The organism is Curvibacter sp. EU05-FHT14A10 (assembly GCF_058791075.1).
In genome coordinates, this window is sequence record NZ_JBYTDE010000001.1 from 228,752 (window position 1) to 344,094 (window position 115,343).

The following is a 115,343-nucleotide window of genomic DNA, read 5'->3' on the forward strand; positions in this document are numbered from 1 at the left end:
CGGGGGGGGGGGGGGGAGAGGAGAGGGGGAGAAGAGACAGGGCCATGGCCACCATGGCCCGCACGCCCCTCATCGCAGACGGTGACACCGGCTATGGTGGATTGCTCAATGTGCGCCACACCGTGCAGGGGTATGAAGCCGCGGGCGCGGCCTGCATCCAACTGGAGGACCAGGAATTTCCCAAGAAATGCGGCCACACCCCAGGGCGCCGCGTGGTGCCCATGGAAGACATGGTGCGCAAGATCCGGGTGGCCGTCGAAGCCCGCCAGTCTGCCGATTTCCTGATCATTGCCCGCACCGATGCCCGCACCAGCCTGGGCTTGTCTGAGGCGCTGCGCAGGGCTGAGGCCTATGCCCGCGCAGGGGCCGACATTCTGTTCGTCGAATCCCCGGAGACCGAGGAGGAAATGCGCACCATCGGCCGCAGCTTTCACCAGCCCTTGCTGGCCAACATGGTTGAAGGGGGGCGCACCCCTGTGCTCAGCCAGGCGGATCTCGAATCGATCGGCTACAAGCTGGCGATCTTTCCGGTCACCGCCTTGCTGGCGGCGACCCAGGCCATGCAGACTGTCTACCAGGGGCTCCGTCAACAGGGCTCGTCCACCGGGGCCGGCGTGCCGTTGATGCCCTTTGGCGAGTTGACCGAGCTGATGGGGTTTCAGGAGGTGTGGGACTTTGACAAGCGCCACGCCGAGTGAACGCCGCAGAAGGTCGACGCTGACCTCAACCCCAGCCCACAAGAACAGCACAGGAGACCCCACATGTTCCACGCTTTGCGCACTCGATATTCATGGCTTCGCGCCGCCCTGTCCGGGGCGGGTCCGTGGAGTCTGGCACTTTCACTGGCCATGGCTCTGGGTCAGGCCCCGGCCGGGGCCCAGGAGACGCCGTGGCCGAACAAGCCCATCCGCCTTGTGGTGCCCTTCACGCCCGGCGGTGTGACCGACACCAGCGGCCGCTTGATTGCCGAGTACCTGGGGCGCCGCCTGGGGCAGCAGGTGGTGGTCGACAACCGCCCCGGCGCCTCAGGCAACATCGGCACCAACCAGGTGGCCCAGGCTGCGCCCGATGGCTACACCCTGGTGCTGGGCTTTGATGGCACGCTGGTGATCAATCCCCATGTGTTTGCCAAAGTGCCCTTCGACACCCTTCGGGACTTCGCGCCGATCGGCAAGATCGGCGACGCGGCGCTGATTCTGGTGGCCCATCCGGGCCTGCCCGCCAAGACCTTGCAGGAGGTGATCACCCTGTCGCAAAGTCAGGCCGGAGGTCTGTCCTACGGGACGTCCGGGACCGGTGGCACCCCCCACATCGGCGGTGAGCAGCTGGCTCAGCGCACCGGTGCCCGACTGACCCACGTGCCCTATAAAGGCGGCGGACAGGCCTTGACCGATGTGCTGGGCGGCAGCATTCCGCTGGTCTATACCGCAGTGGCTGGGGCCCATGGCCATGTCCGCTCGGGCAAATTGAGGGCCATCGCCGTGTCCAGCGCGCAACGCAGCGCCGCCATGCCAGAGGTGCCGACCTTCATCGAGAGTGGTGTTCCAGACTTTGTCGTCACCTCCTGGGTCGGCTTGTTGGCCCCGGCCCGGACGCCCGTGCCCGTCGTGCAACGGCTCAGCGCTGAGCTGCAGGCCGTGCTGAACGACCCCGTTGTCAAGGAAAAGCTCCAGGCCATGGGCATCGACGCCAGTCCCGGCACACCGGATCAGTTTGTTGAACAAATGCGGCGTGACTTGGCGCGTTACGGTCAGGTGGTGAAGGCGGCCAATATTCGGCTTGATTGATGGGGTCGGTGAGGTCGCGACCCCGCTGGGAATGCTGCTTGTGCGAGCTTGGCGTCGCGTTCGAATCGTGCCGTGACGTACTTCTGAGTTCTTCGCCCTCATTCGATGGGCTCGGGCCGGCGTGTCGGTTTTTCGTGCGCGGGGTGCCGCTCGGGGCGCGGCGCTGCGCATCGGTGCGGGATATTGACTTGCAAATGGAAAAGGCCGCCAACTATTTCTAGCTGGCGGCCTTTGTACAAGCCAATGGTCGGAGCGGCGGGATTCGAACTCGCGACCCTCTGCTCCCAAAGCAGATGCGCTACCAGGCTGCGCTACGCTCCGACTGACGTGATTGTAGCCTGACTTTTGAGGCTATTTGATCTCTTTGAGGCAAGAATCCAAACAAAAGTAGCCGCCATTCTGTACTTTGATGAAAAAGCTGCCTTGGTTTGTATGGCGATGAGGGGAGTCAGCTGTGCAGGCGGACCACCAGAGGCACGATCAGCAAGGCCACGATGTTGATGATCTTGATCAAGGGGTTGACGGCCGGGCCCGCGGTGTCCTTGTAGGGGTCGCCGACCGTATCGCCGGTGACGGCGGCCTTGTGGGCGTCAGAGCCCTTGCCGCCGTGGTGGCCGTCTTCGATGTATTTTTTGGCGTTGTCCCAGGCCCCCCCGCCGGTACACATCGAAATGGCCACGAACAGTCCGGTGACGATGGTGCCCATCAGCAGCCCGCCGAGGGCCTTGGGGCCCAGGATCAGGCCGACCAGCACGGGGGTGACCACGGGCAGCAGGGACGGAATCATCATTTCACGGATGGCGGCCGTGGTCAGCATGTCGACGGCGCGCCCATATTCAGGGCGACCCGAGCCGTCCATGATGCCCTTGATGTCCCGGAACTGGCGCCGCACCTCTTCGACGACGGCGCCCGCCGCCCGGCCCACGGCTTCCATGGCCATGGCGCCGAACAGGTAGGGGATCATGCCGCCAATGAACAGGCCCACGATCACCAGCGGGTCGGACAGATCAAAACTGATGTTCTGGCCAAAGCTCTGTAGTTTGTGGGTGTAGTCGGCAAACAGCACCAGCGAGGCCAGGCCGGCAGATCCGATGGCATAGCCCTTGGTCACGGCTTTGGTGGTGTTGCCCACGGCGTCGAGTGGATCGGTGACGTCTCGGACGGAGGAGGGCAGTTCGGCCATTTCGGCAATGCCGCCTGCGTTGTCGGTGATGGGGCCATAGGCGTCAAGTGCCACCACAATGCCCGCCATGCTGAGCATCGAGGTGGCGGCCACGGCGATGCCGAACAGGCCCGCGAGCGCATAGGCGGCCAGGATGGCGGCACAGACAAAAATCACGGGCCAGGCCGTGGAACGCATGGAGACCCCGATGCCCGCGATGATGTTGGTGGCGTGTCCGGTGGTGGAGGCCTGGGCCACATGCTGAACCGGTGGGTACTGGGTGCCGGTGTAATACTCGGTGACCCAGACGAGCGCCGCGGTCAGCACCAGGCCAACCGCACAGGCGCCAAACAAGCGCATCTGGCTGCCCGTGGCCGTGATGGCATCATCGGAAACCAGCCAGGTGGTCACCCCATAAAAGGCCACCAGCGACAGCACCCCTGCGACCGCTAGCCCCTTGTAAAGGGCAGGCATCACGTTTTTCATGCCGGGTGAGGCTTTGACAAAGAAGCATCCGATGATCGACGCGATGATGGACACGGCACCCAGTGCCAATGGATAGAGCACCGCTTGGGTCGTGCCATGCGTCACCATCAAGGCGCCGAGCATCATGGTGGCGATCAGGGTGACCGCGTAGGTCTCGAACAGATCAGCCGCCATGCCGGCGCAGTCGCCCACGTTGTCGCCCACGTTGTCGGCGATCACGGCGGGGTTGCGCGGGTCATCTTCTGGAATGCCGGCCTCCACTTTGCCCACCAGATCCGCCCCCACGTCGGCGCCTTTGGTGAAGATGCCGCCGCCAAGCCGGGCAAAGATCGAGATCAAAGATGAGCCAAAGGCAAAGCCGATCAGTGGGTTGAGTTGCTGGGCCAAAGGGGTGTCTGGTGCGGCGCCGCTCAGCAGGTAGAGGTAAAAGCCGCTGACGCCCAGCAAACCCAGGCCCACCACCAGCATTCCCGTGATGGCCCCGCCGCGAAAGGCCACATCGAGCGCGGGCCCGATGCCGTGCGTGGCGGCCTGGGCCGTGCGCACGTTGGCGCGCACCGAGATGTTCATGCCGATGAAGCCGCAGGCCCCGGACAGAACGGCGCCGATCACGAAGCCGATGGCCGAGGCGGGGTCGAGAAACAGGCCGATGAGCACGGCCAGAACCAGCCCGACCAGGGCAATGGTCTTGTACTGACGGGCCAGATAGGCTGCGGCACCTGATTGGATGGCGGCTGCGATCTCCTGCATGCGCGCGTTGCCGGCGTCTTTGGCCAGAATCCAGCTTCGGGCCCAGAAGCCGTAGGCCACGGCGATGGCACCGCAAGCCAGCGCGAGGATCAGCGCAGGATGGTTTGTCATGCTGTTCTCCTTGGTGAATACGCTTGGAAGAGACACAACGCACCGGGAGTGTCTCCGCTGCGTTGCTTCCTCGCAGCGCCCCTGGGGCAGCGATTGGCCAACGCTTCAATATACGGCGGAAACCGAAAAACGTCTGCTGCGCTGCATCACGCAAGGCTCGCGAAAGTAAAATCAGTCCTAATCCGGCCGGCCAACGGCCCGATCCGTTCGATCAACCCTAACCAAGACCGAAACAACATGGCTCTCGACAAAGTCAAACCAGGCGACAAGGCTCCCGACGCATTCAACGTGATCATCGAAATTCCGATGAACGCGGATCCGATCAAGTACGAAGTGGACAAGGAATCTGGCGCGATCTTCGTGGACCGCTTCATGGGCACCGCCATGCATTACCCGACCAACTACGGCTACGTGCCGCAGACCATCAGCGGTGATGGCGATCCGGTGGATGTGCTGGTGATCACACCCTTTCCGCTGATTCCGGGCGTGGTGGTGACCTGCCGTCCGATCGGGATCCTGAAGATGGAAGACGAAGGCGGCGTGGATGGCAAGGTGCTGGCGGTTCCTACCGACAAGATCCTGCCGATCTACACCCACTGGCAAAAGCCTGAAGACATCAATCCGCTGCGTCTGAAGCAGATCGCGCATTTCTTCGAGCACTACAAGGACCTGGAACCCGGCAAGTGGGTCAAGGTGCTGGGTTGGGAAGGCGTTGATGCCGCCAAGCAGGAGATCCTGGACGGCATGGCCAATTTCGCCAAGCAAGACTGAGTCTTTTGAGCTCACTGCGGCGGCGCCCCCGGGCGTGGCCCAAATATGCCCGTTGCCAGTGGTGACGGGCATTTTTGTTGGTGGCTTGAATTTGCCTGATTCGACACCCGGATGTGCGGGTTTCCAGGTGTAAAAAAATGGTGTTTTTGAATTCAATATCCCCTTGTTTCGAGGAAAATCGGCAGGCCTGAATTGATAAAAATTGACAAACAGGCGGGGGTCGTAGGTGGAAGCGATCTGTGTTTGATCACCTGACCGCGTGAGGAAAGTATGGGCTTCAACAATTGGCGTATCGGTTACAAACTGGGCGCATCGTTTTTCGTGCTGGTGCTCAGCACCTTGCTTTTGGGTGCCGTGGCGCTGACGCAGCTCTCGCACATCAATGCCAACACCCAGGACATCGCGGGCAACTGGCTGCCCAGCATCGAGTCGCTTGGCGACATGCGGATTGCGCTCAACCGCATGCGTCGGGCCGAGGGCCGGATGGCCTCGGCCTCGTCCCCGCATGATCTGGAAGTACAGGCCAAGAATGCCGCTGAGTTGAAGGCCTTGTTTGCCAAGCACGAGTCGCGGTACAGCGCCATGGTCACGCCGGGCCGCGAGACCGAGCTTTTCAATCAATACAAGGTTCAGCGAGACGCCTTTTGGGGCACCCAGACACGGCTGAGCAATTTTGCCAACGCTGGCAACATGGCCGCCACTGTGCAGTATTTCGAGGGCGAGTCCGAAACGGCTTTTGTGTCCATGGTCGATGCCATCGACAAGCTGGCACAGCTCAATGGTGAGGGTGCACGCCGTGCCAGCGCCGAGGCTGAGGCCTCGTTTTCTGCCTCACGTGGCTTGTTGATTGCCGTGCTGGTCTTTGTTGTCGTGGCGGCTTCTGTGCTGGGGTGGGTGATCACCCGCTTGATCACGGCGCCGCTGGCTGAGGCCGTGCAGGCCGCCAAGCAGATTTCAGCCGGCAACCTGGCGTTTGCGATTGCCGCCAAGGGCCGTGACGAGGTGGGCGACCTGTTGCACGCGCTGGAGGACATGCGTGACTCGTTGTCGCAGGTGGTGTCGGGTGTCCGGCGCGGCGCAGACGGCGTTGCCAATGCCAGCATGGAGATCGCTCAGGGCAACAACGACCTGTCGGCTCGAACAGAGCAGCAGGCCTCGGCCCTGGAGGAGACCGCAGCCTCCATGGAGGAGCTGGGTTCCACCGTTCGCCAGAATGCCGACAATGCCCGCGCGGCCAACCAGTTGGCCCTGAACGCATCCACCGTGGCCACCCAAGGGGGTGAAGTGGTAGCCGAGGTGGTGGACACCATGAAGGGCATCAATGAAAGCTCACGCAAGATCGCCGACATCATCGGTGTGATCGACGGGATTGCCTTTCAGACCAACATCCTGGCGCTCAATGCAGCGGTTGAGGCAGCCCGTGCTGGCGAGCAAGGTCGTGGTTTTGCCGTGGTGGCTGGCGAGGTGCGCAGCCTGGCGCAGCGCAGTGCCGAGGCAGCGAAGGAAATCAAGAGCCTGATCAGTGCCAGTGTTGAGCGGGTGGAGCAGGGGACGGCGCTGGTTGATCGTGCGGGCACCACCATGAGCGAGGTGGTGGGGTCGATTCGCCGTGTGACCGACATCATGGGCGAGATCAGTGCCGCGAGTTCCGAGCAGAGTGCGGGCGTGTCGCAAGTGAGCGAGGCCGTGACTCAGATGGATCAGGCCACGCAGCAGAATGCGGCCCTGGTGGAGCAGTCGGCCGCCGCCGCTGGCGCCTTGACTTCGCAGGCCCAGGAACTGGTTCGTGCCGTGGCGGTGTTCAAGTTGGCGGGGGATGGTTACGCGAGTGCAGCCGTGGCGTCCGGCAAGCCGGTGGCAGCGCCTGTTCGCTCATCGGTGGCACCCAAGGCCGTCGCGGCCCCGCGTCCGGCACCAGCCCCTCAGCGGGTGACGCAGGCCAAGAAGCCGGCCCCGTCGACACCGAGCCTGGGGGCACCTGGTTCCCGCGCGCCTGCAGCGCCGCCCAAGGCCGGGGCGGAGGACGACTGGGAAACCTTCTGATCTGACAAGCGGGCACCCACCCCCGGTCGGTGCCCCTGGCTTCACGGCGCCTTGAAGGGGGTGTGCCGTTGCAGGTCTTGCAGGTAGTTTTCCATGCCAGCCCCTTCGCGCTCAAGAAAGTTCTGTACCGCCTCGGCAAACGCCGGGTGAGCCAACCAATGGGTGCTAGGGGTGTCGGTGGGCAAAAGGGCCCGGGCCATCTTGTGTTCGCCTTGGGCGCCACCTTCGAAGCTGTCAAAGCCGTGTTCGATGCACCACTGCAGTGGCTGGTAGTAGCAGGCCTCAAAGTGCAGGCAATCCACGCGCTCCAAAGCCCCCCAATAGCGCCCGTAGGCTGTCCGTTTGCCGTCTTCCGCATCCAGCAGGGCGATGAGGCTTGCGGCAATGGGTTGGCCTTGTCGTTCGGCAATGAACATCAACCAGCTCTCGGCTTGGTGTGTGGCCTGCTGCTGGAAGAATTCGGGCGTCAGGTAGGGGGCATTGCCGTGCTCCAGATAGGTGCGTTCGTAGCAGCGGTAAAAAAAATCCCAATCGGTTGGGCTGATGGCTGTGCCCCGTGCGGATCTGAAAACCACGCCCTCGGTCTGGACCTTGCGCCGTTCCTGCCGGATTTTTTTTCGCTTTTCCTGGTTGAGCTGTCCCAGAAAATGCTCAAAGTCGCGGTAGTTCTGGTTGGCCCAGTGAAACTGCAGGGTATGGCGGGTCATCAGGCCCAGCGCGTCGCTGGTCTGTACATCCTCCTGACTGCCAAAGAGCAGGTGCAATGAGGAAAGACCCCTGTTCTGACAATGGGCCAAGACGGTTTCCAGAAGCCTCTGGCGCCAAACGGGGCTGCTGGCCAACAGCCGGGTTCCGGGCACCGGGGTGAAGGGCACGGCCAGCACGGCCTTGGGGTAATAGGCCAGACCATGCTGCTGGTACGCATTGGCCCACGCCCAGTCAAAGACGTACTCGCCGTAGGAGTGGGTCTTGAGGTAGACCACGCAGGCCGCTTGCAACGCAGCGCCTTCCCACAACGTGATCACCTCCGGTGTCCAACCCGTGCGGGGGCTTGCACTGCCACTGCGTTCCAGCGCAAGCAGGTATTCATGCCGCATGAAGGGCGTGGCATGGGCTTGTTGGGCCAGCAATTGATTCCAAGGGGCTTGCGGCATCTCTGCCAGCGAGTCCATGACCCGGATGAGATAATCTTTTTCATTCATGGGCATGGCCCCGCTGGCCCCGGGCGTTGGCTCAAGCCCCCGGTTACCGGTCTGGTCGTCACGCTCTGCCATCACCGCCACCTTTGTTCTCATGACTCTTCAAATCTGCGTCGTTCAGCTCAATTTCGTCGTCGGTGACATGCCCGGCAATGCGCGCAAGATCATCGATGCAGCCCAGCAGGCCTATGCGCAGGGGGCTCGGCTGGTGTTGACGCCAGAGTTGTCCATCTGCGGGTACGCGGCCGAAGACCTGTACCTACGGCCCGCTTTCATGGCCGCTTGCGATGATGCCGTGAAACAAGTGGCCGAGGCTCTGGCCGGGTTAAAGGGGCTTTGTGTGGTGGTGGGCCACCCCGCGGGTGACCATGAGCGGGCTCGCTCCGTGTCCGTGTCGCACCGCTTCAATGCGGCCAGTGTGCTCAGCGAGGGGCAGGTGCGGGCCACGTATGCCAAGCGGGAGCTGCCCAACTACCAGGTGTTTGACGAGCGGCGATATTTCACCCCCGGCGATCGGCCCTGTGTATTCGAGGTGCAGGGTGTACGGGTGGGGCTGCTGATTTGCGAAGATGCGTGGTTTGACGCGCCTGCCCGCACCAGCCTGGAGGCGGGTGCCGAGGTGCTGGCTGTGATCAATGCATCCCCTTTTCACGTTGGAAAGTCGGTCGAACGCATGGCCCGCATGGCGGAGTGTGCGCGTGCCGTGAAGTTGCCCCTGGTTTATGCCCACTTGGTGGGCGGGCAGGATGAGGTGGTGTTTGATGGCTCGTCGTTTGCTTTGCAGGCCGACGGTTCGCGCATGGCCCAGGCCCCGAGTTTTCGTGAGCGCCTGCTGCCCCTGACGCTTCAGCGCGGTGGCGATGGCTTGACTTGGCAGGCGCCTGCCGAACCATTGGCGCCGATGCCCTCCGATCTGGAAGAGCTTTGGGAGGCACTGGTCACGGGCGTGCGTGATTACATCGGCAAGAACCGCTTCCCCGGGGTGCTGCTGGGGCTTTCAGGGGGCATTGATTCGGCGTTGGTTCTGGCCATTGCCGTGGATGCGCTGGGGCCGGACAAGGTGCGAGCGGTGATGATGCCGTCGCCTTATACGGCCGATATCTCCTGGATTGATGCGCGTGACATGGCCAAGCGCTTGGGCGTTCGGTACGACGAAATCTCGATCGTGCCTGAGTTCGAGGCGTTCAAGGCCTCCCTGAAGGCCGAATTTGCCGGCCTGGCGGAAGACACCACCGAGGAGAACATCCAGGCGCGAATTCGTGGCACTTTGTTGATGGCCCTGTCCAACAAGTTTGGCTCCATTGTGCTGACCACCGGCAACAAGAGTGAGATGGCCACAGGCTACTGCACGCTGTACGGCGATATGGCCGGGGGCTTTGCGGTGATCAAGGACGTGGCCAAGACGCTGGTGTTCGAGCTGGCGCGATGGCGCAATGCGCACGACCCCTATGGCACGGGGCGCGACCCGATTCCGGAGCGCATCATCACGCGCCCGCCCAGTGCGGAGTTGCGGCCTGACCAGAAGGACCAGGACAGTCTGCCGCCCTATGAGGTGTTGGATGCCATCATTGAGCGCTACATGGAAAATGACGAGTCGATCGACAGTTTGGTATCGGCCGGTTTTGAGCGTGCCGATGTGGAGCGTGTGACGCGCCTGATCAAGATCAACGAGTACAAGCGGCGCCAGTCACCCGTGGGCATTCGCGTGACCCACCGAAGTTTCGGCAAGGATTGGCGTTACCCTATCACCAGTCATTTCAGGGCATGAGTCCTGATGGCCGGGGCGATGCCCAGGCGACGAATCCACAAAACATGAACACAGGAGAATCCATGAAACAAATCACAGCCATCATCAAGCCCTTCAAGTTGGAAGAGGTGCGTGAAGCCTTGGCCGAATGCGGCGTGACCGGCTTGACCGTGACCGAGGTCAAGGGCTTTGGTCGCCAAAAGGGTCATACCGAGCTTTATCGCGGCGCTGAGTACGTGGTGGATTTCCTGCCCAAGGTGAAAATCGAAGTGGTCGTCAAGGGTGATGACGTCGAGCGCTGCGTGGACGCCATTGTCCGTGTGGCCCGCACGGGCAAGATCGGTGATGGCAAGATCTTCATCACCGCTGTGGAGCGCGTGGTTCGCATCCGCACCGGCGAGCAGGACGAATCTGCTGTCTGAGTGACCTTGCGCTCCAGGTGTTTCTGAAAACACCTTGGAAATTTCTCGATTCGGCCCGGTGTTCCCGGGCCGTTTTCATGGGCAAATGCGTCTTGCGGTCTTAGATCTGCTGGGCCAGATCGTCGCGCTGTTGGCTCAGGCCCGCCGTTTCGACCAGCTTGGGCAGCAGCGTGTTCAGGTCGCCGCTGGTTTCGATCAGGGACATCTGCCACTCGCTCATGAAACCGTGTCGGACACCGCTGGTCAGAAACGCCAGCATCTCGTCGTAGTAGCCGTCCAGGTTCAGAATGCCGATGGGCTTGTTGTGATAGCCCAGTTGACGCCAGGTCCAGACCTCGAACAACTCCTCAAAGGTGCCGATGCCCCCGGGGAGCGCCAGAAAGGCGTTTGCACGTTCGGCCATCATGGCCTTGCGCTGGTGCATGTTGTCCACGATGTGGAGTTCATCGCAGCGCTTGTTGGCAAATTCGAGTTCGACCAATGATGTCGGAATCACGCCGACCACCCGGCCTCCTGCATCCTGCGTGGCATTGGCCACCTGGCCCATGAGCCCATTGTTGCCCCCGCCATACACCAATTGCCCTCCACGGCTGCCAATCCAGTGGCCAACGGCCTGGGCGCAGGCAGCGAATGCAGGAGTTTGTCCCATGCGGGAGCCGCAGTAGACGGCAAGCGAAAATGCAGGTGTCATGGCGAGAAGTGTTTCCAGAGGGCTGCGCCCCAAAGGGCAATGCAGGTCAGCAGGCTGAGCAGAACAGCGGCACTGCCCATGTCTTTGGCGCGTTTGGAGAGGTGATTCCATTCCGGGCCGATTCGGTCCATGGCCGTTTCAATGCCGGTGTTGAGCAACTCGACAACCAGCACGGCGACGACGCTACCGGCCAGCAAAGCCGATTCAACCCAATTCTGTCCCAGCCAACAGGCCAGTGGCACGAGCAGGGTGGCGGCGATGGCTTCCTGCCGGAATGCCGTTTCGGACCAGCCCGCCCGCAAGCCTTCCAGCGAGTAACCGGTGGCGTGCCAAATCCGGCTGAGTCCGCGGCGGGCCTTTTGAGGGTTGCTCGAATCGGCTGCTGGCGAGGAAGCAGGTTGGCCGGAAGAACTGGGCGGTGAAGACATCAGGCTATTGTGCGTCCGGGCCATGCAGACTCTGATGACAATGTGTGTTCAGCGGCTCAGGGGCTGGGAGTGAATCAGCCGAGTGCCGGCCAGCACGTCATGCCAGAACTGGCCTTCAGGTTGAAATCGGCTCAAGATGGCCCAGACGGCGACCCAGCCGCCGATGATCACGGCGGTCTCCGCGCCACTCAATCCCAGCGTGGCCGAGGCGCCCAGTGGCGGCAAGAACCAGATCCAGCTGAGGGTGTAGCGAAGCAGGGCGCGTGCCTGTGTGATGGGCCGGCCCTGCCGATCCACGACCCGAATGTTCCAGGTCTTCATGGCCAGTGTCTGGCCTTTGGCCCAAAACCAGGCGAAATAGATCCCAAAGATCACAAACAAAAAGGCTTGCAAACCATGGCGGTTGTCCATCGCGTTGCGTGTCTGGCTGAGCGTGCTGAACAGGTAGCCCGAGATGAAGACCACGCCAAACATCAACATGCCCTCATACAACCAGCAGGCCATGCGGCGCTTCAGGCTTGGCGCGTTGAGCTTGGAGGGGCTGTCAGGTGTTGGTTGTGCGGTGGAACCGATGGAGGGCATTGTGCGTTTGGTTGAAGTCAACGCCCGGTGCTGCTGGTCGCGGTTGCGCCAGAGGGGGTGGGGAGCAAGGTGTGCATGTCCACATGGTGCGGGCCAGTTTCAATTTTGCCTGTGCTGCGCAAGGTGGATTTTGAAACGGGGATCATGGCCAATTTTCTGGCAGGTACGGGCCTGATTGGTGTTGCGGCGCCCATTGGGTGGACGGGGGCATGAATCGCCAGTTCCTTGCGTTCCTCATCCGTCAGGGCTTGGTAGGCCTCCCATTGGGCTCGTTTTTCTTCGGGGGCCAGCTTCTTGGTCTGCGCAAAGTTCAGACGGGCCTGGACGCGCTCCTGTACTGTCAAGCCGACCCATTCAGCCATGCGGCTGTGCAGCTTCTCCTGTTCTTCGGGAGAAAGGCTTTTGAAGTTGTGGGATAGCGCGATCCACTTGCGTTTGTGGGCTTCGCCCAGGGTGTCCCAGCGTGCCGACAGGGGCTCCAGGGCTTCTTGCTGCGCGCGCGTGAGATCTGCCCACATGGGGCGTTGATTCAGCACTGGGCGCTTGGGGCTGGGTTTGACGGGGGCGGCCTTGTGCTTTTCAGCGTCGACCGTTTGAGGAACCGAGGATGCACCGAGCGGGGGGGTATTGATTTCGGGGTGGGGCTCTTCGGTCGCGCCCGCGGCAACCTCTGTGGCGCGAACAACAGCCATCGGGGCACTCAGGGCAACGATGCATGCCGATACGACCGCGAGTTGGCGGGCGATGGAAAAAGAGTGCCGTGGCGCCAGGAGCATACAAGCAGAGATCAATGTTCTTCGCTGGCCCGCGCCTTCAGAAATTGAGCGAAGCCGGGATCTGCATAAGCTTGCGGAGGCAGATCATCCGTCAGCAGTGCGGTGTCGACTTCGGCCAATTCGTTGGTGTGGTCTTCGTCCTGGACGACCTGAATGACAAACAAGCCTGCAATCAGTGCAATCAGGGGCAGGGCAGAGGCCAGGCGTCCCCAGATGCCGAAGCTTTCGCCACCGAAATTCAGGGTGGCAACCCCATTGCCCGCGCTGGCCACAGCTGGCGCCGTGGTGCGAACGGCCACCACTTTGCGCTTGGCAAGGGCTTGCATCCGGGCGGCGCGCAAGCGTTCGGAAATGTCGTAAGGCAGGTCTTGGGATGCCGCGTCCAGGCGTTGTGCAACCTTTTGGCCGAAGAGATCCTCTGCTGCCAGTCGAGAAGGGTTGTATTGAAGCGTCTTGTTCATGGTTGTAGTCCCTTTGCCTTCAAGGCCCGTCCCAGAGCCTGGACGGCTCTGGAGCAATGTGTCTTGACGCTGCCTTCGGAGCAGCCCATGGCTGCTGCCGTTTCGGCAACGTCCATTTCCTCCCAGTAACGCATCAGGAACGCTTCTCGTTGACGAGCGGGCAGGTCCTGAATCTCTTTTTCGATCGCATGCAAAATCTGAGCCCGGCGAGTCGTGTCTTCTGCGCTTTCCGTTTGCTCAGAGGGGTCACTGCCTCGGAAAGTTTCCAGAAGATCGAAATCCCCGTCATCGCCGGCGCCCTCGAAGTCGCTCAGGCTTGAGAACAGGGCGTTGCGTGTCTTTTGTCGGCGAAACCAATCCAGCGTGCAATTGGAGAGGATGCGCTGGAAGAGCATGGGAAGCTCGTTGGGAGGCTTGTCGCCGTAATGCTCCGCGAGCTTCAGCATGGCATCTTGAACGATGTCCAGTGCCGCTTCTTCATTGCGGACATGGTACAGGGAGCGCTTGAAGGCTCGCTTCTCGACCTCCCTGAGGAAATCCGACAGTTCTTGTTCGGTGGCCAAATGGGCTCTGACGTGTGCAGCTTTGCGGGGTTGATGTGCGTTGGCGGCAGAATCATCGCCAAGGCAGGCGCGAATTATGGCATTGGAGCAGTGAAATTTTGGGCGAACCGCGGGATTTCCATGGCCTGAGTGCGATAATGCGCGAGCAAATTAACGGCAAACGGGTCACCGTCCGGCACAAGAATCAGTGTGCCCATGGCTGTGGCCCTAAGTCCTGACGCGGCTTCACAAGAGCTCGGGAAGGGGCACCCAAGGTTTTTCGTCAGAGAAATTCACAAAGGTTGATCATGGAAATCTCAAAGGCTGAAATGGCCTCCGCTGCAGCAGCAGTGCCCTCGCAAGAGCTGATGGGCTCGGAAATTCTCATCAAAGGCCTTCAGGCCGAAGGCGTCAAGTACATCTGGGGTTACCCGGGTGGTGCTGTTCTTTACATCTACGACGCGCTTTACAAACAGGATTCGATTCAGCACGTTCTGGTGCGCCACGAACAAGCTGCCGTTCACGCTGCTGACGGGTACGCACGTGCCACCGGTGACGTGGGTGTGGCCCTGGTGACGTCTGGCCCCGGTTTGACCAATGCGGTCACGGGTATCGCCACTGCGTACATGGACAGCATCCCGATGGTGATCATCAGTGGCCAGGTTCCCACGCCGGCCATCGGTCTGGATGCCTTCCAGGAATGCGATACCGTGGGCATCACCCGGCCTATCGTGAAGCACAATTTCCTGGTCAAAGATCCGCGCGATCTGGCTTTGACTCTTAAAAAGGCCTTCCACATCGCGCGCAGCGGCCGCCCGGGCCCCGTGGTGGTGGACATCCCCAAGGACGTGTCTTTCAAGAAGGTGGCCTATTCCGGCTACCCTGAGACCGTCGAGATGCGCTCGTACAACCCGGTGCGCAAAGGCCACGGTGGGCAAATCCGCAAGGCCCTGCAACTGTTGTTGACGGCAAAACGCCCCTACATCTACACCGGTGGTGGTGTGTTGCTGGGCAATGCCACCCAGGAGTTGCGTACGCTGGTCGAGTTGCTCGGCTATCCCGTGACCAATACCCTGATGGGTTTGGGTGCTTTCCCCGCGTCGGATCGCAAGTTCCTGGGCATGCTGGGCATGCACGGCACCATTGAGGCCAACAATGCCATGCAGAACTGCGACGTCCTGCTGGCCGTGGGGGCCCGCTTTGACGATCGCGTCATTGGCAATCCCAAGCACTTCGCGCAGAACGAGCGCAAGATCATTCACATCGATATCGATCCTTCCAGCATCTCCAAGCGGGTGAAGGTCGACATTCCGATCGTCGGCGACGTGAAGGACGTGCTGGGTGAGTTGATCAGCATGATCCGTGAAGGCAGCCAGCGTCCTGATGCTTCAGCGTTGGGCGCGTGGTGGGACACCATCGAAGGTTGGCGCAAGCGCGACTGCCTCAAATACGATCGTGGCAATGGCGAGGTCATCAAGCCGCAGTATGTGGTTGAGACCCTGTGGAACATGACCCGCGACGCCGACACCTACATCACATCCGATGTGGGTCAGCATCAGATGTGGGCTGCCCAGTACTACCGTTTCGATGAGCCACGTCGGTGGATCAACTCGGGTGGTTTGGGAACCATGGGCGTGGGCATTCCTTACGCCATGGGCATCAAGCTGGCCAAGCCGGACAGCGAGGTGTTCTGCATCACGGGCGAAGGTTCGGTGCAGATGAACATCCAGGAACTGTCGACCTGTCTGCAGTACAACACGCCGATCAAGATCTGCTCGCTGAACAACCGATATCTCGGCATGGTGCGTCAGTGGCAGGAGATTGAGTACTCTGGCCGTTACAGCCACAGTTACATGGACGCCTTGCCTAATTTTGTGAAATTGGCTGAGGCCTATGGCCACGTGGGCATGTTGATCGAGCGACCCCAGGATGTCGAGCCTGCATTGCGCGAGGCCCGCAAACTGAAGGACCGTACCGTCTTCATGGACTTCCGCACGGACCCCACCGAGAACGTGTTCCCGATGGTGCAGGCCGGCAAGGGCATCACCGAGATGCTGCTGGGGTCTGAAGACCTCTGACATGCGGACCTTGGGTGCCCTTCGCGCACCCGGTCCAATCTTTCGACGAATCTATTGACCGCCGAGCTGCACCATTACCGTGGTGCGGGGAGGGCGGCGAAAAGAGGAATCCTTTTCATGAAGCACATCATTGCAGTCCTGCTCGAAAACGAGGCAGGTGCCCTGTCCCGCGTGGTGGGTCTTTTTTCGGCCCGCGGTTACAACATCGAGTCGCTCACAGTGGCGCCCACCGAGGACCCCAGCCTGTCGCGCATGACGATCCAGACCGCTGGCTCCGATGACGTCATCGAGCAGATCACCAAGCACCTGAATCGTCTGATCGAAGTGGTGAAGGTCGTTGACCTGACCGAAGGGGCCTACACAGAACGTGAGCTCATGATGGTGAAGGTCCGTGCCGTCGGCAAGGAGCGCGAAGAGATGAAGCGCATGGCCGATATTTTCCGAGGCCGCATCATCGACGTGACTGAGAAGAGCTACACCATCGAGCTCACCGGTGACTTGTCCAAGAACGATGCGTTCCTGGACGCGATCGACCGCAGCGCCATTCTTGAGACCGTCCGCACGGGCGCCAGCGGCATCGGGCGTGGTGAGAGAATACTGCGCGTCTGATTTTCTGTTCGGTCGTGTTTCGACAGGCTCAACACGAACCGATCTTTATATGGCGATTGTTCCCGAGCGTTCGCCCCGAGCCTGTCACTGGGCGTTATCGCCAAACCTCATTCATTGGAGAACATCATGAAAGTTTTTTACGACAAGGATTGTGACCTGAGCCTGATCAAGGGCAAGACTGTTGCCATCATCGGTTACGGTTCGCAAGGGCATGCTCACGCCCAAAACCTGAACGACAGCGGCGTGAAGGTGGTGGTGGGTCTGCGCAAGGGCGGTGCTTCGTGGGACAAGGTTGGCAAGGCTGGCCTGACCGTTCTCGAAGTCAACGAGGCTGTGAAGTCTGCTGATGTGGTCATGATTCTGCTGCCCGACGAGCAGATCGCTGAGGTTTACACCAACAACGTGGCGCCCAACATCAAGCAGGGTGCTTCGCTGGCCTTTGCTCACGGTTTCAACGTGCATTACAACCAGGTGGTGCCCCGTGCCGATCTGGACGTCTGGATGGTGGCTCCGAAGGCCCCTGGCCATACGGTCCGCTCGACGTATGCGCAAGGCGGCGGCGTGCCTCACCTGGTGGCTGTTCATCAGGACAAGAGTGGCAAGGCCCGTGATCTGGCACTGTCCTATGCCATGGCCAACGGTGGCGGCAAGGCTGGCATCATTGAGACCAACTTCAAGGAAGAAACCGAGACCGACCTGTTCGGCGAGCAAGCCGTTCTGTGCGGTGGTGCTGTCGAACTGATCAAGATGGGCTATGAGACCCTGGTCGAGGCTGGCTACGCCCCCGAAATGGCGTACTTCGAATGCCTGCACGAACTCAAGCTGATCGTTGACCTGATCTATGAAGGCGGCATCGCCAACATGAACTACTCGATCTCCAACAATGCTGAGTTCGGTGAGTACGTGACTGGCCCTGAAGTCATCAACGAGCAATCGCGTGCTGCCATGCGCCATGCCCTGAAGCGCATTCAGAACGGTGACTATGCCAAGATGTTCATCCAGGAAGGCCGTTTGAACTACCCGAGCATGACCGCTCGTCGTCGCAACACCGCCGACCATTCCATCGAAAAGGTGGGCGGCCAACTGCGCGCCATGATGCCTTGGATTGCCAAGAACAAGCTGGTTGACCAGACCCGCAACTGATGAAGCTTGGCATGGGCGCCATGCCTTTGCCTCGAACTGACAAGGGCCACCCTCGGGTGGCCCTTGTTTTTTGGATTCACAGGGGTCCTGTGGCTTAAACTTGGCTGACTGGGCTTGGGGTTGTACCAAGCCTTGCTGGCAGTCCTGATCGGCTTGCCGCTTTTTGGAATGGAGAACGATTCATGCACGATGGCAACGCGTCATCACCTGACAGCCTGGATGAGGTGGTGCTGCCAAAGCGCAGAAAGGGCATCTATGTGCTGCCCAACCTGTTCACGTTGGCAGCCTTGTTTGGTGGTTTTTACTCGATCGTGATGGCCATGAACGGCCGGTTTGACCAGGCTGCCGTGGGCGTTTTCTGTGCCATGGTGTTGGACAGCCTGGATGGTCGCGTGGCGCGCATGACCAACACGCAGAGTGCCTTTGGCGAGCAGATGGACTCACTCGCTGACATGGTCTCGTTTGGTGCGGCGCCTGCCTTGATCGCCTACGAGTGGGCGCTCAAGGGTTTGGGTCGTTGGGGCTGGATCGCGGCATTCGTTTACTGTGCCTGTGCGGCATTGCGCCTGGCTCGTTTCAATGTCAACACAGCGGTGGTCGACAAGCGCTACTTCCAAGGCTTGCCATCGCCAGCGGCCGCAGCTCTGGTGGCAGGCTTGATCTGGTTGGTGACCGAAGCCGGAATTCGCGCGGGTGAGTCCAGCTGGCTGACCTGGACCCAGGTGACCTGGATCACCTTTGCGCTGACTTTGTATGCCGGCCTGACCATGGTCACCAACGTGCCTTTTTACAGCTTCAAGGATGTGCATTTCAAGCGGAGCGTTCCGTTTGCTGTGATCGTGCTGATCGCGCTCGGGATTGCTGTGATCAACATCCATCCCCCCATCGTGTTGTTTGGCCTGTTCATCATCTATGGGTTCAGTGGTTATGGCGTGTACATCTGGCGTCGAACCAAGGGCATGCAAACCAGTGTGATCAGTACAAGCACCGATGAGCCCGACGAACGCGGCTTGCACAAGTGAACAGAGCCTGTGCTACATTTGCCCGCATGCGTGTTTCCCACTTGTTGCGTGTCGGTGTTGGTGCGGCTCTGAAGCTTGAGCTGCTTGCTTACATTGGCTTGTCGCTAGTGGCCCTTCTGCTAAGCAGGGCGGGCTGAGCGCGTACATCTGACACCAGGATTACCCCGAGCGGCCCGCCAGTTTCATCTGTTGCGGGCCTTTTCTTTTTTGGGCTCAAGATTCAACCTTTCCGGAGACCTTCATGACTGACAAGCTGATCATTTTCGACACCACATTGCGTGATGGCGAGCAATCCCCTGGCGCCTCCATGACCAAGGACGAGAAGCTGCGCATCGCACGTCAGCTGGAGCGTCTTCGTGTGGATGTGATCGAGGCCGGCTTTGCCGCCAGTTCGAACGGCGATTTCGAAGCGGTCCAGACCATCGCCAACGCGATCAAGGACTCGACCGTCTGTTCTCTGTCCCGTGCCAACGACCGTGACATCTCCCGGGCTGCCGAAGCGCTGCGCGGCGCCAACAGCTCGCGCATCCATACGTTCATCGCAACGTCGCCGTTGCACATGGAGAAAAAGCTGCGCATGACGCCTGACCAGGTGCTCGAACAGGCCAAGCAGGCTGTGCGTTTTGCCCGCAATCTGGTGGCCGATGTCGAGTTCAGCCCCGAAGACGGCTATCGCAGCGACATGGATTTCCTTTGCCGTGTGCTGGAGACGGTGATCAACGAGGGGGCGACCACCCTCAACATTCCAGATACCGTGGGCTACGCCGTGCCGGAACTGTACGGCAACTTCATCAAGACATTGCGCGAGCGCGTCCCCAACTCCGACAAGGCCATCTGGTCGGTTCATTGCCACAACGATTTGGGCATGGCAGTGGCCAACTCGTTGGCTGGCGTCAAGATTGGGGGTGCCCGTCAGATCGAGTGCACGATCAACGGTCTGGGTGAACGGGCTGGCAACTGTTCGCTTGAAGAGGTCGTGATGGCGGTGAAGACTCGCCGTGACTATTTCAACCTTGATCTGAACATCGATACCCAACACATTGTTGCCGCCAGCCGAATGGTCAGTCAGACCACGGGCTTTGTGGTGCAGCCCAACAAGGCAGTGGTCGGCGCCAACGCGTTTGCCCATGCTTCTGGCATTCACCAGGACGGCGTGTTGAAGGCGCGCGACACCTACGAGATCATGCGTGCCGAAGACGTGGGTTGGTCGGCCAACAAGATCGTTTTGGGCAAACTCAGTGGCCGCAATGCTTTCAAGCAACGCCTGCAAGAGTTGGGTGTCAGTCTGGAAAGCGAGCAGGAGGTGAATGCCGCGTTCAGTCGTTTCAAGGAGTTGGCGGATCGCAAGAGCGAGATCTTTGACGAAGACATCTTGGCCCTGGTCAGTGATGAGAGTGTGGCGACTGAGAAAGAGCAGTACAGCCTGGTCTCTTTGTCGCAGCACAGCGAAACGGGTGAGCGTCCCCGTGCGAGCATTGTCTTCACGGTGGAGGGTAAAGAGGTTCGCGGTGAGTCGGATGGCAACGGCCCTGTGGACGCCTCGCTCAAGGCCATCGAGTCCCATGTGAAAAGCGGTGCCGAAATGGTGCTGTATTCGGTCAACGCCATCAGTGGTTCGACCGAGAGTCAGGGCGAAGTAACCGTTCGACTGCAAAACAGTGGCCGCGTCGTCAACGGTGTGGGGTCTGATCCGGACATCGTTGTGGCATCGGCCAAGGCCTACCTCAGCGCCTTGAACAAATTGCACAGTAAAGCTGACCGGGTAGCGGCACAGGGCTGAGCAGGCTCTTTATAATTCTCGGAAAACCTGAAAAACTCCGTGCAAGTGGTTGATCTTGTGCGGGTTTTTCTTTATCGTAGCCGTGTGTAACATATGTTGTCTGCACGGAGAGCCTGCATGATGTCCTCTTTGATCGCTCCCATGAACCGTTTCAACCGTTTGATGACTTTTTCGGCCTTGGTGCTGGCTGTTTCGGTGGGAGGGGTTCACGCTGCAGAGCGCAAAAAGACGGCAGTCGTGCGAACCCATGCGATTCAAAAGGTGGCACATGCGCCGCGCCACCACAAGGTGCCCGCGCGGGCTGCAGTCATCGTGCCGGCCAAGGCTTCCTTTGGGCAGATGGCGGGCTTGCACGGCTCGTCAGACCCTTTGGCGCTGCGGTCAAGCGTGGCGTTGGTGGTGGACCAAGACACCCACGAAGTGCTTCTGAGCAAGAATGATCAGGCCGTGCTGCCCATCGCCTCGTTGACCAAGCTCATGACGGGCGTGATTGTCAGTGAAGCTCATTTGTCGATGGATGAGAACATCACCATCACTCAGGATGATGTCGACACCGAAAAGGGAAGCAGCTCCCGCCTTGCTGTGGGCTCGACCCTGAGTCGGGGTGAAATGCTTCACCTGGCCTTGATGTCCAGCGAAAACCGGGCCGCCCACGCACTGGGACGTACCTTCCCGGGTGGTTTGGCAACCTTTGTGTCTCTGATGAATGCCAAAGCCAAGTCTTTGGGCATGGGGGATACCAGCTACGTCGAGCCGACAGGCCTGTCAAGCAAAAATCAGTCCAGTGCACGTGATTTGGCCGTATTGGTGAATGCTGCGCACACCGACCCGGTGCTCCGAGAGCTGACCACATCGCCCGGTTATCAGGTCGAGGTGGGACGCCGCACTTTGCAATACAACAACACCAATCGCTTGGTCAAAAATCCGGCTTGGGACATTGGGCTGCAGAAGACCGGCTACATCTCTGAAGCCGGGCAATGCTTGGTGATGCAGGCCAAGGTGGCTGGTCGCAAATTGATCATGGTGTTTCTGGATTCGGCGGGCAAACTCAGTCGAATTGCCGATGCGGAGCGTGTGAAGCGTTGGGTGGAGAGCAACCATCCTTTGATCGCTGCCCGCAACGGCTGATGCGTTCAATCCTGTCCGCCGAAGATCGGCGGGCCCATGAAAAAAGAGCCTGGGATGTCTTGAGACACCCAGGCTCTTTTGATTGAGCGCCTGCTTTGATCAGGCTCTGAACATCAGCCAGCGCTGGAAGGGCTGGGTTTATAGCCCAGGGCTTGTGAGATTTCACCCGCCGTTGCCTCAAGCTTGGGTAGCCAACCTTCATCCAGGCGATCTGCTGGCGCTGAAATGGAAAGCCCGGCGACCAGGCGTCCCTGGTCATCATGAATGCCGGCGGCCATGCAGCGCACGCCCAGCTCCAGTTCTTCGTTGTCGCGGGCAATGCCGTACTGGCGAGCTTTGGACAACTCTCGCTCCAACAGCGGGAGTTGTGTGATGCTGTTGCGCGTGTGCCCGGCCAGTCCTGTGCGCGTGGCATAGGCTCTGACCTTCTGCGGCTCGTCCACAGCCAGAAACAGTTTGCCCACCGAGGTCAGGTGCAGTGGTGCCCTGCCGCCAATGGCTCGAACCACCTGCATTCCCGATCTTTCACTGTAGGCGCGCTCGACATAGACGATTTCATCGCCTTGGCGAACACTGAGGTTGACTGGCTGTTGAATCAGCTTGTGCAACTCTCGCATGGGGGCGAGGGCCGCATCGCGCACACTGAGCCTGGCTTTGACCAAATTGCCCAACTCCAGCAGGCGCATGCCCAGCCGATAGTTGCCGGCTTCAGGTCGATCGACAAATCGTCCTGTTGCCAGGTCATTCAAAATCCGGTGGGTTGTGGACGGATGCAGCCCTGTTCTCTCGCTGATCTCCTTGAGCGAGATGGCCTCTTCGCGAGAGGCCAGTACATCGATCAACGCAAACATGCGCTCTATGACCTGAATGCTTGGACTGGTCGGCTGGGTGGTATCTCGTTTTCGCATTGCTAACCATGTTTGGAGTTGTTCTTATTTTACTTGGTGAAATGAATGTCCGCTCAGCGCGCCGTACTTCGAATCCACGTCTGATCCACCAAAACCTCATGGGGCAGGTACTGGGCTTTGTAGCTCATCTTCGGACTGGACTTGATCCAGTAGCCCAGGTACACATGAGGCAGCGAAAGTGACTTGGCCTGCTCGATTTGCCACATCACGTTGTAGGTGCCATAGCTGCCGCCGACATCGGGATCGTAAAACGTGTAGACCGCTGACAGCCCATCGTCCAGGACGTCCAGGATGCTGATCATGCGAAGAAGACCAGGGGTGTCCGGATGCGTGGAGGGTTCGCGGAACTCGACCAGCCGAGAATTCACGCGGCTTTGCAGCAGAAACTGGGTGTACTGATCGACGCTGTCATGGTCCATGCCGCCACCAGCGTGCCTGCCAGCTTGGTATTGCAAATAAAGTTGGTAGTGCTCAGCTGAAAAGTGCAACTTCAAAACACGCGCTTCCAGGCGCTCGTGAAGCCTTGCGGCGCGGCGTTGGCTGCGATTGGCCTTGAAGTCCCGTACAAGAATTCTCAGGGGCTGGCATTCCCTGCAACCATCGCAATAAGGGCGGTAAGTGAACATGCCACTGCGCCGGAACCCTGCAGAGACCAGATCCGAATAAAGACTGGTCTGAATCAGATGACCGGGCGTTGCAACCTGAGAGCGTGCCTGCCTTTCAGGCAAATAGCTGCAGGGGTAGGGCGCTGTTGCATAGAACTGCAGGGTTTGCAGGGGCAGGTCATTGAGCTGGGTCACGGTCTTTACCTGAGGCGGCTGACACGATCCCAGTATACGGAATTAAATTGCCAGCTTGGCGCGGCCATGGCAGTGGCCTTTTCAAGCCACGCGGTGAAGGTCTTGCGTTCTATTTCATGGGCCCCCATGGAGGCCAGGTGCCTTGTGTTTTGCTGGCAGTCAATCCACTTGATGTCGTTTTCCAGGCAAAAACCCACCAAGGCAGCCAGTGCCAGCTTCGAGCCATCAGGCATGCGAGTGAACATGGATTCGCCAAACATGGCTCGTCCAATGTTGATTCCGTACAACCCCGCTTGAAGCTGGCCATCGACCCAGGTCTCCACGCTGTGGGCAATGCCCATCTTGTGCAAAGCCAGATAGGCCTGAATCATGCCTTCGGTGATCCAGGTGCCTTGCTGTTGCGGTCGCGGGCTTTGAGCACAAGCGCGCATGACCGCCTCAAACTGGGTGTCGAATCGGACCTCAAACTGGCACTGTGAACCCAATCGGGCCAGCGTTTGCCGAAGGCTACGTCGCATTCGAAAGCCGCTGGGGGGGAGCACCATGCGAGGATCGGGGCTCCACCAGAGAATGGGCTGACCGTCGCTGAACCAGGGGAATATTCCCTGCCGGTAGGCCTCGACCAAGGTGGTCGGACTCAGATCTGCGCCTGCGGCGAGCAAGCCAGGCAGAGGGTCGATACGACCCCAACTGCGCTCGACAGGGGGGAAGGGCTCACCCGGTGCAAGAAAGGGCAGCTGTGGCGGCGTGTGAGGCTTGTTCAAGAGAATGCCCAGCACGGTTTGCCGTCAGGCGCATCCGACCCGGCCAGGCCGCCGGCCTTGGGCGGAAGGGTCAGCATGGCGTCGCAAGGTGCCTTTGCCGCGCATCCAGCAGTGCGTTGCGCAAGTGCCCCCATTGATGTTGAGCCGCGATCAATTCTTGTCGCTCTGCCAATTGTTCGAGGGCCTTGGCGATCTGGGCGCCATTTTCTTCGGCGAGTGTGTGCAGCACGGTCTTCAGGCTGTGACCCATTCGGCGCAAGGCCGGCAGGTCTTGGGCTTGGTTGGCCAGGTCGCCAGTTTCGATATCGACTTGGAATTGGGCCAAACAGGCTTGCCGATACATCATGAACAACTGCGTATCGCCATTGAAATGGGTCTCGATGGCATGGCGCTCAAGGTCTTGCAGTGAGGACGACGGTGGGGCAGTCGGAGCGTCGGTCTGGATCGATGCCTGAGAAATTGGCTGGGTAGACAAGCCCTCTTCCACGCAGGTCAGCAAATCCAGAACTGAAATCGGCTTTGACAACATGCGCCAAACCCCAAGCGCCTGCAGTTGTGTTTTCACACTGCTCGTGAGGCCGGCACTGAACACCACCACCTTGGTCTGTGGAGCCAGATCAGGTTGTTCACGAAGCTTTTCGAGCAAGGTGACCCCCGATTCACCCGGCAGCATCAGGTCGGTCAGAATCAGGTCGAACGGCGACTGACTCAGGTAGTTGATGCCTTGCTTGACGGTATCCGTGATCATCAACTCGGCACCGATGTCCTCCAGCGCGAATTCGACGAAGCGTTGTATGGAGGCGTCGTCCTCGATCAGCAAGATGCGCGGCATGCAATGGCCTTCAGACGGATGACTTGACTTGACCTGCCCCTGTGGGTAACACCTGGGCCAACAAGCCGGGCAGTTCGGCGACCAGCCTAGGTTTGTGGATGACGCGAACGCCCTTCAGTGCGAAGGCGTAGGGCCCCCGTTGGGTTTCGTCGAGCGAGGTGATGACGATCAATTGGCTGCGGGCAAACTGGGGATGCGAGCGCAAACTGGTGATCAGGGTGGGGCCATCGATGCCGGGGAGCAGGATGTCGACAATCAAGATGTCGGGTTGGAACTGCCCATAAATGGCCAAGCCCGCAATTCCATCGTCGGCGACACGCAAGTCGACGTTGGGGAAGTGCTGCCGGATCAGCATGCTGACCAGGTTCTGGAAGTGGGTGCTGTCTTCAATCAGCAGGACCCGTGATCCCCCTGAACCTGGCACTGAACGGCCCGTCGCGGGGTCGGCGCTGTGGCGGTCGACCTGGCTTCCCGCCGGTTTGCGTGAGGCAATCCAGCGTTCGACCGAGGAGCGAGAAATCCGTCGATGGCCTCCTGGCGTCTTCCAGGCCTCGAGTTCCTCCCTGTCGACCATCAGTTGAACCGATCGAACTGCCATGCCCAACAGGCCGGCTACCTCGAGGGTTGTGTAGTGATCGCGTGTGGAATTTTCTTCTTGGGTCATGATGCGCTGTATTTTGGCACGACTGCTGTAAAAAAAGACTTGACAAATGATAAAAATAATTTATATGATATCGTTATCTTGTCAAAAATCAGCTTGTCAGGCGATTTTTGAATTATCGCGAGGTACTGCATGAAAAAAATACTGATCGTCGATGACCATGCGGATATTCGCAAGCTTTTGCGAATGACCATGGAGTTTGTGGCGTACGAAATATTCGAAGCAGCGGATGGGCAGGCGGGCCTCAGCTTGGCCGAGGAGTTGCACCCCGACCTGGTGCTGCTTGACGTGATGATGCCAGGAGGCATCGATGGCTTGGAGGTTTGTCGGCGGATCAAGGCGAACGCGCAATTGGCTCGTTCCAAGGTCATTTTGCTGACGGCCCGTGGGCAGAGTGAAGACCGGGCAGCTGGTTTCGAAGCGGGGGCTGACGAGTACCTGGTCAAGCCATTCAGCCTGTTGCAGTTGATCGAAACCATCAACAAACTCGAAGAAGCTTCGTCGTGAATCCCATCGTGGGCGGTGGGCCGGCAATGGGTGACGACCGGGCGCCCTGTCTTTGTCGCCGGCAAGATAAGCGCATGCCTTGGGGGCCTTGTGCGATTCCGGCACCTGCAAATGGGGCGAATGACGGATACCAGGAGTAGATCATGATGTATCGGTTTCTGGTGAATTGGTGCCTGGCCCTGGGGCTTTCGATGGCGATGTCGCCGTTGATCGCCGGTAGCGTCCACGACCGAGTGCAAACGAGCAAGGTGGTTCGGGTCTGCATCTGGCCAGATTACTATGGTGTCACCTACCGCAACCCCCGTACTCAGCAATTGGTCGGGGTCGATATTGACTTGGCCCACGAGTTGGCGGCAGACCTGTCGATGAAAGTTGAGTTCGTCGATTCAAGCTTTGCCTCCCTGGTGCCCGATCTCTTGAGTGATCGCTGCGATATTGCCATGTTTGCTGTGGGCATGCTTGCGCAACGCATGCAGCATCTGCGATTCTCCAGACCCTATTTGCGTAGCGATATTTATGCCATCACCACGCGCGGCAGTGCCACCATCAAACAATGGGCAGACATTGATCGGCCGGGCATTCTGGTTGGAGTTCAGTCCGGGACATTCATGGAGCCTGTGATGGCTGCTTACCTGAAACATGCCAAGCTCGTCAATGTCAAGCCACCCCAGACCCGTGAACGCGAGCTGGAGGCCGGGCGGATCGACGTTTTCATGACCGATTATCCTTACAGTCGTCGATTGCTGGACAACGCAGATTGGGCCACCTTGATCTCCTCGCCAAAACCGTTTCATGTCTTGCCCTACGGCTATGCGGTGAAGCCGGGGGACGAAAGTTGGTATTCCGTAGTGGATGATTTTGTGTCCCGAATTCAAAAAGATGGTCGTCTGGAGGGCCTTGCCAAAAGGCATGGGCTGGCCTCCATGGTGGTTCAGCCTTGACGGGCGCTTTGGCACGGTTTAGATGCGCCAAGATTCCACTTTGAAACACCCGTCGGCCCAGTGGCTGTCGAGCCAGCTTGCGCTGTTCACGGGCGTCCTGTTCGCATTGCTGTTGCTGATGGCCATTGTCTGGATGTCTTGGCGTGGTCACCAGCAGGTGGTAGAGCAAGATCTCCGGCAGCAAGAGCTCTATGCGCGGGTGATCGAAGATCATGCGAGTCGGTCTTTTGACGCTGTGGCGGTGGTGCAGAACTCCATTGCAGAGACGGTTCTGTTGCAGGATTCGCTGGCCGACCTGCCGCATCTGAGTCGGCAGCTGACTCAGGCACTTGGCGGTGTTCCTTTTGTTCGTTCGATCGCTGTTCTGGATGCTCAAGGCCGGGTTCTGGTCAGTTCCACGGCAGGAGACGTTCGGCGCCAGGTCAATCTTTCATTGCTGGGGCCGCGTCCTGCCCGTGGCCAGGCTTCGTTGGGGCCGTTGATTCGTGGGCGGAGTCTGGCGGACTTTGAGGTGGGCGCGTCTCAGGCTGAATTGCGTTCAGGAATCAACAGCCTGCCCATGGTGTATGGCTTTGCTTTGGCGGGAGGGCAGCCGATGTTGGTGGTGGCCCTGATCAATCCCGATGCCTTGGTGAACTTTCAGCGTCAGGTGATTGGCGACAACCCGCTTTCAGTGCTCGTGACAAGTTACACGGGGTTGTTATTGACCAGCACCGTGGACATGGTGGGGGCTCCCGGGTTGAGTTTGGCGCACCACAGTCTGTTCAGCGAGCGGCAGGTCGCGCGTGAACATGGCAGCTACCGAGAGCATTCGGCTGCCGGGGAGGAGACGCTGGTGGCCTTTCGGGCTTCCAGGGCCTGGCCTTTGGTGGTTTTGGTTGAGCAAGCCTTGGGGGCATCCACCCAGCGTTGGTTGGCGCGTGCGCGCCCGGTGTTGGTCACGGGCCTGGTCGTGGTGTTCATGCTGTTGGGCATGGCGATTGTTCTGTATCGTAGTTTGCGGGCTCGTGAGCGCTCCCGGGTTTTGTTTGATCGGGCTCGCGATCAGGTGGTGCGCAGCGAACGCGAACTGAGTGTGCTGTTGCGTAGCCTGCAGGAATTGATTTTCCGCACGGATGCATCGGGGGTTGTGACCTACGTGAACGCCCGCTGGGCTGCCTTGCTGGGCGCGCAGGCGCACCAGGCCTTGGGTCGCAGCGTGCTGGATGTCCTGGTGCCTGAGCGCCCCACCGACCGTACCACCTTGTTCGCATTGGATCATCTTGACGGTGTGCGCCATTGCCGGGCTTCCACGGTCGGCGCTGACGGACGCACTCGCCATTTTGAATTGGCCGTGGTCCCCTTGTCGGTGGATGGGCGCATCACGGCCTTTGCGGGCAGTGCTGTGGACATCACCGAGTTGCTGGAGACCCAGCGGCAACTCCAGATGCAGTTGTCTTTGATCGGGTTGATACTTGAAATCAGTCCCGAACCCACGTCAATGGCAGATGAACTGGGTCGTCTGGTGATGGTGAACAAGGCCTGGGAGCAGTTCAAGGGTCTGGATCGCGGTCAAGTCATCGGCAAGCGCTTCGCAGATTTTCTTCCTGCCAACGAGGCGCAGTTGCATGATCATTCCGAAGCCCAGCTGGTTCGGCAGGGGGGCGAAATCCGTTTCGAGTCGCGCATCGCGCGCTACGACATGGGCATGCGAGATGTCCTGATCAGCAAGGTGATGGTGCCGGGCGAATCGGGCGCGTTGATCGGCGTGCTGACGGTGCTCACCGATGTGACCGAGTTTCGTGAGGCAGAGCGCGCCATCCGTGAGGCTCGTGACGTGGCAGAAGAGGCGTCTCGCTCGAAGTCGGAGTTTGTGGCCAACATCAGCCATGAATTGCGCACGCCGCTCCAGTCGATCATCGGGTTCTCGGAATTGGGGGTGATGCGAGGCAAAGGCAGTGATCGCATCGTTGCCATGTTTCATGACATCAATGCCTCGGGGCAGCGAATGCTGGCGTTGGTCAATGATCTGCTGGATGTTTCCAAGATCGAAAGCACGGTCGGCACGTTTCACCTTGAGAGCGTGGATCTGCGCTCACTCATCAGGCCGGTGGCCCGGGAAATGGGGCCTTTGCTCGCGCGCAAGAACCTCGCTCTCGACATGGACTTGTCGGATCTGCCCCTGGTGGCGCGGGCTGACCCGTTGCGTTTTCAGCAGGTGATCCGCAACGTGCTGGCCAATGCGGTCAAGTTCTCACCCAATGATCAAACGGTGGCACTCTCCGCCCAGATTGGTGATGGCGGTGAAATTCACATCGTTGTGCGTGATCGGGGGCCCGGTATTCCTGAGGCCGAATTGGAGAAGATCTTTGAGGCCTTCGTCCAATCGAGCAAAACCAAGAATGGTTCGGGTGGGACGGGGTTGGGGCTGGCCATTTGCCGAAAAATTGTCGAAGGGCATGGTGGATGGATCCGTGCCTGCAACGTGTCCGGCGGAGGTGCGGAGTTTCACATCTATTTTCCGGCGCGGTCAGGTGGTGTTGATAGCCAGCCGATGCCTTTGAGCTGAAGGGGGGCGCAGTCTCGTTGAGACGGATGGATGGCCCAAAAGAAAAAGGTCTTGCGGGCATGTGCCTGCAAGACCTTTAAATGGCTCCTCGACCTGGGCTCGAACCAGGGACCTACGGATTAACAGTCCGGCGCTCTACCGACTGAGCTATCGAGGAATGTCGGATACTGTCTTTATCGGATGCGGATGGCAAACAGCCAACGCAACCCGCTAGACAGAAAACTAGCAATGAAACTTGGCTCCTCGACCTGGGCTCGAACCAGGGACCTACGGATTAACAGTCCGGCGCTCTACCGACTGAGCTATCGAGGAACAAGACTTAGATTATATACACAAAAAATAGGGCTTGAGAACTCAGAAGCTTGTTTTCATCGTCAGACGCCAAGTTCTTGCCGCACCGGGGTACAGGTAGAGGTGCCCGTAGCTGGTTGGCGATTCACGCCAGTAGCGGCGGTCGAACAGATTGGTCACGCCCAAAGTCCAGAGCGTTCGGGTTTCTGGCGAGAGCTTCTGTTGAAAACTCAGCAGGGCGTCAACCCGGGTCCAAGAGGCCAGCGACACCTGCTCGGCACTGTTGTCAATCACCTTGCGTGGTCCCTCGTGGCTGAGGCCACCGCCCACGGTCAAACCTGGGAACTGGGCCACTGTGTAGTCGGCGCGCAGGCGCAGCACCCGTGAGGGCACGTTGGTGGGCGCGTGGCCATTGAGGCTCGCATCTGCGCTGTCGCGCACGGCACGTAGCCACATGGCACTTCCGCCCAGGCGCCAGGCGCCCATGCGATGGTCGCCAGACAGCTCCAGTCCTTGATGGTGGGCGTCGCCGTCAAAGCTTTGCACCCGGCAATCACTGGCGCTGGTGGGGCAGAGCTGGGCCGTGTTGGCACCTGCCGTCCCAGCCAACTGGGTTTCATACAAGGCGGGTCTGCGGATGTCGAAGTAGTTCACTTGCCAGGCGCCCTGGGTCAGGGCCTGTTTGAACCCGATTTCCTTCTGGGTACTGACCGCTACTGGAATGGCCGAGCCTGCGTTGGCGTAGTAGGGCCGGTTGGGGGCGACTGCGGATTCTGTCCCCCGTCCCCAACTACCGTACAGCGACAACCCCGATCCCAGGTCATAGCTGGCGCCGAGCCAGGGGCTGTTGAAGCTTTGCCGATAGCGGGTTTCCTGCCCGCCGTCGGTCTGGATGCTGTGACGATCCAGCTCGGTGTGGCGCAGCCCCGCCCAGGTCACAAAACGAGGGGTCCAGCGCGCCATGTCCTGCACAAACACTTCGGTCGAGTATTCGTCCCGGTTGGTGTTGGGGGTGATGAAGGCCAGGGGCGGATTGGGGCTGGGGATGCGGGTTTGTCCGTCGGTGGTGGCCTGGCCCACGGGCGCCGAGGCATCGGCCTGGAAGCCGAAGCGGTTGTTCAGCACACTGCGCAACAGGCCGGTGCTGACCTGGTGCTGCACGCTACCCCAGCGCACATTGCCGAGCAGTTTGAACTGAGCCGCCTGCTGGCTGCGCCGCTCATTGTTGCTTTCAAACTGGTAGATGTCGGCCAGGCCCACGTTGGTCTTGCCGGTGCTGCTGGATGGGCAATATCGATCCGCATAGTAGGCGCCACTGACCGGGTCGCTGCAACCAAAGGGGTAGGCCAGGCGGTCGTCGCTCTTGAGCTTCTGGCGCCCGTACTGGGCCTGCCAGCTCCAGGTTTCGTTGATCAGTTGGTCGACCCGCAGCGTGCCGGTGAGGCTGTCAAAGTGGTTGGGCTTGGACCAGGGCTGATTGTTCAAGTTGACGTTGGGGTCACCCACCGCCGGCAACTGGTTACCCAACAGGCTTTGTCCGGGCACGCTGGGCTGTGTCAGGCTGCTCCATTCGAATTCGCCCGCGACCAAGGTGTTGCGGCTGACGCGGGCATCCAATGCCAAGGCGAACAGATCACGGTGACCGTTCGTGGCATCGACCAGGGGGCGCATGTCCTCATGGGCAACGTTGAGCCGGTAGCCGATCACCTTGTTCTCGGTCCTGCCGCCCAGGTCCATCGCCATCATGCGGGTGCCCCGTTCGCTGAGGCCCAGAGTCAATTCGCGCAAGGGCGTTTCGGTGGGGCGTTTCACCACGTAATTGACGAGGCCGCCAGGCGCGCTGGTCCCGGCCTGGATGCCACTGGTGCCCTTCAGGATTTCGATGCGATCCTTGTTGTCGAGCGGGATCACGGTTTCGGCGCTGATCGGCAGGCCCTCGCGCCGGTAGTTGTAATTTTGGTTGAGCGTGTAGCCGCGAATGGTCAGAAAATCCCAATAACCCGGTGCGTTGTAGCCATCGGTGACCGAGGCATCGAGGGTGGTCAGATCGGCCAGCCGGCGCGCCCCGAGGGCGTCAAGTTGCTCCCGGCCAATCACCGTGACCGACGCGGGTACCTCACGGACTGGCACATCCCCGAAGCCCGTCACGTCGGCCACGGGCGCCGAGCTGCGCTCGTTCACGACAACGGGTTGAAGACTGGCATCCTGTGCCCAGGCCAATGGCCCCATCAGCAGCAAGGCCGCGATGGCGCAAGGCGTCAAGGGGGATGTGGGGTAACGGTGTCGGCAGGTCATGGTTCGGCTTCCGTGATCCTGGCGCAAAGCAGTCGTGTGGCGGGGCTCGCAGGCATGGGCAATGCTGCGGCCGGCACGTCGGGCTTCCCTGCGCGAGGATGATCTCAATCAGGTTCAAAGGGACTCTCTCAGTCCTGGAGGCAAACCTCCGGGACACCCCTAGCGGCCTCGCGGTCAATGTGACAGCGAGATGGCGGCATTGTAAACAGGCCGTCAAGTCTCGGCGGCCGAGCCTTTCATGGCCTGGATGAAAGCCTGTGCTTCGGCTTGGGGATTGGCGGCGGCCAGGACGGCGCGCACCACGGCCACACTGCCGACCCCGCTGGGCAAAACCTCGGGCAGGCGAGCGCGGTCAATGCCGCCGATGGCCACCAGGGGGTAGGGAGGCTGCTGGCGGTTCAGCAAATCGGCGTACGCCATCAGGCGGGCGATGCCCTGAGGCGCAGTGGGCATGGCTTTCAAGGTGGTGGGATAGACCGCGCCCATGGCGATATAACTGGGGCGGACCTGATCAGCCAACACCATTTCGGCGTAGCCATGGGTGCTGACTCCCAGGCGCACTCCGGCGTCACGCATGGCCACCAGGTCCGTATCAGCCAGATCTGACAGATCTTCCTGACCCAGGTGAATGCCCCAGGCGCCCTCATCGAGGGCGATTTGCCAGTGGTCATTGATGAAAAGTCGAATATCGGTGCCCTGGACGGCGGCGATGGCGGCCTTGATTTCTGCACGCACGGCCGACAGGTCTTGAGATTTGAAGCGCAGTTGCAAGGTGGGGATGCCCATGTGGGCCAGGCGTGCGATCCAGTCGGCATCCGGTGCCACCACATACAGCCCCAGCGCCCGAGGGCAGGGCGCAAACGCGGGCCGGTCGGTGGGATAGCGGCCCAGGCCGAAGTCCTGTGGCTGGTCGGGCCAACTCAGATCGTCGCATTGCCCGGTGCGTTCGGCGCGTGACTGCCAGGCCCGGGCCAGGCAATGGGCGTCGATGTCAATGAAACCCAGGGCCCTGCAGGCTTGCCAGGCGGCCTGCTGCAAGGGCGGCCATTCAGGCGACACGGGGGCGGGTGGCAGTCGGCCAGGCCCGCCGAAGCGAGCCTGGTGGGTGCTCAGGATGGCCTGGGCCAGCAGTTCAGGGGGGGAGGGGTGTGTCATGGTGCTCAGGCGTGGTGCCAGAATGGAGTACCCAGCACTGGGGTGCTGGGTTGGGCGTTGTCCTGGGCCTGCATGGTGCCGGCCAAGCGGGCTTGTCGCCCGGCGGTCACGGCCTGGGCGAAGGCGCCGGCCATCTGGACAGGGTTATGGGCCAATGCCACGGCCGTGTTCAGCAGCACGGCGTCAAACCCCCATTCCATCACGGTGCAGGCGTGCGAAGGCCGCCCCAGGCCGGCGTCGACGATCAGCGGCACATCCAGTCGCTCGCGCAGGGTTTGCAAAGCACTGGGGTTGATCGGGCCCTTGCCGGTGCCAATGGGGGCTGCCCAGGGCATCACGGCCTGGCATCCGACGTCGACCAGGCGCTGGCAGAGCACCAGGTCATCGGTGCAGTAAGGCAGCACGCGAAAACCATCGCGGATCAGTTGTTCGGCCACCGGGACCAGGTTCAGCGTGTCAGGCTGCAAGGTGTAGTCGTCACCGATCAGCTCCAGCTTGATCCAGTCGGTTTCAAACACCTCACGGGCCATCTGGGCCGTGGTGATGGCTTCCTGGGGCGTATGGCAGCCGGCGGTGTTGGGCAAAACGGGAACCCCCAGCTGTTGAAGCAGCCGCCAGAAGTCATTGTGCTGGGCAGCGCCTGCGCCCGTGCCCGTGCCCGCACTGGCCTGCCGTCGCAGCGAGGCGGTCAGCATCGCTGGCCGGGCCATGCGTACTGCGGCTTCCAGGGTGGCTGGCGAGGGATAGCGCGCCGTGCCCAGCATCAGCCGGCTCTCAAATGATTGTCCGTAGAGGATCAGCGGATCATGGGGGGGAGTGATGGATGGGGTCATGGTTCAGCCTCCGGTGACTGGGGTGATCACTTCGACGCGGTCGCCCGCTTGCAAGCGGGTTTGGGCATAGGCCGACCGCGGCACGAAGCGCGTGTTGATTGCCACCGCGAAGGGGGGGGTGAAACCCTGGTGGCTCAGCAGCTCTGCCAGGGTGCCTTCTTCGGGCCATTGCACGGGGCGTTGGTTGATTTCGATGTCCATGGGCTCAGTGGGCTTGTGCAAGGCAGGGCCGGGATGGGGCCGCGTGGTCCAAGTTCACCCCCAGCCGTTCGGCCAGTTGGGTATCGCCCTGGGTCATCCAGGCCATGGCGACATCCGCCAGGGCGGGCGAAATCATGAAGCCATGCCGGTACAAGCCGTTGATCTGCACCAAGCGGGGCCCGCAACGCCTCAGGCAGGGCAGGTTGTCAGGCAGGGTGGGGCGGCACTGGGTGTTGAGCTCCAGAATGCGTGCCTCGGCAAAGCCGGGGTGCACGGTGTAGGCGGCGCTCAACAACTCCAGGGTCGAGCGCACGCTGGCCGGGCTGTTGTCATCGCTTTCGATCTCGGTCGCGCCCACCACAAATACGTGGTCAGGCTTGGGGGCAATGTAGATCGGGTAGCGGGGGTGAATCAAGCGGGTGGGGCGGGCCAGACTCACCTCAGGGGCATGCAGGCGCACCACCTCGCCGCGCACGGCGCGCAGGCCTGGCCATTGAGGACGCGACCCCATGCCGCGACAGTCGATGACAAAGCTGTCTTCATCCCATTCGAAGTCAGCCGGTGTTTGCGGGCTTTGCCAGTGCATCCTGGCGCCTTCCTGTTCCAACTCGTGCAGCAGGGATTGCAGCAGGCCTCGATTGTCGAGTTGCCCCTCGCCGGGCAGGAGCAGGCCCTGGTGAAACCGCTGGGCAAGGGCTGGCTCGTGCTGGGCGAAATCATTGGCATCCAGGCGCAGCAGCTCAGGCAGGCCTGGTACCGCCTGCTGGGTTGAGCGGAGCAGACCTTCGAAGCGCGCCGCTTCAGCCCGGTCCTGACGGTGCCAGACGACCAGTGTGCCTGCACGCTGAAAGAACACAGGACGACGCAACAGCGCCAGCAACTCGGGCCAGCGCTCCAGGGCGTACTGGCCCATGCGCACGACGCAGGGTTCGGTGATCGCGGACTCGGCCAGCGGAGCCAGCATGGCCGCCGCCACACGGGCTGCGGACCCATCGGCGTCAGGCCCTGCAGCATCATGCAGGGTCACTGGGTGGCCAGCACGCAGCAATTGCAGGCCCAGCAAGCGGCCCATCAGTCCGGCTCCCAGGATGATGACCTTCTGGTGACGTCGGATCAGCATGGCGATTTGCCGCCCGGTTGCAGGACGGTAGGGCAGGTCGAAGGCGATCGCGAAATTGGGACCAGGGGCGAAGTCGCTGAGAAGCGATGGCCTGGGGCGTTCAGAGGGGGCATGTCGTCAGTCCTTTACCTGGATACAGGGGGTGAGGACGAAACGAGGCCACGCGTCGTTGATGTTTGAAACTTCCCACGCCAGCATGATCTGGATCGGGTCATGAGGGTCTTTCTCAGCCAGGTCAAAGTCGATACAGCGCTGTTCGCGCCGCATGAACCTCCGACAGGCACCCCTGTTTCATCCGCGCCCGAATTATGCAACGGGTGATCCTCCCGCCAATCGGGCCAGTGCTTTGGCATCCGATCCGAGGGACTTGCGGTGGCCATAATCGGTTACTTTGGGCTCTATCGACCTTCGTTTCATGACCTTCCATGCCGCCCCGGCCTCGCCTCTTGCCAGCGTTTTGCCGCCCCAACCTTGCCGATATGTGCGCGTGCTGAGCATCGCTGGATCCGACAGCGGCGGCGGCGCCGGCATCCAGGCCGATCTCAAGACCATGGCGGCCCACGGGTGTTATGGCATGACTGCCATCACGGCGCTCACAGCGCAAAACACCCAGGGTGTACGCGCTGTGCACCCCGTACCCGTCGAGCACCTGGTCCAGGAAATCGACGCCGTGGCTGAGGACATCGGCATTGACGCCGTCAAGACGGGCATGCTCGCCACGCCCGAGTTGGTGCACGCGGTGGTGGCTGCCATTCAACGTCACGCTTGGGGGAAGGTGGTGGTCGACCCTGTGATGGTGGCGACAAGTGGTGACCTGTTGATGGCCAAAGAGACGGTTTCCGTGATGGTCGAGAGGCTATTCCCCTGTGCCGCACTGGTGACCCCTAACCTCGATGAGGCCGAGTGCCTGCTCGGGCAACGCATCACTGAGGCAGCACAACTGCTGCCCGCAGCGCAGCGGCTGATCGGGCTGGGGGCACAGGCCGTGCTGCTCAAGGGAGGGCACCTCCCGGGAGACGAGGTGGTCGACCTGCTGTTGACAGCAGACGGTGAGCACCTGCACCTGGCCAGCCGTCGCATTGTGGGTGCGAACGTGCACGGCACGGGCTGCACGCTGTCTTCCGCAATCGCCTGCCAATTGGCGCTGGGGCAGACCCTGCCGCAGGCCGTCCGTGCCGCCAGGTCTTATGTTCTTCAAGCCATCGAGGCGGGCGCCTTCGTGCAGACAGGGCGAGGGCATGGCCCGCTGAACCACGGATTCGCGCCCTTGCCCATGCACCGCTTACCAGTCTGATCCGCCTCCCTTGGAGGGGGCTGAAGCGTGCGCCAGGCTGGCCGAGGCGCATGCCGTAAGCTGGACGTAATGATGTTTTGCGACGTATCAGTTGCATCCAGAGCATATATTTGCACTGCCGTTGATGCGATTTATCGACCCTTTTGATGTCATTTCTTCCATATGTGTGCGAAATTCACGGTGATTTCATTGGAAATGCTTTCATATTGATTCAAATATTCACATAGCAATCTGCGGCCTTCTCCTACATTGACGTCCCAAGGGCACTATTAAGATTACACACGCAACAAATGGTTTTACGGTTGTGGCCACTCGGTTGCGTTGTCAATGTTTATCGCAAAGAAGGTTTATCTATGTTTTTGAATATGCGTCATTCGGGATTGGATGCTTTCATCAAGAGATTCCTGGTGGCTTTTTTGTTGGCAGGTTTCCAGCCTGTAATCTGGGCTCAGCCTGTTTCCAAACCTGTTGATACAGCCGCGAGCGTCAAGGCCTCCCCGATCAAGGTGCGACTCGACCAATACAAAGTGGTTACCTTGGAGAATGGAAAGGAAACCCTGATGGATGCCCCATCCATCAAGCCGGGTGACGTGATTGAATACCGTGCGACCTACACCAATCAGGACGCCAAACCTGTCTCAGGCCTTCAGGCCATCCTGCCCATTCCAGAAGGCATGGAGTACCTCCCAAAAACCGCCCGGCCAGGACCGGGCAAGGCCCTGTCCGCCACTGCCAGTGGGGCCTATGCGGCCGAACCTCTGACCCATCAGGTGCGTGTCAACGGCCGTGTTCAGGTCGAACCCGTTCCCTACGCGCAGTACCGCTCGCTCAAGTGGGAGTTGGGCCAGTTGGCGCCCGGCGCCACGCAAACTGTCTCTGCACGCGCTCAGCTTGAGTCGTTCAAACCTGCTGTCAAATCGGATTCAGCCCAGGCCGTCCCGATCTCTCGAAAATAATCCCATCATGGATTGATCCGATTCTCTGAGGATCAATCCAAAACATCTCATCTTCATAGGCCGAGTGGTCGGCGTGTGGGTGTCCTCTTCCTGTTGCTATTCACTGGTGACAGGGATTTTTCTTCAAGTCGGCTTTGGTTCAAGGTATTTGGGCAATTGATGAATTGCTTTGATGTCGCTCGCCTGTGAGAAATTGGGTGGCGTGATATTTCAGCTACTTTGAACCAGGGCCGACGCAGGAGGTTATTTTGAAAATCAACTCTGGTCCACATGGTGGTGGCCGCAAGAGTTTCATGAACTGGGTTGGCACCCTGGTTCTGGGCTCTTTGGTCACCTTGGGTTCAGCCTACGCCGCACCACCCGAGGCGGGGACTGAAATTGGCAATCAGGCGCTCGCGCGCTACATCGACTCGGGTGGGACTCAGCAGGAGTCCAAATCCAACAACGCCTTGACGGTGGTTCAGCAGGTGGGGGCTTTCACCCTGGTGGACGCCAACACCAAATCAGCGTCGGCTGGCAACACAGTCTACATGCCTCACACCTTGACCAACACCGGCAACGGTTCTGACAAGTTCAGGTTGAGCGTGGCAGAGACCTTGGCCGGCGCGCCGCCCTTCACCAAGATCGCCATTTACGCAGATGCCAACGGTACCGGTTTGCCGTCAGGGACAGCGCTGTGCGCCTCGGACATCGCCACGGTCTGTACCACAGGCTTTGATCAGACAGTGGCCGGCAATGGTGGCGTGTTCCGTTTTGTGGTGGCCTACTCTGTGCCCTCGACAGCCACTGGCACATGGACCAGCAAGGCGACCGTCACGGCTGCGGCAGGGACCCCCTCGCTCTATCCGTCCAGCAACCTCACTGTCACCAACCTGGACACGGTCAACCTGACCGACGGTACCGCCTTCTCGGTCACCAAGTCCTTGAGCCTGCCCGGTGTCAAAGCACCTGGCGGCGTTGATTGGCCCAAAGCCATCACCGGTGGCCCACCGTCTGCGGCAAGCTGCTCGACCACCTGGTCGGCGGCCCTGGGTTCGGCCCCTGGCTGTACCTACGCGGTCTACACCATCAGCTTCAGCAACACAGGCGCCAAGGCCGGCGCGTTCTCGGTCCGGGATACCTTGCCTACCGGCCTGACTTACGTCACTGGTTCTGCCGTCTGGAGCGGCAACGGCGGTGTTGCATTGGCTGAGCCCGCCAACTCGGGCGCGGTGATCTACAGCGTGAACGGCAGCACCGTGCGCGCCACGGTGGCCAACGTCGCCGTCGGCCAGCAAGGCACTTTGAGTTTTGTCGTGTTGGTCAACAACACGGCCAAGCCCGATGGCTCGAACACGGCCAACGTGGCTTACTACGGCTCGGGTGATTGCCCCACCGCGGGTTCTGCGGGCGACAGCTGCACCACCACGCCGACCAACAAGGTTCCGTTCTCGCCTTCGGTGATCTACGGTGTCGTCGCTGCCAGCATTGATACCAACCCGGTGAAGGATGCGAGCACGCCTCCGGCGATCTCGACCGCCCAGAACAACCTGGTCACCCAAGCGACCGTGACCCCCAATGGTTCGGTGCGTTTCAACAACTACATCGTCAACACCGGCAATGCGGTTGATTCGTTCAACATCAAGGCAGCGACCGATCCGGCACAAAGCCCTTACCCGGCAGGTACCCGATTCGATCTGTTCAAGTCAGACGGGTTGACCCCTTTGCTGGACACCAACAACGACGGCGTCCCCGATACCGGTCCTCTGGACCCGGGGACCAGCTACGTGGTGGTGGTCAAGGCCATTCTGCCGCCTGATGCCGTCGTGGGCAGCGGGCCGTACAACGTGCTGATCACGGCCACTTCGGCGGCTGGCGGTCTCACCGTGCTGGACTCGGTCTGGGACCAGGTGGGCAAAGTGGTGCTGGTCGCCGGGGTCGATTTGACCAACACGGCCGCCGGCACGGGCTCGGGTCTGTTGGGCAATGGTGACCTCGGTGCGGGCCCCAGCCCGAGCCCGACCATGACCCTCGGGACCACCCCGGGCGTCCCTGTGGGCTTCCCGCTGTTCATCAAGAACACCGACTCGAAGGACAACACCTACCGGCTGAACGCGAGTTCCAGCGCAGCCTTCCCAGGCAATCTGCCTGCGTCGTGGACGGTCACCTACTATGCCGCCGGCACCTCCTGCGTGCCGACGCCGCCGGCGACCACCATGCCCGCTCAGTTGACCCAACCGGTGGCGGTAGCTGCGGGCGCTCAACTGCAGGTCATGGCCTGCGTGACCCCGGCCACCACAGCCACCACGGATGTGATCCAGCCGATCTACTTCCAGGCGATCTCGAGCGCTGCGGCATCGACCGGCATCATCGTCAGCGACGTGCTGCAGGATGCTGTGGAGGTCAAGCCCGCCAAGTTCAAGAAGCTGCTGCTGACTTCCAGCCAGACCGGTCAGGTGGCCACACCCGGTTCGGTGGTCTATCTGCATACCTTGAGCAACGTCGGGACGCAAACTTGCGGTACTGGCGGCTTCAAGGTGGCCGTCGGCATGCTGACGACCGACGTGTCGGCTGGCTGGAGCTATGCGCTGGCCTACATTGATGATGCGACGGGCACCACCACCCCCATCGGCACCACGGGCACCGTTCCGCAGTTGCTGGCGGGCAAGCAATGGAAGATCCGTTTGACGGTGACCGCGCCTGCGGGTGTCTCGGATGGCTACATCAACAATGCCACGCTCACCGTGACTGACAACCCCGCGCCCGGCGACGACTGCGGAACCGTCAGCAACGTGGACAGCACCACCGTGCAGACCGCCAAGCAACTGGTGGTGGTCAAGACCCAGGCGGCCGATTTGGCTTGCACAGGCTCCGCCACCGTGTTCACCACGGCCACCTTGACGCAAAAGCCAGGCACTTGCGTGATCTACCAGATCACGGCCACCAACTATGGGGCCACTCCACTGAGCAATGTCGCGATCAACGACATGGTGCCGGCCTACACCACCTGGGCTGCCAAGCAGCCGGCCAGCCAGTGCACCAGCACCAACACGACTGGCACGGTCAGCCTGACCCACCAGGCAGGTACCTCGGGTGTGATTTGCGGCGGTGCGACGACCATGGGCCCAGGGGGCATCATGACGCTGACCTTTGCCGTGCAATTGAACCAGTAAGTGTTCATCCAGCCCCCAGCGCCGACGGCGCCGGGGGCCTCCAACTTGGGGCCGGTCCGGCCTTCATCCGACGGGAAGATCCCTGATCTGTCCTGTCCCCCAATTTCGTGACATCGCATCTGCTGCAACCCGCCTCGGGCGCTCGGGTTGGTGCGGTGTCGCCTCCCTTGTTGCGCAGGGGGCTGGGTCAGACCCCGCCCCGGTGCACCTCCATCGGAATCACCTGCCATGTGGCGTTTGTTGAGCATCTTGTTTCGAGCGGTTTGTGTCCGTGGGACGCAGGCCCTGCTTCTGGCGTCGCTGTTGGCCTGCGGTGCCTGGGCGGCCGTGGCGCCCCCGGGCACCTTGATTCCCAACATCGCAGGGGTCCTGCTGTCGATTGACACGCTTCCCTTGCTCAAGCCTTCCAACGAGGTGTACGTTCAGGTTCCCTTCGACACCGACCGCATTGGCGTGGCCAAGCAGGCCAGCCAGCCCATCGTCAATCTGGACGCCTCGGGCACTCCGGATGGCACGGCCACCGTGTCCTTCACCTTGCGGGTGCGCAGTTACGCTCAGGACACCCTGTCCAAGGTCGTCCTGCTTGATCAAATCGAAGGCAGTGGGGCCAGTCAACTGGGCAGCTACACGCCCAATGCCGTACCGGGTGTCGGCCAATACACGGTCTTGCCCAACAGCCTGGTGCTGCTGTTCACCACGGCCCCGATCAACGCCAGCTCGCTCAATCAAGGCTTCACCGGCCAGACCGCTGCCAGCAACCTTTTGCAAGGGGAGGTGAGTCTGCCGCGCGGGGCCGAGTTCACCCTGCGCTTTGATGTGCGGTACAACCTCAGCGGCCGTCGGGGCCTGCTTTACAACAGCGCCCGGGCCTGTGCACAGACCGTGGGGCTTCCGCCGACCACGGTGTGTGATGATTCAGTCGACGGCTTCAACCCGGACGTCAATGGCGACGGAGACCCCACGAACGATGGCTCGCCCACGCCCGTACCCACCCAGTTGCCGGCACTGGCCCTGCTCAAAAGTGTCAGCAGCCCGCGCCCCACCGCCACGGCAGGGGTCTATGAGGTGGACTACACCCTCAGTGTCAGCAACATCGGTGGCGCCATCGCCCCCGCGCTGCACCTCATTGACAACCTGGACTGCACGTTCCTGACTGGCCAAGCGGAAGGCGCGGTGGCCTCATGGCGTCTGCTTTCCGCCCCCTTGTCCAAAACCGGGGTCCTGACGCCGTCTGCGGCCTTCACAGGTCGTGGGGTGGGAGATTGCGGAAGCGCGGCACCATTGGATTTCCCAAGTTCAAGCACGCTGGACTTGCTCAACGGCACACAGGGCCTCGCGCCCGGCCAAAGCGATGCCATCAGCATCACGGTCGAGCTCACGCTGAAGCCTGAGTTTGTCACCACCGGTGCGCTGGTCAGCAACAAGGCCTGGGCCTGGGCGGGTGGCACGGTCGCAAGGGCTCAGGCCAGCCGGGCTGGCAGCGCCAATGTGCTCGCATGGGCCTATTCCAGTGTCGACCTGATTTTGCAGGCGGTCACCCCCAGCGTGACCAGCTTCACCCTGCGCAAAGAGGGCTCAACCGCGCAGGCCGAGATCGGCGATCAACTGGATTACACCCTGGTGCTGCAGAACAACGGTGCTTCCCCTCTGAAGACGGTTTCTGTGCGGGATCAGTTACCGCCTGGCTTCACCTATGTACCCGGGTCGGCTCGCGCCGCGTTGCTGTCGTCCAGTGCAGGAGAGCCCGTGTGGGCGCCGGTGGCCGAACCTGCACGTGGCGCAGCCTTGATTTTCAGCGCGCCTGGCCTTGAACTGCCTCCGCAGGGCCAGTGGGCCGTGCGCTACCGCGTTCGAATTGGTGCCGGGGTGCCCAGCAGCGGCGTAGCCATCAATCAGGCCCAGGCTACAGCCAATGGCAGCCTGTCCAACCTGGCCACCTGGCGCGTCCGGGTGAGCGGCGGTGTGTTTGCCGACGACGCTTTTGCTTTCGGCAAGGTCTTCCTGGACTGCAACCGCGATGGCATCCAGTCTGAAGGTGAACTGGGCATACCGGGGGTGCGCCTGATGATCGAGGATGGCACCAGTGTGATCACCGACATCGAGGGCAAGTGGAGCCTGTATGGCTTGCGACCGGTGACCCATGCCCTCAAGATCGATGCCACCACATTGCCCCAGGGCGCACACCTGTCTGTGCTCTCCAACCGCCACGCGGGTGTCGGCGACAGCCAGTTCCTGGATCTCAAGAAGGGTGAGTGGCATAAAGCCAATTTCGCGGTTGACAACTGCGAGGCCCCCGAACTGCTGGCCGAGGTGGCAGAGCGGCGCCGACTCATCGAGGCTCAGCCCGTCCGTGAGGGCGACGCCGGAGCCCGCCTGCGGGCCCGCCTCGATCCCAAAGCACAGCCTATGCCGCGCGCCGAACCTCGAGCGTTGCCGGCCAGCGGTGAGTTTGGCAGCGATGGCGCCATGCGTGCCAACAGCGTTGCGCCGCGTCCCTTGATCGACCTGCCCGGGGCTGGTTCGTCAGCTTCTGGGGCCGCTTTGGCCACGCAGCAGGCGCAGGCGTTCACCTCGCCTTTCCCGCCCGACGATGAGCGGGCTGTGGCTGGGGTGGTGGTGGTCCCCGAGGACTCCTCTGCCGTCGACGCAACCGCCGCCAAGCAACCGGCTGAGCCAAGTCTGGAGGAGGTCTTGGTGGACCAGGACAACGCGCTCGCCTTCTTGGGCCTGAAAGAGGGGGATGTGTTGTCGACGCGCCAGGTCAACCTGCGTGTGAAAGGGGCTGTGCAGGGCAGCATCAGCCTCAAGGTCAACGGAGAGGCTGTGCCGGACAGCCGCGTTGGCAAGCGCGTGGTGCTGGAGGCCAAGGCGTTGCGGGCTCTTGAGTTCGTGGCTGTCCAACTGAAGCCGGGCCGCAATCAACTCGAAGCGGAGTTGCTCGATACCTTTGGCAATCCGCGTGAGCGTGTCACGATGAACGTCACAGCCCCGGGGCCCCTGGCGCGTCTGCTTCTGAAAGTGCCCGAAACCGCTCAGGCCGATGGCAAGACCCCCATCAAGGTCCAGGTGCGCCTGGTCGATGCTGCCGGCGTGCCCGTGCAGGCCCGTACCGTGTTGAACCTGGACACCTCGGCAGGACGCTGGAACGTCAAGGATCTGAACCCCGCTGAGGCGGGTGTTCAGGTGGTGGTGGAAGGTGGCCAGGGCGAGTTCGACCTGTTGCCGCCCACCGCGCCTGGCGATGGCCGCATCAGCCTGAATTCGAACCTGGTCTCGGCCAGCGCCCGTTTGGTCTACCTGCCCGACTTGCGTCCCCTGACCGGTATCGGGGTGGTGGAAGGCGTGATCGACCTCAGCGGTCGGGGGGCCATCAACCTGGGGGGCGCGGCCCGTGGAGCCTTTGAGTCAGAGCTCAACAGCTTCTCCACCCAATCGGGTGATCTGCATGCGGCAGCCCGCACGGCGTTCTTCTTCAAGGGGGCGATCCGTGGCGACTACCTGTTGACCACAGCCTATGACTCGGACAAGCAGAAAAACGTGCAGATGTTCCGCGACATCCAGCCCGATCAGTTCTACCCGGTGTACGGTGACTCGTCAGTCAAGACCTTCGATGCCCAAAGCGTGGGCAAACTGTATGTGCGCATCGACAAGAACCGATCCTTCCTGCTGTATGGTGATTTTGTCACGGCCTCCTCGCCTGAGGTGCGCCAACTCAGCCAGATCAACCGGGCTGTCAGCGGCGTGCGCCACCACTATGAGGACGCCGCGACGCGGGTCGACACTTATGCCAGTCGTGACACGCTGACACAGCAGATCCAGGAGTTCCCCGCCAACGGTACCTCGGGTCCCTTCAGCCTGCCCGGTCTGGGCGACATGGTGGCCAACAGCGAATCGGTGGAAGTGCTTGTGCGGGACCGCAGTCAGCCGCAAACGGTGCTCAAGACCACCGCGCTGACCCGCTTTGTCGACTACACCATCGAGCCCATCAGCAAGACCCTGCTGCTCAAGGCCCCGGTGAGTTCGCTCGACCCGGAACTGAATCCACAATCCATCCGCGTCAGCTACACCGTTGATGCCGGCGGCACGCCATTCTGGGTGGCCGGCGTGGACGCTCAGCGCAAAGTCAATGACGCGCTTCAGTTGGGAGCCGTGGCCGGCATCGACAACAACCCCAACGGAGGGCGAAAACTGATCGCAGCCACCGCGCTGGCCCGGTTGGGAGAGAAAGCCACGGCGTCCGCTGAGCTGGTGCAGACCGAGTCTGACCTGAAAGGCAGTGGCAACGCGGCCCGCCTGGAACTGCGCCGCGACGACGAGCAGACCCGCTTGCAGGTCCAGTTGACCAAGACCAGTGAATTTTTTGACAACCCCAATGCCACCACAGCACCAGGCCAGACCCTGGGCAACCTGAAGCTGGAGCACAGCCTCAGCCCCAGCACCAAACTTCGCGCCGAAGCACTCTACAGTGCCAGTGATGTGGCCGGTGCCGCGGCCAATATGCGGGGCGCGGCGGTCAGCGTGCAGGAACGCCTCAGTGACATGGTGGTGGGTGAGCTGGGCCTGCGCACGGGTCAGCAGTCGGGCCAAGGTGCCGGGGCGTTCAACTATGGAACGGTTTCGTCGGCCAACGGGCCTTCCATGTCGCAAACAGGCGTTTCGGCCAGCAACCTGGGCTTTACCAGCGTGCGGGGGCGTTTGACCAGCAAGGTGCCCGACGTACCGGAGGCCGAGGTCTTTGTCGAGGCCGAACAAGGCCTCAATGAGTCGCAGCGGCGTGCGCTCGCGGTGGGGGGCAATTACCGCCTGACCGAGAAGACCCGCGTCTATGGACGTTATGCACTGATCTCCAGCCTGTACAACAGTCCTTACGACGCCAACTCCAGCCAACAGAACAATGTGGGCCTGATCGGTTTCGAAAGCCAGTACAGCGAGGGCGGGCGCCTGTTCAACGAATACCGCATGGTGGATACCATCGACGGCCGAGGGGCGCAGGCGGCGATGGGTTTGCGTCAGACCCTCAAGCTCACCGAGCACCTGCGTGGCACGGGCGGCATCGAGCACACCGGCGCCCTGGGCGGCGTGGCAGGCCAGGCGTCCACCGCATTGACGGGCGGCTTGGAGTACGCACTCGAAGACACCTTGCGCGCCACAGGCACCCTGGAGCTGCGCCATGGCACCGATTCAAACGGCTTTCTCAATACCCTGGGTGTGGCCCTCAAGATCGACCGAGACTGGAGCCTGCTGGCGCGCTCCATCGTCAGCGACACGCGCAGTCGAACGCCTTCGGGAACCAGCGCGTTGCTGCAGCGCCAACAAATTGGCTTTGCCTACCGTCCGGTAGAACAGGACGAATGGAATGCGATCGCCCGGTACGAGCATCGACTGCAGCGCAACGACAACGGCAACGCCTCACTGATGGTGCCTGGCGTCACCGATCTGGCGGCGCACATCGTCAGTGCGCAGGCCAACTGGCAGGCCAACCGGTCTTTGCTGGCCAGCGCCCGTTATGCCATCAAGTGGGGTTCCCTGCGTTCTGACACCCTGCGCAGCAGTGCGCTGACCCAGTTGGTGATGGGGCGGGTCACCTACGACATCACCTCGGAATGGGATGTCGGCGCCCAGGCGGGCCTGGCCGTCACGAGGGGCGGGTCGCGGGAGTTGGTGTTGGGGGCCGAGGGTGGTTATCAGTTGATGCCCAACCTGTGGATGTCGGCGGGCTACAACTTCCGTGGTTTGAAGGACCCCGATCTCGGTGGGTCTTCGTTCACCAGCAAGGGGCCCTACATGCGCATGCGCTTCAAGTTTGATGAGAACACGATTTCACCGCGTGCTCTCCGCACAGGCGTTGCGCCGTGAGTTGGAACGGTGCTCGCGCAGAACGCGCCCCCTGGTGCGCTCTGCATGACTATGTACTCAATGCTAACTTCAGCGTGAGGATTTGATGACTATTCGAATTTTCGGCTTGTTGCTGTGGATGTTCACCCTGTGGGGCATGAGCCCTGTGGCCCGTGCCGCACCGGCGCCGGCTTCCTTGGCCTGGAACATCACCATGTTGTCCGACAATGGGGTGCCCTATGTCTTTGCAACCACTGCAGGGCCCAGCAGCCCGAACGGGCTCACCAGCATGGGGCCGATCAGTGTCCCGCCCTCGGGCTACACCTCCGCGTACACCCCTTTGACCAATCTGTACACAGACACCCAGATGGGGGGCTACAACGGCAAGGGGAGCTTCGGCGGGGCGACCAGCACTTTTGTGGGCGGCAGCTTTGACAGCAGTTGGGGCATCCAGGAGGTTGTTTGTACTGACACGGCCGCCAGCATCAGTGGCAACCCCAGTGGCAGCTGGAGCCTGCCCTTCACCTGGCCGCAGGCCAATTTCACGGTGCCGGGCACGTACATCCTGCCCGGGGCCAAGATTCTGTGCAAGATGATCTACGGCCCCAGGGGCTTGAGCCTGAGGAAGACCAACCCGCCTCAGTTGGTGCCCGGTGTCGCGGCCACCTACACCCTCAATGTGGCCACCTCCACCATCCCGACCTTGATGGACCCCGTGCTGTATGTGGTCGACCAACTGCCTCCCAATGTCGAATACATCACGGCCCGACCTGTGGCCGGCGCCGGGTTTTCCGACACCAGGTGCACCCCTTCGGGTGCCCTGAGCACTGGCTTGTTACTGACCTGTCAGGCCACCCGACTGCCACCGGTGCCTTACGGTGGCATCATGTCCTTCGAGATCGTCGTGCGACCCACCGCAACGGCGAACGGGCTGGCGCTGCGCAATGTGGCCGTCACCAATCCCACAGGCTCGGGCCCCTCCCTCAGCCCGAGCTCCTGCATCGGCGATGGCAACCCCCAAGGCTGTGCCGTCACCGGCACGCTGACGGTGGGCGGTCGAAGCCTGGGGCTGATCCTTCAGGGCAGCCAGCCTGGTACCTACACCTTCAGCGGGAACAATGGCTGGGCTACGCAGGCCTTGACGATCAGCACGGCAGGCACGCCTGTGGTGGGCGAGACGCAGGCGCTGACAGCTTCGGCCGTCACCACGCTCAACCTGAGCAGCAGTGTCAGTGGCCAGACCATCAGCGGCGTCACTTGCACGGGTCTGGCGGGGGGGAGTGTCAGCTTCACGGCCACCAGCCTGAGCCTGGATGCCAAGGCCACCGCCTTGGGCAACGCGCTGAGCTGCCGCGTCACTTTGGGCAGCGTTTTCCTGAACCTGAGCAAAAGCAACCCACCAAGCCTGCAGGTCGGGGCCTCGAGCAGTTACAGCCTGGTGCTCAGCAATAACGGCACGGCGGCGACCACCACACCCTATATCGTGGTGTTTGATCAGTTGCCGCCCAACGTGCAGTACACCGGGATGACCGTGTTCACGCCCCCAGGCGGCCTCACCCTGACGGCCTCCAGCAGTTGTTCGTCCACGGGCACGGTAGCGGCTGGGCAATTGATCAGGTGCAACCTGTACCCGCCCGCTGGCGGAGTTCCGGCCAATGGCGGGCAGGTGGGCATCAAGCTCAATGTCACGCCTCAAGCCCCTGCGCCGTCAAGCATCAACAAGGCAGCGGTCGATGCCTTGGGGGCCAACGCCGCTCAGACCCCTGAGAATTGCACCGCCGATGGCGTGCCGCTGGCGGGGTGTGCCGTGGCTCCGGCGCTGTCCATCGGCTCTCCCAAGCCTTTTGTCAGTTTCACCGTGGTGGGCCAAGGCGGTGGCGGTCTGAGTGCCAGCTTCAACAACCCCGCTGGCAGTGGTAGCGCCGCGGCGGGCGGCAGCGGGGGCGCGGGCTGGGTCAATGCCAGTGTCACCACAGGCGCTACCTCGGGTGGCGCGTTGGGAACCCCGGCGCAAAGCCTGGGCAGTACACCGGCACAAGGCTTGGTCACGGGCTTGGGGGCACGCATCGTGGTTGGGTCAGGCCGCCTGGTACTGGGCGGCAGATGCACCATCACCGACACCCTGGGCAATCCTGCAACGGGTTCTGCCACGTTCAATGCAGGCGACCAGAGTTTCCGTTTCGACAGCGCAGCGACCGCGGCTGATCGGCTGATCAACTGTACCCTCACGCTGGCCCAGCGCAGCACCTTGAGCTGGTACGCGGCGTACAAGAGCCCACCGGGCCCGCCGTCGACCTCCACGGGGGTCAATTGGTCAGGGACCTGGATGATCCCTGGCTCTGCCAATGCCAATGGCTATGGCACAGCAACCCCCGGTGGTACGAACGGGCAGGCCTTGGTGAAGACGGGTGATCCTGGAGGCCCGTCAGCGGTCAGTTTCGACTCGGAACTGGCGAATGTCTACACGCTGACCCAGGTGGCTGTGAACGCCCGGTCCAAGCCGTATCCCAACAGCGAAGCCAACTACCTGGGCTACACGGGGGTTTACAGCTGCACCGACCTCAATGCGGTCGACAGCGGCAACCCGAGCGTACTGCCGGCTTCGGCCATCACCCAATTGGGTCTCTATCCCTATCCAGGCGCCGGGACGCCCAACATCGAGTTTCAGATTGCTGCGGCCTATATCGCCCCTGGTGCCCGTTTGCTTTGCTCGGTTCTGTACACCAATCCGAGCGGCTTGGTGCTCAGCAAGACCAATCCACCGTTGTTGATTGCAAATCAGACTTCGTCCTATGCCCTGAGCTTGCTCAACCTCAACAGTGCGGCCAGTCCCACCACCATCAAGGTCTATGACCAGCTTCCCCCCAACCTGGCCTACGTGGGGGCAGCACCGGCCAGTGGTGGCTCTGTGGTGCCCAGCGGAGTCAGTTGCAGCGCTAGCGGCAGCGTGGACACCGGCCAACTGCTGACTTGCACGGTCACTCTGCCCGCCGGGTTGGGGTCCGTCGGTGGTAATGCCAACTTCCGCATCGATGTCAAGCCAACCCTGGCGGCTGCAGGCCAAAGCCTGATCAACAGGGCCATGCTTGATCCTAGCGGGGCCAATGCTGTCCAGAATCCGGCCAGTTGCACCGCCAATGCCGTGCCGGCGGGTTGCGCGGTGACCCCGGCACTCACGGTGCAGGGGCCCCTGTTGTTGCTGCAGTTGCAGCTCAACAGCAGTGTGCCGGGTACGGTGACCTTCACAGGCAACAATGGCTGGGCGAGCCAAAGCCTGAGTGTGGCCACCGCAGGCACACCTGTCACGGGGGCAGCCCAGGCGCTGGCACAAACCGGTGTGGCCACTCGACTGACCCTGACCAGCCCGGCGGGTTGGTCGTTGAGCAGCGTGAGCTGCCTTGACCAGAATGCGGCCAGTTCGGGGAATCCGGCCAGTGTGATCAACCCATCCATCAGCGGCGGCAACAGCTTCGAACTGCCCGCCAGCGTGGTGCGCAGCGGCGCCGCACTGGTTTGCACGGTGACCAACAGTTACGGGGGCTTCATCCTCAGTGGCCAGGTGCTGCTGGACAACGGGGTAGGGACGGGCGGCGTGGCACACGATGGTGTGCAAAACGGCAACGAGGCCGGCCAAAGCGGTGTGGTGTTGCAACTCACAGACTGCGGCAAGACCGTGTATGCCAGTGCCATCACCGACGGGGCTGGCCTGTTCGCCCTGGGCACGAGTGCGGCGCCAGCGGGCCCGGTGTGTGTGACACAGACGCTGCCGGCAGGCTATGTGAGTGTCAGCGCTCAGGTGGGTAACACGGGGGGCAGCTACAACCCAGCGACCCAGACCTTGCGTTTCACGCTGGTGGCGAGCACCAGCTACAGCGGTGTGCTGTTCGGTGAGGTGGCCATGAGCCAGTTGCTGGGAGAGGGCGCCCAGCAACTGGTGCCGGGGCAGAGTGTGTTCTATGCCCATCACTATGTGGCGGGCAGCACGGCCAGTGTGGCGTTCTCCAGCAGCGATCAACCCAGCGACAGCACTGACCGCTGGAGCAGCCTGATCTACAGCGACAGCAATTGCAACGGTCGGCTCGATGCGGGCGATTCGGTGCTGGCCGGGGCCGTCAGCGTGCAGGCGGGGCAGCAGCTTTGCCTGCTGCTCAAGGTCAACAGCCCGGCGGGTCTGGGGGTGGGGGCGCGCAACCTCAGCACGCTGCAGGCCCTGGAGACCTACCAGCCGGCGCCGGTTTGGGGCGCCCTGGTGAACCGGCTCAGCCGCTTGGATGTGAGCACGATCGGCACGGCCCAGGGAGGAACGTTGAGCCTGCTCAAGCAGGTTCGGCGCGTGGCCAGTTGCCCGAGCACGGCGGCCGACACCCAGCCCTTTGCCACGGTGAACCAGGCGCAGCCAGGCCAGTACGTTGAGTACCAGGTGGTGTACAGCAACAACTCGGCCGGGCCGCTGACGTCCATCCGCCTGTCTGACTCGGTGCCGGCCTACACGGTTTACCGTTCGGCTGGCTGCGGCACGGTGCCCTCTGGTTTGCAGGCCTGCAACCTGCTCCAGCAGCCCGCCGTCGGCGGCACAGGAGGCCTGTTGTGGGAGCTGACCGACGCCCCATCCACAGCCGCCGCGGTGGGCCTGCAGCCCGGTGCCAGTGGTGCGGTGGTCTTTTGCGTGCAGATCCAACGCTGAAGACCCTGCCAATCAAGCCTCAGGCCGGCGTGACGCCGCCGGGTCTTCTCCCGTCGCAGGGGCCATTGGATGGGGGCCTGGCCCCCTGCGGGCGTTGGCACACCTCGCCTTGGCATTCGTGGTCAGACGGATGCCGCTCAGCGTCATTTTTGGGGTGTTCTCGCCGGGCCCGCCTTGACCGGGTGCCAGGGGGCACTCATGGCTCCACCGTGTGCCTCTGCGACAAGGCTTGAGCTGCCGAGTGGGGTCTCTGCAGATCCACCCAACCTCCTATCGTCGCCGTTCGGCTCGTGACTCGGGCTTCCTAGCGCCATATGCCGGTTCCGCATGACCGCCCGGGTATCGTGACCGCCGGGTGTCGAGGACGACTTGCGCTTGATTTCAAGATGTCGATGCGCGCGGAGCATGGAATGAAAAACAACTATGGCGGGCTTTTACTCGTCGCACTGGGTTTTGTATTCGGATCGACCAGTGCTTGGGCAAGCCGAACGACGGCGGGCGGGTGCGGGGCCTTCGATTCGGTAGGCTGGCGGTTGACAAACACCGGCCTTTCGATTCCTGACAATGCAGTGGTGGGGCAGTCTTTGGGGGTGGTCGCCACCGCTGATGTCGCGGTCTCCAATTCGGTCTATGCCTGCAACACGAGCAACGACGCGGGGGTCTTCAACATCGGATTGGTGGGGGCTTTCACCAATCAGTGGCCCGTGACCGGTGCCGACGGCTTGTGGGCCACTTCCACGCCGTACATCAATTTCAAGGTCACAGGCAATGGGGCCTCGATCCGGTCATTTGTCGGCAATGCGGCCAGCCCGCTGGGTGTCAGCATTTCAGCCGGCCAGGTTCCGCCGGTGTACAGCTTCAACGTGTCACAGGGGGTGATTCACTTCAGTGTGGAGGCCGTGGTGGGGGCCATCGGCAAGCCACCTGCCGGAACCACGATTTCGACCGGCTATTTGCCTGAGGCCAGCTACCTACTGGGCTTGTTGGGGGCTGGCGATGTGCTGACCTACAACGACGTGGTGAAGGTGGTCGGCACGGCCGACAGCTCCACCAGCATCCCGATTCTGAGTCAACCGACCCCCTCGGCTCCCAGCCTGTGGTTGGGCAAAAACCTTTTCAGCGCCTTGCAGGTCGGGGTGCCTGTCCAGTACCAGATCGACGTCATGAACGACGGACCAGGTGCCTCGGGTGCGACGGTGGATGTGTATGACCAGTTGCCGCCCAACGTGGCCTATGTTTCGGCCAGCAATGCGGCCTGCGCCGTGATCGCCGGCCAAGTCAGCACGGGTCAGCTGCTGAAGTGCACGGTCAGTGGCAGCATCGCGGCCAAAGCCGGCAGCACATTCAAAGTGACCGTCACGCCGCAGGCTGCGGCCTTGGGGCAGGCCCTTAAGAACACGGCTGCAGCCGATTCATCGGGCGCCAATGCCGTGCTCAGCCCGACAAGCTATTGCGTGGCCAATGGCAACCCCAAAGGTTGTGCCATCACCGTGCCAGCCACCGTGTCTGCGGGCACAGCGCCTCCGACGCCAGCACCGTCATCTACTTTCCAGTACACGGTGCCGGCGGGCATCTACCAGATCAGTGCCTCTTTGACGGGGGGGGGCGGCGGCGCCGGGGGAAATGACGGGACCACGCTGGGGGTTTCGGGTGGGGTTGGCGGCAAAGTCACAGCGCTCATCAACGTGATGCCCGGGCAGGTCTTTTCGGGCGTGGTCGGTGGTGCCGGCGGTGTCGGGGCTTCGTCCAGCCTGGTGGCGGCGGGCGGGGCCGGCGGTGTTGGCGGCTGGGTGGGCGTGGGGGTCGCTGCTGGGGCTGGCGGAACGGGCGGTGGTGTCGGGACGTCTGGCGGTGGCGGCGGCGGCGGCGGGGCTTCCAGCCTGACCCTGGCTTCGCCGGCCGGTCCCACTGTGCTGGTCGCCGGTGGGGGTGGCGGGGCGCAGGGAGCGGCATACCTGAGCACGGCGTGGGTCGGCGGCGCTGGCAGTGCCCCGGCTTTGGCCACTGCGGCCAGTTGTTCCATCCTCCCCGGCACCGCGGGGCAATCCCTCGGAAGCACTCTGGATGGCGGTGGCGGCGGTGGCGGAGGGTCCGGGGCGGTGGCGGGTCTTGGGGGGACGGGGCACCGGGATCGCACAGCCGAGGGCACTCAATCGTCTGCCGGAGCCTCGTGCTACAGCACGGCCAGTGGGCAGTTTTATGGCGCTCCGGCGCTGGCCGCCGGTGCCAACGCTGGCCAGGCTGGGGCCTGGGCAATCACACCGTTGCCAGCGCTGCTCAGCATGAGCAAGGCCACGACCGGCTTGATGGGCGGTGTTCGCGGGGTTTACACGCTGACCATCAGCAACAGCGGTACCGGCGGCAGCAATCCGACGCTGACTTTTTACGAGCAACTGCCCCCCAAGATGGCCTACGCCGGGGCGGTGGCAAACCCCGGCGGCACGGTGAACCTGCTGAGCGCACCGGTGTGCACGGTGCTCAACGGCACGAGCTTGGACACGGGCCTGTTGCTAGCCTGCTCGGTGCAACTGCCGCCAGGAGGGGTTCCCGCAGGGGGCAATGTGCAAATTGATTTGCAGGTCACGCCGGCGGAAGTGTTGATCGGCCAGGCCGTGACCAACAAGGCCCAAATCGATCCCAGCAGCCAGAACGCCGCCCAGAACCCAGTGGCTTGCACGGCGACCAACAACCCTGCTGGGTGCGCGGTGTTGGCTCACACGGTCACTGCGCCTCCTTTGAGTTTGAGCAAGACCAATCCCGGTCGCCTGATCGTGGGCTTGCCAGCGGTCTATTCGCTGTTGCTCAGCAACGGGGCGGGCAGTCGGCCTACCGTGAACAACCTGGTGGTGTACGACCAGTTGCCGCCGAACTTTCAATTCAACACGGCCTCGCCTGCCAGCACGGGGACAGTCACCCCGAGTGCGGTGAGTTGCGCGGCCAGCGGGGCTCTGAACACCGGGCAGCTGTTGACCTGCTCCATCACCTTGCCAGCCGGAGGCCTGCCCGCGGGCACGGGCACCGCCGGTTTCAGCATCAGCGCCACTCCCCTGCTGGCGGCCAACGGCGTGCCAGCCGTCAACAAGGCCGCCGTCGACCCTGTGGGGGGCAATGCTGTGCAGACGCCGAGCAATTGCATTACGGCTCACACCCCCCTGGGTTGCGCGGTCACGCCGGCTTTGTCGCCCTTGCCACTCAGCTTGCAACTCACGGTGGCCAACGGCGGCGTCGGAAGCTACAGCGTCTCAGGCAACAATGGCTGGGGGGCGCAGAGCCTGAGTGTGGTGAGCGCAGGCACCTCTGTCAGCGGTGCTCCGCAGGGGCTCAATCAGGTGGGCGTGGTCACTCGTTTGACCGAGACCGTGCCGGCCGGCTGGGCGTTGGTCAGCGCCAGTTGTGTCGACCTGAATGCGGCCAACTCGGGGAACCCGGCCAGCCTGATCAGTGTGCCCGTCAGTGCCGGCAACGGCTTCGAGTTGCCCGCTTCGGTGGTTCGCTTGGGCGCCACCTTGGTGTGTGTGCTTTCCCACCAGGCGATTGGCTACAGCCTGAGTGGCCAGGTGCTGCTGGACAACGGGGTAGGGACGGGCGGCGTGGCGCACGATGGTGTGCAAAACGGCAACGAGGCCGGCCAAAGCGGTGTGGTGTTGCAACTCACAGACTGCGGCAAGACCGTGTATGCCAGTGCCATCACCGACGGGGCTGGCCTGTTCGCCCTGGGCACCAGTGCGGCGCCAGCGGGCCCGGTGTGTGTGACACAGACGCTGCCGGCAGGCTATGTGAGTGTCAGCGCTCAGGTGGGTAACACGGGGGGCAGCTACAACCCAGCGACCCAGACCTTGCGTTTCACGCTGGTGGCGAACACCAGCTACAGCGGTGTGCTGTTCGGTGAGGTGGCCATGAGCCAGTTGCTGGGAGAGGGCGCCCAGCAACTGGTGCCGGGGCAGAGTGTGTTCTATGCCCATCACTATGTGGCGGGCAGCACGGCCAGTGTGGCGTTCTCCAGCAGCGATCAACCCAGCGACAGCACTGACCGCTGGAGCAGCCTGATCTACAGCGACAGCAATTGCAACGGTCGGCTCGATGCGGGCGATTCGGTGCTGGCCGGGGCCGTCAGCGTGCAGGCGGGGCAGCAGCTTTGCCTGCTGCTCAAGGTCAACAGCCCGGCGGGTCTGGGGGTGGGGGCGCGCAACCTCAGCACGCTGCAGGCCCTGGAGACCTACCAGCCGGCGCCGGTTTGGGGCGCCCTGGTGAACCGGCTCAGCTGCTTGGATGTGAGCACGATCGGCACGGCCCAGGGAGGAACGTTGAGCCTGCTCAAGCAGGTTCGGCGCGTGGCCAGTTGCCCGAGCACGGCGGCCGACACCCAGCCCTTTGCCACGGTGAACCAGGCGCAGCCAGGCCAGTACGTTGAGTACCAGGTGGTGTACAGCAACAACTCGGCCGGGCCGCTGACGTCCATCCGCCTGTCTGACTCGGTGCCGGCCTACACGGTTTACCGTTCGGCTGGCTGCGGCACGGTGCCCTCTGGTTTGCAGGCCTGCAAGCTGACGCAGCAGCCGGCGCCAGGCGGGACCGGTGCCCTGCAATGGGACCTGAGTGATGCGCCGGCCAGCGCCCTGGCAGTCGGCCTGCAGCCAGGAAGCAGCGGGTCAGTGATGTTCTGCGTGCAGATCCAGAGCTGAACTCCGGTGCTGCCGTGCCTGGTGCTCACGCTTGACCCAGGCCGAACCCAGCCGAACCGCTTTGCTGGCCGTCTAGAGGACGGTGTCATGAGCCCTGCAATTGCAACTGGCCGCTGAGCTGGCGTAGTTCATTCAAGGCCTTGGCAAATTCGCCGGCCTCGATCAACGAGGCCACCCGTTTGAACGCGCTGGCATTGGGGTGGTCATGCAGCAGATGGGCAATCGGGCGGGCCAGGCTGGCCGCATGGGTGTCACGCTCGGACAGCAGGGTTTCAAGTTCGGCCCACAGGGGGCTCACGAGGTTTCGCAGCGCCTGGCTGAGCGGGCTTCGCACAGTCATGCTATTTGCGACACCGGCCGGTCTGCCTTGGCCCGCATGGCGGCCCCAGCGTGCCGCCATGCTGACCAGCAGCACGGGGTCAATGGGTTTGCTCAGGTGGTCATTCATGCCGGCCCGCAGGCAGGCCTGCTTGTCACTGGGCAAGGCGCTGGAGGTCATGGCCACAATGGGCAGATCAGCAAAACGGGGGTCGGCTCGCAGCCGGCGGGTGGCTTCAAGACCGTCCATTTGCGGCATCTTCCAATCCATCAACACCAGATCGCAGGGCATTTGATGCAGTTGGTCCAGTGCTTGTTGGCCATTGGCGGCCGTGCTGACCACGGCGCCGGCCTCGGTCAGCAGGGTGGTCGCCAGCTCTTGGTTGACATCGTTGTCCTCCACCACCAGCACGCGAAGCCCCGCCAAGGGCAGAGGCTGGTGTTCGGTGGGCGGGCAGGCCACGCCTTGCGGCGAGGGCATTGCAGACCGTTGCAACTCATGCAAAGCCTGGTGCAGTGCATCCTGGACCGATCTCGGACTGACCGGCTTCTCCAGGACCGCGGCCAGCTTCATGCCTCGGGCCGCCTCCAAAAGGTCATCTCGGCTGTGGGCCGTGACCATGATGACGGACAACGGCGGCCCTTTGTCAGCCGATTGCTGCATTCGGCGCACGGTCTCGAGTCCGTCCATGTCGGGCATCTGCCAGTCCATGAGCACCAGGTGGTAAGGCTCACCCCGGTTCCGGGCGTTCTGCAGTTCGGCCAAGGCTTGCTGGCCATTGGTGACGGCATGGACCTGAGGGTGCAGGGAGCCGAGGATGCTGACCAGCACCTCCCGAGAGCCAGGTTCGTCGTCGGCGATCAGCACCCGCAGGTCCTGCAGCCGGGGCGGTGGAGGGAGGTGAGGGCTGCCCACGCTGGGTACACCCAGCCTGCAGGTGAAGACAAACCGAGTCCCTTGCCCTGGTTCGCTTTCCACCCACACCTGCCCTTGCATGATCTCGATCAGGTGGCGCGAGATGGCCAGGCCCAGGCCGGTGCCCAAGGGGGAGCGGACCGGTGCAGCGTCGACTTGGACCAGCGCTGAAAACAGGCCGGCAATCTGCTCGGGTGTCAGGCCCAGGCTGGTATCGCGCACCTCGAAACGCAGCAGTGCCTGGGTGTCGTCCTTGTCCAGGCAATCGACGCGAACTCGGATTTCGCCCTCTTCCGTGAATTTCAGGGCGCTGCCCACCAGGTTCAGCAGGACCTGCCCCAGACGCATCTGATCACCCACCAGGGTCGGGGGCACCTCGGGGCTGACCTCGAAACGCAGGCCCAGGCCTTTTTCGTCGGCCTCCAGCACGGTCTGGCTGGTCAGCGTGTCCAGCGCCTCGCACAGCAAAAAGGGGCGGTGTTCGAAGGAGAGCTTGCCGGTCTCGATCCTGGAGAAATCGAGCACGTCATTGATGACCCGCATCAAACTGCGCGAAGCGGCCACCACGCGGTTCAGGTGATGACGGGCCCGTTCGGGCAGGTCGGTGCGCAGGGCCAGTCCGGTCATGCCCATGATGACGTTCATGGGGGTGCGAATCTCGTGGCTCATGCCGGCCAGAAAATCGTCACGACTGCGGTGGGCGGCCTCGGCGGCGGCCATGGCGTCGCGCAGGGCCTTCTCGGCCTGCAACTGTTCGGTGACGTCGATGCCGAACGAGATCTCAGCCACATCGCCATCCTCAACGTGCATGACGTCCTGAGGCAAGGGTTCGGTGAAACGCCAGATGATGCGCCGCCGCTCGCCACTGAGGTGGGTGATGTCGTAAGTGCGTTCCTGCACGGCATTGCGCTGATCGGACCCGATGTCGTCCAGGCGCAGTTCGGGGTTCAGGCGGGCCTGGATGGCGGACCACTCCAGACCCAATACTTCGCCGCGCTGGTAACCGCTGGCACGGGCCGCTGCGTCGTTGAACAGGGTGATGTGGCCTTGAGGATCGACCCCCACCACGATGATGTCGGCCGACTCGATCAGCTTTTCCAGCAACTCGCGTGCGTGGCGGGACCGGGCCTCTGATTTGCCCAGAGCCTCCATCTGCTGGTGCAGCTTCGCCGCCATGGCGTAAAGGGCCGTCAGCAACTGCCCGGGCTCATCGTGGTACCCCTGGCATTCGGGGGTGGGCTGCCAGTCGCCGGCGGCCACACGTTGCGCCACCTCCACAGCCTTGGCCAGCGGGCCGGCAATGCTGCGCCGAATCAGGTGGGCCAGACCGATGGCTGCCAACAGCGACAGGGCCAGCACCCCCAGCAGCCACAGGGTTTCTGAAGTGACACGTTGGGCCACCCACTCTTCTTCCCGGGCACTGTGGGCTTCGGCGGCCGGGATCGTCATGTCCACGGCATGACGATGTTGCTCATACAGGGCGTTGAGCTTGGCAAGAGAGGCCTTGTGGGCCTGAGGGGCGTGGTTTTCCAGGCTGGGCAGGTAGTGTTGCCACACCTCGTCAAAAAATGCGTCTGCGGCAAAGTTCAGCTCGTCCAGCATCGTGCTGGGCAGTCCCAGATCGGCAAGGCGTTCCTGCCAATGGGCATGGCGCTGCCGGTACTGGGTCTCCAGATACCTCAAACGCTGCACCAGATCCGAAGAGGGGCTTGAATCGGCTGCACGCTCCAGTTGCAAGCACAGCAAATACGATTCAACAATATAAAGCGGTGGCGGCAGCAGATCGGAGACCAGGTCTTTTGATTCTCCGATGCGGTGAAAGACCTCCCCGCCCACTTTGATTTCATGCAGTGTCTTGAACGACCAGAGTCCGAAAATGGAAAAACTGATTGTGAACATGACAATCAGCAGGTACAGGCGTCGAGATAAATTCAAAGACCGAAGCATGAAAAATTCCATTCTGGATTGAGAGGGTCTTGAATGCCGAGCTTGAAGCGGGTTCTGGTCAGTAAAGCGCTCGATCCTCTATTTATTGGCTTGATTTGTCAATAAATGTCCCAGTCGCTGGCACTCAGGCGACCCATTGGCAATGGCCTATGCTGCCTGCCTGGGCTGGATATTCAAGCCCTTGAACTGTTAATTTATGCAAGTTCAAATGTTTTTAATAAACAATTAAATGCGTCGATGGTCAGGGGCATTTAAAAAAATGAGACATTCATGCGCTCTTTCGCGATGAAAGAGACAGGAAGATCGCCTGAAGAACAAATATGAGATCCGTGAATCTGGATCTGCTGTGCGTTCATCTGCGCTGCCGATGCCGTGGTGCCCTCTGGGGCCGGGCCCCGGACCACAGGGTGTCTGGCGTGGCCGCGTCAGTGCGTCACGCCCAGGCGCTGTTGCAGCAGGGTGCTGGTGGTGGTGTATTGCAGGCGCACCGGCTGCTCCGGGTGCACCAGGGCCACGGCGGCAAAAGCTGCCAGGGTGGCTTCATGGAAGCCACACAGAATCAGCTTGCGCTTGCCTGGGTATTGGTTGATGTCGCCCACCGCAAACAGCCCGGCCTCGGCCGTGCTGAAGGTGGCCGGGTCGACGGGCAGCAGCTTGCGCTCCATGGCCAGGCCCCACTGGGCCAGCGGGCCCAGGCGAGGTGACAGGCCCAGGTAGGCCTGAAGACTGTCCAGAGGCAGGGTGTGCTCGGTGTCGTCATCGGTGGCGATCAGCAGCCCTGTCAGGCGCTCACCCTGCGGCGTGGCATGGGTTTGCACCCCAATGGGCTGGCCTAGCTGCACGCGCAGCAGGCCGGCCTGACGCAGCTGTTGCAGGGTTTGCAGCAGGGCTGGTTCAGCGTCAAAAACATCTTTGCGATGCAACAGCGTCACCTGACGCGGGCCAGAGGCCCCAGCCTGTCCAGCGGCGGCCAGCGTGATTGCCGCCTGCACGGCCGATGCATCGCCCCCCGTCACGACCACCCGTTGTCCCGCCAGGGGGGCGGCGTCGGGCGTCTGGTTGTAGTGCACCTGGGTACCTTCAAAGGTCGCCAATCCTTCAACCCGCAGGGTCCGGGGCACAAAAGCGCCGACGCCGGCGGCAACGAACGCCGTGCGGGCCAAAAAGCGCTGGCCCCGGGTGGTGTCGGCCAGCCAGCGGCCGTCGACCTGCCGTTGCAGGCTGCAGACTTCCTGGTTGAAATGGAAACCTGGTGCAAAGGGGCGCAACTGGGCCAGCAACTGGGCCGCCAGTTCACGACCGGTGCAGCGCGGGATGCCCGGAATGTCGTAGATCGGCTTGTCGGGGTACAGCGCGACGCACTGCCCCCCAGCTTCGGGCAGGGTGTCCACCACCTGGGCGCGAAGGCCCTGCAGGCCCAGTTGAAAGGCCTGGAACAGCCCGACCGGGCCCGCCCCAATCACCAGGGCATCGGTTTCGATGGGGAGGGCAGGGCTCATGGGCTGCGGCGGCTCCGTGGGGCTGGTGCCCCGCCGGATCAGCGGATCAGGTCAGCCAGCTTGCCGGGCTTGTTGTTCCAGGCGTCGGCGTCAGGCAAGGCCGGCTTGCGCTTGGTGATGCTCTTCCAGCCATCGGCCTGGGCCAGTTCGGCATTGAGCTTGATGAAGGCGATCTGATCCGAAGGGGTGTCTTCTTCTGCAAAGATGGCGTTGGCCGGGCATTCCGGGATGCAGACGGCGCAATCGATGCACTCGTCCGGATCGATGACGAGCATGTTCGGGCCTTCGCGGAAGCAGTCCACGGGGCACACATCCACGCAATCGGTGAATTTGCACTTGATGCAGTTTTCGGTAACGACGTGAGTCATGAGGGGCTCTGTTCGGTGGGGTGGGCATCCCGGATGCTGCCGCGCATCGGCTCAGCATTCGGAAAAACCCTGGATTTTAGGGATTTTCACAAGCCCTGCCGGCATGTGGGGCCCACATGCCGGCGTCAAGGGCATATTTTTTGCGTCGGATCAAGCGTTCACGAGCACCGCAGCCGCGGTTTTGTTGCTCGCGGTGTCCACCAGGATCAGGGAGCCGAGGGCCCGCGCCTGGGCAAAGGGCAGGGTGGCCACGGCCTCTTGCAGCGCCAGTTCGATGTGCCCGATGCTGTTGGGGGGCAACTCGGTGGCGTCTTCCTCGGCCAGGGTGTTGATGTCGAGCTTGTGCACGATGCGGCTCACCTTGGCCTTGACCCAGCGGTGCCCGTGCAGTGCCCAGTAGACACGGCCAGGCACCAGCGGCTCGTCGTCCAGCCACGACACGGTGGCCTTCAGGCTGCGCTGGGCTTCGATCTGGCCTGGAGCCAGCAACCAGTCGCCGCGCGACACGTCGACCTCGCGGTCCAGCACGATGCCCGCGCTGTGACCGGCTTCGATGTCACCTGGGCGGCGGGCGTGGTCCAGCACCTGGGCCACCGTGGCACTCTGCCCGCTGGGCAGCACGGTGATGGCCTGGCCGGGCTTCACGCTGCCGGCAGCCACACGGCCCCAGAACACGCGGCGGCCCTGGCTGGTGTCGGACGAGGACGAGAACTTTTCGACCCACTGCACCGGGAAGGCAAACGGCTGCTCGACGTCGGCGTGGGTGATGGGCAATTGCTCCAGCAACTGCAGCAGGCTGGGGCCCTGGTAGCCGCACCAGTCGGCTTGGGCATCGACCACGTTCCAACCCTTGAGGGCCGACACCGGGATGGTGGCGCGCACGGTGATGCCCGCCGCGGCTGCGAACTTGTGCAGGGCCGCACCGATGTGCTGGAAGGCCAAGGCTGGGTCTTCCACGGCATCGAGCTTGTTCACGGCAAACACCAGCGAGGTCACGCGCAGCAGATTCACCAGCAGCGAGTGGCGGCGCGTCTGCACCAGCAGTTCGAGCTCCGGGTTCTTCCAGTCCAGCTTGGTGGCATCCACCAGCACCACGGCGGCATCGGCGCTGCTGGCGGCGGTCACCATGTTGCGGGTGTACTGCTCGTGGCCAGGCGCATCGCCAATGATGAACTTGCGGCTTTCGGTGGCGAAGTAGCGGTAGGCCACATCGATGGTGATGCCTTGTTCGCGCTCGGCCGACAGACCGTCGGTCAGCAGGGCCAAGTCGGTTTCGCCTTGGCGCTGCACACCGGCCAGGTGGTCTTGCAGCACGGCCTTGCTGTCCACCAGCAGGCGCCCGATCAGGGTGCTCTTGCCATCATCGACCGAGCCGCAGGTGATGAAACGCAGGGCGGGGCGCAGCTCGGTGCTGCTCACGGGGGCGGTGGGGTTCAATTCAGTCGTGCTCATCAGAAGTAACCGTCCTTCTTGCGTTTTTCCATCGAGGCGTCAGAGGTCTTGTCGTCCATGCGGGTGGCGCCGCGCTCGCTCACGTCGGCGGCCAGGGTTTCGATCACGATGTCGGCCGGGGTGGCGGCCGTGCTCTCCACCGGGCAGGTGCAGGTGATGTCGCCCACGGTGCGGAAGCGCACGTCGCGCAACTGCACCTCTTCGCCGTCCTTGGCAGGGGTCAGCTCGGTCACCGGCACCAGCAGGCCACGGCGGTCCACCACCGGGCGCTGGTGGGTGTAATACAGCGAGGGCAGGGCGATCTGCTCACGGTCGATGTACTGCCACACGTCCAGCTCGGTCCAGTTGCTGATCGGGAAGACCCGGAAGTGCTCGCCCGGGGCCAGGCGGGTGTTGAACAGGGTCCACAGTTCGGGGCGCTGGGCCTTGGGTTGCCATTGGCCGAAGCTGTCGCGGTGCGAGAAGATGCGTTCCTTGGCGCGTGCCTTCTCTTCGTCGCGGCGGGCGCCACCGATCAGGGCGTCAAAGCGGAATTCTTCAATCGCTTCCAGCAGGGTGACCGACTGGTGCACGTTGCGCGACTCGCCCGGGTGGGCCAGGCGCACGGTGCCGCGCTTCATCGAATCCTCGACGTTGCGCACGATCAACTCGGCGCCCAGTTCCTGGGCCCGGAAGTCGCGGAAAGCCGTCACCTCGGGGAAGTTGTGGCCGGTGTCGATCATCAACAACGGGTAGGGGATGCGGCCCGCGCCAAAGGCCTTTTCGGCGCATTTGAGCATCACCAGCGAGTCCTTGCCGCCCGAAAACAGCAGGGCGGGGCGTTCGAAGGCGGCGGCCACCTCGCGCAGGATGAAGATGGTCTCTTCTTCCAGCGCGTCCAGGTGGGCGTTGCTGAGGTGGCTGAGGTTCTGGGTGCCGTTGACGGTCATGTTCTGAGGCTCAAGCAATTGGGGATCGGTTCGGGTGTTCATGCGTTCACCGGGCGGATGGGGATGATGCTGGAGGCGGGCGCATCGTCTTCCTTGGCAACGTGCAAGCCGCATTCCTTGGCCGACTCGTGTTGGCTCCGGCCGTTCGCTGGTGCGAACTTGACTTCGCTGCTCGCGAAGTCAGCCTGCGCCGAAACTTCGCCGGCACCGCTGCTGCTAGGCAGCAGCGACGATGCTGGCGCATCGTTGGAATCCGTCTTGACATGCAAGCCGCATTCCTTGGCCGACTCGTTTTCCCACCACCAGCGGCCCGAGCGGAAGTCTTCGCCCAGGGTGACGGCGCGGGTGCAGGGGGCGCAGCCGATGCTCGGGAAGAACTGGTCGTGCAGCGGGTTGTAGGGCACGGCGTTCAGCTCGATGAAGCGCCAAACATCGCCCAGGGTCCAGTTGGCCAGCGGGTTGACCTTGGCACGCTCGCCGCTGGTGTCGATGTCGGGTACTTCGGCGCGGGCATTGGATTGCTCGCGGCGCAGGCCGGTGATCCAGGCCTTCTTGCCTTCCAGGGCCTGGGCCAGGGGCACCATCTTGCGGATGTCGCAGCAGGCCTTGCGCAGTTCGATGCTCTTGTACATGGCGTCTTCGCCGTTGGCCGCCACAAAGGCGTCTGCAGCAGCGGCGTCGGGGCGGTAGACGTCAACGGTGTTGCCGTAGCGCGCCTCGATCTGCCCGATCAGGGCCAGGGTTTCGGCATGCAGCTTGCCCGTGTCCAGCACAAAGACGCTGACGCCTTCGGTTGTGAGCACGCCGGCCTGGTGCATCAACTCGGTGATCACCATGTCCTCCACCCCCAGGCTGGAGGCCTGGGTGATGGGCGTGTACTCGGCCACGGCGCGCTGCAGCAGCGCGATGCTGGCCTGCACCTTGGCCTCGAAGTCTTTCGAGGCGGTGTGGGCGTAAAGGGAAATGGCACTCATGGTCGCGGGGGGCTTTGTTTTGTAGGAGTGTTGAATGCCATCAGGCTCAGGCGGCCTGGCGTGCGAACAGCGGCTGGGTGTTCACCGCGTCGGCCTGGTAGAAGCCCGAGAAGCGGTCGAACTGGCGCTGGGCATCGGCGATGTCCACGCCGGCACGCAGCACGGCCACGTCAATGCCGCTGCGGCTCATCTGCACCAACTGGTCGATCAGCACGTCGCCGGTGGCGCGGATTTCGCCGGTGAAACCCAGGCGACGGCGCAACAGGTAGGCCTGGCTGTAGGCGCGGCCATCGGTGAACTTCGGAAAGTTCAGATCGACGCGGGTCACGCCATCCAGCGACAGGGTTTGGGGGTCAACGGTGTTGTCCAGCACCAGCACGCCGGCTTGGCCTTCCGCGCTGGTGTGGTCTTTGGCTTCAATGATCTTCATGGTCTGACTCGCAGGTGTTGGGGGCTCAGGCGGCCACGTGGGCGTGGGCCGGTACGGCGCGGGCGGCGTTGGCGGCAAGCTTGAACGGGTCATGGCCGACGCGGCGCAGCGTGGCGATGAAGGTTTCGCCGTTGACGCGCAGGTCGCGGTAGGTGCTGAGCACGGCTTCGACCACGTCCGGGACTTCGGCAGCCGAGAACGAAGGCCCCACCACCTTGCCGGGCATGGCCGTGCCGCTCAGCTCGGAACCGTCCGAGCCGCCCAGGGTCACCTGGTACCACTCCTTGCCGTCCTTGTCGACGCCCAGGATGCCGATGTGGCCGGTGTGGTGGTGACCGCAGGAGTTGATGCAGCCGCTGATGTGCAGGTCGATCTCACCGAGGTCGTCGAGTTCGTCCAGGTCCTGGTAGCGCTCGGTGATGGCTTCGGCCACCGGGATCGAGCGAGCGTTGGCCAGGGCGCAGAAGTCGCCGCCCGGGCAGGCGATCATGTCGGTCAGCAGGTGCACATTGGGGCTGGCAAAGCCGGCTGCACGCGCGGCGGTGTACAGCGCATGCAGTTCGCTGGCCGAGACCCAGGGCAGCAGCACGTTCTGGTCGTGCGTGACGCGGGCCTCGCCGGCGCTGAAACGATCCACCAGACCGGCCAGGGTGTCGAGCTGATCGGCATCGGCATCGCCCGGGGCCTGGCCGCGGCGCTTGAAGGACAGGGTCACCGCGCGCAGTGCCGGGTTCTTGTGCGGCGCCACGTTGCGCGCCAGCCAGCGGGCGAACATCGGGTCGGCATCGGCGGCGTGGCGCAACTGGGTGTCCACGGCTTCGGCGCTCACCACTGGGCGATCGGCCAGGCTCGGGGGCACGAAAGAGGCGGCCACGCGGTCGTACTCGGCCTGCGGGATGGTGTGGGCGCCGCCATCGTGCTCGACGATGGCCTTGAACTCGGCTTCCACGTCATCGAAATAGCGCTGGCCCTCGGCCTTCACCAAAATCTTGATGCGGGCCTTGTACATGTTGTCGCGGCGACCGTAGCGGTTGTAGACCCGCACCACGGCTTCGAGGTAGTTCATGATCTGGTTCCAGGGCAGGAACTCGCGGATCACGGTGCCGGGGATCGGGGTGCGGCCCATGCCGCCGCCCACCAGCACGCGAAAGCCGATCTCGCCGGCTTCGTTCTTGATCACGTGCAGGCCCACGTCGTGCCAGGCCGTGGCGGCGCGGTCTTCGCTGGCGCCGATGATGGCGATCTTGAACTTGCGCGGCAGGAAGGCGAACTCTGGGTGCAGCGTGCTCCACTGGCGCAGGATCTCGGCGAAGGCGCGCGGATCGGCCACTTCGTCCACCGCAATGCCGGCGCGTTCATCGCTGGTGATGTTGCGGATGCAGTTGCCGCTGGTCTGGATGCCGTGCATGTTCACGCTCGCCAGCAGGTCCATCACGTCGGCCGACTTGGACAGCGGGATCCAGTTGAACTGCACGTTCTGACGCGTGGTGAAGTGGGCGTAGTGGGTGGGCAGCTTGGCCGAACCCAGGGCACCCTGGATCTTCAGGGCCTCGGCGTACACGCCGGCTTCGGGTTCGTCGTACTCGCGGGCGATAGTGCCCAGCACGCGCAGCTGGGCGCTGGAGAGCTCACCATAAGGCACGGCCACCCGCAGCATGGGGGCGTAGCGCTGGACGTACCAGCCGTTTTGCAGGCGCAAGGGGCGGAACTCTTCGTCGGCCAGCTTGCCGGCCTGCCAGCGTTCGAGCTGGTCACGGTGCTGGGCAGCGCGCAGCTTGACGAACTGCTTGTCGAAGTCGGTGTATTGGTACATCGTGGGTCTACTTCTTGATTTTCAGAGGGCGATCAGTTTGCTGCCGGCATAGGCCAGCAGCAGCGATAGAACAGAGCGGATGAAACGCTCGGGCAATTTGTGGTTCAGGTGCGAGCCGATCCAGATGCCTGGGATGGAGCCCGCCAGCAGCTTGGCCAGCAGCAGCCAGTCGACCGTGCCCAGGCCCGCATGGCCCAGGCCGGCCACCAAGGTCAGCGGCACCGCATGGGCGATGTCGGCAGCCACGATGCGCTGCAGCGGCAGCGCCGGGTAGACCAGCATCAGCACCAGCACCCCGATGGCACCCGCGCCAACGGAGGTCAATGTTACCAAGCAGCCGATGACCGCGCCGAACAGCACCGGCAAGGCACCGTGCAGCGGTCGGGCCGGGTCTTTCAGTTGAGGGCCCGAGGCATGGCTGCCCTGGGTCTTGCCGAACAAGGCCTTGTACAGGGTGGCCACGGCGGTCAGCAGCAGGGCGGCACCCAGCGTGCTCGTCATGGCGTGTTGCACCGCCGCACTGGTCGCCCCGAAGTGATGCAGCAGAAACAGCGTGATCAGCGAGGCCGGCACGCTGCCGTAGGCCATGTGCAGGACCACCGGCCAGTCGATGGTGCGGCTGCGGGCCAGCTTGACCGACCCGCTGAACTTGGTGCCGGCCGCAAACAGCAGGTCGGTGCCGATGGCCAGGTGCGGCTTCATGCCGAAGAAAAAAATCAGGATCGGGGTCATCAGCGAGCCGCCACCCACCCCGGTCAGGCCCACGACCAGACCAACCGCCAAACCTGCCACGATGAAAGCCAATTCTTGCATGGGGCGGTATTGTGGTGAGGGCCCTTATGGACACAAACGATTTTTTAGTTCGCGCTTTATGCGGATAAGCTTATGCGCCTTATTTCATGCGGCCTGGCGAGGGATTGGACGCGTCATCTGGATATAGAAACCGGGCCCGATCATTCGTCGCCGGCAGGGGCTTGGCGCCCGGGTGCCGGGCGGCTGGCCAGCAGGGCGCGGGCCTGCGACAAGGGCACGGGCAGGGGGTCGCCCACCAGCTCGGAGGCCAGCAGTTCCCCGCACAACAGGCCCCAAGTGAGGCCGCGCGTGCCCAAGGCGGTGCACAGCCACAGGCCCGGGCGCCGGCCGGGGTCCACTGGGCCGACCAGGGGCAGGCGGTCAGGCGAGGTGCAGCGGATACCGGCCCAAGCCTGCAGGCGCCCGGCAGGCTCACCCAGACTGGCTGCCGTGGCCGGCAGCAGCGTGGCCAGCTTGCTCAGGTTGGTGGCGTGATCCTCGGGCTTGCAAGGGGTGGGCTCGCCCGCAGCTTGCGCGGGGTGCCCGCGGTCAAAGGTCGAGCCCGTGTGCCAGCTCAGGGCCCCATCGCCCGGCAGGTGCGGGATCAGGCTGCCCTGGCCGTTCACCGGCAGCGGGGGCAGTCGGTCGCTGTCGGCTTGCCGGGCGCTGGTCAACTGGCCGCGCAGGGCTTGCAGCGGCACCTGGGGTTCGGCCAGGGCCCGGCTGCCCGGACCGGCGGCCACCACCATCAAGGCGGCTTGGGCCAGCGGTCGGTCGGTCTCATCCAGGGCCTGCCAAAGGCCGGTGGCGCCATCGTGCTGCAGTCGGGCCACCCGGCTGTCCCCCTGCCAGCGGATGCGGCCTGATACGGGGGCCGTCAGCAGGGCCTGCACCAGGCGGGCCGGGCGCACCCAGCCGGCATGGCGATGCCAGGTGGCCGGCGCATCGGGGGGCAGGCCGGCGGCCTGCTTCAGGGCGGCGCTGGCCTCTTCGCTGCCGGTGGCTTCGCCATCGGCATCGGCGCGAGGGCCGGCCTTTCCATGCACCCGGTGCTCCAGCACGCCGCTGGGGGCCCAGTCTTGTCGTTCGGCCAGCAGGCGCAGGGCGGTTTGCCGGGTGATGCGCAGGCCGGTGCGGGTCAGGCGGGAGATGCGGTTGTCGTCAGGAGACACATGGGGCGAGAACAGGCCTGCCGGCAGGCCCGAAGCCCCGCCAGCGGGTTCGGAGCAGGCGTCGAGCACCGTCACCTGCCAGCCGCGTCGGGCCAAGGCATGCGCGGTGCCCAGGCCCGACAGGCCGCCACCGATGACCACCGCATCGCGTGCCGTGTCTCGCGGCCAGGGCGCCACCAGAGGGGGCGAGCGACGCGGCTCCCAGGCCGGCAGATAGCTCGCTTGCAGGCCCGAGGCCTCGCTGGACAACACAAAGCCCAGCCGCTTGAGCCCCTCGCGCAGCTCAGGGGTGTCTCGGTCGGCCCTCAACCGGGTGCCACGCCGGCACAGGCGGGCCAGGGCCTTGAGCAGGCCCTCGTCCCAGGGTTCGGGGTTGGTGGGGGCGGTGGTGGGGGGGGTGGGGTCGCACCAGCAGAGGCTGTCGGCCTCCAGTTGCAATTCGCGCAGGGTGTCGGGCAGGGGCCCCACACACAGGGTCAGTTCAAGCTGCCCCTCCTCGAAGCTCAGGCGATGAAAGCCCGGCGCCAGGCCCCACCATTGGGCGCACAACTGTTGCGCCTGCGGGCTGTTGTCGCCGGTGCGGGCCAGGTGTTGCTGCAGGCCTGCCAGATCGACGGGGCTGGGCTCGATGGCCACCACGTGCAGGTGGGCCGGGCGCCGAGGGTCCTGTCGCAAGGCTTGCCAGCGGGCCAGAAAAACCTCGCCCAGGCCAAAGCGGGTCTGCAATTCGACCCAACGGGGCTGGCCTTGCCAGCCCGGGGTGTCATCAGGAGGGAGGGGGGAGCGGTCGGAAATGGTTCAGGTCCTCAGGCCGAAGGGGGCACGTAGCCTTGGGCCACGTCGGCGCCGCCGCCGAAGAAATGGCTTTCCATCTGGCGCACCAGGTACTGGCGGGCGCGCGCATCGGCCAGGTTCAGGCGGTTTTCGTTCACCAGCATGGTCTGTTGCTTGAGCCAGGCGGCCCAGGCTTCCTTGCTCACGCTTTCCCACAGGCGCTTGCCCAGTTCGCCGGGGTAGGGCGGGAAGTCGAGGCCTTCGGCTTCCTTGCCGAGCTTGATGCAGTTGACCATGCGTGCCATGTGGGGATCCTTGTTGCGGTGTTGGGTTCAGTGAGCTTGGGCGGGTGCGGCGCTGGAGGCTGCCCCGGATTCGGCGCCGATTATCCCATCGGATGCCTGTCCCCTCAGGGCCGGGGTGTTCTGTGTGTGCGCGGGTTTTGCGCTGTGTCAGTCAACAGAAATCAGATAAATAAATGATTTCTTATGCGTTTGAGTTTGAAGCAGGTGTTTCCAGAATCGAGCCCAACTTCAACCCCCGCCGCAAAGAACCCATGTCTGTTTTATTGATCGCCGGCAGCCCGTCGGCCCGTTCCCGATCCCAGGCCCTGCTCGACAGCGTGGGCCATCGCCTGCAACGCCGCGGTGCCCAGGTCGGCAGTGTGCTGGTGCGTGAACTGACGCCACGCTCGCTTTTGCTGGCCGATGTGTCCGAGGCCAGCATCGCCGCAGCGGCCGATCAGGTGGCCCAGGCGTCGGCCATCGTGGTGGCCACGCCCGTCTACAAAGCCGCCTACAGCGGCTTGCTCAAGGTGTTTCTGGATCTGCTGCCGCAGACCGCCCTGAAGGGCAAGACCGTGCTGCCCCTGGCCACCGGCGGCAGCCCGCACCACATGCTGGCGCTCGATTACACGCTGCGGCCGGTGCTGCAGTCGCTGGCGGCACGCCACATCCTGCCGGGCGTGTACGCCACCGACGCCCAGATCACCGTCACACCCGAAGGCGCCTACCAGGTCAGCCCCGAGATTTCGGACCGCCTCGACGACGCCGTGGGCTTGCTGCTGGCCGAGGCCTATGAGCGCAGTGCCGCTCCCTTCGAATTCGAACCCATCCCCTTTGCCCAGGTGCGATGCAGCGTCTGAGGTCTCCGTGCTTGCACCCGTCACGGGTCTGAGCTGAATCCCCCTATTGAAAGAAATCCCATGAGTTCCTCCCTCTCGTCTTTTTCCGCCCACCGGCGTCAGGCCCTGGCTGCCGCCCTGGCCCTGGCGGGGTCTGCCGCCTCCTTGCCGTCCTGGGCACAGAAAGCCGACAAGGTGTTCCGCATCGGTCACCAAAAAGGCTGGCTGTCGTTGCTCAAGGCCCGCGGCACGCTGGAAAAGCGCCTGGCTCCACTGGGCGTCAGCGTGACCTGGACCGAGTTCAACGCGGGACCGGTGCAGCTCGAAGCCCTGAATGTGGGATCGATCGATTTCGGCGACGTGGGCGAAGCCCCGCCGATCTTTGCCCAGGCCGCCGGCGCGCCGCTGGTCTATGCCGGTGCCACCGTGCCGCGCCCGGGCGTCGAGGCGGTGGTGGTACCCAAGGATTCGCCCATCCGCAGCGTGGCCGATCTCAAGGGCAAGCGGGTGGCCTACAACAAGGGCTCGAATGTGCAGTACTTCCTGGTCAAGCTGCTGGAGAAGCACGGCCTGAAGTACAGCGACGTGCAGTCGGTGTTTCTGGCGCCGCCCGATGCCCGTGCCGCCTTCGAAAAGGGCGCGGTCGATGCCTGGGTGATCTGGGACCCCTTCCTGGCGGCTGCCCAGAAGACGCTGGACGCCCGCCTGCTGGCCGATGCCAAGGGCGTGGTGAACAACCGGGCCTACTACTTCACCTCGCGCGACTTTGCCACCCGCCACGCCGAGGTGCTGCGCATCGCGATCGAAGAGATCAACACCATCGAGCAATGGATCTCGAAGAACAAGCCTGCCGCCGCAGTGGAGTTGTCGGCCGTGCTGGGTCTGGACAAGAGCATCACCGAGCTGTTCCTGAACCGCGTGGCCTACGGCGCAGCGCCTGTCACCCGCGACATCCTGGCCGAGCAGCAGTCGATTGCCGACACCTTCTTCGACCTCAAGCTGATCCCGCGCAAGCTCAACCTGCTGCATGCCGCACCGGTTGATCTGTGAGGGCGCGGCGACCCCACCCTTGATCTGAAAGGCGTTTCCATGAGCGCAGAGCTGTCCGATACCACTTCCCGTGCCTGGCGTGTGTTGTGTGTCACTGCGGCCGATTGGGGCTTGCCTGCGCCCGTGTCGCAGGGCGGGCGCCTGCTGAGCCGCCACGCCCCTTCTCCGTTGAGGTCGCGGCATCGCCGCCACGCCCATGAGCCCGCCAACAGCCCGGCCCTGTGGGCCACACCGGACGCTGTTTCCGGCTGGGCTGTGTGCGGCTTGGCCTGGTAGGCGCTTCAGAGCACCACGTCACTCAGTTTCTGGACCTATTCAGGACACATCCCATGAAGATTTTTTGGTTCATCCCCACCCATGGCGACAGCCGTTACCTCGGCACGCAAAAAGGTGCCCGTGAGGTCAGCCTTGACTACATCCAGCAGGTGGGCCGTGCGGCCGACAGCCTGGGCTATGAGGGCGTGCTGATCCCCACCGGGCGCTCCTGCGAAGACCCCTGGGTGATCGCCTCCAGCCTGATCCCGGTGACGCGCCGGCTCAAGTTTTTGGTCGCGGTGCGCCCGGGCCTGCACCAGCCGGCGCTGGCCGCGCGCATGGCTGCCACGTTTGACCGCCTCTCGGGTGGGCGCCTGCTGATCAACCTGGTCACTGGCGGTGATCAGACCGAACTCGAAGGCGATGGGGTCTACCTGAACCATGCTGAGCGCTATGAGCAGTCGGCCGAGTTCATCCACATCTGGCGTGAGATTCTGACCCGCAGCCATGGTGATGAGACCTTTGACTACGCCGGCAAGCACTTGCGGGTGAACGGCGCCCGTTTGCTGTACCCGCCCTTGCAAAAGCCTTACCCGCCGATCTACTTTGGGGGCTCGTCTGAGGCCGGCCACGAACTGGCCGCCACGCAGACCGACACCTACCTGACTTGGGGCGAGCCTCCGGCCGAGGTCGCCAAGAAGGTGGCCGATGTGCGGGCCCGCGCCGCCCGCCATGGCCGCGAAGTGAAGTTCGGCATCCGCCTGCATGTGATCGTGCGTGAAACCGAGGCCGAGGCCTGGGCTGCCGCCGATTCGCTGATCAGCCACGTCGACGATGCCACGGTGGTGCGGGCCCAGGCGGTGTTCGCCCGCATGGACTCGGCCGGCCAACGCCGCATGGCCGAGTTGCACAAGAACCCGGCCACTGCCGAAGGCCGCAGCCGGGCCGCGCTGGAGATCAGCCCCAACCTGTGGGCGGGCGTGGGCCTGGTGCGGGGTGGTGCCGGAACGGCCCTGGTAGGCAACCCCCAGCAGGTGGCCGATCGCATTCAGGAATACGCCGCCCTGGGCCTGGAGAACTTTGTGCTGTCGGGCTACCCGCACCTCGAAGAGGCCTACCGCTTTGCCGAGCTGGTGTTCCCGCTGCTGCCACAACGCTTGCGCGACGCGCTGGCCGCCCCGCTGGCCGGTGGGCCGCGTGGCGAGGTGGTGGGCAATCTGTATGTGCCGCAGGCCTCGGCCAGCTGAAAAGGTGTTTTAAATGACGTCACCTGTCCGTGAACTGAACGTAACCCCCGTGCCTGAGGTCTTCGACGCGCCCGGCCTGGGCTTCTTGAATGCCGCTCAGAGCGGGGCCCCGGCGCTGGCCGCGCTGCTGCGCCTGAGCCGCCAGCTGGGCCAGCGCCTGCTGCCCTGGCTGGTGCCGGTGGCCCTGATCGTGGGCTGGCAGATCGCCTCGGCCCAGGGCTGGATCTCGACCCGGGTGCTGCCCGCGCCGCTCGATGTACTGAAGGCCGCCTGGACGCTGACAGCGTCTGGCGAGCTGTGGACCCACGTCAAGGTCAGCGCTGGGCGGGCCCTGCTGGGCCTGGCCATCGGCGGCGGCCTGGGCCTGCTGCTGGGCTTGTTGACCGGCTCCGTGCGCTGGGCCGAGACCCTGCTCGACTCCACGCTGCAGATGGTGCGCAACATCCCGGCGCTGGCGCTGATCCCGCTGGTCATCCTTTGGTTTGGCATCGATGAGTCGGCCAAGCTGTTTCTGATCGCGGTGTCGGTGTTCTTCCCGATCTACCTCAACACCTTTCACGGCATCCGCAATGTGGACCCGGGCCTGATCGAGATGGGCCGCACCTACGGCCTGGGGCGCTGGGCACTGTACCGGCAGATCGTGTTGCCCGGCGCCATGTCGTCCATCCTGGTGGGCTTGCGCTTTTCGCTGGGCCTGATGTGGGTGATCCTGATCGTGGCCGAGACCATTTCGGCCCAGGCCGGCATCGGCTACCTCACGATGAATGCGCGTGAGTTCCTGCAGACCGACATCGTGCTGGTGGGCATCCTGCTGTATGCCTTGCTGGGCAAGCTGGCCGACCTGTTTGCCAAGGGTCTGGAGCGTTACTGGCTGCGCTGGCACCCCGGCTACCAGAAGAGCGCCTGAGCCAGGACGAATCGAACGAATCACCCCACGGACCGCTGACATGAGCACCTCTTCATCCAACACCTCTTCGGGCGGCGTGCGCCTCAAGCTGCGCGGCCTGACCAAACGCTATGGCGAGCGCGAAGTGCTGCGCCAGGCCGACCTGAGCATCGAACCCGGCGAATTTGTGGCCATCGTGGGCCGCAGCGGCTGTGGCAAGAGCACCTTGCTGCGCCTGGTGGCCGGCCTGGAGTCGGCCACCCGGGGCCAGCTCGACATCGATGGCCGGGCCGTCAATGGCCTCAACCCCGACACCCGCATCATGTTCCAGGATTCGCGCCTGCTGCCCTGGAAGCGCGTGCTTGACAACGTGGCCCTGGGCCTGCCGCCTGAGCAGCGCCCGCGTGCCGAGGCCGTGCTGGCCCAGGTCGGTCTGGCCGAGCGCGCCCAGGAGTGGCCGGCTCGCCTGTCGGGCGGGCAACGCCAGCGCGTGGCCCTGGCCCGGGCCCTGGTGCACCAGCCGCGTCTGCTGTTGCTGGACGAACCGCTGGGGGCCCTGGATGCCCTGACCCGCATCGAGATGCATGAGCTGATCGAGGGCCTGTGGCGTCGGCACGGCTTCACGGCCCTGTTGGTCACCCACGACGTGCAAGAGGCCGTGGCCCTGGCCGATCGCGTGATCCTGATCGAGGATGGTGCGATTGCCCTGGACGAGCGCGTGGCCCTGGCCCGCCCGCGCTCGCGCGGCGATGCGGCCTTTGCCGCGCTGGAGAAGCGCATCCTGGACCGGGTGCTGCAGCACGAGGCGGCCGAGCCTGAAGCTGCCGACCCGCAATGGCCGGGCGTGCCGGCCCATGGGCTGCGTTGGGCGGTTTGAGCGCCAGACCCAAGAAGGGCAGGGCCAAGCCTGCGCCCCTCTTCAGTCTTTCAGATCGATTGCGTTATATGAACACAGGTTTTAATGACGTAATTAAATAATATTTAGCAATTAAGGGGTAAACCCTTAAATTCGACGCCTTCCTCTGGCCTCCCGCTGGGGTGACAGACCGTTGAACAGGGTTTCATGATCGATTTAGAAGGTATCTACCAGACCTACCCCGGCCCACAAGGCCCGGTGGAGGCCTTGCGCGGCATCGACCTGCGCATCGCGGCCGGCGAGGTGTTCGGCATCATCGGGCGCAGTGGCGCGGGCAAAAGCTCGCTGGTGCGCACCATCAATCTGCTGAACCGCCCGGTGCGGGGCAGCGTCAAGGTCGCAGGGCGCGATCTGCTGGCCCTCAACGACGCCGAACTGCGCGAGGCCCGGCGCGACATCGGCATGATCTTCCAGCATTTCAACCTGCTGTCCTCGCGCACGGTGTTCGACAACGTGGCCCTGCCGCTCGAACTGGCGGGCTGGGACGCCCGGCGCATCCGTGACCGGGTGGCCCCGCTGCTGGAGTTGGTGGGCCTGGCGGCCTTCAGCGATCGCTTTCCGTCGCAGCTCAGTGGTGGGCAGAAGCAACGTGTGGGCATTGCGCGAGCCCTGGCCAGCCAGCCCAAGGTGCTGTTGTCGGACGAGGCCACCTCGGCGCTCGACCCCGAGACCACCCGTTCCATCCTGGGTCTGCTGCGCGACATCAACCGCGAGCTGGGCCTGACCATCGTGCTGATCACCCACCAGATGCAGGTGATCAAGCAGGTGGCCGACCGGGTGGCCGTGATCGATGCGGGCCGCATCATCGAAAGCGGACCGGTGCTGCAGGTGTTCAGCCAGCCTCAGCAGGCGCTGACCCGCAGCCTGATCGAAGACGTGGTGCCCCAGGCCCTGCCCGAGGCCGTGCGCGAGCGGGTGCGCGCCCAGCTGGCAGCGGACCCCGATCACAGCGCCCGCCTGTTGCGCCTGGTGTTTGCCGGCGCCGAAGGCGAGCGGCCCATCCTGTCCGAGGCGGTGCGCCGCTTCGACCTGGACCTGAGCATCGTGCACGGTCAGGTGGATGAGGTGCAGGGTGAGCCCTTCGGCTCGCTGTCGCTGCTGGCGCGCGGCCCGGCCGGCCGGGTGGCTGAGGCGGTGACGCATTGGCGTCTCGCCGGCCTGCAGGTGGAGGAGTTGAGCCATGTTTGATCGCTTCACCGCCGAGCTGCTGCAGCTCATGCTCGATTCGTTCTGGGAGACGGTGCTGATGGTGGGCATTTCAGGCCTGCTGGGCACCCTGATCGGCCTGCCACTGGGCGTGTACCTGCGCCTGACCGATGCCGGCGGGGTGCTGGAGAACCGCTGGACCAACCGCCTGGTGGGCACGGTGGTGAACGCCGTGCGTTCCACCCCGTTCATCATCCTGCTGGTGGCGGTGATTCCGCTGACCCGCTTGCTGACGGGGTCGTCCATCGGGACCGCGGCTGCCGTGGTGCCCCTGACCCTGGCTGCCGCCCCGTTTGCGGCGCGCCTGATCGAGGCCTCGCTGCGCGAGGTGGATGGCGGCCTGATCGAGGCCGCCCAGGCCATGGGGGCCAGCACGCGGCAGATCGTGTTCAAGGTGTTGTTGCCCGAAGCCCTGCCGGGCATCGTGGCTGGCATCACCATCACCCTGGTCAGCCTGACGGGCTACTCGGCCATGGCGGGCGCCATCGGCGGCGGCGGCCTGGGGGATCTGGGCATCCGCTACGGCTACCAGCGCTTTTTGCCCGAGGTGATGGCGGTGGTGGTGCTGGTGCTGATCGTTTTTGTGCAGGCGCTGCAAAGTGCCGGCGACTGGTTGGTGCGCCGCCTGGCCCACCGTTGATGAACCCCTGGGGGGGCTGACCGCCCCCCTGTCCCCTGTTTCTACCCGCTCTTTCTCACAAGGAAATCCCATGAACAAGCGTTTTGCCCTCAAATCCCTGGTGCTGGCTGCCGCCGCACTCTCCACCGGCCTGACCCTGGCCCAGGACAAGCCCCTGAAGATCGGCGTCACCGCCGGCCCGCACGCCCAGATCATGGAGCAGGTCAAGAAAGTGGCCGAAAAAGACGGCCTGAAGATCCAGATCGTCGAGTTCAGCGACTACATCCAGCCCAACGCCGCCCTGGCCTCGGGCGACCTGGATGCCAACAGCTACCAGCACAAGCCTTTCCTCGACCAGCAGGTGAAGGACCGCGGCTACAAGATCGTGTCGGTGGGCTACACCGTCAACTACCCGATCGGTATCTACTCGAAGAAGATCAAGGCCCTGAGCGAGCTCAAGCCCGGTGCCCGCTTCGGCCTGCCCAACGACCCCACCAATGGCGGCCGCGTGCTGCTGGTGTTGCAGGATCAGGGCCTGATCAAGCTGCGCCCCGAGGCCGGCCTGAAGGCCACCCCGCTGGACGTGATCGACAACCCGAAGAAACTCAAGTTCATCGAACTCGAAGCCGCGCAACTGCCGCGGGCCCTGGATGACCTGGACGCCGCCGCCATCAACACCAATTTCGCGCTGTCGGCCGGCCTGACCCCGGGCAAGGACGCCATCGCCCAGGAAAACGCCAAGAGCCCTTACGTCAACATCATTGCCGTGCGCGAGCAGGACAAGGACAAGCCCTGGGTGGCCAAGTTGCTCAAGGCCTACCACTCGGAGGACACCCGCAAGTTCATCCAGACCGAGTTCAAGGGCTCGGTGCTGGCCGGCTTCTGAGCGCCCTGGGGTCTGAAGACATCACGGACTTCGCATAAGCAAGCAGGGAAAACGTCGTACGCCGACCCCATGGTCGGTGTTCCAATCGGTGCACCCCCGTGGGGGGCATCGATGACCGGGGAGGCCGGTCCATTCACTTGCTCATAGAAAGCCCGAGATGTCTTCTGAAAACTGGAAATTCGAAACCCTGTCGGTCCATGCGGGCTATTCGCCCGACCCCACCACCAAGGCGGTGGCGGTGCCCATCTACCAGACCGCGGCCTATGCCTTCGACAGCGCCCAGCATGGCGCCGATCTGTTCGACCTGAAGGTCCCGGGCAACATCTACACCCGCATCATGAACCCCACCACCGACGTGCTCGAAAAGCGCGTCGCAGCCCTGGAGGGGGGCATCGGTGCCCTGGCCGTGGCCTCGGGCCAGGCGGCCGTCACCTACGCCATCCAGACCATTGCCGAAGCCGGCGACAACATCGTGTCGTCCACCGCGTTGTACGGCGGCACCTACAACCTGTTTGCCCACACGCTGCCGCAGTACGGCATCACGGCCCGCTTTGCCGACCACCGCGACCCGGCCAGCTTCGAGGCACTGATCGACGAGCGCACCAAGGCCGTGTTTGTCGAATCGCTGGGCAACCCGCAAGGCAACGTCACCGACATTGCCCGCGTGGCAGAGATCGCCCACCGCCATGGCGTGCCCCTGATCGTCGACAACACGGTGGCCACGCCCTACCTGCTGCGCCCCTTCGAGCATGGCGCCGACATCGTGGTGCACTCGCTCACCAAGTACCTGGGCGGGCATGGCACCAGCATCGGCGGCGCCATCGTGGATTCGGGCAAATTCCCCTGGGCTCAGCACAAGGCGCGCTTCAAACGCCTCAACGAGCCCGACGTCAGCTACCACGGTGTGGTCTACACCGAGGCCTTGGGGGCCGCCGCCTACATCGGCCGGGCCCGCGTGGTGCCCTTGCGCAACATGGGCGCAGCCCTGTCGCCGTTCAATGCCTTCCTGATCCTGCAAGGCATCGAGACCCTGGCGCTGCGCATGGACCGCATCAACGAGAACACCCTGAAGGTGGCCCAGTTTCTTGAAAAGCACCCCAAGGTGGGTTGGGTCAACTACGCCGGCCTGCCGGGCAATGTGGACCATGCGCTGGCGCAAAAGTACCTGGGTGGCAAGCCTTCCGGCTTGCTGACCTTTGGCGTCAAGGCCAGCAGCGGAAGTGGCCGAGAAGCCGGGGCGCGCTTCCTGGATGCGTTGCAACTCTTTACCCGACTGGTCAACATTGGCGACGCCAAGTCACTGGCCACCCACCCGGCCTCGACCACTCACCGCCAGTTGTCGCCCGAAGAGCTGAAGAAGTCGGGTGTCGGTGAAGACACTGTGCGCTTGTGCGTGGGCATCGAGCACGCAGACGACCTGTTGGCTGACCTGGCCCAGGCACTCGACCAGGTCTGAGGAGGGGCACTTCAGGAGGGGGCTTTACAAAGCGTTAATGTCGTGACGGTTTCGGCATAATTGATACCGTCATGAAAAAAAACGTCTCCATTGCACTGGGTGGGGCTCTGACCGCGCTGGCCCTGGTGGCCGCCTGGGATGGCGTCACCTACCTGCGCCATGCGAACCCGCCGTCCATGGCTTCGGTTCACCGCCCCCTGACCTCCTTCAATGTGAACCCCGAGTGGGTGCTGGAGGGTAGCCCGAACTTCCGCGCCACCGAGATCAGCAGGTCGCCCGACGGGCGCACCACCACCGGGCTGTGGGCTTGCGACGGCCCCAGCACCTTCGAGTGGCAGTTTGGTGTCGATGAAACTGTGCACCTGCTTGAGGGCTTGGTCGAAGTGAAGTACCAGGGACGCGAATTCACCCTCAAGCCGGGCGACACCGCCACCTTCATCGCCGGAACGCGAGCGGTCTGGCATGTGCCCCAACACGCGCGAAAGGCCTTCAGCCTGCACGAGCCCGGGCGCCTGGTGCGGGCGTTCAGGCGCTTGCAACGGCCTGACTGAGCACGGCCGAGCGCAATTGGGTACAAAAAAGCCCACCGCACGGATGGGCTGGTGGGCTTGTGGGGGGGCAGGGCGGCCGATCAGGCCGCGCGCCATCAGGCCAGGGCGGTGGCCAGGTCTTTCTCGGCAGAGGCCAGGGCTTCTGCCTTGACCTCGGGGCCCATGTTCAGGCCTTCGGCACGAACGATGCGCACGTCGGTGATGCCCAGGAAGCCGAACACGGTCTTCAGGTAGCTTTCCTGGTGTTCCATGGCATTGCCGGCTTCCGAGATGGAGTACTTGCCACCCCGTGTCGACACCACGACCACGGTCTTGCCACCGGCCAGGCCTTGGGGGCCCTTGTCGGTGTACTTGAAGGTGCGGCCCACCTGGCAGATGCGGTCGATCCAGGCCTTGAGCTGGCTGGGGACGCTGAAGTTGTAAAGCGGGGCACCGACCACGATCACGTCGGCCGCCAGAAATTGCGTCACCAGGGCTTCCGAGATGGCGTTTTCACGTTGTTGCACTTCGGTCAGCGCGCTGCCTGCGGGCAGACGAAAGCCCAGCGAGTCGCCGTTCAGGTGGCTGGGAGCTTGCGCGGCCACATCCAGGTAGCTGACTTCGGCGCCCGGGTTGCGTGCTTTCCACTGGGCCACGGTCTGAGCCGTCAGTTGACGCGAAACCGAGTTGTCGCCGAGCACGCTGGAGTCAATGTGAAGCAGTTTCATGGAATCTTCCTTCGAGGGTAGAAAAGGGCCCGTTGGGCGGTGTGTGAATTGTCACCGGCGCGCCAATTGCTGATAAGCCAGCATTTTTGCAATGCATTGTTCCATTGGTGAGTCCAATCGACGGGGTGCACCTTGGATGGCGGTTGCAAGACGGCCGCTGACTCGGACGGGTTGGTGCTCTACATGCGAAATTTCGCATAAACAAACAACGAACTATTCGTTCTCGTTTTAAAGCCTTGTTCGCAGAATGCGTCCGACGCTTCTAATCAGGATGTTTGCATGACGGCTTTTGACCTTTCCGCCCAACCGGCCTGTGCCCAGGCCTTGATGGCGCGTGGCGCCCCGGTGTGGGGCTGAGGCCGTGACCCGCTCAACCTCTGTGATCATCGTGCCGGGCTGGCGGGATTCCGGCCCCGGCCATTGGCAAAGCCTGTGGGCTGAGCGCCTGCCGGCAGCGCGTCGTGTGCGCCAGGATGACTGGATCACGCCGAGCCGGGCGGCCTGGGTGCGCACGCTGGGGGAGACCATCGAGGCCGCTGAGGCCCCGGTGGTCCTGGTGGCGCACAGCCTGGGGTGCATGGCGGTGGTGCACTTGCCTGCCGACCTGCGTGAGCGCGTCAAAGGGGCGCTGCTGGTGGCTCCGGCCGACCCGGAACGCCGCGCCGTGCTCAGTGACTTTGCCCCGGCGCCGTGTGAGCGTTTGCCATACCGAAGTATCCTCGTGGCCAGCAGCAACGACCCGTTTTGCCCGATCCGGCTGGCCGGCGCCTATGCGCGGTCCTGGGGAAGCGAGCTGGTTCGCTTGCAGGACGCCGGCCACATCAATGTGGAGTCCGGGCATGGCGAGTGGCCCTTGGGCCTGGCCCTGTTGCAATCCCTGGCGGGTGATCTGGCCCTGGGCCAACCTGTCACCCCACACCCTGTTTCCTCGACACAAGAATGACCATGAAGACAAAAATCAAACTGGCCCTGGCCACCCTGATGCTGGCGACCGGCACGCTGGCAGGCGCACAGACCACCACTTTGCTCAATGCCTCGTACGACGTGGCCCGCGAGTTCTACAAGGACTACAACGCGGCCTTCGTCGCCCATTGGAAGAAGACCACGGGCAAGGACGTGAAGATCGACCAGGCCCATGGCGGCTCCAGCGCCCAGGCGCGCGCCGTCAACGACGGGCTGGAGGCCGACGTGGTGACCATGAACACCACCACCGATGTCGACTTTCTGGCCAGCACCGGCGTGGTGGCCAAGGATTGGGCCAAACGCTTCCCGGGCAACGCCTCGCCCACCACCTCGACCATGCTGTTCCTGACCCGCAACGGCAACCCCAAGAACATCAAGGACTGGGACGACCTGATCAAACCCGGCATCCAGGTCATCGTGGTCAACCCCAAAACGGGCGGCAATGGCCGCATGGCCTACCTGGCGGCCTGGGGCTATGTGCGCAAGAAGGGCGGCACGGATGCCCAGGCGGCCGAATTCGTCAGCAAGCTTTACAAGAACGTGCCTGTGCTGGCCAAGGGCGGGCGCGATGCCACCACGATCTTTTTGCAGCGCAACATCGGCGACGTGCTGGTCACCTTCGAATCCGAAGTGGTGTCGGTCGACCGCGAGTTCGGCGCCGGCAAGGTGGATGCGGTGCACCCCTCGATCAGCATCATTGCCGAGAACCCGGTGGCCGTGGTGGAGCGCACCGTGGCCAAGAAGGGCACGGGCGAACTCGCCAAGGCCTACCTGGATTACCTGTATTCCGAAGAGGCTCAGGAAATCGCGGCCAAGCATGCCCTGCGCCCCCGCTCGGCCACGGTGCTGAAGAAGCACGCCGACGTCTTCAAGCCCATCCAGCTGTTTGCCGTGTCGGACTACTTCGGCTCCCTGGCCGAGGCCCAGAAGGTCCACTTCAATGACGGTGGCCAGTTCGACAAGCTCTACGCCCCTGGCGCCCGGTAAACCCCATGACCACTTCTGTCAGCCATGCGCCCCCCAAGCGGGGGGGCGCGAAACGGGTGCTGCCCGGTTTTCGTCTCACGCTGGGCTACACCCTGATGTACCTGGCCGTGATTGTGTTGATTCCGCTGTCGGCGCTGCTGTTCAAGACCAGCACCCTGAGCTGGGATCAGTTCTGGCATGCCGTCACGGCACCGCGCGTGCTGGCCTCGTACCGCCTGACGTTCGGTGCCTCTCTGATTGCGGCCCTGGTCAACGTGGTGTTCGGCCTGTTGGTGGCTTGGGTGCTGGTGCGCTACACCTTTCCGTTCAAGAAGATCGTCGACGCGCTGGTGGACCTGCCTTTCGCGCTGCCCACCGCCGTGGCCGGCATCTCCTTGACGGCATTGCTGGCCGGCAATGGCTGGGTGGGCCAGTACCTGGAGGCCTGGGGCATGCCGGTGGCCTTCAAGCCGGCGGGCGTGGTGATCGCGCTGATCTTCATCGGCCTGCCTTTCGTGGTGCGCACCGTGCAGCCCGTGCTCGAAGACGCTGAAAAAGAACTCGAGGAAGCCGCCACCTGCCTGGGCGCCACCCGCTTGCAGACCTTTTTGCGGGTCATCCTGCCGTCCATCGCCCCCGCCTTGCTGACCGGATTTGCCATGGCTTTTGCGCGTGCGATCGGCGAATACGGCTCGGTCATCTTCATTGCCGGCAACATGCCCATGATTTCCGAGATCACCCCCCTGATCATCATTGGCAAGCTGGAGCAGTACGACTATGCCGGTGCCACGGCGGTGGCCGTGGTCATGCTGATGATCTCGTTTGTGCTGTTGCTGGTCATCAATGCGCTGCAAACCTGGCAGCGCCGTCATTCAGGAGCTCCGGCATGAGCGCACGCAAGCCCATCGCCCGCGTCAAGGCCGGCACCACCGAGGCCGTGTGGGTCAAATGGTTGTTGATCGGCCTGGCGCTGGTGTTCATGACCCTGTTCCTGTTCCTGCCGCTGGCCGCGGTGTTCACCGAGGCCTTGCGCAAAGGCCTGGGGCCCTTCGTTGAGGCCCTGAAGGAGCCCGATGCCTGGTCGGCCATCCGCCTCACCTTGCTGACCGCCGCCGTGGCCGTGCCGCTGAACCTGGTGTTTGGCATCGCCGCAGCCTGGTCGATCGCCAAGTTCGAGTTTCCGGGCAAGTCCTTTCTGACCACCCTGGTCGACCTGCCTTTCTCGGTGTCGCCTGTGGTGGCCGGCCTGATCTATGTGCTGATGTTCGGTGCACAGGGCTGGTTCGGCCCCTGGTTGCAGGCGCACGACATCAAGATCGTCTTTGCCGTGCCCGGCATCGTGCTGGCCACTGTGTTCGTGACCTTTCCCTTCATCGCCCGGGAGCTGATCCCGCTGATGCAGGCCCAGGGCAGCGACGAGGAGCAGGCCGCCATCGTGCTGGGCGCCAGCGGCTGGCAGACTTTCTGGCTGGTTACCCTGCCCAAGATCAAGTGGGGCTTGATCTATGGCGTGATCCTTTGCAATGCCCGCGCCATGGGCGAGTTCGGCGCTGTCTCGGTGGTGTCCGGCCACATCCGGGGTCAGACCAACACCATCCCCTTGCACGTCGAGATCCTTTACAACGAATACCAGTCGGTGGCGGCCTTTGCCGTGGCCACGCTGCTGGCCTTGCTGGCGCTGGTCACCCTGCTGATCAAGTCGGTGGTCGAGTGGCGCCACGAGAAGGAAATGCGCGACGCCGAGGCCCAGCCGCCTGAAGCCCCGGCGACCCCAACCGCCCCATCCGCCGTCCAGGCCCGCCAGGGCGCCATCGCCTGAGGAAGAAGAACATGAGCATTCAGATCCGCAACGTCAGCAAGCATTTCGGCGACTTCCATGCCCTGAAGGACGTCAGCCTCGACATCGACTCGGGCGAACTCATCGCCCTGCTTGGCCCCTCGGGCTGTGGCAAGACCACCTTGCTGCGCATCATCGCCGGCCTGGAAACCCCCGACACCGGCAGCATCCTGTTTTCGGGCGAGGACACCACCGACGTGCATGTGCGCGAGCGCGGCGTGGGTTTTGTGTTCCAGCATTACGCGCTGTTCCGGCACATGACGGTGTTCGAGAACGTGGCCTTCGGCCTGCGCGTCAAGCCGCGCGGCGAACGCCCCAGCGATGCCCAGATCAAGACCAAGGTGCACGACCTGCTCAAGCTGGTGCAACTGGATTGGTTGGCCGACCGTTACCCCAGCCAGCTCTCGGGCGGCCAGCGCCAGCGCATTGCCCTGGCGCGCGCGTTGGCGGTCGAGCCCAAGGTGCTGCTGCTGGACGAGCCCTTTGGTGCGCTGGACGCCAAGGTGCGCAAGGAACTGCGCCGCTGGCTGCGCCGCCTGCATGACGAGCTGCACGTGACCAGCATCTTCGTGACCCACGACCAGGAAGAAGCCCTCGAAGTGGCCGACCGCGTGGTGCTGATGAACCAGGGCCAGGTCGAGCAGAGCGGCTCGCCCCAAGAGGTCTGGGATCACCCGGCCAGTCCCTTCGTGTATGGGTTCCTGGGCGATGTGAACCTGTTCCATGGCCGGGCTCACGAAGGCCAGGTGCATCTGGAGGGCTTGCAGATCGATTCACCCGAACACGCCAGTGCGCAGAACGCCAAGGCCTCGGCCTATGTGCGCCCGCACGACTTCGAGGTCGAGCGCCACGTGCCGGGGGCCGGCATCGATGCGCAGGGCCGCCCGCGGGGCATCGTGGCCCAGCTCAGCCGGGCCATCGTGGTGGGGCCGATCGCCAGGTTGGAACTTATTCCGTCCGAAGATCACCAAACAGCGGAAAATCGCACCCAGGACACGATCATCGAGGCGCAAATCCCTGCGCAACAATACCGTGATCTGGGTTTCCGTGAAGGCGAGCTGCTGGTGGTCACGCCACGCCGCGCTCGCGTGTTTGTTGAAGGACACTGATTTGTTTTTGCTGAACTGGTTCGACCGCGCACCGCGCCTGTTGCTGGCCCTGGCCAGCGCCACTTGCCTGGGCATGCTGGCCTTCGGGCTTTACCTGCAACACGTGGTCGGGCTGGAGCCTTGCCCGATGTGCATCGTGCAGCGCTACGCTTTGCTGCTGGTGGCGGTCTGGGCCGGGCTGGCAGCCTTGTCGCCGCGCCGCGGCGGCTGGCTGGCCGGTGGTGTGCTGATCCTGCTGACCTCGGGCTTTGGCGCCTTTGTGGCGGCACGCCAGAGCTGGCTGCAATGGAACCCGCCCGAGGTGCTGACCTGCGGCCGCGACCTCTACGGCATGATCGAGGCCTTTCCGCTGCAGCGCGTGATCCCCATGGTGTTCAAGGGCAGCGGTGATTGCTCGGCCATCGACTGGACCTTTCTGGGGGGCTCGATCGCCAACTGGTCGTTCGTGGTGTTTGTCGGCCTGGCCTTGGCTTCGGTGCTGCTGCTGCTGCGCCAACGCCGTCGTTGAGCCGTTTCAACCGTTGCGACCCCTCAGCCAAGAAGCCGCCCTTTGGGGCGGCTTTTTCACGTCTGGAGCCGTTGGCCGGTGCGTTTTTAGCGACGATCGGAGCAATACGAGGTGTTCGCTGACAAGCCAGCGCCTCCTTTGGGGCCAGAATCCGCGCCGTTCCTGCGCCGGAACTGGGTCAGTGATCCGCCGCATGACACGCACTGGAGCGCGGCACATGGCCTTGGAAATTGGTTCGGCATTTTCACTTGACGACAGCAATCTGCCTGAGGCCACGCCGGCGGCTGCGCCCGTTGGGCCGCCTCGCACCCTGGGCTGGCAGGTAGAGCGCATTGGCTTTCCGGCCGAGTTGCCTCTGCGCCTGTTTTTCCACGATGTGCGAGACGTGGGGCTGCACCTGCATTCGGCCTTCGAGCTTTTGCTGGTGCTCAACGGCGAGGTCGAGTTGCACACCGCGATGGGCTTGCAGCGGGTACGGACGGGTGATTTGGCCCTGGTGCATGCGGGCGAGCCCCATGCCAGCCACGACCTGGGGGGCGCCAATCTGGTGTTGTGCCTGCAACTGGACCCCGCCGGTGCGCGGCATGACCCGGAGTTTCGACGCCGGCGTTTTCAGATCGAGGGGCTCAACAGCGAGCCCAGCCTGCGCCCCTTGCGAGACCGACTGCGCGGCCTGCTGGCGTCCATGATGTGGGAGCAGCGCCTGCAGCGCCCGGGTTGGAAGCTCGAAATCGAGGCCGGTGTCTTGCAAATGGTGTCGTGCCTGATCCGTGGCCTGCCCTCGGCGCTGGGGCCCGAGGCCCATCCCATGCTGCTGCCCGAGGAGGAGCAGGCCCTGGGCCGGCGCCTGCAGCGGGTCTGCCAGTATGTGCAGGACCATGTGGCCGAGCCCATCTCGGTGGGGGAGGTGGCCCAGGCCCTGGGCTGGTCGAGCGGCTACCTGGCCCGGCTGTTCAAGGCCGAGACGGGCAACACCTTCGGCCAGTTCATCACCCTGGTGCGGCTGCGCCGGGCCCTCGATGCCCTGAGTCGGCCCGTCACCGGCACCTTGCTCGATGTGGCGCTGTCCTGTGGCTTTCCCAATGCCAAGGCGTTCAACCTGGCCTTTCGCCGCGCGCTGGGTTGCACCCCAGGTGAATGGCGCCTGGCCCATCGGGTGGTCCCCGGGCGCGCTGGCAGCGCCTACGGCGCGGCGAACGAGTTGGACGCCATGCGTCTGCTGCAAGCTTATGTCCCGCCCTCGAACAGTTGAGCCTGCAGACGCCTTGCCGGCGTCGGGACCACTGAGCCTCAAGCCCTGGCAGCGTGCCTGGGTGACGCAGCAGTTGCAAACCCTGCCGCCACGTCAGCGCTTGTGGCGGCTGTTGGTGCTGGCCCTGGCCGACGGCACCCCGGTGCGCTATCAGTCCTGGGTGGCACAAGGCGTGGGTGGATTGTTTGTGCCGGGCGCCCCTGATGAGCACAGTGCCCGGTTGGTGAGCCAGCTACAGTCCCATGCCCGCTCATTGGGGCGGGCGGATGTGCTGGTCGCAGCCGACATCGAGTTTGGTGAGCACACCGGTGCCGATGGGCTGGGTTTTCCGAACGCCATGGCGGTGGCTGCCACCGGGCGCACCGTCTGGGCCCGCCGCATGGGGCAGGCTGCGGCCCAGGCGGCGCGGCGTTGCGGGGTCAACTGGGTGCTGTCGCCCGTGGTCGATCTGGACCTCAATCCGCACAACCCGGTGGTCAACACCCGCTCCTTCGGTGTCGATCCGGCCCAGGTGGCGGCCTTGTCGCGGGCCTTTGTGCAAGGTTTGCAGGCACAGGGGCTGGCCGCCAGCGCCAAGCACTGGCCCGGCGATGGTGTGGACTGGCGGGACCACCACCTGGAGCCCAGTTGCAACAGCCTGTCGCGTGAGGCCTGGCTGGCCCGCTATGCCCCGGTGTGGCGCGCCGCCATCGAGGCGGGCGTGCGCACCGTCTTGTGTGGCCACATCGGGCTGCCCGCCCTGGACGGAGGGCTGAACCGGCCCGCCAGCCTGTCGCCGGTGCTCAGCACCGAGTGGCTGCGCGGTGAACTGGGTTTTGAGGGGCTCTTGCTGTCGGATGCCACGCTGATGGCCGGCTTTTCAGCCTGTGGTCCCCGTTGGCAGACCCTGCCTCAGGCGGTCGCTGCGGGTTGTGACATGTTGCTGTTCTCGGGGCAGCCCGAGCTCGATGTGGCGTATCTGGAGCGTGCCTTGGCCGAGGGGCGCCTGAGTTGGGCCCGGGTCAACCAAGCCCTGGCGCGGGTGCTGGCGCTGCAATGCGTGCTGGGCCTGGTACCGTCACCGCGACGCTCCGGTGCCCCCCCTTCGGTTGGGCCCGATGAGACCGCCGAACGCGACCAGGAACAGCAATGGGTCCGCGAATGTGCCGCTGCGGCCCTGACCCGGGTGCGCGACCTGGACGGCCTGCTGCCCCTGGTGCCCCAGCGGCATCGCCGCATCCTGCTGGTGGAAGAGGGCGAGCGACAAACCCCCTTCGGCCAGCCCTTGCCCGATCTGCGCATGGCTGAGCTGCTGCAGGCCGAGGGCTTTGTCGTGACCCGCTACCGTCCCCACACCTTGGTCGATCCCGACCTGCACGACGTGCTGATCTATGTGCTGGCCCGTGAGGCCGGCATGTGCCGGGGCAGCCTGCGCCTGGACTGGAAGCGCCTGCACGGCGACACCGCCCGCGCCATGGAGCGCCACTGGCACACCCTGCCACACCTGCTGATCTCCTTTGGCAACCCCTATCACCTGGCGGATGCCTCGGGTTGCCGCTGCTGGATCAATGCCTACTCGCCCGTGCCGGCCATGCAGCAGGCCTGCGTACAAGCCCTGCTGGGCCGGGCACCCTGGTCGGGGCGCAGCCCCGTGGAAGTGGGGGCCGCGATGGCGGCTTGGGGCGCTTTGCGCTAGCGTCCCCATGCGATTTTCACTGAGCGAACACCCTGCACACCCAGGCCGTGGGCGCGCTGTTTGAAAAGATCAGGGCCCCGACACCTCGACAGGTGCTTGAAGTCCGAGTCTTCCTGAGGATTCTCGCCCCTCAATCCCAAAGGACGTGGGCGCCTGTGTCGGACGCGCCATGAAAAAAGGCCTGCTCGCAAGAGCAGGCCTTTCAACTGTGCAGTTCGGAGATCAGTAGCGTCCGCCGCCGTATCCGCCCGTGCCATAGCCAACATCCTTGCGTTGGGTGGCGGTGTAACCGGCAGCGCTGTAGCCGCCGGACTTGTTGTTATCTTCGCGCGGGCGGGCCAGGTTCACCACAATGGAGCGGCCATCGACAGACATGCCGTGCAGGCCGGTGATGGCGGCCTGAGCCACCTCAAGGGAGGCCATTTCCACAAAGCCGAAGCCCTTGGAGCGACCGGTTTCGCGGTCCATCATCACCTTGGCGGATGAAACGCTGCCGAACTCGGAAAAATTGCTTTTCAGGCTGGCGTCGTCGACGGAATAGGGCAGATTGCCCACGTAGATTTTGGTGCTCATGTTGGAGCCTTTCTGAGGTGCGGTGCGCAGCTGGTGGCACCCATTCATGATGCTGGCGGGCGCCACTGAGGCGCGCTGCAGCTGGGGGGGATTGGATCGGATCTGCCTGGAGCGAGTCGTCAGCAAACGGGAGGCGAGGCCATGCACGTTTGCAACCAGCCCTGTGTCACGGCAAAGAGCCGGGCCGCATCACGCGAGGCGAAGGCCTTGTCGAAGCGGAAAACGCGGCAGTAGCTGCCGTTGCCGAGAGAGCGGTGGACCGAAAAAGAGGCACGGAAGCGGCCGCAATCGGTCTGATATGTCGTGGGCGAAACGACGTACTTGCCCATGGAAATGGAGGTCTTTGAAATCTGATTCATTCAGAAGCGCAGGCTCGAATCGAGCTGCGTGAGCATTGGAAACGCTGTTGGCTGCAGCTCTACAAACCAACTGGAGGGGCTGCATCAACAATGAGGCGGCGCACTCTTTTGTGTGTGGTTCCTGGTTTTTGCCAGCTTTGTTGGCTCCGGCCACCACCCGGCGAATATAACAGTAATTCATGTTGTTCCATGAATAAATACTTTTTTGGAATAAAAGAGTGCTTTCACAAAAAGAGTGCTTTGACCAACCAGCAAGGCGTGGCCGGGCTGGCATTGGGCCGGCACGTCCAGGTCTGATCGTGCCTGGACACAAACAAAATCTGCCCCCCCCTGGCGTCTTACCAGGGGATTGGGATTGTGGATGCCGCAGTTGCTTTGCGGCGCCTGGTGCCCTGAGGCCTCACGCCTGCGACGTGGTCACCTCAAACCCCGCGCTCGGCCCCGAGGCCGAATCGGGCCCGATCCACAGCTCGTAGCGTCCGCTCTCGCAGACCAGACGCAGGTGCCGGTCATGAAAGCGCAGTGCGTCGGTGTGCAGTTCGAAGCTCACGCGCTGGCTTTCGCCGGGTAGCAGGCTGATGCGCTGAAAGTCTTTCAGCTCGCGCACCGGGCGGGTCACCGAGCCCACCAGATCGCGCACATAGAACTGCACGACTTCGGTGGCGCTGCGGTGCCCGGTGTTGCTCAGCAGCACCGAGGCGCACAGGGTGCCGCCCGGTGTGAGTTGGCTGGCCGACAGTTGCAGGTCGCTGTACTCGAAGCGGGTATAGCCCAGGCCGAAGCCGAACGGGAACAGAGGCCGGTGGTCCTCATCGAGGTAGGCGGCAAAGAAGCCGCTCGGGTCCAGCGGGGTGCCCGAGGGGATGCTGGGTGCATCGGGATGGGGCGGGCGACCTGTGTTTTTGTGGTTGTAGAAGATGGGGATCTGGCCCACGCTGCGCGGAAAGCTCACCGGCAGGCGTCCGCTGGGGGACTCGCCGCACAGGACATCGACGATGGCCGGGCCGCCCTGGCTGCCCGGGTGCCAGGCGTACAGCACGGCCTGGGCGTGCGGCAGCACCGGCCCCAGCACCAGGGGGCGGCCGGCCATGATCACCAGCACCACGGGCACGCCGGTGGCGGCCACCGCCTCCAGCAGGGTCTGCTGCGCGCCGGGCAAGTCGAGGTGGGCCCGGCAGTGGGCTTCGCCGCTCAGACCGGCGTCCTCGCCCAGGCACAGCACCACCACCTCGGCGCTGCGGGCCAGGGCGACCGCCGCGTCCAGTCCGTCCAGATCGTGGCTGCGGCAGTGCTCCAGGCCGCGGGCATGCACCACGCGCCGGGGGCCCAGGCGCTCCTGCAAGGCCGCGAAGACGGTCTGGCTGTGCTGGCGTTCGCCATCGAACACCCAGCAGCCCAGTTGTTCGCCCGGGGCATCGGCCAGAGGGCCGATCGCCGCCACACGCCGTGCGTGCTCGCCCAAGGGCAGTCCGTGCTCATTTTTCAGCAGCACGCAGCTGTCGCGAGCCAGGCTGCGTGCCAGTTGGGTGGCCGCCGGGCGCTGGGCTGGGGTGCGGTCAGGTGCGCCATAGGGGTGCTGGAACAAGCCCAGCCGGGCCTTGATGCGCAGGATGCGGCGCACGGCGTCGTCGACCAGGGTCCCGTCCAGAAGGCCTTGTTCGATCAGGCCCGCAATGTGGTCCCCATAGCTGGTGCTGGCCATTTCCATGTCGACGCCGGCGCTCACGGCGGCATGGGCGGCCGCGGCGGCGTTTTCGCAAAAGCCGTGGGCAATCATCTCGGTCACCGAGCACCAGTCGCTGACCACCAGGCCATCAAAGCCCCAGCGTTCTTTCAGCGTGCCACGGATCAGGTCTTCGTGGCCGGTGGCGGGCACGCCGTCGAGGTCGTTGAAGGCGCTCATCACCGTCATCACACCGGCTTGCTGGGCTGCCAGGAAGGGGGGCAGATAGGTGTCGAGCAAGGCCCTCGGGGCCAGGTCGGTGGCACTGTAGTCGCGCCCGCCTTCGGCCGCGCCATAGCCCACAAAGTGCTTGGCGCAAGCCGCCACGCCTTCTTGCTGGTAGCCCTGCACCATGGCCACGCCCAGGCGCGAGATCAGCAGCGGGTCTTCCCCAAAGCTCTCGGCAATCCGCCCCCAGCGCGGGTCACGGGCCACGTCCAGCATGGGTGAGAAGGTCCAGTTCACGCCGGCTGCACCGGCTTCGCGCGCCGAATGCGCGGCGGCCAGGCGCACGCGCTCGGGGTCGAAGGCGGCGGCCTGGCCCAGGGGGATCGGAAACACGGTCTGAAAGCCGTGGATCACGTCCCGGCCCAGCAGCAGCGGAATGCCCAGGCGGGAGTGTTCCACCGCCAGCCACTGGTAATGGTAGGCATCGTCACCCACCACGTTGATCAGGGAGCCGGCGCCGCCCCGGCGCACGCGCTCTTCCTGGTCGCGGCCATGCGGCTGCACCTGGGTCATCTGGCCCAGCTTCTCGGCCAGGGTCATGCGGGAAATCAGTTGCTCGATGTCGTGTTCGGTCATAGGGAGGGCAGGGCCGGCACCAGGCCGACCCGGGGGTTTGAGTTTCGCCAGAGCCCGCAGATGGTCCGCAGAAGGCCTGCAGGGTCTGGCGAGGCTGTGTTGGGCAATTCAGAACAGCACCTGGGTCGTCAGGCGCAGGTCGCGTGAGGAGCTGCCAACCTCCACCCGCAACGGGCCGCGGGCACATTGCCAGCCGCTCTCGGTCCAGACGCTCAGGGGGTGGCCCGGGTCGTTGCGGCTGATGCGGCGGTGCACCCGGTGGCTTTCGCCGGCAGCCAGCGACAGGGATGCAAAGTCGACCAGGCGATGGGGCGGCTGGCCGGGCACGGGCAGGCCGAGGTAGACCTGGGCCACTTCGCGGCCGGCACACGCTCCGCTGTTGCGTACCGTGAAGCTGAGCTCCAGCCCGTCGGCATCGGCTTGCACTTGCAGATCGCTGTACTCAAAGCGGGTATAGGACAGGCCGTGGCCGAAGGCAAAGCGCACCGGCAAGGCCCGTGCATCGAAGCCCCGGTAGCCCACCTGCAGGCCTTCGCTGTAATGCACGGTGCCGTCCTCGCCCGGGTACTGGGCGCGGCTGCGCAGCAGGCCATGGGCGCTGAGTGGAAAGCTCACCGGCAGTTTGCCCGAGGGGTTCACATCGCCGACCAGAATGCGCGCCAGGGCACTGCCTTGTTCCTGCCCCAGGTACCAGGCCTGCAGGATGGCGGGCACGCCGCTTTCCCAGCTTTCGGTCTCGACCGGGCCGCCGCTCATGTTGATCACCACGGTGCGCGGGTTGGCCGCGGCCACGGCGCGCACCAGGGCGGCCTGGTTGTTGGGCAGTCGCAGGTCGGGGCGATCCATCTGCTCGGTTTCGTAGCTGCGCACTGCCACCACCACCAGGTCCGCGCCTTCGGCCAGAGCGCAGGCTTCGCGCACCGACGCGGTAGGGCTTTCACTGGGCGGGCGCCAGCCCAGGCGCACCTGGGCGCCGGTCAGCCAGCCTTGCGAGGGGGCGTTGGCCAGGTACTCGATGCACAGCTCATGGCCCTGGGCACCCGCCTGCAGTTCCAGGGCGACGCCGGCTGTTTCGGGGGGCGGGCCCGCCTCGCCGCCGCCGCTGCCCAGTGGCTGAGGTGGCAGTTCGCGGGCTTCGGGCAGGCTGTCGGCGCGCAGGTTCATCTGGGCCTGGGCCACGGGCCAGTCGGGTGCCACCGGGCTGTCACTTCCATCGGTGGCGCGTTTCACGTCAGCATGGGCGCCCCAGGCAGCGCCGGAGGCACCGGCCCCACTGGCCGAGCCGCCGCCAGCGCGGAAGGCATCCAGCACCAGCTCGCCGTCGAGCCAGATGCGCAGTGTGCCCAACAAGGTGGCGCAGAGCTCGTAGCGGCCACTGGTGGGCACCACCAGGCGGCCTGTGAAGCGCGCCGAGATGCCTCCCGACAGTTCATTGGGCAGCTTGGGGTAGCGGCTGGAGTTGGCGTCAAAGCCCGGGAAATTGAAGAAGCCGCCGTTCAGGGCCACCTGGGGCATCACGCATTCAAAGCAGGACTCGCCGCCCAGGTGGGGGTTGTTCCAGAAGCGGGTGTGCAGGCCGGGCCCGGCATCGGCCTCGGGGCCGCTGCGCAGGCAGTCACTGGGCAGGGAATCGGGCCCTGGCAGCAGATCGGCCGACGAGATGGGGTCGCTGCCCACGGCATGCTGTACCAGCACATCGGAGCCCAGGCGCTGGCGCAGACCCTCGAGCAGGCTCACGGCATGCGCCGGTTGCACCCGGCTGCTGCCGCCACCGGCCACGCTGGCGTTGTCGACGTCCGGGCCGATCACCACCACGCGGCGCAGGGTCTCGGGGCGCACCGGCAGCAGAGCGTCGTCGTTCTTCAGCAGCACCACCGCCTGTTCGGCCACGGCCTGGGCGACGCTGCGGTGGGCTTCGTCGTTCAAGGGGGCGATGACGGGCGGGCGCTCAATCAGCTGCAGGCCGACCATGGTGCGCAGGATGCGGCGGCACATCTCGTCCAGGGTGGCCAGGGGCACCTGGCCTTGCTCCACGGCCTGTTGCAGGCGCTCACCATAGTGCTGACCCGAGGGTTGCTCCTGGTCCAGGCCGGCCAGGGCCGAGGGCGCCGTGCTGTGGGTGGCGGCATAGTCGCTCATCACCCAGCCCGCAAAGCCCCACTCGCGGCGCAGCACCTGGTCCAGCAGCCAGTGGTTCTCGCAGGCAAAAACGCCGTTGACACGGTTGAAGGCCCCCATCAGCGAGGCCACGGCACTGTGGCGCACCACGGCCTCGAACGGCCGCAGGTAGATTTCGCGCAGGGTGGCTTCGTCCACCGCGGCGTTCACGCTGGCGCGTTCGTGCTCCTGGTTGTTGACGGCGTAGTGCTTGAGGCAGGCGGCAACCGAGTGAGCCTGGATGGCCGGAATCTCGGCCAGCGCCATGCGGGCATTGAGCAGGGGATCCTCACCAAAGGATTCGAAGGTGCGCCCGCCCACCGGCACACGTGCGATGTCCACGGCCGGCGCCAGGATCACGTTGTGGCCGCTGGCGCGGGCCTCCCAGCCCAGCACGTCGCCATAGCGCTGGGCCAGTTCGGTGTTCCAGCTGGCGGCCAGGGCGATCGGCGCTGGCAGGGCGGTGGCGCGGCCACCATGCACGGCGCCATTGTTGATGCGCACGCCGCAAGGGCCGTCGGCCATGGTCAGTTCGGGCAGGCCGGGGCCGGCCACGGCCGCGCTGTAGAAGCCGAAGTTGTAGTTGAGGTCACCGCTGACCAGTTCGATCTTGTCGTTCAGGCTCATGCGGGCCAGCAGTTCGGCCACGCGTTCGTTCAGGCCGGGTTGGTGGCGCCAGTCGGCGTGCAGGGGATTCAGGGTGTTCATGGGATCAGGGCTGCAGGAAGTTTCTGTTGAAGAGAGGGGATCAGCGCACCTTGCGGATGGGCAGCACGGCCAGTGCGCCCAGCAAGGCGAACACGGCCGCGGCGGTGAACAGCGCGCTGTAGTTCTGGGGGCCGCCCAAGGCCAGGAACAGGGGGGCGATCATGGGCGCCACGGATTGCGGCATGGCGCTGGCCAGGTTGAACAGGCCCAGGTCTTTGGCGGCCTCATCGGGGTTGGGCAGCACTTCGGTCACCAGGGCCAGGTCGACCGCCACATACATGCCTTGGCCCAGGCCGCACACGCCCACGCCCAGCAGCAGGCCATGAAAGTCATGGGCCACGCCGATGACCAGCAGGCCGGCCGCGTAGATCAGCGCGGCCATCAGCACAAAGGCCTTGCGCCGCCCGCTGCGATCGCTGAGCCAGCCACTGGCCAGGCTCGACAGCACGATGGTGATGGACGACACCAGGGTGGAGCGGAACATCATGTCGGGCACGGCCTCGGTGCTCGCCCCCAGCTTGTCGAGCATGTAGAACACCTGGTAGGTCATCAGGGTGGCGATGCCCAGCAGCAGCATGAAGCGGCTGGCAAAAGCCCACAGAAAATCGCGGGCGCCACGCGGGCTGATCAGGAAGCTGCGGGCAAAGCCCGACAGGCCCAGCGCTTCGGGCAACTGTGCGGGAGCCATGCGGTCGCGCATGCTGGCGCACAGCACCAGCACGAAGACCGTGAACAGGCCCGCGGGCAACAAAAACATCTGGGCCAGGCTGCTTGTCTCCTGGGCCACGTACACCCCGGCGAGGATGCCGGCCGGCATGCACATGCCCAGCAGGCCGCCGACGGCGCCACGCTGAGATTCAGGAATCTGGTCGGGCATCAAGGCCATCAGGGCCGCCAGGACGGCGTTGTAGGCCAACTGGGCGATCGACCAGCCGACCATGAGCATCCACACCGACGGGCTGATGGCCACGATGGCCAAGCCGGCCAAGCCCAGCAGCGCTCCGCCGACCAGCCAGGGGCGGCGCATGCCGAAGCGCGAGCGGGTGCGGTCGCTGAACAGTCCGGCCACCGGGTTGGCAATCATGGCCACGAAGGCCCCGATGCCGAGCACCCAGGCCAGGGTGGACTCTTTGCTGTCGGGGGCCAACTGGTTCACCTTGAGGGCCATGGTGACGATGACCGGGGTCATCACGGCCATCCAGAAGCCGAAAGTGGCCAGGCCGTACAAAGCAATGAAGCGGCGTGAGGCGCGCGCCGGGGCGGTGCGCCCGGGCAGCAGGGTGTCGGGGGCGCGTTGGGCTGTGGTCATGGAGGTGTGGGGGGGGTGAGGTAGGGGCGCGTCGGGGCCCGGCCCCGGGCAGGGGCCTGCTGGAGCCGGGCAGGGGCGCACAGGCGTGCGCGGGGGCTGGGTTACGGCTTGCCCTTGGCGGCTGCCTGGCCTGCCTTGACGTACTTCATTTCGTTGAAGGTCAGCACCTCGAAACGGCCACCGCGGTAGACGACCTCGGTGATGCTGGCGTTGGACAGCGGCTTGTGCAGCGGGTAGTTGTTGCCGGGGGCCAGGGTGTCCACCACGGCCGCGATGGCCAGGCCATGCGAAACCACCAGCACCTTGCCGCCACCCTTGAGTGCCTGCTGGCTGGCGATGTCGGTCAGGGCACTGGTCAGTCGCTGGGTGATGGTGGCGTAGTCCTCGGCCGGCCAGGTCTTGCCATGCGTGGTGCCACGCTGGCGGTCCATGGCAGCGACGGTGTTGGCAAAGCGCTTGGGCGTGAACTTTTCAAGCCAAGGCCCCAGAGGCAAGCCGTCAAAACGTGCCGCGTCGTCCCACAGGGTGGCGTTGAGGTCGGCCTCATAGCTGCCGAAGTTGAACTCGCGCAGGCGCGAGTCGATCTGCAGGGGCAACTGCGTCTGGCCGCTGAACTGTTGCACCACGCGGGCGGTTTCCATCGCGCGTCCGCTGTCGCTGCTGTACACCGCCGCGAAGGGCGTGTTTTTCAGGCCGCGGCCCAGGTCTTGCGCCACCGCGATGCCCTCGGGGGTCAGCACGGCATCCGACCAGCCCTGGACGCGGTCGCTGATGTTGAGCATGGTCTTGCCATGGCGGGTCAGGAAGAGATGGACTTCCGCTTCTTCGGCCGGTGCGGCTTGGGCCACGGGGGCGCCGAGGGCCAGAGCGAGCAGGCTCAGGCCAAAGCTCCGGCGCAGGATGTTCTTGAGGATCATGAGGTGTCTCCTGCGGGTTTAGAAGAATTCGTGCCGGTAGTCGAGGCGGATCATCGGCCCCGTCTTGCTGGCATTGAGCTGTCGGCCCTGGGTGACGTCGGGCACGCCCTGAACTTCGCGCCAGTTGCGCGACCAGTCATAGGCCACCACGGTGTGCAGGCCCTTGAGGAAGCTGGGCTTGTATTCGACGAACACCATCACGTCGCCATGCGACAGGCCCACGCCCTTGAACTTCATGCCGCTGCCGTAGTAGGCGCCGGCGCCCACGCTGAATTCGCGGTCCAGTGGTTGTACCGCTGTGCCGAACACCATCAGCTCGCGGTGGTTCATGTAGTCGATCATCCCGTTGTAGGCCGGGCTGACGAATCGGCCCACGGCATTGCGCGCGATGTTGTACTCAAAGAAGCCCATGCCGTTGGGGTTGCTGTTCGGGGCGTGGGTGTAGGTGGCACCGCCCTGCAACAGGGTTTTGTCGGCTTGGCCGCTGAAGCGAACCGCCGTGTGGTAGGCGTCACGGTCGAAGCCGCGGCGGGAATTGGCGTTTTCCTGCTGCCACACGCTGAGGGCGCGGTTGTGGTACAGAAAGCCTTCGGTCTTGAGCGAGCCCTTTTGGCTGGGGTCGGCCTGCCAGACGCCTTCCAGGCCTTCGCGCATCACGTAGTGCGGTGCGGCACCGGCAAAGTACAGCAGCGAGCGGTTCTTTTGCGGCTCCCACTTGACCTGCGCGGTGGCCAGGTAGTCGATGGCCGTGCCCTTGGCGGTGGTGAAGCGGCGCTTGAAGGTCTCGTTGCGGTCGATGCTGGCATCCACCACGGCGACCAGCCCGCTCCAGGCTCCTTGCTGGGCATCGAGGCGGGCGCCGCTGTAGAGCTTCTCCAGCGCACGGCTGTCGCGTGCGTGCAGCATGCCCATGTTGGACACCTTCTGCACCCCCAGGCGCGACTTGAAGTTCGTTTCGTCGGCCTGCCACTTGAGCTTGAGCGCGTGTTCACCGATGCGGCTGAAGCTGGCCGGGTTGCGTGGCAGGGTGCCGTCGGTGAAGCCGCTGGCATCGGTGCCGGTGCTGATGTTCAGCGCGGTGTCGTAGGACAGGTCGAAGCCGACCGCATCAGCCCAATAGCCGCTGCTGAAGTCCAGCGATGACGCCTGAACCCAGGTGTGGTAGTTGGGCGGCAGCGCGGCATCGGGGGTGCTGGTGCCGGCCTTGTACAGGTTGCGCAGGTGCAGGCTCAGGTGGCTGTCGTCGATCAGGGCGTATCCGGTGTGCCAGGCGGTTTTGGCCGCGCTGCTGGTGTTGTCGGCTGCACTGTCCTGAGCCATCGCGGGGCCGCCGATCAGGGCGAAGGTCGCGAGCCCGAGCAGGGGGCGCAGGCGGGTGGGGGCTTGAATCAAAAAGAGTCTCCTTGTGGTCGTCGTCCGACCCGCGCTGTGCTGGCGTCACGCAGGGTGGCCTGCGTCACGCAGCGACGAATCCGCAGCTGCGAATCGGACGAGCGCATTCTTCAAAGAGATCGCCATGGCGTCTGCGCCAAAAGCTGACAGGCACAGGGGCAAATCCTGACCTGTGCGGGAAAGTACGGGGGTATTCAGGCCGATGCGGCGTGGCGCCGGGGTGGCGCGCCGGTTGGGCAGGGCTGGCCCGGGCGGTGGCCAGGCCGATGCGGGAGGGCGCCGAAGCGCCACAGAGGGGTTGGAAAGGGGCTCAGAATCCGAGGCTGGCCAGCAGGTCATCCACCTGCGACTGGTTGGTCACGACCTCGCGGTTGGCCTGGCCGTCCACCACCGGGCCTTGCAGGTCCTTGGTCGCCGGGGCCGGGCTGCTGCTGCCGTCAGGAGCCGTGCTGACCAGCAGGTCCAGCAACTGCTTTTCGATGTCGGAGGCCAGATTGACCACCCGTGCGATGACCTGGCCGGTCAAGTCGTGGAAGTCCTGAGCCATCATGATGTCGGTCAGGTTTTCGTCCATCGCCGCATTCGACTGGCTGACCAGGTGCAGGTAGGTCAGCAAATCCTTGCCCGTGAAGGTGGTGCCGGGATAGCGCTCGATCAGCTCGGTCAGGCGCCGGGTTTCCACATCCACCGGTTCGCGCGCCGCCTTGGTCTTGTCGACCGAGTTCAGCACCTTTTCGGCGGCCTCGCCGGTCAGGCGGGCAATGTAGCTCAGTCGGCTCTTGGCATCGGGCAGCTCTTCGGCCGCGCCGTGCAATTTGTCGGCAATGCCCAGGGCATTGAGCGAGTCATGCAACTGACGGGTGAGCTGGCCCAGGCGAAAGTGGACATCGACTTCATCCTGGTTGTGGGCAATTTCAGGTCCGTGGTCGTCGGTCATGGGCGTTGGGGCTGGGCTGAAGCGTGGGGGCACGCGGTTGGTCACACCGGGGTTTGTAGACTTTCGTCACAATTTTCACAATATAGCCTGCCCTGGGCACAGGTTCAGTGATTTCAATCGAGTGAATCTCTGCAAGCGGTCGATTTCCGGGTAAACCCCGCCGAGCGGAAGACCGAGTTCCATGCGGGCCATATGCGCTCACCCATCGCGGGTTGAGGCACTGATTCAGGGGCGGCGATGGCCGCGTGGGCTAGCTTGAGCGCCCGCGCTTGGTGGCCACCATGCCCAGGTAGGCCTCTTCCAGTTGTTTGGTAAATGCCACAGGCTTGAACAAAGAAGAGTGCCGCACTCCGTCCCGGGTTCGTTGGCGTGCCTCTACCAGTCTTTCAGGAGACCGTGCCAACGCCAGCGCCAGCGAGCAATACTGGTCCAGGCTGTGGGTGATCAGATCCTCGCAGCCGATGGATGTCAGCAAACTGGCCCCGACCCGGGCCGGGAAGCTGTTGCCCTGGCAGGTGATCATCACCCCGCCCATGCGCAGGGCATCGCTGGCCGTGGTGTGTGCGCCATAGGGCAAGGTATCCAGAAAAAGGTCTGCCAGGGCATGTCTGGCCAGGTGCCTGTCTCGGGGCTCGCGTTTGGCAAACACCAGCCGCTCGGCGGCAACACCGCGTGATTCGGCTTCCTGCCGGAGAAGGCGCTGGGCCTCAGGCTCGTTGCCCAGCAACCAAAGGACACTGCCCTCGACGCTCCGCAACAGCGCACACCACACGTCGAACAGTGCGGGGGTGATCTTGTAGCTGTTGTTGAAGCAACAGAACACAAATCCTTCGTCTGGCAGGCTTTCGTCCGCAGCCGACGGGGGCGGGGGCAGGGTCTCGGGCATCAGCCTGGTGTTGGCCTGGTAGCAAGCCGGCAACTGCCAGATGGTTTCGCTGTAAAAGCCCTGATGATCCAAGGGGGTGACGATGGCGTCACCCAGGATGAAGTCCATTGAACCCGAGCCCGTGGTGCCTGGGTGGCCTAGGTAGTTGACTTGAACGGGGGCGATCCGTTGATGGAACACCTCAAAGCGCGCATCTCGGGTGTGGCCCTTCAGATCAACGGCCAAATCCAGCTCCAAGCCTCGCAGCAAGTCGATCAGCGCGGCATCGTCCATCGCGTTGGCATCGATCAACTGATCAAAATGGCGCTGCATCCAGGCTTGGCGTTCGGGTGCCAGTGGCGGGCCGATGGTGACGGCGATCACCTCAAATCGTTGCCGATCATGATTTTCAAATACCTCCTGCATCAGGTGCATGGTGGCGTGGTCATGAAAGTCACCAGAGACATAGGCCAGGCGCAAACGCGGCCTGCCTGTGGCGACCGCCTTCCAGGTGAGGGGCTGGGGTGGCTTGAGTCGGCTGACGCTTTGTCGAGCGGCTTCCTGTTGCAGGGCCAGATCATCAAAGCAGGTCAGTGCGTCGAATGGGAGGAGTCGATGCCGGCCATCCTTCAATCCATCGCTAAGGGCGGCACGCCGCTGCTCCAGGTCCGTCCAATCGAAGCAGCGCATCTGGTTGGTCAGAAGCCCAGCCTGCGCGAACTCGGCCATGGGATCGAGGGTGCACAACGTTCGATAGCTCTGAACGGCACGATGGTGATGGCGGAATGTTGCATGCAGATCGCCCACATGGCGCAACAGCGTTGTTTGCTCGCCGCCCAAATCCATGGCTTTCTGATAGCTGGCCAGCGCTTCCCCATAGAGGCCACGCTCTTCCAGCAAGGACGCGAGGTTGGCGTGCGCCTCTGGTGCGTCCGGCGCCAGCGCGATGGCCTGGCGGTACGCCTGGTCGGCAGGGGCGTACTGGCGCAATGTCTGCAATGCCAGTCCTTTGACGTTCCAGGCTGGAGCATGATGAGGGGCTTGTGCCAGTGCCTGCGTCAGCGCGTCTAGTGCCTGGCGTGGCTGGCCAGCCTCTTCAAGTACAGCCCCCAGGGCGTAGTGGGCTTCCGTTTGGTGAGGGTCCAGCGCCAGGGCTTGCCTGAGCACTGCAGCCGATTCCTCAAGCCTGTCCAGGGCTTGCAAGGCCAGTCCCTTGCCTAGCAACAAGCGGGGTTCTGCAGGGTGTTGTTGCAAGGCTTTGTCACTGTGGACAAGGGCCTCCGACCACCGATGGGTGCGTCGCAAGGTGTTGCCTTTGTTGATCCAGGCTTCGAGGTAATCGGGCTTGAGTTCCAGCGCCTGATCGGAGGCCGCGAGCGAATCGTCCACCCGCCCCAGCTCACGCAGCCCGATGCTCAGGTTGTTGTAGACGGGGGCAAAGTTGGCATGGATGGCAATGGCCTTTTGCAGGGCATCGACTCCGGCTTGCCAGCGTTGGCCCTTGAGGTGCAACATGCCCAACATCTGCAGTGCATCGAAATGCTGGGGAGCCCCTTGAAGCAGCAATTTGAGGGTTGTTTCGGCTTCCATGCTCCGCCCCTCACGCATCAGGGCCACAGCCTGGGCAAAGCGTTGCTCGGGGAGAAGCGTGGATGCGGTGGGGCGCTTCAGCAGTGAGGGGGCGGCCCCGAAGAGTTTGATCCCGGATTTCGGCGTGGACATGGCTTGATGAAGTTTCTGGCGAGTGCTGAGCGGTGCCGGCTCTGAAGGCTCAGAGTTTCTTGACCAATACCTGGCTCTTGCGGTCCCAGTTGTACTTTCGCTTGCGGGCTTCGGGCAGCCAGTCGGGGTCCACGGGCTGGAAGCCGCGCTTGATGAACCAGTGCATGGTGCGGGTGGTGAGCACAAATATGCTTTGCAGGCCCATGGCACGGGCCCGCTGTTCGATGCGTTTGAGGATTTTTTCGCCGTCGCCCTGGCCTTGGCTTTGGGGGGAGACCGTCACGGCAGCCATTTCGGCGGTGCGGGCCTCGGGGTAGGGGTAGAGGGCGGCGCAGGCAAAGATCACGCCGTCGTGGTCGATGATGCTGTAGGCCTCGATGTCGCGTTCGATCTCGGTGCGGCTGCGCTTGACCAGGGTCCCGTCCTTTTCAAACGGCTCGATGAGCTGCAGGATGCCGCCCACGTCGTCCGCCGTGGCTTCGCGCAGTTCCTCCAGCTTTTCGTCCACCACCATGGTGCCGATGCCATCGTGAACATAGACCTCGAGCAGCAGCGAACCGTCCACCGCAAAGGGCAGGATGTGGCTGCGCTCAACGCCGCCCTTGCAGGCCTGAACGCAGTGCTGCAGGTAGAAGGCGGTGTCGGTGGGTTGCTGCGGCTTGGGCAGCAGGGCCAGCAGCTTTTCGGCGGCGGCCAGTGGCAGTTCGGTGTCGATGGGGTTGTCTTCGCCCTCGGGGGCCAGCGGGTCCTGGCGGATGCCGGGCACCTCGGTCAGGAAGATCAGCTTGTCGGCCTGCAATTCGGTGGCCACGCGGGTGGCCACTTCTTCCATGCTGAGGTTGAAAGCCTCGCCGGTGGGTGAGAAGCCGAACGGCGACAGCAGCACCATGGCGCCAAAGTCGAGCGAGCGCTGGATGCTGGCCACGTCGACCTTGCGCACCAGGCCCGAGTGCTTGAAGTCGACGCCGTCGACGATGCCCACAGGCCGTGCGGTCAGGAAGTTGCCCGAGATCATGCGCACCGTGGAGCCCGCCATGGGGGTATTGGGCAGGCCCATGCTGAAGGCGGCTTCGATCTCGTAGCGCAGTTGACCCGCGGCCTCCTGCGCACAGTCGAGCGCGATTTCGTCGGTGATGCGGATGCCGTGGGAGTAGCGTGGCTCTTGGCCCTTGGCGCGCAGTTGCTCGTTGACCTGGGGCCGGAAGCCATGCACCAGCACGATCTTCACCCCCATGCTCTGGATCAGCGCGAGGTCTTGCGCGATGTGCGGCAGCTTGCCCGCCGCAATCGCCTCGCCCGCGATGCCGACCACAAAGGTCTTGCCCCGGTGCATGTGGATGTAAGGCGCCACCGAGCGGAACCAGGGCACGAAAGTGAAATTGAAAACAGCGGACATGGTGGGCGTGGGCGGAGGGGCTACGGGGATATCCGGCCTGTTTTCAGCAATTTCCGGATGCGAGGGCGCAAAGTGTAGCGCCCTCGTTGCACTGCAGCACGGCCCCGCCCGTCCCAGTGTGGGGGGAGGGGCCGGAGATCAGGCTGCGCTCAGCGCGCGCAGGCTGGACACGGTCTGCACGCAGGCCAGGGCCGCCTCGGTGCCCTTCACATTGAAGTGGTTCTGGAAGTACTTGCGATGTTCCAGATGTTCGTGGAAGTGGTGCGGCGTGAGCACGGCGGAGATCACCGGCACATCGGTTTCGAGTTGCACCCGCATCAAGGCCTCGATCACGGTCTGGGCGACGAACTCGTGGCGGTAGATGCCGCCATCGACCACCAGAGCGCAGGCCACCACCGCCTGGTAGCGCCCACTGCGGGCCAGGCGCTGCGCATGCAGCGGGATCTCGAAGGCCCCGGGCACGCCGATCACGTCGATCGCGCTGGCCGCCACACCATGGCGTGCCATCTCGTGCAGGAAGGCCGCGCGGGCCTGCTGAACGATGTCGGCGTGCCAGGCTGCTTCCACAAAGGCGTAGCGGGCATCGGGGGGCAACTGCAGAGGGGCCTGGGCGGCTTGCAGGTCGAGGGGGGGAAGGGAAAAGTCTTTGTGACTCATGACTGACTCGTGGTTTCCATGAAGGGCCCCGAACAGGGGCCGCAGGTTCCAGAAATCAGGGTCGCACGAACACCCACCCCTCCGGCGCGCAGGCAGGCTGGCGCTGGTGGGGCGGGGTGGTCGCGCTCTCTTTCATCCGGACTGTGACCGTCGGCCCCGGAGTCACACCGGGTCTGCTGACCCCGGCCACGCAGCGGTGGCCGGGCGCTCGCGGGCTTGTGCAGCCAAGGCTGCCATCACCGCCGGTGGGGAGTTTCACCCCGCCCTGAGAACGCTTGTTGCTGGCGCAACAAAGCGCCAACGGTCGGATTCTAGGCCCAGATTTGAAGCGTTGCCGGCACGCCCGCGACAGGCCTGACGCTGAATGGGCATTGGCCCGCCGGGCAGGGCGGGTCAGACGGAGAGGGATAATCACGGGTTGTCCATTTTTGAACCGGTCACGCCCTTGTCCACAGCCCCGCTCCAGATCGACTTTCCTGAATCGCTGCCCGTCTCGGGCAAGCGCGACGAGATCATGGCGGCGCTGGCGCAGCACCAGGTGATCATCGTGTGCGGCGAGACGGGCTCGGGCAAAACCACGCAGCTGCCCAAGATTGCCCTGGCGATGGGGCGCGGCCGGCTCAATGCGGCGCCAGGCCAGAAGGGCCAACTGATCGGCCACACCCAGCCGCGCCGCATTGCGGCCAGTTCAGTGGCCAAGCGCATCGCCGAAGAGCTCAAGACCTCGCTCGGGGATGTGGTGGGTTACAAGGTCCGTTTCCAGGACCGCTTGTCCAAGGATTCTTCGGTCAAGCTGATGACCGACGGCATTTTGCTCGCTGAGACCCAGACCGATCCGCTGCTCAAGGCCTACGACACGTTGATCATCGATGAGGCTCATGAGCGCAGCCTCAACATCGACTTTTTGCTGGGCTACCTGCGCCAGATCCTGCCGCACCGCCCGGACCTGAAGATCGTGGTCACCTCGGCCACCATCGACGCCAATCGCTTTGCCGAGCACTTTGCCTCGGCCAAGGGCCCGGCCCCGGTGATCTACGTGTCGGGCCGCACCTTTCCGGTCGAACAACGCTACCGGCCCTTTGAAGAGTCGCGCGACTACGGCTTGAACGAGGCGATTGCCGATGCGGTCGATGAACTGTGGCAGGGCAATGCGGGTGGCGACATCCTGGTGTTTCTGCCTGGCGAGCGCGAGATCCGCGAGGCGGCCGACCACCTGCGCGGCCACCTGGCCCACCTGCCGCATTTGCGCAATGCCGAGGTGTTGCCCCTGTTTGCGCGGCTGTCGCAGGCCGAGCAAGACCGCATCTTTGACGGACACACCGGGCGGCGCATCGTGCTGGCCACCAACGTGGCCGAGACCTCGCTCACGGTGCCAGGCATCCGCTACGTGGTGGATGCCGGCACCGCGCGCGTGAAGCGCTACAGCTTTCGAAGCAAGGTGGAGCAGTTGCTGGTCGAGCCCATCAGCCAGGCGGCGGCCAACCAGCGGGCCGGGCGCTGCGGCCGGGTGGCCAACGGCATTTGCATTCGTCTGTACGACGAGAAGGACTTCACGGCCCGCCCCCGATTCACCGACCCTGAAATCCTGCGCAGCTCGCTGGCCGGCGTGATCCTGCGCATGAAGTCGCTGCACCTGGGGGTGGTGGAAGAGTTTCCGTTTCTCGAATCCCCTTCGGGCCGTGCGATTGCCGACGGTTACCAGCTGCTGTCCGAACTGGGCGCGGTGGACGATGCCCACGAACTGACGCCCATGGGCCAGGAGCTGGCCCGCCTGCCGCTGGATCCGCGGGTGGGGCGCATGATCATCGAGGCGCGGGATCGCAACGCGCTCGAAGAGGTTTTGGTGATCGCGGCCGCGCTGTCGGTACAGGACGTGCGCGATCGTCCCATGGAGGCCCAGGCCCAGGCCGATCAGGCGCACGCCAAGTGGGACGATGAAAAGAGCGAATTCAGCGGCTACATCCGCCTGTGGCAATGGTTGGCCGACGCGCGGGGCGGCGCCATCCCCCTGACCCGGCGCGGCCAGGCGGTGCCGCCGCCGCCGCCCCAGCGCCGTGCCAGCGCCGCGGTGCTGCCGGTGGCCCAGCGCCTGCAGGCGCCCGCCATCATTGCGCCGCCCGAACCGGCAGCGGCCACCCACAAGTTGAGCAATCGGCAGTATGAAAACCTGCTGCGCCAGAACTTCATCAATGTGCGCCGCCTGCGCGAGTTGCGCGACATCCACAGCCAGTTGCTGACCGTGGTCACTGAGCACCGGTGGGTGATCAACCGCAACCCCGCCAGTTACGAGCAGATCCACCTGTCGATGCTCGCCGGCCTGCTGGGCAACGTCGGCTGGAAGATGGATGAAGAGGGGGGAGCAGGCGCCTCCGGCGAATACCTGGGCGCGCGGGGCATCAAGTTTCATCGCCACCCCGGGGCCCACCTCAAGAAGAAGCCTGGCCGCTGGATCGTCTGTGCCGAACTGGTGGAGACCACGCGCCTTTTCGGCCGCGGTATCGCCAACATCGAGCCGCAATGGCTGGAGCAGATTGGCGGCCACCTGCTGAAAAAGCAGATGCTCGACCCGCACTGGGAAAAACGGGGTGCCGAGGTGGTGGCCTACGAGCGCGCCACCCTCTATGGGTTGGTGGTGTACAGCGGGCGGCGCATCAGCTATGGCCGCATCGATCAGGTGGCGGCGCGCGAGCTCTTCATCCGCCAGGCCCTGGTGGAGGGTGAATACGACACCAAGCTGCCCTTCCTGGCCGCCAATCAGAAATTGATCCGCCAGGTGGAAGACCTGGAGCACAAATCCCGCCGGCAGGACGTGCTGGTCGATGAAGAGCTGATCTATGCCTTCTACGACAAGCTGCTGCCGCCCGACGTCTACAGCGGCGCCACCTTGGAGCATTGGTACCGCGAAGCGTCGCGCCTCAATCCCAAGCTGCTGCACCTGACGCGCGAAGAGCTGATGCGCCACGAGGCCGCCGGCATCACCACCAGCGCATTTCCACGCCATGTGCGCCTGGGCGGGGTGGACTGTGTGGCGGCCTACCTGCACGAGCCCGGTGATGCCAAGGATGGCGTGACCGTGGATGTGCCACTGTTCGTGCTCAACCAGGTCAACGACGAGCGCTGCGAGTGGCTGGTGCCCGGCATGCTCAGGGACAAGGTGCAGGCCTTGCTCAAGAGCCTGCCGCAAAAGCCGCGCGCACGCCTGGTGCCCTTGCCCGAGAGCGCCAGCCGTTTCACCGAGCGCTTGATCGAGCCGGCCGTGTATGGCCATGGCAGCTTGACCGATGCCTTGCTCAAGCTGGTGCGCGAGCAGGTGCAATTGGATGTGAAGCGCGCCGACTTCAAGCTCGACATGCTCGCCGCACACCTGTTCATGAACGTCCGGGTGGTCGATGAGCACGGCCGGCAACTGGGCATCGGGCGCAACCTCGGGGCGCTCAAGGCCGAGCTGGGGTCGAAGGCGCGAGGTGCTTTCCAGGCCCTGGCTGGTCTCAAGGTGGCGGCGACACCGGCTCCTGTGCCCACGGCAGAAGCCCGCCAGCCCGAGCCGGCGGGCCGGGGCAAGGCGGCCCCCGCAGCCGCTGCCCCCCCGGCGCGCAGTGCAGAGCAGCGCTACACCGCCTGGACCTTTGGCGAATTGCCCGAGCTGATGGAGATCCGCCGCGGTCAGCAGACGCTGATCGGCTTTCCGGCGCTGATCGATGGCGGCGATGCCGTCAGTATCGAGGTGTTCGACGAGCCTGATGTGGCCGCAGCCCGGCACCGCGCCGGCCTGCGGCGGCTGTTTGCGCTGCAGATCCGGGACGCGCTCAAGTACCTCGAAAAGAACATCCCCGACCTGCAGAAGATGGCGGTGGCCTACATGCCGCTGGGCACGCAGGAGGAACTGCGCGAGCAGATCCTGGACGTGGCGCTGGAGCGCGCTTTTCTGCTGGAGCCATTGCCCACCGACGAGTACGCCTTCAAGCGTCGCATCGAAGAAGGCCGGGGTCGCCTGACCCTGATCGCCAATGAGGTGGCGCGCCTGGCCGGGACCATTCTTCTGGAGTACGCCGCAGCGGCGCGCAAGATCAAGGACACCAAGAACGCCCCCGAGGCCACCGCCGATGGGGCCCAGCAACTGCAGCGCCTGATGCCCAAGAAGTTCCTGGCCCTCACACCCTGGGCCCAATTGCAGCATTTTTCTCGCTATCTCAAGGCCATCACGCTTCGCCTGGACAAATACCGAGCCGACCCGGCGCGTGACGCCTCGCGACTGGCCGAACTGCGCCCGCAGGAGCAGCGCTACTGGCGTCTGGTGGCCGAGCGCAAAGGGGCCGTGGATGCCCGCATGCAGGAGTTCCGCTGGCTGCTCGAAGAGCTCAGGGTGAGCTTTTTTGCGCAGGAGTTGCGCACCCCGCAGCCGGTCAGCATCAAGCGCCTGGACAAGGCCTGGGCCCAGATCAACAGTTGAAGAGTCGAGCGCTCGGGCTTGATTGCAGCAATAAAACCGCCGGAAGATTGGTCACGAATGTGACGACCAGGCCCCGGGCCTTCCCCGATGCGTGCGGGGGAGCACCTCGGTAAGCTCCGCGCAAGGAGATCTTATGAGCCTGCATGACAAGTTCTGGCCCAAGCGGCTGCCTCGCCAAATCACGCCTCCGGCCACGCCGCTTTGGGACAACGTGGCTGTGAACGCCCGCCGTTTTCCCGACAAGCCGGCGCTGGTCTTTCTGGGGCGTAGCACGTCCTACCGCGAACTGCTGGCGCAGGTCGAGCAACTGGCCGCCAAGCTGCATGCCCTGGGGGTGCGCAAGGGTGACCGGGTGCTTTTGAACATGCAGAACTGCCCCCAACTGGTGGTGGCTCATTTGGCCATCCTGCGGGCCAATGCGGTGGTGGTGCCGGTCAATCCCATGAACCGTGCCGAAGAACTCAAGCACTACATCACCGACCCCGACGCCGCCGTGGCCCTCACCACCGCCGATCTGGCGGCTGAACTGGCCAAGGCCAGCAACGAGCTGCCTGAAGCCCAGCGCCTCAAGCACCTGATCGTGACCCGGTTCACCGATGCCTTCGATCCGACGCAAGTAAATGGTGATGCCTTGCCCCCGGCCTGGGAGCCCTGGCTGCTGGCCGAGCACCCGGCCCCGCCGCTGGCAGGCGGGGCCGTGCACAGTTGGCAAGAGTCGCTGGCCGGGCAGGGCCCAGCCCCCGCGCCCGAAACCGGCGGTGCCGACATGGCCGTGTTGCCTTACACCAGCGGCACCACGGGTTTGCCCAAGGGCTGCATCCACATCCATTCGAGCCTGATGCACAACGCCGTGGCAAGCGCCGCCTGGGGCAGCGCCACCTCGGAGAACGTGGTGTTGGGGGTGGTGCCCATGTTCCACATCACCGGCATGGTGGCTGTGATGCACGCCACGCTTTATGTGGGGGGCACCCTGATCCTGATGCCTCGCTGGGACCGGGATCTGGCCGGGCGCCTGATCTCGCGCTACCGGGTCACCAACTGGACCAACATCCCCACCATGGTGATCGATCTGCTGGGCAGCCCGCATTTCGATCAGTACGACCTGTCCTCGCTGACCTACATCGGCGGTGGCGGGGCCGCCATGCCTCAGGCCGTGGCTCAGCGCTTGTTCGAGAACTATGGCCTGCGCTATGTCGAAGGCTATGGCCTGACCGAGACCTCGGCGCCCTCGCACACCAACCCGGTCGATGCACCCAAGCAGCAGTGTCTGGGCATTCCGTTTCTCAGCACCGAGGCCTATGTCATCGACCCTGACACGCTGCAGGAGTTGCCGCAGGGCGAAGCCGGCGAGATCATCATCCATGGGCCTGAGGTGTTCCAGGGCTACTGGAAACGGCCCGATGCCACGGCCGCAGCCTTCATCGAATTCAAGGGCAAGCGTTTCTTCCGCTCGGGGGACATGGGCCGGGTGGATGAAGACGGCTATTTCTTCATGACCGACCGGCTCAAACGCATGATCAATGCCTCGGGCTACAAGGTCTGGCCGGCCGAGGTTGAAGCCTTGATGTTCCGCCACCCAGGCATCCAGGAGGCCTGCATCATCGCCACCAAGGATGCCTACCGCGGGGAGTCGGTGAAGGCCGTGGTAGTACGCCGCGCCAGCCATCAAGAATTGACCGAGGCCGACATCATCGATTGGTGCCGCGAGAACATGGCCGTCTACAAAGTGCCCCGGGTGGTGCAGTTTGTTGACGCACTGCCCAAGAGCGGTAGCGGCAAGGTGATGTGGCGCCATCTGCAGGAGAGCGAAGCCGTCTGATCAACGTGATTCAAGGCGGACCAGGTGTGGGCCTGGTCACGGCCCTGCAGCACGGCACAGACCCGGCCGGGGGATCGAGTGATCGATTCGCCGGCCGGGTTTTTCGTTGTACGCACAAAACCGCTAAATATCATATTTAATCAATATATTGTTTTAGTGAGATCTTGTTTTCATAAATATCAATTAAATTTAACATTGATCATATAATTTACTTCAGACGGCTGTGAGCTGTCGCACTTGACGACCTGCCATCGTTGACCTTGGTCCGACCTTGGTTGCTGTCATGTCATCCGATGCTTTTTGTGCTTGTTGCTGGAGTTGCCCCATGAAGTTGTCCCACGTGTCCATCCGTCAGCGGTTCGTGGCCTTGCTGGCCTTGTTTCTGCTGGGCTTTCTGGTGACCGGCTTCTGGTCGCTGCGAACCCTGAGTTACCTCAAGGTCAACGGGCCGCTGTATGCGCACATCGTGCAGGGCAAAGACCTGGTGGCCGACATCCTGCCGCCACCCGAATACGTGCTGGAGCCCTACCTGGTCTGCTTTCAGTTGGCCAGCACCACCGACCCGGCTCGCCAAGCCCGGCTGCTCGACCAGTGGGGTGCCCTGCGCAAAGCTTATGACCAGCGTCATGCCTACTGGGAGCGTGCCGGCCTGGGTCCTGAATTGACCGATCTGCTCCTGAAGCGAGCCCATGAGTCGGCACAGGTCTTTTTTGGAGCTGCCGAGCAGAGCTTGTTGCCGGCGGTTCGCCAGGCAGATGCTGCCGCGACCCAACAAGCGCTGGAGCGCCTGAGCGGTCTGTACGACCTGCACCGGCAGGCCATTGACGCCACCGTGCTGGTCGCCAGCCGCCAGACCGAGCAGGATGAGGCGGCGGCTGCCCAGGAAATCGAACGCAACACGGCCCTGCTGATACTGATCTCGGTCGTGTCGGTGATGGCGAGCCTGGGTTTGGCGGTGTTGATCATCCGCAGCATCACGGGGCCTTTGATGGAGGCCGTCAAGGTATCCCACCGGGTGGCTGCCGGTGACCTGAGCCAACCCATCGAAGTGAACGGACGCGACGAGACCGCGCAACTGCAGGGCGCCCTGCGCAGCATGCAGGACAGCCTGGTTCAGACCGTCGGTCAGGTCAGGGGCAACGCCCGCCAGGTGGCCCTGGCGAGTGCCGAGATTGCCAGCGGCAACCATGATTTGAGCGATCGCACCGAACGTCAGGCCTCGGCCCTCGAAGAAACGGCGGCGGCCATGGCGACGCTGGACGATGCGGTACGCCAGAACGCGGACCATGCGCGCCAGGCCAAACAACTGGCCCATGGGGCCCGTGAGGTGGCTGCCCGGGGGAGCGCGGTGGTGGGCGAGGTGGTCGACACCATGAAGACCATCAACGACAGCTCGCGCCAGATCTCAGACATCGTGGGCACGATTGACGGGATTGCCTTCCAGACCAACATCCTCGCGCTGAATGCGGCCGTCGAGGCGGCCCGAGCCGGTGAGCAGGGCCGCGGCTTTGCCGTGGTGGCCGGTGAGGTGCGACGCCTGGCTCAGCGCAGCGCGGAATCGGCGCGCGAGGTGCGCGCCTTGATTGGCGCCAGTGTCGAGCGGGTGGATCAAGGCAGCCGCCTGGTCGATGCGGCAAGGCGTGCGATGAACGATGTGGTGGTCGAGATCGAGCGGGTCAGCGAAGTGGTCGGCGCCATCAGCGACGCCAGTGCGGAGCAGAGTACCGGTGTGTCCGAGGTGGTGGCGGCCGTCGGGCAGATCGATCAGGTCACCCAGCAGAATGCGGCGCTGGTGGAAGAGAGCGCCGCGGCGGCATCCAGTCTGCGCCAGCAGGCGCAGGAATTGCTGGATGGTGTGTCGCTGTTCCGCTTGCCGGACGGGCAGGATGATGTGCAGGCCTTGGGCGACGGCACAGACCGCTCCAGGCAAGGCAGATTGGCCTGGTCAAGCTGAGTTTCCCCGGGTTGAAAGGCGGGCCCGCTGCAACGGCGAGTCTGCTTGCCATCGTCTTTGGCGATGGCTGGCGGAGGCGCGCGGCAGCGCCTGTGATGCCACGAAGTCATGGGTCCGAGAAAGCGGCGGGTAGCGCGCAAATTGAGCGCAGTTTGTGTGCGTCAGGTGGACACATCCGCTTGATTTTGATTCAGACAGGTTCGGCGCTCTGCGGGCCTGGTTCTTTGGCTTCGTCATTCGAGGGGGCAGGCGGCACTCCATTGGATTGGGCGCCTCGGCTAGTGGAAAACCTTAACATGTGAGTGGACATAATGTAAGGAAATGAAACTTGTCATTTCTGACATTTCTGTTCACCCCACTGAAGCTCATCCGCATGTCAGCCCTGATCCCCTCTGCAGCACCCCAAGTGTCGACACCCGCGTCTCGCGGCGTTGGCCATGACACCGGCTTTTTTGCTTACCACGGCGCCTGGGCGCCGGGGGTGCGCTTGTTTCGCAAGTTGCGATTTGCCTCCAAGGCCCTGATCATCTCGCTGGCCTTTCTGTTGCCGCTGCTGGCTTTGCTGAGTTGGCAACTGGATGACCACGCCGAGAAGGCGATGGAGGCTCGCAAGACTGCCACCCGCCAGCACGTCGAGATCGCCTACGGCCTGCTGGAATGGGCCCATGAGCAGGAGACATCGGGCAAGCTGAGTTCAACCCAGGCACAGGACATGGCCAAGGAGGCCATCAGCCGCCTGCGTTACGACAAGCAGGAGTATTTCTGGATCAACGATCTGCAGCCACGGGTGGTGATGCACCCGTTCAAGCCTGAGCTCAATGGCCAGGACGTGTCGGGCCTCAAAGACCCCAATGGACTGGCCTTGTTCAGTGCATTTGCCGACATGGCCAAACGCCATGGCGAGGGCTTTGTGGATTACCAGTGGCCCAAGCCCGGGCACGACAAGCCCGTGGACAAGGTCAGTTTCGTCAAGGGCTTTGCCCCTTGGGGCTGGGTGATCGGCTCAGGCATCTATGTCGATGACCTGCGGGCCGACGTGCAGCGCACGGTGATGTACAGCGTGGCCATCGTGCTGGCTGCGGTGCTGGTGGCGGGGTATCTGTTCCTGAGCTTTTACCGTGTGATGGACGGCGGTCTGAAGGAGACCCGCCGCCATCTGCGCGCCATGACCGATGGCGATCTCACCACCTCACCGTCCCCCTGGGGGCGTGACGAGGCGGCCCAGCTCATGCTCGAGTTGCGCAACATGCAGGCTTCGATGCGGGACATGGTGGCCTTGGTGCGGCAGTCGAGCGACCAGATTGTTCATTCGAGCAACGAGGTGGCCCTGGGGTCGATGGACCTGTCATCGCGCACCGAGCAGGCAGCGGCCAGCCTGGAAGAGTCTGCCGCCTCGATGGAGCAGATCTCGGCCACGGTGAAGGTGACTTATGCCAACACCGACGAGGCGACCCGCGTGGCCAATGCCAACGCCGAGTCGGCCATGGAAGGTGGCCAGGTGATGGGCGAGGTGGTGTCCACCATGGACCGCATCCGGGGCTCGTCGGCGCGCATCGCCGAGATCATCGGCACCATCGACGGCATTGCCTTCCAGACCAACATCCTGGCCCTGAATGCCGCCGTGGAGGCTGCGCGTGCCGGTGAACAGGGGCGTGGCTTTGCCGTGGTGGCCGGCGAGGTGCGCATGTTGGCTCAGCGCAGCGCCGAGGCGGCCCGCGAGATCAAGAGCCTGATCAGCACCAGCGTCGAGCAGGTCGAGCAGGGCACGGGCGTGGTCCACCGCGCGGGCAGCGCGATCCAGGGCATTGTCGATTCGGCACGCCGTGTGAACGTGTTGCTGGGCGAGATCTCGGTGGGTGCGCGTGAGCAGGCCCAGGGGGTGGGGCAGGTGGGCCAGGCCTTGCAGGAACTGGATCGCATGACCCAGCAGAACGCGGCCCTGGTCGAGCAGACCGCCGCTGCGGCCAGCGCAATGCGCGACCAGGCCACCCAACTGGCAGGGCAGGTGTCCCGCTTCCGTCTGCCTGCCTGACGCCGAGCGGCGACGAACGGTCGGGCCCGCCCCCTAAACTCTGGGCCCATGTCTTCCTCTCCTCCGGGCGCTGCCCGTTTCGTCCACCTGCCGGCTGATGGCTGGCGTGAGCGCCTTTTTCGCATCGTCTTCGAGGCCGATACCCGAGCCGGCCGGGTCTTTGACTACAGCCTGATCGTCACCATTTTGCTCAGCGTGGCCGTGGTGATGGCTGACAGTGTGGAGGCCTTGCGTGGCCGCTTTGGCCCGACATTCAATCTGCTGGAGTGGTTGTTCACCGCCATCTTCACGGCCGAGTACCTGTTGCGCCTTCTGTGCGTGCGTCATCCCTGGCGCTACGCCCTGAGCTTTTTCGGTCTGGTGGACTTGCTGGCTTTGCTGCCCACCTACCTGGCCTTGTTCGTGCCCGAGCTGCATTTGCTGATCGACGTCCGCGTGCTGCGTCTGTTGCGGGTGTTCCGGGTGTTCAAGCTGGCCGCCTACGTCAACGAGTACCAGATGCTGACCGAGGCCTTGGTGGCCACCCGGCGCAAGATCCTGATCTTCATGTCGGTGGTGCTGATGATCGTGCTGGTGGCCGGCACGGTGATGTACCTGGTGGAGGGGGCCGAGAACGGTTACTCCAGCATTCCCACCTCGATGTACTGGGCCATCACGACCATGACCACGGTCGGGTTTGGCGACATCACGCCCAAGACCGATCTGGGGCGTTTCATCGCCTCGGCCATGATGCTGCTCGGCTGGGGCACCCTGGCCGTGCCCACAGGGATCGTGACCAGCGAAATGGCGCAAAAGC

General features: G+C 63.7%; 85 protein-coding genes, 3 tRNA genes, 1 pseudogene and 2 riboswitches (1 of these 91 cut by a window edge). Of the genes and pseudogenes, 45 read left to right on the top strand and 44 right to left on the bottom strand.

Translation table 11 applies throughout. The annotated features are described in order from the left end of the window. Window positions 1-44 precede the first annotated feature (44 nt). Both AC3WUT_RS01030 and AC3WUT_RS01035 read left to right on the top strand, forming a co-directional pair. Window positions 45-698 (top strand): isocitrate lyase/PEP mutase family protein, encoded by a 654-nt coding sequence (locus tag AC3WUT_RS01030; protein ID WP_492345204.1) that lies wholly within the window; start codon window positions 45-47, stop codon window positions 696-698. A gap of 150 nt (window positions 699-848) precedes the next feature. Beyond that, window positions 849-1,787 (top strand): Bug family tripartite tricarboxylate transporter substrate binding protein, encoded by a 939-nt coding sequence (locus AC3WUT_RS01035; protein ID WP_492345591.1) that lies wholly within the window; start codon window positions 849-851, stop codon window positions 1,785-1,787. Between the two features lie 244 nt (window positions 1,788-2,031). On the opposite strand, the gene AC3WUT_RS01040 is transcribed toward AC3WUT_RS01035, so the two are convergent. Further along, window positions 2,032-2,108 (bottom strand) — tRNA-Pro (locus AC3WUT_RS01040). Between the two features lie 127 nt (window positions 2,109-2,235). Next, window positions 2,236-4,296, bottom strand: coding sequence for a sodium-translocating pyrophosphatase (locus AC3WUT_RS01045; RefSeq protein WP_492345205.1), 2,061 nt, complete (start codon window positions 4,294-4,296; stop codon window positions 2,236-2,238). 237 nt (window positions 4,297-4,533) lie between these two features. Between AC3WUT_RS01045 and ppa the strand changes: the two genes are divergently transcribed. Then, window positions 4,534-5,067: an inorganic diphosphatase gene (gene ppa / locus AC3WUT_RS01050; protein ID WP_492345206.1), complete on the top strand. Its 534-nt coding sequence runs from the start codon at window positions 4,534-4,536 to the stop codon at window positions 5,065-5,067. Window positions 5,068-5,337: 270 nt separating this feature from the next. Continuing rightward, window positions 5,338-7,110: a methyl-accepting chemotaxis protein gene (locus AC3WUT_RS01055; RefSeq protein ID WP_492345207.1), complete on the top strand. Its 1,773-nt coding sequence runs from the start codon at window positions 5,338-5,340 to the stop codon at window positions 7,108-7,110. Between the two features lie 41 nt (window positions 7,111-7,151). Here the strand turns inward: AC3WUT_RS01055 and AC3WUT_RS01060 are convergent, their stop codons facing one another. Continuing rightward, window positions 7,152-8,318 carry a GNAT family N-acetyltransferase gene (locus AC3WUT_RS01060; RefSeq protein ID WP_492345592.1) on the bottom strand — a complete coding sequence of 389 codons (1,167 nt, stop codon included), beginning with the start codon at window positions 8,316-8,318 and terminating at the stop codon, window positions 7,152-7,154. A gap of 85 nt (window positions 8,319-8,403) precedes the next feature. Here AC3WUT_RS01060 and AC3WUT_RS01065 point away from each other — a divergent pair, with 85 nt between their 5' ends. Next, complete coding sequence (locus AC3WUT_RS01065) at window positions 8,404-10,077, top strand: NAD+ synthase (protein WP_492345208.1); 1,674 nt, start codon at window positions 8,404-8,406, stop codon at window positions 10,075-10,077. Between the two features lie 62 nt (window positions 10,078-10,139). After that, window positions 10,140-10,478: a P-II family nitrogen regulator gene (locus AC3WUT_RS01070; protein WP_019575320.1), complete on the top strand. Its 339-nt coding sequence runs from the start codon at window positions 10,140-10,142 to the stop codon at window positions 10,476-10,478. Window positions 10,479-10,578: 100 nt separating this feature from the next. On the opposite strand, the gene AC3WUT_RS01075 is transcribed toward AC3WUT_RS01070, so the two are convergent. The 6 genes from AC3WUT_RS01075 to AC3WUT_RS01100 all read right to left on the bottom strand — a co-directional run bounded on the left by AC3WUT_RS01075 (window position 10,579) and on the right by AC3WUT_RS01100 (window position 13,979). Next, window positions 10,579-11,169 (bottom strand): LOG family protein, encoded by a 591-nt coding sequence (locus tag AC3WUT_RS01075; protein ID WP_492345209.1) that lies wholly within the window; start codon window positions 11,167-11,169, stop codon window positions 10,579-10,581. Further along, window positions 11,166-11,597: a diacylglycerol kinase gene (locus tag AC3WUT_RS01080; protein WP_492345210.1), complete on the bottom strand. Its 432-nt coding sequence runs from the start codon at window positions 11,595-11,597 to the stop codon at window positions 11,166-11,168. Before AC3WUT_RS01080 ends, AC3WUT_RS01075 begins: the two co-directional genes overlap by 4 nt. Window positions 11,598-11,645: 48 nt before the next feature. Next, entirely contained in the window at window positions 11,646-12,179 is a 534-nt protein-coding gene (locus AC3WUT_RS01085) for an RDD family protein (RefSeq protein WP_492345211.1), read from the bottom strand. Window positions 12,180-12,196: 17 nt separating this feature from the next. Continuing rightward, a complete protein-coding gene (locus AC3WUT_RS01090) occupies window positions 12,197-12,697 on the bottom strand; it encodes a DUF3106 domain-containing protein (RefSeq protein WP_492345212.1) in 501 nt (166 codons plus the stop codon). A 269-nt stretch (window positions 12,698-12,966) separates the two neighbouring features. Further along, window positions 12,967-13,416: a DUF3619 family protein gene (locus AC3WUT_RS01095; protein WP_492345213.1), complete on the bottom strand. Its 450-nt coding sequence runs from the start codon at window positions 13,414-13,416 to the stop codon at window positions 12,967-12,969. After that, window positions 13,413-13,979 (bottom strand): RNA polymerase sigma factor, encoded by a 567-nt coding sequence (locus tag AC3WUT_RS01100; protein WP_492345214.1) that lies wholly within the window; start codon window positions 13,977-13,979, stop codon window positions 13,413-13,415. The genes AC3WUT_RS01095 and AC3WUT_RS01100 overlap by 4 nt, the downstream gene beginning before the upstream one ends. Window positions 13,980-14,266: 287 nt before the next feature. On the opposite strand from AC3WUT_RS01100, the gene AC3WUT_RS01105 reads away from it, so the two are divergent. The 6 genes from AC3WUT_RS01105 to AC3WUT_RS01130 all read left to right on the top strand — a co-directional run bounded on the left by AC3WUT_RS01105 (window position 14,267) and on the right by AC3WUT_RS01130 (window position 21,718). Beyond that, entirely contained in the window at window positions 14,267-16,036 is a 1,770-nt protein-coding gene (locus AC3WUT_RS01105; RefSeq protein ID WP_492345215.1) for an acetolactate synthase 3 catalytic subunit, read from the top strand. Between the two features lie 117 nt (window positions 16,037-16,153). Further along, on the top strand, window positions 16,154-16,645 hold the full coding sequence (ilvN, locus tag AC3WUT_RS01110) for an acetolactate synthase small subunit (protein ID WP_492345216.1): 492 nt from the start codon (window positions 16,154-16,156) through the stop codon (window positions 16,643-16,645). Between the two features lie 126 nt (window positions 16,646-16,771). Further along, window positions 16,772-17,788, top strand: a complete 1,017-nt coding sequence (gene ilvC, locus AC3WUT_RS01115) for a ketol-acid reductoisomerase (protein WP_492345217.1) — start codon at window positions 16,772-16,774, stop codon at window positions 17,786-17,788. A gap of 182 nt (window positions 17,789-17,970) precedes the next feature. Next, window positions 17,971-18,810, top strand: a complete 840-nt coding sequence (gene pssA / locus AC3WUT_RS01120; RefSeq protein WP_492345218.1) for a CDP-diacylglycerol--serine O-phosphatidyltransferase — start codon at window positions 17,971-17,973, stop codon at window positions 18,808-18,810. Between the two features lie 241 nt (window positions 18,811-19,051). Continuing rightward, entirely contained in the window at window positions 19,052-20,590 is a 1,539-nt protein-coding gene (locus AC3WUT_RS01125; RefSeq protein ID WP_492345219.1) for a 2-isopropylmalate synthase, read from the top strand. Window positions 20,591-20,710: 120 nt separating this feature from the next. Further along, a complete protein-coding gene (locus AC3WUT_RS01130; RefSeq protein ID WP_492345593.1) occupies window positions 20,711-21,718 on the top strand; it encodes a serine hydrolase in 1,008 nt (335 codons plus the stop codon). A 113-nt stretch (window positions 21,719-21,831) separates the two neighbouring features. Here AC3WUT_RS01130 and AC3WUT_RS01135 read toward each other — a convergent pair whose 3' ends face one another. From AC3WUT_RS01135 to AC3WUT_RS01155, 5 genes are all read right to left on the bottom strand, one after another. Beyond that, window positions 21,832-22,569 (bottom strand): IclR family transcriptional regulator, encoded by a 738-nt coding sequence (locus AC3WUT_RS01135; RefSeq protein WP_492345220.1) that lies wholly within the window; start codon window positions 22,567-22,569, stop codon window positions 21,832-21,834. A gap of 110 nt (window positions 22,570-22,679) precedes the next feature. Then, entirely contained in the window at window positions 22,680-23,426 is a 747-nt protein-coding gene (locus tag AC3WUT_RS01140; RefSeq protein WP_492345221.1) for an arginyltransferase, read from the bottom strand. Window positions 23,427-23,431: 5 nt separating this feature from the next. Next, the gene (gene aat / locus AC3WUT_RS01145) at window positions 23,432-24,190 is read right to left on the bottom strand and encodes a leucyl/phenylalanyl-tRNA--protein transferase (protein ID WP_492345222.1); all 759 of its coding nucleotides are present in this window, start codon (window positions 24,188-24,190) and stop codon (window positions 23,432-23,434) included. A 70-nt stretch (window positions 24,191-24,260) separates the two neighbouring features. Next, window positions 24,261-25,022 (bottom strand): Hpt domain-containing response regulator, encoded by a 762-nt coding sequence (locus AC3WUT_RS01150; RefSeq protein ID WP_492345223.1) that lies wholly within the window; start codon window positions 25,020-25,022, stop codon window positions 24,261-24,263. 10 nt (window positions 25,023-25,032) lie between these two features. Next, window positions 25,033-25,686: a response regulator gene (locus AC3WUT_RS01155; protein ID WP_492345224.1), complete on the bottom strand. Its 654-nt coding sequence runs from the start codon at window positions 25,684-25,686 to the stop codon at window positions 25,033-25,035. Between the two features lie 129 nt (window positions 25,687-25,815). On the opposite strand from AC3WUT_RS01155, the gene AC3WUT_RS01160 reads away from it, so the two are divergent. The 3 genes from AC3WUT_RS01160 (at window position 25,816) to AC3WUT_RS01170 (ending at window position 29,679) form a co-directional block, all read left to right on the top strand. Then, on the top strand, window positions 25,816-26,190 hold the full coding sequence (locus AC3WUT_RS01160; RefSeq protein ID WP_492345225.1) for a response regulator transcription factor: 375 nt from the start codon (window positions 25,816-25,818) through the stop codon (window positions 26,188-26,190). Between the two features lie 143 nt (window positions 26,191-26,333). Next, entirely contained in the window at window positions 26,334-27,131 is a 798-nt protein-coding gene (locus AC3WUT_RS01165) for an ABC transporter substrate-binding protein (protein WP_492345226.1), read from the top strand. A 22-nt stretch (window positions 27,132-27,153) separates the two neighbouring features. Further along, window positions 27,154-29,679 carry a sensor histidine kinase gene (locus AC3WUT_RS01170; RefSeq protein WP_492345227.1) on the top strand — a complete coding sequence of 842 codons (2,526 nt, stop codon included), beginning with the start codon at window positions 27,154-27,156 and terminating at the stop codon, window positions 29,677-29,679. Window positions 29,680-29,760: 81 nt separating this feature from the next. Here the strand turns inward: AC3WUT_RS01170 and AC3WUT_RS01175 are convergent. The 7 genes from AC3WUT_RS01175 to AC3WUT_RS01205 all read right to left on the bottom strand — a co-directional run bounded on the left by AC3WUT_RS01175 (window position 29,761) and on the right by AC3WUT_RS01205 (window position 35,574). Continuing rightward, window positions 29,761-29,836, bottom strand: a tRNA-Asn gene (locus tag AC3WUT_RS01175). 79 nt (window positions 29,837-29,915) lie between these two features. Further along, a tRNA-Asn gene (locus tag AC3WUT_RS01180) sits at window positions 29,916-29,991 on the bottom strand. Window positions 29,992-30,033: 42 nt separating this feature from the next. Beyond that, the gene (locus tag AC3WUT_RS01185) at window positions 30,034-32,265 is read right to left on the bottom strand and encodes a TonB-dependent siderophore receptor (protein ID WP_492345228.1); all 2,232 of its coding nucleotides are present in this window, start codon (window positions 32,263-32,265) and stop codon (window positions 30,034-30,036) included. Window positions 32,266-32,478: 213 nt separating this feature from the next. After that, window positions 32,479-33,420 carry a thiamine phosphate synthase gene (locus AC3WUT_RS01190; protein WP_492345229.1) on the bottom strand — a complete coding sequence of 314 codons (942 nt, stop codon included), beginning with the start codon at window positions 33,418-33,420 and terminating at the stop codon, window positions 32,479-32,481. Window positions 33,421-33,425: 5 nt separating this feature from the next. Next, a complete protein-coding gene (locus AC3WUT_RS01195) occupies window positions 33,426-34,253 on the bottom strand; it encodes a thiazole synthase (protein WP_492345230.1) in 828 nt (275 codons plus the stop codon). Between the two features lie 3 nt (window positions 34,254-34,256). After that, window positions 34,257-34,454 carry a sulfur carrier protein ThiS gene (thiS, locus tag AC3WUT_RS01200; protein ID WP_492345231.1) on the bottom strand — a complete coding sequence of 66 codons (198 nt, stop codon included), beginning with the start codon at window positions 34,452-34,454 and terminating at the stop codon, window positions 34,257-34,259. Between the two features lie 4 nt (window positions 34,455-34,458). After that, complete coding sequence (locus AC3WUT_RS01205) at window positions 34,459-35,574, bottom strand: FAD-dependent oxidoreductase (RefSeq protein ID WP_492345232.1); 1,116 nt, start codon at window positions 35,572-35,574, stop codon at window positions 34,459-34,461. A 166-nt stretch (window positions 35,575-35,740) separates the two neighbouring features. Then, a riboswitch (TPP riboswitch) is annotated at window positions 35,741-35,872 on the bottom strand. A 117-nt stretch (window positions 35,873-35,989) separates the two neighbouring features. Between AC3WUT_RS01205 and thiD the strand changes: the two genes are divergently transcribed. From thiD to AC3WUT_RS01235, 6 genes are all read left to right on the top strand, one after another. After that, window positions 35,990-36,868 carry a bifunctional hydroxymethylpyrimidine kinase/phosphomethylpyrimidine kinase gene (gene thiD / locus AC3WUT_RS01210; RefSeq protein WP_492345233.1) on the top strand — a complete coding sequence of 293 codons (879 nt, stop codon included), beginning with the start codon at window positions 35,990-35,992 and terminating at the stop codon, window positions 36,866-36,868. Between the two features lie 353 nt (window positions 36,869-37,221). Further along, window positions 37,222-37,824: a hypothetical protein gene (locus AC3WUT_RS01215; protein ID WP_492345234.1), complete on the top strand. Its 603-nt coding sequence runs from the start codon at window positions 37,222-37,224 to the stop codon at window positions 37,822-37,824. Between the two features lie 293 nt (window positions 37,825-38,117). Next, the gene (locus AC3WUT_RS01220; protein ID WP_492345235.1) at window positions 38,118-40,976 is read left to right on the top strand and encodes a hypothetical protein; all 2,859 of its coding nucleotides are present in this window, start codon (window positions 38,118-38,120) and stop codon (window positions 40,974-40,976) included. A 228-nt stretch (window positions 40,977-41,204) separates the two neighbouring features. Next, the gene (locus AC3WUT_RS01225; RefSeq protein ID WP_492345236.1) at window positions 41,205-46,832 is read left to right on the top strand and encodes a DUF11 domain-containing protein; all 5,628 of its coding nucleotides are present in this window, start codon (window positions 41,205-41,207) and stop codon (window positions 46,830-46,832) included. Window positions 46,833-46,917: 85 nt separating this feature from the next. After that, window positions 46,918-51,495, top strand: a complete 4,578-nt coding sequence (locus tag AC3WUT_RS01230) for a prealbumin-like fold domain-containing protein (protein WP_492345237.1) — start codon at window positions 46,918-46,920, stop codon at window positions 51,493-51,495. A 572-nt stretch (window positions 51,496-52,067) separates the two neighbouring features. Then, a complete protein-coding gene (locus AC3WUT_RS01235) occupies window positions 52,068-56,177 on the top strand; it encodes a prealbumin-like fold domain-containing protein (RefSeq protein WP_492345238.1) in 4,110 nt (1,369 codons plus the stop codon). A gap of 85 nt (window positions 56,178-56,262) precedes the next feature. On the opposite strand, the gene AC3WUT_RS01240 is transcribed toward AC3WUT_RS01235, so the two are convergent. The 11 genes and pseudogenes from AC3WUT_RS01240 to AC3WUT_RS01290 form a co-directional block, all read right to left on the bottom strand. Next, on the bottom strand, window positions 56,263-59,310 hold the full coding sequence (locus AC3WUT_RS01240; RefSeq protein ID WP_492345239.1) for a hybrid sensor histidine kinase/response regulator: 3,048 nt from the start codon (window positions 59,308-59,310) through the stop codon (window positions 56,263-56,265). Window positions 59,311-59,783: 473 nt separating this feature from the next. Continuing rightward, on the bottom strand, window positions 59,784-60,857 hold the full coding sequence (locus AC3WUT_RS01245; protein ID WP_492345240.1) for an NAD(P)/FAD-dependent oxidoreductase: 1,074 nt from the start codon (window positions 60,855-60,857) through the stop codon (window positions 59,784-59,786). Window positions 60,858-60,895: 38 nt separating this feature from the next. Further along, window positions 60,896-61,225 carry a ferredoxin FdxA gene (gene fdxA / locus AC3WUT_RS01250; protein ID WP_492345241.1) on the bottom strand — a complete coding sequence of 110 codons (330 nt, stop codon included), beginning with the start codon at window positions 61,223-61,225 and terminating at the stop codon, window positions 60,896-60,898. 150 nt (window positions 61,226-61,375) lie between these two features. Beyond that, entirely contained in the window at window positions 61,376-62,677 is a 1,302-nt protein-coding gene (locus AC3WUT_RS01255) for a sulfate adenylyltransferase subunit 1 (RefSeq protein WP_492345242.1), read from the bottom strand. Beyond that, a complete protein-coding gene (cysD, locus tag AC3WUT_RS01260; RefSeq protein WP_492345243.1) occupies window positions 62,677-63,648 on the bottom strand; it encodes a sulfate adenylyltransferase subunit CysD in 972 nt (323 codons plus the stop codon). Before cysD ends, AC3WUT_RS01255 begins: the two co-directional genes overlap by 1 nt. A 197-nt stretch (window positions 63,649-63,845) precedes the next feature. Continuing rightward, a pseudogene (locus AC3WUT_RS01265) lies at window positions 63,846-64,580 on the bottom strand (phosphoadenylyl-sulfate reductase); the annotation flags it as partial. A 46-nt stretch (window positions 64,581-64,626) separates the two neighbouring features. Next, the gene (locus tag AC3WUT_RS01270; RefSeq protein WP_492345244.1) at window positions 64,627-65,010 is read right to left on the bottom strand and encodes a DUF934 domain-containing protein; all 384 of its coding nucleotides are present in this window, start codon (window positions 65,008-65,010) and stop codon (window positions 64,627-64,629) included. A gap of 25 nt (window positions 65,011-65,035) precedes the next feature. After that, window positions 65,036-66,823 carry a nitrite/sulfite reductase gene (locus AC3WUT_RS01275; RefSeq protein ID WP_492345245.1) on the bottom strand — a complete coding sequence of 596 codons (1,788 nt, stop codon included), beginning with the start codon at window positions 66,821-66,823 and terminating at the stop codon, window positions 65,036-65,038. A gap of 21 nt (window positions 66,824-66,844) precedes the next feature. Continuing rightward, complete coding sequence (locus AC3WUT_RS01280; RefSeq protein ID WP_492345246.1) at window positions 66,845-67,636, bottom strand: sulfite exporter TauE/SafE family protein; 792 nt, start codon at window positions 67,634-67,636, stop codon at window positions 66,845-66,847. A 140-nt stretch (window positions 67,637-67,776) separates the two neighbouring features. Continuing rightward, entirely contained in the window at window positions 67,777-69,513 is a 1,737-nt protein-coding gene (mnmC1, locus tag AC3WUT_RS01285) for an FAD-dependent 5-carboxymethylaminomethyl-2-thiouridine(34) oxidoreductase MnmC1 (protein WP_492345247.1), read from the bottom strand. An 80-nt stretch (window positions 69,514-69,593) separates the two neighbouring features. After that, window positions 69,594-69,866: an oxidative damage protection protein gene (locus AC3WUT_RS01290; RefSeq protein WP_492345248.1), complete on the bottom strand. Its 273-nt coding sequence runs from the start codon at window positions 69,864-69,866 to the stop codon at window positions 69,594-69,596. Between the two features lie 251 nt (window positions 69,867-70,117). On the opposite strand from AC3WUT_RS01290, the gene ssuE reads away from it, so the two are divergent. From ssuE to AC3WUT_RS01345, 11 genes are all read left to right on the top strand, one after another. Further along, window positions 70,118-70,705, top strand: coding sequence for an NADPH-dependent FMN reductase (gene ssuE, locus AC3WUT_RS01295; protein ID WP_492345249.1), 588 nt, complete (start codon window positions 70,118-70,120; stop codon window positions 70,703-70,705). A 60-nt stretch (window positions 70,706-70,765) separates the two neighbouring features. Then, complete coding sequence (locus AC3WUT_RS01300; RefSeq protein WP_492345250.1) at window positions 70,766-71,734, top strand: sulfonate ABC transporter substrate-binding protein; 969 nt, start codon at window positions 70,766-70,768, stop codon at window positions 71,732-71,734. A gap of 39 nt (window positions 71,735-71,773) precedes the next feature. Continuing rightward, window positions 71,774-72,010 (top strand): hypothetical protein, encoded by a 237-nt coding sequence (locus tag AC3WUT_RS01305; RefSeq protein WP_492345251.1) that lies wholly within the window; start codon window positions 71,774-71,776, stop codon window positions 72,008-72,010. 53 nt (window positions 72,011-72,063) lie between these two features. Further along, window positions 72,064-73,236 (top strand): FMNH2-dependent alkanesulfonate monooxygenase, encoded by a 1,173-nt coding sequence (gene ssuD, locus AC3WUT_RS01310; protein WP_492345252.1) that lies wholly within the window; start codon window positions 72,064-72,066, stop codon window positions 73,234-73,236. Window positions 73,237-73,249: 13 nt separating this feature from the next. Next, window positions 73,250-74,143: an aliphatic sulfonate ABC transporter permease SsuC gene (gene ssuC / locus AC3WUT_RS01315; protein WP_492345253.1), complete on the top strand. Its 894-nt coding sequence runs from the start codon at window positions 73,250-73,252 to the stop codon at window positions 74,141-74,143. Between the two features lie 40 nt (window positions 74,144-74,183). After that, window positions 74,184-74,999 carry an ATP-binding cassette domain-containing protein gene (locus AC3WUT_RS01320; RefSeq protein WP_492345254.1) on the top strand — a complete coding sequence of 272 codons (816 nt, stop codon included), beginning with the start codon at window positions 74,184-74,186 and terminating at the stop codon, window positions 74,997-74,999. Between the two features lie 186 nt (window positions 75,000-75,185). Next, on the top strand, window positions 75,186-76,226 hold the full coding sequence (locus tag AC3WUT_RS01325; RefSeq protein ID WP_492345255.1) for a methionine ABC transporter ATP-binding protein: 1,041 nt from the start codon (window positions 75,186-75,188) through the stop codon (window positions 76,224-76,226). Then, complete coding sequence (locus AC3WUT_RS01330) at window positions 76,219-76,884, top strand: methionine ABC transporter permease (RefSeq protein WP_492345256.1); 666 nt, start codon at window positions 76,219-76,221, stop codon at window positions 76,882-76,884. Before AC3WUT_RS01325 ends, AC3WUT_RS01330 begins: the two co-directional genes overlap by 8 nt. Window positions 76,885-76,954: 70 nt before the next feature. Continuing rightward, window positions 76,955-77,749, top strand: a complete 795-nt coding sequence (locus tag AC3WUT_RS01335) for a MetQ/NlpA family ABC transporter substrate-binding protein (RefSeq protein ID WP_492345257.1) — start codon at window positions 76,955-76,957, stop codon at window positions 77,747-77,749. 157 nt (window positions 77,750-77,906) lie between these two features. Next, the gene (locus tag AC3WUT_RS01340) at window positions 77,907-79,205 is read left to right on the top strand and encodes an O-acetylhomoserine aminocarboxypropyltransferase/cysteine synthase family protein (RefSeq protein ID WP_492345258.1); all 1,299 of its coding nucleotides are present in this window, start codon (window positions 77,907-77,909) and stop codon (window positions 79,203-79,205) included. 71 nt (window positions 79,206-79,276) lie between these two features. Continuing rightward, on the top strand, window positions 79,277-79,756 hold the full coding sequence (locus AC3WUT_RS01345; RefSeq protein ID WP_492345259.1) for a cupin domain-containing protein: 480 nt from the start codon (window positions 79,277-79,279) through the stop codon (window positions 79,754-79,756). Window positions 79,757-79,851: 95 nt separating this feature from the next. On the opposite strand, the gene AC3WUT_RS01350 is transcribed toward AC3WUT_RS01345, so the two are convergent. After that, on the bottom strand, window positions 79,852-80,463 hold the full coding sequence (locus AC3WUT_RS01350; protein WP_492345260.1) for an FMN-dependent NADH-azoreductase: 612 nt from the start codon (window positions 80,461-80,463) through the stop codon (window positions 79,852-79,854). A 361-nt stretch (window positions 80,464-80,824) separates the two neighbouring features. Here AC3WUT_RS01350 and AC3WUT_RS01355 point away from each other — a divergent pair, with 361 nt between their 5' ends. From AC3WUT_RS01355 to AC3WUT_RS01390, 8 genes are all read left to right on the top strand, one after another. Further along, window positions 80,825-81,406, top strand: a complete 582-nt coding sequence (locus tag AC3WUT_RS01355) for an RBBP9/YdeN family alpha/beta hydrolase (RefSeq protein WP_492345261.1) — start codon at window positions 80,825-80,827, stop codon at window positions 81,404-81,406. Further along, entirely contained in the window at window positions 81,403-82,413 is a 1,011-nt protein-coding gene (locus tag AC3WUT_RS01360) for a sulfate ABC transporter substrate-binding protein (RefSeq protein WP_492345262.1), read from the top strand. Before AC3WUT_RS01355 ends, AC3WUT_RS01360 begins: the two co-directional genes overlap by 4 nt. Before the next feature lie 5 nt (window positions 82,414-82,418). Continuing rightward, a complete protein-coding gene (gene cysT, locus AC3WUT_RS01365; protein WP_492345263.1) occupies window positions 82,419-83,282 on the top strand; it encodes a sulfate ABC transporter permease subunit CysT in 864 nt (287 codons plus the stop codon). Next, window positions 83,279-84,211, top strand: a complete 933-nt coding sequence (gene cysW / locus AC3WUT_RS01370; protein WP_492345264.1) for a sulfate ABC transporter permease subunit CysW — start codon at window positions 83,279-83,281, stop codon at window positions 84,209-84,211. Before cysT ends, cysW begins: the two co-directional genes overlap by 4 nt. 11 nt (window positions 84,212-84,222) lie before the next feature. Then, window positions 84,223-85,338 (top strand): sulfate/molybdate ABC transporter ATP-binding protein, encoded by a 1,116-nt coding sequence (locus AC3WUT_RS01375; protein ID WP_492345265.1) that lies wholly within the window; start codon window positions 84,223-84,225, stop codon window positions 85,336-85,338. Between the two features lies 1 nt (window position 85,339). Further along, window positions 85,340-85,846: a disulfide bond formation protein B gene (locus AC3WUT_RS01380; RefSeq protein ID WP_492345266.1), complete on the top strand. Its 507-nt coding sequence runs from the start codon at window positions 85,340-85,342 to the stop codon at window positions 85,844-85,846. A gap of 217 nt (window positions 85,847-86,063) precedes the next feature. Beyond that, window positions 86,064-87,098 carry a helix-turn-helix transcriptional regulator gene (locus AC3WUT_RS01385; RefSeq protein WP_492345267.1) on the top strand — a complete coding sequence of 345 codons (1,035 nt, stop codon included), beginning with the start codon at window positions 86,064-86,066 and terminating at the stop codon, window positions 87,096-87,098. Further along, window positions 87,076-88,773 (top strand): glycoside hydrolase family 3 protein, encoded by a 1,698-nt coding sequence (locus tag AC3WUT_RS01390; protein WP_492345268.1) that lies wholly within the window; start codon window positions 87,076-87,078, stop codon window positions 88,771-88,773. The genes AC3WUT_RS01385 and AC3WUT_RS01390 overlap by 23 nt, the downstream gene beginning before the upstream one ends. A gap of 222 nt (window positions 88,774-88,995) precedes the next feature. On the opposite strand, the gene rbp is transcribed toward AC3WUT_RS01390, so the two are convergent. The 11 genes from rbp to AC3WUT_RS01445 all read right to left on the bottom strand — a co-directional run bounded on the left by rbp (window position 88,996) and on the right by AC3WUT_RS01445 (window position 104,292). After that, window positions 88,996-89,346 (bottom strand): RNA-binding regulator, encoded by a 351-nt coding sequence (rbp, locus tag AC3WUT_RS01395; protein WP_492345269.1) that lies wholly within the window; start codon window positions 89,344-89,346, stop codon window positions 88,996-88,998. A 119-nt stretch (window positions 89,347-89,465) separates the two neighbouring features. Next, window positions 89,466-89,705 (bottom strand): hypothetical protein, encoded by a 240-nt coding sequence (locus AC3WUT_RS01400; protein ID WP_492345270.1) that lies wholly within the window; start codon window positions 89,703-89,705, stop codon window positions 89,466-89,468. A gap of 400 nt (window positions 89,706-90,105) precedes the next feature. Continuing rightward, the gene (locus AC3WUT_RS01405) at window positions 90,106-92,232 is read right to left on the bottom strand and encodes a glycoside hydrolase family 3 N-terminal domain-containing protein (protein ID WP_492345271.1); all 2,127 of its coding nucleotides are present in this window, start codon (window positions 92,230-92,232) and stop codon (window positions 90,106-90,108) included. A 108-nt stretch (window positions 92,233-92,340) separates the two neighbouring features. Beyond that, window positions 92,341-95,097, bottom strand: coding sequence for a beta-glucosidase (locus tag AC3WUT_RS01410; RefSeq protein WP_492345272.1), 2,757 nt, complete (start codon window positions 95,095-95,097; stop codon window positions 92,341-92,343). A gap of 40 nt (window positions 95,098-95,137) precedes the next feature. After that, window positions 95,138-96,406 (bottom strand): MFS transporter, encoded by a 1,269-nt coding sequence (locus AC3WUT_RS01415; RefSeq protein ID WP_492345273.1) that lies wholly within the window; start codon window positions 96,404-96,406, stop codon window positions 95,138-95,140. A gap of 101 nt (window positions 96,407-96,507) precedes the next feature. Then, window positions 96,508-97,323, bottom strand: a complete 816-nt coding sequence (locus AC3WUT_RS01420; protein WP_492345274.1) for a histidine phosphatase family protein — start codon at window positions 97,321-97,323, stop codon at window positions 96,508-96,510. Window positions 97,324-97,341: 18 nt separating this feature from the next. Beyond that, window positions 97,342-98,715 (bottom strand): OprD family outer membrane porin, encoded by a 1,374-nt coding sequence (locus AC3WUT_RS01425; protein WP_492345275.1) that lies wholly within the window; start codon window positions 98,713-98,715, stop codon window positions 97,342-97,344. A gap of 310 nt (window positions 98,716-99,025) precedes the next feature. Beyond that, a complete protein-coding gene (locus tag AC3WUT_RS01430; protein WP_492345276.1) occupies window positions 99,026-99,652 on the bottom strand; it encodes a protein phosphatase CheZ in 627 nt (208 codons plus the stop codon). Window positions 99,653-99,902: 250 nt separating this feature from the next. Continuing rightward, the gene (locus AC3WUT_RS01435) at window positions 99,903-102,239 is read right to left on the bottom strand and encodes a tetratricopeptide repeat protein (RefSeq protein ID WP_492345277.1); all 2,337 of its coding nucleotides are present in this window, start codon (window positions 102,237-102,239) and stop codon (window positions 99,903-99,905) included. Window positions 102,240-102,288: 49 nt separating this feature from the next. Then, the gene (gene argA / locus AC3WUT_RS01440) at window positions 102,289-103,635 is read right to left on the bottom strand and encodes an amino-acid N-acetyltransferase (protein WP_019575251.1); all 1,347 of its coding nucleotides are present in this window, start codon (window positions 103,633-103,635) and stop codon (window positions 102,289-102,291) included. A gap of 138 nt (window positions 103,636-103,773) precedes the next feature. After that, window positions 103,774-104,292, bottom strand: coding sequence for a 6,7-dimethyl-8-ribityllumazine synthase (locus tag AC3WUT_RS01445; RefSeq protein WP_492345278.1), 519 nt, complete (start codon window positions 104,290-104,292; stop codon window positions 103,774-103,776). A 120-nt stretch (window positions 104,293-104,412) separates the two neighbouring features. Then, a riboswitch (FMN riboswitch) is annotated at window positions 104,413-104,569 on the bottom strand. Window positions 104,570-104,656: 87 nt separating this feature from the next. On the opposite strand from AC3WUT_RS01445, the gene hrpA reads away from it, so the two are divergent. The 5 genes from hrpA to AC3WUT_RS01470 form a co-directional block, all read left to right on the top strand. Beyond that, entirely contained in the window at window positions 104,657-108,742 is a 4,086-nt protein-coding gene (gene hrpA, locus AC3WUT_RS01450) for an ATP-dependent RNA helicase HrpA (RefSeq protein ID WP_492345279.1), read from the top strand. Window positions 108,743-108,875: 133 nt separating this feature from the next. Continuing rightward, window positions 108,876-110,561 (top strand): long-chain fatty acid--CoA ligase, encoded by a 1,686-nt coding sequence (locus AC3WUT_RS01455; RefSeq protein WP_492345280.1) that lies wholly within the window; start codon window positions 108,876-108,878, stop codon window positions 110,559-110,561. A gap of 325 nt (window positions 110,562-110,886) precedes the next feature. Continuing rightward, window positions 110,887-112,515, top strand: coding sequence for a methyl-accepting chemotaxis protein (locus AC3WUT_RS01460; RefSeq protein WP_492345281.1), 1,629 nt, complete (start codon window positions 110,887-110,889; stop codon window positions 112,513-112,515). A 328-nt stretch (window positions 112,516-112,843) separates the two neighbouring features. After that, complete coding sequence (locus tag AC3WUT_RS01465; protein WP_492345282.1) at window positions 112,844-114,547, top strand: methyl-accepting chemotaxis protein; 1,704 nt, start codon at window positions 112,844-112,846, stop codon at window positions 114,545-114,547. Between the two features lie 48 nt (window positions 114,548-114,595). Beyond that, a protein-coding gene (locus AC3WUT_RS01470; RefSeq protein ID WP_492345283.1) for an ion transporter crosses the window boundary here: on the top strand, window positions 114,596-115,343 show its 5' portion. It continues 110 nt past the right edge of the window; only the first 748 of its 858 coding nucleotides appear in the window; its start codon is at window positions 114,596-114,598; the stop codon falls past the right edge of the window.

Coding starts and splice junctions, on each gene's coding strand:
- AC3WUT_RS01435 (WP_492345277.1), bottom strand. CDS start 102,239: ATGTCCACGCCGAAATCCGGGATCAAACTCTTCGGGGCCGCCCCCTCA.
- pssA (WP_492345218.1), top strand. CDS start 17,971: ATGCACGATGGCAACGCGTCATCACCTGACAGCCTGGATGAGGTGGTG.
- AC3WUT_RS01185 (WP_492345228.1), bottom strand. CDS start 32,265: ATGACCTGCCGACACCGTTACCCCACATCCCCCTTGACGCCTTGCGCC.
- AC3WUT_RS01170 (WP_492345227.1), top strand. CDS start 27,154: ATGCGCCAAGATTCCACTTTGAAACACCCGTCGGCCCAGTGGCTGTCG.
- AC3WUT_RS01405 (WP_492345271.1), bottom strand. CDS start 92,232: ATGACCGAACACGACATCGAGCAACTGATTTCCCGCATGACCCTGGCC.
- AC3WUT_RS01035 (WP_492345591.1), top strand. CDS start 849: ATGGCTCTGGGTCAGGCCCCGGCCGGGGCCCAGGAGACGCCGTGGCCG.
- thiS (WP_492345231.1), bottom strand. CDS start 34,454: ATGGACATCGAAATCAACCAACGCCCCGTGCAATGGCCCGAAGAAGGC.
- AC3WUT_RS01030 (WP_492345204.1), top strand. CDS start 45: ATGGCCACCATGGCCCGCACGCCCCTCATCGCAGACGGTGACACCGGC.
- AC3WUT_RS01135 (WP_492345220.1), bottom strand. CDS start 22,569: ATGTTTGCGTTGATCGATGTACTGGCCTCTCGCGAAGAGGCCATCTCG.
- AC3WUT_RS01255 (WP_492345242.1), bottom strand. CDS start 62,677: ATGAGCACGACTGAATTGAACCCCACCGCCCCCGTGAGCAGCACCGAG.
- AC3WUT_RS01400 (WP_492345270.1), bottom strand. CDS start 89,705: ATGAATCAGATTTCAAAGACCTCCATTTCCATGGGCAAGTACGTCGTT.
- AC3WUT_RS01275 (WP_492345245.1), bottom strand. CDS start 66,823: ATGTACCAATACACCGACTTCGACAAGCAGTTCGTCAAGCTGCGCGCT.
- AC3WUT_RS01220 (WP_492345235.1), top strand. CDS start 38,118: ATGAACTGGGTTGGCACCCTGGTTCTGGGCTCTTTGGTCACCTTGGGT.
- AC3WUT_RS01445 (WP_492345278.1), bottom strand. CDS start 104,292: ATGAGTCACAAAGACTTTTCCCTTCCCCCCCTCGACCTGCAAGCCGCC.
- AC3WUT_RS01460 (WP_492345281.1), top strand. CDS start 110,887: ATGAAGTTGTCCCACGTGTCCATCCGTCAGCGGTTCGTGGCCTTGCTG.
- AC3WUT_RS01410 (WP_492345272.1), bottom strand. CDS start 95,097: ATGAACACCCTGAATCCCCTGCACGCCGACTGGCGCCACCAACCCGGC.
- AC3WUT_RS01280 (WP_492345246.1), bottom strand. CDS start 67,636: ATGCAAGAATTGGCTTTCATCGTGGCAGGTTTGGCGGTTGGTCTGGTC.
- AC3WUT_RS01205 (WP_492345232.1), bottom strand. CDS start 35,574: ATGCTGATCCGACGTCACCAGAAGGTCATCATCCTGGGAGCCGGACTG.
- AC3WUT_RS01225 (WP_492345236.1), top strand. CDS start 41,205: ATGTGGCGTTTGTTGAGCATCTTGTTTCGAGCGGTTTGTGTCCGTGGG.
- AC3WUT_RS01070 (WP_019575320.1), top strand. CDS start 10,140: ATGAAACAAATCACAGCCATCATCAAGCCCTTCAAGTTGGAAGAGGTG.
- AC3WUT_RS01455 (WP_492345280.1), top strand. CDS start 108,876: ATGAGCCTGCATGACAAGTTCTGGCCCAAGCGGCTGCCTCGCCAAATC.
- ilvN (WP_492345216.1), top strand. CDS start 16,154: ATGAAGCACATCATTGCAGTCCTGCTCGAAAACGAGGCAGGTGCCCTG.
- ppa (WP_492345206.1), top strand. CDS start 4,534: ATGGCTCTCGACAAAGTCAAACCAGGCGACAAGGCTCCCGACGCATTC.
- AC3WUT_RS01080 (WP_492345210.1), bottom strand. CDS start 11,597: ATGTCTTCACCGCCCAGTTCTTCCGGCCAACCTGCTTCCTCGCCAGCA.
- AC3WUT_RS01340 (WP_492345258.1), top strand. CDS start 77,907: ATGTCTTCTGAAAACTGGAAATTCGAAACCCTGTCGGTCCATGCGGGC.
- rbp (WP_492345269.1), bottom strand. CDS start 89,346: ATGAGCACCAAAATCTACGTGGGCAATCTGCCCTATTCCGTCGACGAC.
- AC3WUT_RS01360 (WP_492345262.1), top strand. CDS start 81,403: ATGACCATGAAGACAAAAATCAAACTGGCCCTGGCCACCCTGATGCTG.
- AC3WUT_RS01330 (WP_492345256.1), top strand. CDS start 76,219: ATGTTTGATCGCTTCACCGCCGAGCTGCTGCAGCTCATGCTCGATTCG.
- AC3WUT_RS01270 (WP_492345244.1), bottom strand. CDS start 65,010: ATGAAGATCATTGAAGCCAAAGACCACACCAGCGCGGAAGGCCAAGCC.
- AC3WUT_RS01245 (WP_492345240.1), bottom strand. CDS start 60,857: ATGAGCCCTGCCCTCCCCATCGAAACCGATGCCCTGGTGATTGGGGCG.
- AC3WUT_RS01125 (WP_492345219.1), top strand. CDS start 19,052: ATGACTGACAAGCTGATCATTTTCGACACCACATTGCGTGATGGCGAG.
- AC3WUT_RS01375 (WP_492345265.1), top strand. CDS start 84,223: ATGAGCATTCAGATCCGCAACGTCAGCAAGCATTTCGGCGACTTCCAT.
- AC3WUT_RS01350 (WP_492345260.1), bottom strand. CDS start 80,463: ATGAAACTGCTTCACATTGACTCCAGCGTGCTCGGCGACAACTCGGTT.
- AC3WUT_RS01065 (WP_492345208.1), top strand. CDS start 8,404: ATGACTCTTCAAATCTGCGTCGTTCAGCTCAATTTCGTCGTCGGTGAC.
- AC3WUT_RS01075 (WP_492345209.1), bottom strand. CDS start 11,169: ATGACACCTGCATTTTCGCTTGCCGTCTACTGCGGCTCCCGCATGGGA.
- AC3WUT_RS01305 (WP_492345251.1), top strand. CDS start 71,774: ATGAGCGCAGAGCTGTCCGATACCACTTCCCGTGCCTGGCGTGTGTTG.
- thiD (WP_492345233.1), top strand. CDS start 35,990: ATGACCTTCCATGCCGCCCCGGCCTCGCCTCTTGCCAGCGTTTTGCCG.
- hrpA (WP_492345279.1), top strand. CDS start 104,657: ATGGGCATTGGCCCGCCGGGCAGGGCGGGTCAGACGGAGAGGGATAAT.
- AC3WUT_RS01240 (WP_492345239.1), bottom strand. CDS start 59,310: ATGTTCACAATCAGTTTTTCCATTTTCGGACTCTGGTCGTTCAAGACA.
- AC3WUT_RS01045 (WP_492345205.1), bottom strand. CDS start 4,296: ATGACAAACCATCCTGCGCTGATCCTCGCGCTGGCTTGCGGTGCCATC.
- AC3WUT_RS01335 (WP_492345257.1), top strand. CDS start 76,955: ATGAACAAGCGTTTTGCCCTCAAATCCCTGGTGCTGGCTGCCGCCGCA.
- AC3WUT_RS01345 (WP_492345259.1), top strand. CDS start 79,277: ATGAAAAAAAACGTCTCCATTGCACTGGGTGGGGCTCTGACCGCGCTG.
- AC3WUT_RS01390 (WP_492345268.1), top strand. CDS start 87,076: ATGTCCCGCCCTCGAACAGTTGAGCCTGCAGACGCCTTGCCGGCGTCG.
- cysD (WP_492345243.1), bottom strand. CDS start 63,648: ATGAACACCCGAACCGATCCCCAATTGCTTGAGCCTCAGAACATGACC.
- ssuC (WP_492345253.1), top strand. CDS start 73,250: ATGACGTCACCTGTCCGTGAACTGAACGTAACCCCCGTGCCTGAGGTC.
- AC3WUT_RS01130 (WP_492345593.1), top strand. CDS start 20,711: ATGTCCTCTTTGATCGCTCCCATGAACCGTTTCAACCGTTTGATGACT.
- fdxA (WP_492345241.1), bottom strand. CDS start 61,225: ATGACTCACGTCGTTACCGAAAACTGCATCAAGTGCAAATTCACCGAT.
- AC3WUT_RS01300 (WP_492345250.1), top strand. CDS start 70,766: ATGAGTTCCTCCCTCTCGTCTTTTTCCGCCCACCGGCGTCAGGCCCTG.
- AC3WUT_RS01290 (WP_492345248.1), bottom strand. CDS start 69,866: ATGGCACGCATGGTCAACTGCATCAAGCTCGGCAAGGAAGCCGAAGGC.
- AC3WUT_RS01085 (WP_492345211.1), bottom strand. CDS start 12,179: ATGCCCTCCATCGGTTCCACCGCACAACCAACACCTGACAGCCCCTCC.
- AC3WUT_RS01155 (WP_492345224.1), bottom strand. CDS start 25,686: ATGACCCAAGAAGAAAATTCCACACGCGATCACTACACAACCCTCGAG.
- cysW (WP_492345264.1), top strand. CDS start 83,279: ATGAGCGCACGCAAGCCCATCGCCCGCGTCAAGGCCGGCACCACCGAG.
- AC3WUT_RS01420 (WP_492345274.1), bottom strand. CDS start 97,323: ATGATCCTCAAGAACATCCTGCGCCGGAGCTTTGGCCTGAGCCTGCTC.
- AC3WUT_RS01055 (WP_492345207.1), top strand. CDS start 5,338: ATGGGCTTCAACAATTGGCGTATCGGTTACAAACTGGGCGCATCGTTT.
- AC3WUT_RS01415 (WP_492345273.1), bottom strand. CDS start 96,406: ATGACCACAGCCCAACGCGCCCCCGACACCCTGCTGCCCGGGCGCACC.
- AC3WUT_RS01090 (WP_492345212.1), bottom strand. CDS start 12,697: ATGTGGGCAGATCTCACGCGCGCGCAGCAAGAAGCCCTGGAGCCCCTG.
- AC3WUT_RS01165 (WP_492345226.1), top strand. CDS start 26,334: ATGATGTATCGGTTTCTGGTGAATTGGTGCCTGGCCCTGGGGCTTTCG.
- argA (WP_019575251.1), bottom strand. CDS start 103,635: ATGTCCGCTGTTTTCAATTTCACTTTCGTGCCCTGGTTCCGCTCGGTG.
- AC3WUT_RS01105 (WP_492345215.1), top strand. CDS start 14,267: ATGGAAATCTCAAAGGCTGAAATGGCCTCCGCTGCAGCAGCAGTGCCC.
- AC3WUT_RS01430 (WP_492345276.1), bottom strand. CDS start 99,652: ATGACCGACGACCACGGACCTGAAATTGCCCACAACCAGGATGAAGTC.
- AC3WUT_RS01320 (WP_492345254.1), top strand. CDS start 74,184: ATGAGCACCTCTTCATCCAACACCTCTTCGGGCGGCGTGCGCCTCAAG.
- AC3WUT_RS01195 (WP_492345230.1), bottom strand. CDS start 34,253: ATGACCCCATCCATCACTCCCCCCCATGATCCGCTGATCCTCTACGGA.
- AC3WUT_RS01325 (WP_492345255.1), top strand. CDS start 75,186: ATGATCGATTTAGAAGGTATCTACCAGACCTACCCCGGCCCACAAGGC.
- AC3WUT_RS01150 (WP_492345223.1), bottom strand. CDS start 25,022: ATGCCGCGCATCTTGCTGATCGAGGACGACGCCTCCATACAACGCTTC.
- AC3WUT_RS01095 (WP_492345213.1), bottom strand. CDS start 13,416: ATGAACAAGACGCTTCAATACAACCCTTCTCGACTGGCAGCAGAGGAT.
- AC3WUT_RS01060 (WP_492345592.1), bottom strand. CDS start 8,318: ATGCCCATGAATGAAAAAGATTATCTCATCCGGGTCATGGACTCGCTG.
- AC3WUT_RS01385 (WP_492345267.1), top strand. CDS start 86,064: ATGGCCTTGGAAATTGGTTCGGCATTTTCACTTGACGACAGCAATCTG.
- ssuE (WP_492345249.1), top strand. CDS start 70,118: ATGTCTGTTTTATTGATCGCCGGCAGCCCGTCGGCCCGTTCCCGATCC.
- cysT (WP_492345263.1), top strand. CDS start 82,419: ATGACCACTTCTGTCAGCCATGCGCCCCCCAAGCGGGGGGGCGCGAAA.
- ilvC (WP_492345217.1), top strand. CDS start 16,772: ATGAAAGTTTTTTACGACAAGGATTGTGACCTGAGCCTGATCAAGGGC.
- AC3WUT_RS01190 (WP_492345229.1), bottom strand. CDS start 33,420: ATGACACACCCCTCCCCCCCTGAACTGCTGGCCCAGGCCATCCTGAGC.
- ssuD (WP_492345252.1), top strand. CDS start 72,064: ATGAAGATTTTTTGGTTCATCCCCACCCATGGCGACAGCCGTTACCTC.
- AC3WUT_RS01230 (WP_492345237.1), top strand. CDS start 46,918: ATGACTATTCGAATTTTCGGCTTGTTGCTGTGGATGTTCACCCTGTGG.
- AC3WUT_RS01160 (WP_492345225.1), top strand. CDS start 25,816: ATGAAAAAAATACTGATCGTCGATGACCATGCGGATATTCGCAAGCTT.
- AC3WUT_RS01215 (WP_492345234.1), top strand. CDS start 37,222: ATGTTTTTGAATATGCGTCATTCGGGATTGGATGCTTTCATCAAGAGA.